Below are 111384 nucleotides of genomic sequence, written 5' to 3'. Positions count from 1 at the left end.
CCGTGCCTCTACCCGGATCGCGGCGGCCGGGCCGATCTCGTCGTCTGCAACCCGCCGTGGCTGCCCGGGCGGCCGACCGCGGAGATCGAACTGGGGGTCTACGACGAGGACGGCAGGATGCTGCGAGGGTTCCTGGGAGGTCTCGTGGAGCGCCTGAGGCCGGGCGGCGAGGGCTGGCTGGTGCTGTCCGACCTGGCCGAGCACCTCGGTCTGCGGACCCGTGACGAGCTGCTCGGACTCGTCGAAACCGCAGGTCTGCGGGTTGCGGACCGGATCGATGTACGACGCAGGCACATGCGTTCGAAAGACGCCTCCGACCCGTTGTTCGCAGCCCGTGCCGCGGAAACCGTCTCCCTCTGGCGCCTGAGCCCCGCCCCATAGGTCGAACGACAGGCCCCTCATGGGCCAGAATGAGCCCGTGCCTTCCCTGTTGCTGATCGAGGACGACGACGCCATCCGTACGGCCCTGGAGCTCTCACTGACGCGCCAGGGGCACCGGGTGGCGACCGCTGCGAGCGGTGAGGACGGTCTGAAGCTGCTGCGCGAGCAGCGGCCGGATCTGATCGTGCTGGACGTCATGCTGCCCGGCATCGACGGTTTCGAGGTGTGCCGGCGCATCCGGCGCACCGACCAGCTGCCGATCATTCTCCTCACCGCCCGCAGCGACGACATCGACGTGGTGGTCGGGCTGGAGTCCGGCGCCGACGACTACGTCGTCAAACCCGTGCAGGGGCGGGTGCTGGACGCCCGTATCCGGGCCGTGCTGCGGCGTGGGGAGCGCGAGTCGAACGACTCGGCGAGCTTCGGCAGCCTCGTCATCGACCGTGCCGCGATGACGGTGACGAAGAACGGCGAGGACCTCCAGCTCACCCCGACCGAGCTGCGGCTGCTGCTCGAACTGAGCCGACGGCCGGGGCAGGCGCTGTCCCGTCAGCAGTTGCTGCGGCTGGTGTGGGAGCACGACTACCTGGGCGACTCACGGCTGGTGGACGCGTGTGTCCAGCGGCTGCGGGCCAAGGTGGAGGACGTTCCGTCGTCCCCGGTCCTGATCCGTACCGTGCGTGGTGTGGGCTACCGCCTGGACGCCCCTCAGTGACAGAGGCTCGAGGGGGGCTCCGCGGCTGGTCCGCGGTGCGCAAGGGAAGACTGTCGAGACTGCGGCTCACCAGCCTGCGACTGCGGCTCGTGGTCGTGTTCGGGGCGGTGGCGCTGACGGCCGCGGTGTCCGCGTCCGGCATCGCGTACTGGCTCAACCGCGAGGCCGTGCTCACCCGTACCCAGGGCGCGGTGCTGCGGGACTTCGAGCAGGAGATGCAGAACCGGGCGGGTTCGCTGCCCGAGCATCCCTCGCAGGACGAGCTCCAGCACACCGCCGGGCAGATGGCCAACAGCAGCCAGCGCTTCAGTGTGCTGCTGGTGGGCTCGGACTCGACCGGCAAGACCGTGTACGGCAACTCGGGCGGGCTGAACGGTTTCTCGCTGGACGACGTGCCCAAGTCGCTGCGGACGGCCGTCAACAAGGAGCAGGACGTCACCGGCGGCAACAAGTCGCCGTACCACCTGTACTGGCAGCGGGTCGTCGACCACGGGACGCCGTATCTGGTGGCCGGGACGAAGGTGATCGGGGGCGGGCCGACCGGGTACATGCGCAAGTCGCTGGAGCCGGAGGCCAAGGACCTCAACTCGCTGGCCTGGTCGCTGGGGATCGCCACCGCCCTCGCGCTGATCGGCGCCGCGCTGCTCGCGCAGGCCGCCGCCACGACCGTCCTGAAGCCGGTGCACCGGCTGGGCGTCGCGGCGCGGCGGCTCGGCGAGGGGAAGCTCGACACCCGGCTGCGGGTCTCCGGCACGGACGAACTCGCCGATCTGGCACGGACGTTCAACGGGACGGCCGAGGCGCTGGAGAAGCGGGTCGACGACATGGCCGCCCGCGAGAGCGCCTCGCGCCGGTTCGTCGCCGACATGTCGCACGAGCTGCGCACCCCGCTCACCGCCATCACCACCGTCGCGGAGGTGCTGGAGGAGGAGCTGGACGCCGAGTCGGGCAGCATAGACCCGATGATCGAGCCCGCGGTACGGCTCGTGGTGAGCGAGACGCGTCGGCTCAACGACCTCGTCGAGAACCTGATGGAGGTCACCCGCTTCGACGCGGGCACCGCACGGCTGGTCCTGGACGACGTCGACGTCGCCGACCAGATCACCCACTGCATGGACGCGCGCGCATGGCTGGACTCGGTCGACCTGGACGCCGCCCGCGGCATCCACGCCCTGCTCGACCCGCGTCGGCTGGACGTCATCCTCGCCAACCTGATCGGCAACGCGCTCAAGCACGGCGGGTCGCCGGTGCGGGTGTCGGTGTCCGAGGCGGACGACTCGGTCGTCATCTCCGTGCGGGACCACGGGCCCGGCATCCCCGAGGAGGTGCTGCCGCACGTCTTCGACCGGTTCTACAAGGCGAGCGCCTCCCGGCCGCGTTCCGAGGGCAGCGGGCTGGGCCTGTCCATCGCCCTGGAGAACGCCCACATCCACGGCGGCGAGATCACCGCCGCCAACGACCCGGAAGGCGGCGCGGTGTTCACCCTGCGGCTGCCCCGGGACGCCTCCGAGCTGGCGGAACAGAGCGGCGAACAGGGCAGGACGGCCGTGCCGGACAAGGGGGACGCATCGTGACCATGGGCCGTGCAGCGCTGCGACGGCTGCTCGCCGTGCCCGTGCTGGCCGGGCTGGCCGGTCTGCTCGGCGGCTGCGGCATCCGGGCCACCGAGGTGCCGACCGACTTCGGGCCGGCGCCGTCCCGGGTGCGGTGCTCGCTCCCCGAGCCGGACATCACCTCGCAGGCCGCCCGCGCGGGCGTGCCGGTGCAGGTGTTCCTGCTGTGCGGTTCGTCGCTGGTGGCCGTGGACCGGTCCGTGCGGGTGCCGGACGGCGCGGCGGACTCCGAGCGGCGGGTGGTGGTGGCGCAGGGCCTGCTCGACCAGCTCGCCGAGTCGCCGTCGGCGGCCGAGAAGGAGGCCGGGTACACGACGGACGTGCGCGGCGGGATGTCGGTGAGCGGGCCGCGCCCGCGGGACCCGGACGACGCGCTGCGGCTGAGCACCTCGCCCGGGGACCTGACCTCGTTCGCCCTGGCCCAGGTCGTCTGCACGTTCTCCGACTCGGCGGCGGCCGAGGGCGACGGCTCGGTGGTGCTGGGCGGCCCCGGCTCCGATCCGCTGCGCCGCTACGCGTGCACCGACGAGGTCCGCTCCCGCCCCGGCAGCACGGAGCCCCCGTCGTCGGCGATCACGGACGGCGGCTGAGCCGCTCCGCCGCAACGTCGTGTGGCGGACGCCTCATGGCGTGCCGGGCGCGGGTCGTCGTCGCAGGTCACCGTCTGCCGAGGGACAGCGGCGGGCGGGCCGGACCGGGAACGCCCGCCGGTCCGGGGCGGTGAGCCGGAACCGATCGTGCCGGGGGGCGCGTCTTGGGGGGCGTGCAGCGTCAAGGCTCCATCGGCGGCAGCGCCGCGATCCGTATCCGCGCGACCGGGATTCTCCTCCTGGCCGCCCACCTCGTGTTCGTCGCCTGGGTCACGCTGCGCCCGCTGAACGTTCCCTGGGTGATGCCCGCCAACCTGCACCCGTTCGACGGGATCCGGGCCGATCTGCGGCTGGGCTGGCCCGAGGCGGCCCGGCGGATCGGTGCGGGCCTCGGGCTGCTCGCCCCGCTGGGCGTCCTGCTGCCGCTGGTGCACGGCCGGCTCCGGGTCTCGCCGCTCGCCTCCCTGATCCGTACCGTCACGGCGGGCGCGCTGCTGTCGCTGGGCATCGAGCTGCTGCAGACCGGGGTGCCCGGTCAGGTCGTGGACGTCGACTCGATGCTGCTGAACACCGTGGGGGTGGCCCTCGCGCACGTCGCGGTGGTGCCGGCGCTGCGCGCGCGGCTGCGCCGCAGGGACGAGCGCCGGGCGCCTGCCGCGGTCCGTCAGGAGGAGGCGGCTCAGGGTCGGACCCCGAGGATTCCCAGGGTCGGCATCGCACCATAGAGCGACGCTTCGTCCCCTTCGTCTCCGTAGTGTTGAAGACAGCTGGAGGACGGCCGCAGGGGCCGCCTCCGACCTGACGCTCACGAAGGAGCCGCAGATGTCCAGCCTCGCCCGCCCCACCAACGGCCGCATGATCGGCGGAGTGTGCGCCGCGCTGGCCCGGCGCTTCGGTACCTCCGCGACCACGATGCGCGTGATCTTCCTGCTCTCGTGTCTGCTGCCCGGCCCGCAGTTCCTGCTCTACATAGCGCTGTGGGTGCTGCTCCCCTCGGAGGACAAGGCGGCCCGCACGGCCTGGTGACCCAAGGCCGTACACAACGCCGTTGGGGCGCACCCGGTGTCTTCGGGTGCGCCCCAACGGCGTGGCGCGTGGTGCGTGACGCGCCGCTCAGCCCAGCGGGATGCCGTTGATCGGCAGGCCGTGCGTGGGCAGGCCCTGCAGCGGCAGACCGCCGAGCAGCCCGGCGACGGGCGCGGTCGGGCTCCCGGTGAGCAGCTTCTCGGCGACCGGCTGGGCGGCGGCCAGGCCCGCGCCGAGCGCCGGCTGGGCCTGCGTCAGGGCCTGACCGGCGGCGCCGGGCAGCACCTGGGCCACCGTCTCCGCGGGCAGCGTCTTGGTGATGCCGTCCAGGGCCTGCGTGGCGTCCGGAACGGCGGGGGCGGCGTTCGCGGCGCCCGCGCCGACGGCGGCGAAGGCGGCACCGAGAGCGGCGACACCGAGGGTCTTGGCAGCAGACTGCTTCATGATGAATGCGTCCTCGAATGGGATACGGGGAACAGAGCGGTGCTCGACCGTAAACACGAGGAGGGGCCGACGGCAAACATCGAAATGCGGACGGTTGGTGAACACCCGCCCGCATTCCGTACCCTACCGAGCTCGGCCGTCAGTCCTCCGAGGTCACAGAACTGCTGGTGGAGGCGGTCTGCTGGAACAGCCATTCGGACTTCAGCTCGGCATATCCGGGCTTGATCACGTCATTGATCATGGCCAGTCGTTCATCGAAAGGAATGAATGCTGACTTCATAGCATTGACCGAGAACCACTGCAGATCGTCGAGCGTGTAACCGAATGCGTCGACAAGGTGCTCGAATTCCCGGCTCATGCCGGTGCCGGACATCAGCCGGTTGTCGGTGTTGACGGTGGCCCGGAAGTGGAGTCGGCGCAGCAGCCCGATGGGGTGCTCGGCGTAGGAGGCGGCCGCTCCGGTCTGGAGGTTGGAGGACGGGCACAGCTCCAGCGGGATGCGCTTGTCGCGGACGTAGGAGGCGAGCCGGCCGAGTGTGACGCTGCCGTCGGCGGCGACCTCGATGTCGTCGATGATGCGCACGCCGTGTCCGAGCCGGTCGGCACCGCACCACTGGAGGGCCTGCCAGATGGACGGCAGCCCGAAGGCCTCGCCCGCGTGGATCGTGAAGTGGTTGTTCTCGCGCTTCAGGTACTCGAAGGCGTCGAGGTGCCGGGTGGGCGGGAAGCCGGCCTCCGCGCCCGCGATGTCGAAGCCGGCGACGCCCAGATCCCGGTAGCGGTTGGCGAGTTCGGCGATCTCCAGCGAGCGGGCCGCGTGCCGCATCGCGGTGAGCAGGGCGCCGACGCGGATGCGGTGGCCGTTCTCGCGCGCCGTCCGCTCGCCGTCCCGGAAGCCCTCGTTGACGGCCTCGACGACCTCTTCGAGGGTCAGCCCGCCTTCCAGATGCTGCTCGGGCGCGTAGCGCACCTCGGCGTAGACGACGCCGTCCTCGGCGAGGTCCTCGGCGCACTCGCGGGCGACCCGGACGAGCGCCTCGCGGGTCTGCATGACACCGACGGTGTGCGAGAACGTCTCCAAGTACCGTTCCAGGGAACCGGAGTCGGCGGCCTCCCGGAACCAGACGCCGAGCTTGTCGGGGTCGGCTTCGGGGAGTTGGGCGTACCCGGTCTCCCGGGCGAGGTCGACGATCGTGCCGGGGCGCAGCCCGCCGTCGAGATGGTCGTGCAGCAGAACCTTGGGCGCCCGCCGGATCTGGTCCGAACTCGGGATGATGCCCGCCTGGATGCTCTGGCTCGTCATTTCCGCACTCTAACTCCTACGCGCGTAGACGGCGCGTTGTACAACTCCGCCGATACGTAACGGTGACCGCGCGGACGGGTGGCGTACACCGGTGCTTCTGACACTGTTCTGTCATGGCACAGGAAGTGACGCCGGTTCGAACGGCCCGGCTGGGAAGGGCGCTCGGCCCGGAGCCGACGGCGGTGAGCGGGGTGGTGCTGCTGCTCCCGGGCGGCGAGGAGACCTCCGGTCGCAGACCGTCCCCCCTCTGGGCGGCCGCCTCCGTCCGGGGCCTGGGGCGCAAGCTCGCGCGGGCCGGACACGAGGAGGGCCTGGCCGTGCACGCCGTGCACTACCGCTACCGCGGCTGGAACGGCAGCGAGGCACAGCTCGCCACCGACGCGGCCTGGGCGGCCGACGAGGTCGTACGGCGGTACGGGGACGTTCCGGTGTGTCTGGCCGGCGTCGACATGGGCGCGCGGGCCGCGCTGCACTCGGGCGGCCACGAGGCCGTCAACTCCGTGCTGGCGATCGCTCCCTGGCTGCCGGAGGAGGACATGGCGGCCCCACCCGAACCGGTGAAGCAGTTGGCGGGACGGCGGGTGCTGATCGTGCACGGCACGAACGACGAGCGGTGCGATCCCGAACTGTCGTTCCGGCTCGCGGCACGCGCGAAGAAGGCGAACCGGGAGGTGTGCCGGTTCGAGGTGCACACGGACGGGCACGGTTTACACCAGTACCGGGCGGAAGTGCTCGCGCTGGCCGAGGACTTCGTGATGGGTGTGCTGTTCGGGCGGGCGTTCGCCCGCCCGCTCGAGGACGCGTTGGCGGCTCCGCCGCCGTTGGGGTTGCGGATGCCGCTGGCGGTGGGGTTCGGTCGGTCGTTGCGACGGTGACGTAGAGGGTGGTTTGGGACCTGAGGGGGGGGCTGCCCCTAGGTCGGCAGCAGGTTGCCCCTTCTCGACAGCAGGAACTTCTTGAAGGCCGCCACCGGGGGTGTGTCCGGGTGGCCGTCCAGCCAGGCCACTCCGATCTCCCGGGCCGCCCTCGGGGAGGTGACCGTCAGTTCCACCACCCCGGGGCGGGCCACGGCGGGCGGGGGCAGCAACGCGACCCCCAGGCCCGCCGCCACGAGCCCGCGCAGCGTTTCCGCCTCCTCGCCCTCGAAGGCGACCTTCGGGCGGAAACCGGCCTCCTTGCAGAGGTCGTCGGTGATGCGGCGCAGGCCGTAGCCGGGTTCCAGGGTCACGAAGGTCTCGTCGGCGGCCTCGGCCAGGCGGACCCGTCTGCGGGCGGCGAGACGGTGGTCGGCCGGGACGACCAGGCGGAGTTTCTGCTCGTCGAGGCGGCGGGCGACCAGGTCGGGGGCGTCCGGGACGGGGGAGGTCAGGCAGAGGTCCAGTTCCCCGGCGCGGAGGCGTTCGATCATCGCCTCGCCGTAGTTCTGGACGAGGCTGAAGCGGACGCGCGGATGGTCGGCGCGGAAGGCGTGGATCAGGCCGGGGACGGTCTCGGCGCCCATGGTGTGCAGGAAGCCGAACGCGACCTTGCCGGTGGCCGCGTCGGCGTCCGCGCGGACCGCGTCGGCGGCCTTCTCGATCTCCGCGAGGGCGCGATCGACCGAGGTGAGGAAGGTACGGCCGGCGGGGGTCAACGAGACCGTGCGGCCTCTGCGGGCGAACAGGTCGACGCCCAGGTCCTGTTCGAGGCGGACCATCGCCCGGGAGAGCGTCGACTGCGGGACCTGCATCTCCTGCGCCGCCCGCGTGACGTGCTCGGTGCGGGCCACTCCGGCGAAGTAGGCGAGCCGGGGCGCCAGCTTCATCACCATGTCTTCTGTGTCACTGGACGGTGACAGACGGGCCTCTGACCTCTGTTGATGCACCATGGGAACGATTATGCCGAGTCCATGCATTGGACGGATGAACCGGAGCGTACGTAGTTTCGAGGCATGTCTCCCGCCAGTACCGGGGCGTCCACGATCGTGGGCGCCGTCCCGTCCCTCCCCTCCGTCCCCGCCTCCTCCGCCCCCGCCTCCGACTCGCGTATGACTCCGGGTGGCCCCGGCTACCGTCGGATGAGTTTCGCGCTCTTCCTGGCCGGTGTGGCGACCTTCGCCCTGCTGTACTCCACGCAGGCGCTGCTGCCGCTGATCTCCGGCGACTTCGGGGTGGCGGCGAGCCAGGCGAGCTGGACGGTGGCGGCGGCGACCGGCGGACTGGCGCTGTTCGTCCTGCCGATGAGCGCCCTGTCGGAGCGCTACGGCCGTCGTACGGTGATGACGGCGTCGCTGGGCGTCGCGGTGGGCGTGGGCCTGCTGGTTCCCTTCGCGCCGTCGCTGGGCGCGCTGGTCGTGCTGCGGGCGGTGCAGGGCGCGGCGCTGGCCGGGCTGCCGGCCTCGGCGACCGCGTATCTCGCGGAGGAGGTCCGGCCCAAGGCGCTGGTCACGGCGATCGGTCTGTTCGTGGCGGGCAACAGCGTCGGCGGGATGAGCGGCCGGGTCATCACCGGCTGGGTCGCGCAGGAGTGGGGCTGGCGGGTCGCGGTGGGCGCGATCGGCGTGCTGGCGGTGGCCTGCGCGATCGCCTTCCGGCTGCTGCTGCCCGCGCCGCGGCACTTCAAGGCGGGTTCGCTCGCACCCCGGGTGCTGGTCGGTACGGTCCGCGCTCACCTCGCCGACCCGCTGCTGTGCCGGCTGTACGCGATCGGCGCGCTGTTCATGACCGTCTTCGGCGGCGTGTACACGGTCATCGGCTACCGGCTGACGGAGGCCCCGTTCTCCCTCCCGCAGGGCATCGTCGGTTCGATCTTCCTGGTGTACCTGGTGGGCACGGTGTCGGCGTCGACGGCGGGCCGGCTGGTCGGACGGCTCGGCCGGCGCGGGGCGCTGTATCTGGCGGGCGGTACGACCGCCGCGGGCCTGCTGGTGTCGCTGGCGGACTCGCTGGTGCCGGTGCTGCTGGGCCTGGTGCTCATCACCGCGGGCTTCTTCGCGGGCCACGCGGTGGCGTCCTCGGCGGTCAGCAGGACGGCGACGACCGGTCGCGCCCAGGCCTCCGCGCTCTACCAGTCCGCGTACTACATCGGCGCCAGCGCCGGTTCCACGGTCGGGGCGATCGCCTTCCACGCGGGCGGCTGGGCCGGCACGGTCGGCGTGGGCGTCCTGGCGGTGCTCGGCGTCGTGACGATCACGGTGTTCGGGACCCGGGCGGCCCGTCGCCAGACCCTGGTCGCCGCTCACTGAGTTGTCCGGGTTCCCCCTGCTCAGGGCCGGTTGTCAGTGGTCGCGGATAGCCTCCGCGACCACAACTGGTTCTGGCAGGGGGCTCGTCCATGGAATTCCGGATCGATCGCGGTGACCTCGTCGAGGCGGTGGCCTGGGCGGCCCGCGCGCTGCCCGCCCGTACGCCGGTGCCCGTCCTGGGCGGGCTGCTGCTGGACGCGGCGGCGGGGCGGCTGAGCGTGTCGGGGTTCGACTTCGAGACGGCGGCGCGGATCGAGACGGACGCCGAGACGGCCGTCGAGGGCCGGGTGCTCGTCCTCGGGCGGCGGCTGCTCGACATCTGCAAGGTGCTGCCGGACGGGCCGGTGAGCTGCCGCCTGGACGGGACGCGGTTCACGGTCGAGGCGGGCGGCGCCGGCTTCGGCCTGTCGACCCTCCCGCGCGAGGAGTACCCGACCCCGCCCGCGCCGCCCGAGCCGTACGGCACCGTGGACGCGGCCGCGTTCGCGACCGCCGTCGCCCAGGTCGCGGTGGCGGCGGGCCGGGACGACACCCTCCCGGTGCTGACCGGCGTCCAACTGCGCCTGGACGGCGACGAGATGACGTTGTCGGCGTCGGACCGGTACCGGTATGCGGTACGGCGACTGGGGTGGAAGGCGGAGGCGGAGGCGGCTGCCGGGGGTGTGGTGGAGGCGCTCGTGCCGGCCCGGCGGCTGCTGGACGTGGCCCGGTCGCTGGCGAGGTGCGGGGTGGTGCGGGTCGGGCTCGACGGGGCCTCGGGGAGCGGTCCGATCGGGTTCGAGGGCGGGCGGATGCGGTCGGTCGTGCGGCCGCTGGACGGGCGGCTGCCGGCCTACGGGAAGCTGTTCGACATGGCGGGGGCGGCGGTCGCCGAGGTGGAGTGCGGGGCGCTGACGGAGGCCGTGCGCCGGGTCGCGGTGGTGGCGGAGGCGAACAGTCCGGTACGGCTGGACTTCTCGGCGGAGTCGGTCCTGCTGCGCGCCGGGTACGGCGACGACGTGGCCGCGCAGCGGCTGCCCGCCGTGCTGACCGGGGCCGAGGAGGTGACCGTGGCGTTCAACCCGGCGTATCTGCTCGACGCGCTGGCCTCCTTCGAGACGTCGACGCTGCGGGTGGAGCTGCTGGGGACGGGGCAGCGGGCGCTGCTGGGCGCGGCGGACGCGCCGGAGGCCTGTCGGCATCTGCTGATGTCCGTCAAGCAGTTGGTGTGAGAGCCGCTTTGACCTGCGCTTTCGTCGGCTCGGCGGGCCATTGTCAGTGGCCTGCGGTAGCTTCCGAAGTGCTGGGCGCAAAGGCGCGTGACAGAACGGCCACAGGGGTGGGTGGACGATGAGCGACACCACGGCGACGACGGAGATCGACGTCGCACTGGAGAAGCACCGGACCGAGCTGACCGGCTACTGCTACCGGATGCTCGGCTCGTCCTTCGAGGCGGAGGACGCGGTGCAGGACACCCTGGTGCGGGCCTGGCGGAGCTACGACAAGTTCGAGGGCCGTTCCAGCCTGCGCTCGTGGCTGTACCGGATCGCGACGAACGTGTGTCTGGACATGCTGACGGCCGGCAACAAGCGGGCCAGACCGATGGACCTGTCCGAGGCCACCCCGCTCGGCCAGGCGGCGCTCTCCCCCCGTCCCGACAACACCTGGCTGGAACCGATGCCCGACGCCCGTGTGCTGCCGACGGTGGAGGATCCGGCCGAGGCGGCGATCGCCAAGGAGTCGGTGCGGCTGGCGTTCATGGCCGCGCTGCAGCAGCTCCCGCCGAAGCAGCGGGCGGTGCTGATCCTGCGGGAGGTGCTGGCCTGGAGGGCGAGCGAGGTCGCCGAACTGCTCGACACCTCGGTCGCCTCGGTCAACAGCGCGCTTCAGCGGGCCCGGGCGACGCTCGCCGAGCGGGAGGCCTCCGGCGCGGACGCGGCGGTGTCGGACCCGCTGGACGAAGAGCAGCAGAAGCTCCTCGAACGCTATGTGGCGGCCTTCGAGGGCTACGACATGACGGCGCTGACGGCCCTCCTGCACGAGGACGCCATCATGACGATGCCGCCGTTCGACCTGTGGCTGACCGGGCACGACGACATCACGGGCTTCATGACCACGATCGGCTCGGCCTGTGAGGGGTCGCGGCTGCTGCCGGTCCAGGTCAACGGGCTGCCGGGCTTCGCGCAGTACAAGCCGGACCCGGAGAAGGGCGGGTTCAGCCCGTGGGCGATCCAGGTCCTGGAGATCTCAGACGGCCGCCTCACCGGGTTCCACTTCTATCTGGACACCCAGCGCTGGTTCCCCCTCTTCGGTCTCCCCCTCCACCTCGAAGCGGAGGCCGACGAGGTCGAGCAGGGCGCGTAGGGCGGGTTCGGGGGCCCGCAGCCGGATGCGTCCCCCGGCCCGTCGGGCGGCGAGCTGGAGGCGGGCCAGCAGTTCGACGGCGGCGAGCCCCGGCGGCCCGATCCCGGCCACGTCGCAGACGACGACCGCGGCACCTGGGCCGGTGCCGGTGTCCGCCAGCAGCGCCCGTACGTCGTCGGCGAGCCCTGTCACCCGGGTGCGGGTGACGGGGGCGGTCAGGGTGAGCACGGGCGGTGTCTTGGGGTCCACGTGCGGTAGACCCCGGGGCGGGGCTCAACTCATCGGCCGTGTCGCTAACCGGCCGGGAACTCGCTGGTGTCCAGTTTCAGCCGGAACGGCTCGGGCAGCTCGATCGCGTCGCCGAACTTGCAGGCTCGCAGCACGCGGTAGACGTCCCGCTGCGGCTCTCCATACAGCGTGATGGTGGGGCCACCCGGGGCCCAGCCGTCGATCAGGAGGTAGAGCGGAGCCCCGGATTGGGCATAGCCGGCGGCCTTCTTGATCCGGTCATTGACCGCGTTGGACTTCGAGGTGATCTCAACGATCAGTTCGGCCGCAGATGCCGGAATGCAGTTGTCTTTCCCCGTTCGCAGGACCTCTTTCGGTGCGACCGCGATGTCGGGGATGTAAAGGCCGTCGCGTGACGGGACTGCGGTCCCCAGCGTCTGGTAAATGCCCCACTGGCGCGGGATCACCTGATACAGCTCTCGCGTCACCTGGTCTGCGATGTCGTTGTGGGCGTTGGAAGGCGGTGGTGCCACGGTGACGATCCCCTCGATGATCTCCACCTTGCAGCCCTCGGGCGCGTCCGTCTCCTGCCAGATCCGGACGAGGCCGTCCCACTCGTGGCCGTCGGCCGTCGAGTGGTCGACGGTGAGTGCGCTCATGGCGGTCTCCAATCAGTGCGTCACCGATCCCAGCATGCCGAACGGGACCGGCGGAGGTCCACCGATCCCGTTCACCCGAACGAGAGATCCCCTGTTCAGGCGATACGTTCCAGCACCACCGGCGAGGCCGTGAAGGCGGTTCCCGGCGCGTCGATGTCGTAGGAGCCCGCCACCGCCTGGAGCGCGTAGTCGAAGCGCTCCGGGGTGTCGGTGTGCAGGGTCAGCAGGGGCTGGCCCTCGCGCACGGTGTCGCCGGGCTTGGCGTGGAGCTCGACGCCCGCGCCCGCCTGCACCGGGTCCTCCTTGCGGGCGCGGCCCGCGCCGAGGCGCCAGGCGGCGATGCCGATGTCGTAGGCGTCGAGGCGGGTGAGGACGCCGGTGGAGGGCGCCGTCACGACGTGCTGTTCCCTCGCCGTGGGCAGCTGGGCGTCCGGGTCGCCGCCCTGGGCCGCGATCATGCGGCGCCAGACGTCCATCGCCGAGCCGTCGGCCAGGGCCTTCGCCGGGTCGGTGTGCGTCACGCCGGCCGCGTCGAGCATCTCGCGGGCGAGCGCGATCGTCAGTTCCACGACGTCCGCCGGGCCGCCGCCGGCCAGTACCTCGACCGACTCGCGGACCTCCAGGGCGTTGCCCGCCGTGAGACCGAGGGGGGTGGACATGTCGGTGAGCAGGGCGACGGTCTTCACGCCGTGGTCGGTGCCGAGGCCGACCATCGTGGAGGCGAGTTCGCGGGCGTCCTCGATGGTCTTCATGAAGGCGCCGGTGCCGACCTTCACGTCCAGGACCAGGGAGCCGGTGCCCTCCGCGATCTTCTTCGACATGATGGAGGAGGCGATCAGCGGGATGGCCTCGACCGTGCCGGTCACGTCCCGCAGGGCGTACAGCTTCTTGTCGGCGGGGGCCAGGCCGTCGCCGGCCGCGCAGATCACCGCGCCGGTGCCGTCCAGCACGGACAGCATCTCCTCGTTGGAGAGCAGGGCGCGCCAGCCGGGGATCGACTCCAGCTTGTCCAGGGTGCCGCCGGTGTGACCGAGGCCGCGGCCCGAGAGCTGGGGCACGGCCGCGCCGCAGGCCGCCACGAGGGGGGCCAGCGGGAGCGTGATCTTGTCGCCGACGCCGCCCGTGGAGTGCTTGTCGGCGGTCGGGCGGGACAGGGCCGAGAAGTCCATGCGCTCGCCGGAGGCGATCATCGCGGCCGTCCAGCGGGCGATCTCTCGGCGGTTCATGCCGTTGAGCAGGACGGCCATGTTCAGGGCGGCCATCTGGTAGTCGGCGACCTCGCCGCGGGTGTACGCGTCGATGACCCAGTCGATCTGCTCGTCGCTGAGCTCACCGCGGTCCCGCTTGGTGCGGATGACGGAGACGGCGTCCATGGCCATGGCTTTCCTTCCGGTGGTGCAGAAAGACGTTTCAGAAACCGCGCGGCCCCTCTGCGCCAGTCAGAGGGGCCGCGCGGGAGTTACTTGAGGTGGTCCGGGCCGAAGGCCTGCGGGAGCATCTCGGCGAGGGGCAGGACCCCCGCCGGCGTCTCCAGCAGCAGCTCCGCGCCGCCGAACTCGTACAGCAGCTGACGGCAGCGGCCGCACGGGACGAGGATCTCGCCGCGGCCGTCCACGCAGGTGAAGTGGGTGAGCCGGCCGCCGCCGGTGTTCTGCAGCTCCGAGACCAGCCCGCACTCGGCGCACAGGCCGAGCCCGTAGGAGGCGTTCTCGACGTTGCAGCCCGACACGATCCGGCCGTCGTCGACCAGGCCCGCCACGCCGACCGGGTAGCCGGAGTAGGGGGCGTACGCCCGGGACATGGCGTCCCGGGCCACGGTGCGCAGCTTCTCCCAGTCGACCGTGGCGTCCGCGGCGGCGGGCGGGGTCACTTGCCCTGTCCCTTCCGATAGGGCATGCCGTCCGCCTTGGGCATGCGCAGGGACTGGGCGGAGAGCGACAGCACCAGCAGGGTGACGACGTACGGGGCGGCCGTCACGACCTGGCGCGGGACCTCGTCCGTGCCGACGTACCAGATGAACATCAGGGCCGAGACGGCCGCGGTGATCACGGCGGGGACGTACTTCTTCTGCCACGCCAGGTAGGCCGCGCCGAACACCAGCAGGATCGCGAGCAGCAGGATCAGCGCGTGGACGTTGGTGGTGCCGCCGCGCAGGTTGAGGCTGTCGGTGTAGCCGAACAGGCCCGCGCCGAGGGCGAGGCCGCCCGGCATCCAGTTGCCGAAGATCATCGCCGCGAGGCCGATGTAGCCGCGGCCCGCGGTCTGGCCGTCGAGGTAGACGTTGGAGGCCACGATGGACAGGAACGCGCCGCCGAGGCCGGCGAAGCCGCCGCTGATGATCACGGCGATGTACTTGTACTTGTAGACGTTGACGCCGAGGGACTCGGCGGCGATCGGGTTCTCGCCGCAGGAGCGCAGACGCAGACCGAAGGCGGTGCGCCACAGCACCCACCAGGTGGCCGGGACGAGGGCGACGGCGACGACGGTGAGCGGCGACAGGTCGGTGATCAGACCGCCGACCAGGCCGGCGATGTCGGAGATCAGGAACCAGTGCTTCTCGTTGAGCGTGTCCAGCCAACCGGACAGCCCTGGGATGTCGAAGGTGCCCAGCGATTCGATCGGCGGGGACTGCTTGGCGGAGCCGCCGTCGGCGTTCTCGAAGGTGAACTTCGACAGATAGCGGGTGGTGCCCAGGGCCAGGATGTTGATGGCCACACCGGAGACGATGTGGTTCACGTTGAAGGTGACGGTCGCGATGGCGTGCAGGACGGCGCCGAGCGCGCCGCCGATGATCCCGAAGACGATGCCCGTCCACGGGCCCCACTGGTAGCCGGCCCAGGCGCCGAACCAGGTGCCCAGGATCATCATGCCCTCGAGGCCGATGTTGACGACGCCCGCGCGCTCGGCCCACAGACCGCCGAGGCCGGCGAGGCCGATCGGGACGGCGAGGCGCAGCGCGGTGGACATCTGCCCGGTGGAGGTGATGCCGTCCGCGCCGGTGATGAGGCGGACGATCGAGGTCAGCACCAGGACGCCCGCGATGATCAGCAGGAGGACCGGGAGCGAGAAACGGCGGCCGCCCTTGCCGGGCTGCTTCGCCTGCGGCTTGGCCGTGGTCGTGGTGCTCATCAGACCGCCACCTCCTTCTTCGTGTTCTGGGCGGCGGCCGCGAGCTCGGCGCCGACGCGCTTCTGCTGGCGGCGCAGACCCCACTGGCGTACGGCCTCGTACGAGATGACGACCGCGAAGACGATCAGGCCCTGCATGATCGTGGCGATCTCCTTCTCGTACGCCACCGGGGTCGCGTAGTCGAGGGCGGGAGAGGCCTTGTCGAGGAAGGCGATCAGCAGCGCGGCGAAGGCGATGCCGACCGGGTTGTTGCGGCCGAGCAGCGCGATGGTGATGCCGGTGAAGCCGAGACCCGTCGGGAAGCTCAGGCTGTAGGTGTGCGCGTCGCCGAGCAGCAGGGGCAGGCCGGAGAGGCCCGCGATGCCGCCGGAGATCAGCATGGCGGTGAGGACCATCTTCTTGGCGTCGACGCCGGAGGCCGCGGCGGCCGTCTCGGACTCGCCGGTGGCGCGCAGGTCGAAGCCGAAGCGGGTGCGGTTGAGGACCACCCAGTAGACGATGCCGAGGGCGATGGCGAGGAAGACCAGGCCGTAGATCTCGCCGACGTCGGCGCCCAGGTCGATGCCGGGGACCCAGCCCGAGTCCTTCATGATGCCGGTGGTGTTGTTGTTGCCGACCTGCACGCCCCAGATGTTGTCGAGGGTGAGGTAGCCGATGACGCTGGTGGCGATCGCGTTCAGCATGATCGTCGCGACGACCTCGCTGACGCCCCGGGTGACCTTCAGGATGCCCGCGATGCCGGCCCAGAAGGCGCCGGTGAGGACGCCGACCAGGAGCAGCAGCGGGACCTGGAGGAAGCCCGGCAGGGCGATGTTCGCGCCGACGACGGCGGTCATCATGGCGGCGAGGCGGTACTGGCCGTCGACGCCGATGTTGAACAGGTTCATACGGAAGCCGATGGCGACCGCGAGGGCGGCGATGTAGTACATCGAGGCCTGGTTGACGATCAGGACCTGGACGTCGGAGTAGCCGGCCTGCTCCAGCATGAGCGTGTACGGCTCGATCGGGCTCTTGCCCGAGGCGAGCAGCACGACCGAGGTCAGCAGGATCGCCGCGACGAGCGCGATGACCGGGCCGGCCACCGCCAGGAGCACGCGCTCCCTGTCGAACTTCTTCATCGGGCCTCGTCCTCCGGACCGGCAGCTTCCTCGGTGGTCTCCGCGGCGGTTTCCGCGTCGTCCGCGTGTTCCAGGTGACCGGACGCGGCGCCGGTCATGGCGGAGCCGAGCTCCTCCGGGGTGACGGCGGCCGGGTCGGCGTCCGCGACCAGCCTGCCGTTGTAGATCACGCGCAGGGTGTCCGACAGGCCGATGAGCTCGTCCAGGTCGGCGGAGATCAGCAGCACGGCCAGGCCCTCGCGGCGCGCCTCGCGGATGCGGTCCCAGATCTGGGCCTGTGCGCCGACGTCCACTCCGCGGGTGGGGTGGGCGGCGATCAGGAACTTCGGGTTGTGGCTCATCTCGCGGCCGACGATCAGCTTCTGCTGGTTGCCGCCGGAGAGGGAGGCGGCGGTCACGTCGATGCCGGGGGTGCGGACGTCGAACTCCTCGACGATCCGGCGGGTGTCGGCCTGGGCGCCCTTGATGTTCAGCCAGAAGCCCTTGGCGTTGGGCGCCTCGGTGACATGGCCGAGGATCCGGTTCTCCCAGAGGGGCGCCTCCAGGAGCAGGCCCTGGCGGTGGCGGTCCTCGGGGATGTAGCCGACGCCGGACTCGCGCCGCTTGCGGGTGCTCCAGGGGGTGATGTCCTCGCCGAGGAAGGCGATGGTGCCCGAGTCGGCGTTCTTGGTGCCGATCAGCGCGTCGATCAGCTCGGTCTGGCCGTTGCCCTCGACGCCGGCGATGCCCATGACCTCGCCGGCGTGGATGGTGAAGCTGACGTCGTCGAGGGCCTTCTTGACCTCGCCGCCGAGAGCGACCTCGGGCGAGATCATGCCGCTGACCCCGCCGGCCGTGGGCTCGGCCTCGACGCCCAGGGAGGCGCCGCCGCTCGCGTAGACGGTGAGGTTCGCGACCTGGATGACGGGCTTGTCGGTGACCGTGGACTCGGCGGTCTCCGGGGTGGGCAGCTCGCTGCCGACCATCATCTCGGCGAGCTGACGCGGGGTGGTCTCGGAGGGGACGGCGGTGCCGACGGTCGTGCCGCGCCGGATGACGCTGATCTCGTCTGCGACGGACAGCACCTCGCCCAGCTTGTGGGAGATGAAGATGACGGACAGGCCCTCGGACTTCAGCTCGCGCAGGTTGTCGAAGAGCGCGTCGACCTCCTGCGGGACGAGCACGGCGGTCGGCTCGTCGAGGATGAGGGTCCTGGCGCCGCGGAAGAGGACCTTGAGGATCTCGATGCGCTGGCGCTCGGCGACGCCGAGGTCCTCGACCAGGGCGTCCGGGCGGACGTTCAGGCCGTAGCGGTCGGAGATCTCCCTGATCTTCTTACGGGCGTTGCCGCCGATGCCGTACAGCTTCTCGCTGCCCAGCACCACGTTCTCCAGCACGGTCAGGTTGTCGGCCAGCATGAAGTGCTGGTGGACCATGCCGATGCCGCGCGCGATGGCGTCGGCGGGGCTGGAGAAGCTCACCTGGTCGCCGTCGATCGCGATGGTGCCCTCGTCCGGCTTCTGCATGCCGTAGAGGATCTTCATCAGCGTCGACTTGCCGGCGCCGTTCTCGCCGACGAGGGCGTGCACCGTGCCTTTTCGGACAACGAGGTGGATGTCGTGGTTGGCGACGACACCGGGGAAGCGCTTGGTGATCCCCGCCAGCTCTACCGCGATCGTCGACTGTGCGGTGAGCGGAGGGCTGCTGGACGCGTCGATGGCGCACTCTCCTTGGGAAAGGGGCCGCTCTACGCGCGTAGCGCCCCTGCTTTAAATAGTGCCCGGACCTGATCGAACTTGAATGATCTTGATAGCCGCCGTGGAGGCATCCTGATCAAGTCACGATCCGTTCCGAGCATTCTGCCGCGCGAACGGGGCGCGGGGAGGACATCCTTCCCGCGCCCGGTTCCGTGGCCGTAACGCTGCCATTACAGCGCTTCTTCAGCCAAGGCCTGTGACAGCCTTCGACCGAGGAGTCAGGAGGTCTTCACCGTGATGGTGCCGTCCTTGATGCCCGTTTCGGCCTTCTTGATCGCGGCCTGGATGTCGGCGTTGCCCGCGAAGGTCGGGTTGGAGTTCGACACGCTCACGCCGCCGTTCTCGAGGGAGCCGCGGATGACGCCGGTCTCCGGCTTGCCGTCGTTGACGGACTTGGCCAGCGTGTAGACCGCGCCCTCGACGTTCTTCATGGCCGAGGTCAGGATCGAGTCCTTGTAGGCCTTCAGAGCGTCCTGCTTGTACTGGTCGGAGTCGACGCCGATCGCCCACACCTTGTTGGCGTTGGCGGCCTTGATGACGCCCTGGCCGGACAGACCGGCGGCGGCGTAGACGACGTCCGCACCGGCGTCGATCTGGCCCTCGGCGGCGCTCTCGCCCTTGTCGGGGCTGGAGAAGCCACCCTCGGCGGCGGTCTCGGTCAGGTACTGCGACTTGACCGTGACGCCCTTCTTGGTGTCCTCGACGCCCTGCTTGAAGCCGGCCTCGAACTTGTGGATCAGCGGAACGTCCACGCCGCCGACGAAGCCGACGGTGTTGGTCTTGGTGGCCTTGGCGGCGGCGACGCCGGCCAGGTAGGAGGCCTGCTCCTCGTGGAAGACGAGGTCGGCCACGTTGTCGGCCTTGATCTGCTCGTCGTCGACGATGCCGAAGGTGGTCTTCGGGTACTTGGCCGCGACCTCCTTGACGGCCGGCGCGTAGGCGAAGCCGACGCCGATCACCGGGTTGTAGCCCTGCTTGGCGAGGCTCTCCAGGCGCTGCACCTTGTCGGCGTCCGACTCGCCGTCCTGCGGCTCGACGGCGGTGGACTTGTAGCCGAACTCCTTGTCGGCCTTGTCCAGGCCGGCCGTCGCGGCGTCGTTGAAGGACTGGTCGCCCTTGCCGCCGACGTCGTACGCGAGCGCGAGGCCCAGGTTCTTGTCGCTGCTGTCAGAGGAAGAGGACGACGTGGACGAGCTTCCACAAGCGGAAACGGTCACGGCGAGGGCTGCGGTGGCAACACCCGCAACCGCGATTCGGGACACCCGGCGCATGGAACGAGACTCCTTTGTGCAAGCGCCCAAACCAGGCGCTGGTTCCGCCGCAGCGTAACGCGCGTAGACCAGACGGAAAAACCCTTCTGTCCGGTCCGTTACCGAGCTGTGGCCACAGATGGAGCCCAGGTTACGGACAGCCGAACGCCCCTTGCGGTAGGCAAGGGGCGCATGGGCTGCGAGGACGCCCGTAAGGGCGTAGCAAGTGGCGGTGGGGCCGGTGCTCCGGTCGTTACTTGGTGTTGACCGTGACCGTGCCGTCGATGATGGCCTTCTTGGCCTTGTCGACGGCCGCGACGACGTCCGTCATCGCCGTGTACTTCGGGTTGGTGTCGGCGAAGCCGACGCCGTCGTTGGAGAGGCTGCCGCGGACCACGCCGGACAGCGGCTTGCCGTCGACGACGGACTTGACGAGGTCGTAGACCGCGCCGCCGACGTTCTTCAGCGCCGAGCCGAGGACGTAGTCCTTGTACGCCGCCAGCGCGCTCTGGCTGTACTGGTCGGAGTCGACGCCGATGGCCCACACCTTCTTGGCCGCGGCCTCGGTGATGACGCCCTGACCGGACAGGCCGGCCGCGTGGTAGATGACGTCGGCGCCCGCCTCGATCTGGCCGCTCGCCGCGTCCTTGCCCTTGTCGGGGCTGGAGAAGCCGCCCTCCTGGGCCGTCTCCGTCAGGTACTGCGACTCGATCTTGATGTTCGGGTTGATCGACTTGGCGCCCTGGATGTAACCGGCCTCGAACTTGTGGATCAGCGGGATGTCCACGCCGCCGATGAAGCCGATGTGCGCCTTCTTGGAGACCTTGGCGGCGGCGACGCCGGCCAGGTAGGAGGCCTGCTCCTCGTGGAAGACCATGTCGGCGACGTTCTTGGCCTGGATCTGCTCGTCGTCGATGATCCCGAAGGTGATGTTCGGGAACTTGGCGGCGGCCTCCTTGACGGCCGGCGCGTAGGCGAAGCCGACGCCGATCACCGGGTTGTAGCCGGACTGGGCGAGCTGGCTCAGCCGCTGCACCTTGTCCGCGTCGGACTCGCCGTCCTGCGGCTCGACGTCCTGGCCGCCGATCTTGAATTCCTTCTGGGCCTTCTCGAAACCGGCGTAGGCGGCGTCGTTGAAGGACTGGTCGCCCTTGCCGCCGATGTCGTACGCCAGACCGATGCCCTTGCCCGAGTACTTACCGGACTCGGTGGCCTCGGCCTGGGCGTCGGACTTGGACTTGCCGCAGCCGGCGGCGGCGAGAGCGACGACCGCGACGGTCACCGCAGCCCGGGTGAATCTCGTCCTCCGAGATATCAGACGCATAGCAAGCACCCCTTCATCCCCACGGCGCCGATACCGGCCCGCATTCCCCTTGGTTGCGCCGTTCCGGGAGGGCTCCCCAACAAGCCGTTCCAGGTGGGCGATTCGGCGCACAGTAACGCGCGTAGAAGGCGAGGGGAACGGGGTTTCTCGCGGCCGTTATCGATTCGTGCCGCCCCCGGGTTACAAGCGCGTCCTCGGCGTTACGGGTGGGTGACACAGGGGGGCGAAGAGTTACCTTTCGGACACCCTTCGCCCCCCCCTGTGGCGCTTCCGTCCCTCTCAGCTCACACGGGTCCTCGCGTCGAGCAGCGCGGCGGCCGTGAAGAGCTCCACGCCGACGGTGATCGCCGACTCGTCCGCGTCGAAGTCGCCCTGGTGCAGATCGCGCACGGTGCGCTCGCCGGGCGGGCGGACGCCGAGGCGGGCCATCGCGCCGGGCACCCGCTCCAGGTACCAGGAGAAGTCCTCGCCGCCCAGGCTCTGCTCGGTGGACTCCACGCCCGCCTCGCCGCGCCGGACGACCATCGCGTCCCGCAGCAGCGCGGCGACGTCGGCGTCGTTGACGACCGGGGGGACGCCCCGCACGTAGTTGATCTCGGACTTGGCGCGGTGCAGGTTGGCGACCTCGTCGATCGCGGCGACGACGATGTCCGGGGCCTGCCGCCACGCCTCGATGTCCAGGCAGCGGACGGTCCCGGAGAGCTCGGCGTGCTGCGGGATCACGTTGGGCGCGTGCCCGCTCTCGATGCGGCCCCAGGTGACGGCGAGCCCGGCGCGGGTGTCGACGCGCCGCCCGACCAGCGCGGGCACGTCGGTGACGACCCGGGCGACCGCCGTGACGAGGTCGGTGGTCAGGTGCGGGCGGGCGGTGTGGCCGCCGGGGCCGTCCAGGGAGATCTCCAGCCGGTCGCAGGCGGAGGTGATGGCGCCCTCGCGCAGACCGATCAGCCCGGCGTCCACGCGCGGGTCGCAGTGCACGGCGATGATCCGGCCGACGCCGTCCAGCGCGCCGCACTCGATGGCGTCGGCGGCGCCGCCGGGCAGCACCTCCTCGGCGGGCTGGAAGATCAGCCGCACCGGGCGCGGCAGCCGGCCCTGCCGGTGCAGTTCCGCGAGGACGAGCCCGGCGCCGAGGACGACGGTGGTGTGCACGTCGTGGCCGCAGGCGTGGGCGCGGTCGGGGACGGTGGACCGGTAGGCGCACTCGGTCTTCGTGTCCGGGATGGGCAGCGCGTCGATGTCGGCGCGCATGGCGAGGACGGGAACACCGTCCGCCCCCGCGTCCACGGTCCCGATGTCACAGATGAGGCCGGTGCCGATGCCGAGCACGCGTGGCTGGAGCCCCGCCTTCTCGAGGCGGGCCTTGATCGCGGCCGTCGTACGGAACTCCTGGTTGCCGAGCTCGGGGTGCATGTGCAGGTCGCGGCGGAAGGCCACGAGTTCTGCGCGCAGCGCCTCCGGCAAGGTGCCTGGGAGCACACCGGGGAGCGTGTCTTCCCCGGAAGGATCGGCCTCGGACTCTCGGGACATCAGTTGCTTCACCCTCTGAAGGGTAGGACGCCGGGACGGTCGACCGACCTACGATCAACAAAAGTTCAACCCGTCAGGGGAAGAAAAGTCGGTCGCGCGGCGCATGGCTGCTGTGGGCGGTGGGTAAACTCGACCGGCTTTCCGGCAGCCGCCCACACTTCTTCCTTCCTTTCACGGATACCACGGACCACTCCTGGCACGCCGTGCCTGTCCACGTACCGGGACCGTGACCGGGGCCCGATCCCGGAATCATCACCCGCACACGGCCGTGCCGCCACACAGCGCGACCGGTCGAGGGTCCCGGCGCCCCCGTCACATCGCGCTGACGGTCGTCAGTCTGTGGACGTCTCGCGCCGTTCCCGTCACGCCGGAGAGGAAGCCCTGGGCTCTCGGGGAGGCGTGCTCGGTGAGCCAGGCGGGGTCGATGTCGCAGACCGTGACGCGGACGTCGGTTCCGGAGAGGGCCAGGGGCAGGGTGTGCACGACCGTGGAGGGGAAGCTGAGGACCGTCCGCCCTATGGGGCCTCGGCGGGCGATCAGTTCCAGGGGGAGGTCCGGGCGGACGACCTCGAGGCCGGTCTCGACCGCCAGTCGGTGGAGTTTGTCCGTGCTCTCGCGGCGGTGGGCGAAGTAGCGGGTGACGCCGTGCGTCCGGGCCAGCGTGCGGACCGCCGCCAGGTAGTGGTCGGCGTCCACCACGCCCGTCTCCACCAGCGAGGTGCCCACCATGTCGGCGGCCTTCGTCACGCGCGGCGGGCCGAAACGGTCCCGGGTCCAGGCGAAGGAGTTGACCGTGAGGGCGACGCCGGCGGGGGCCTCCGGTACGGGCATGGAGGAGAAGACCTCGACGCTGCGGGCCGCGGTCGGGGTGAGGCGGCGGCGGGCCGAGGCGGAGACCGGGGCGAAGAGCACGTCACGCGGGCCGGAGCGGCCGCCCTTGCGGTGCCAGCGCACGAGGCGTTCGCCGCGGGCCAGTTGGCCGACGAACTCCATCGTGGCCGTGCCGTCGTCCACCACGACCAGCTCGCGCGCCCGGGTGATCGTCAGCAGCAGTTGGACGTAACGGGAGAACGGGTCGCCCAGCACCATCCGTTCCGCGCGCAGCAGCAGCCGGGTGAGGCCGCCGATCGTGCGGAAGGGGGCGGTCGCGCCGCCGCGGGCCTCCTCCCAGCGGACGGTGTGTCCTTCCTGGCGGGCCAGTTCGGCCATGCGGCGCAGCTGGCCGCGGGTCATCGGGTCGGTCGGGGACAGGACGACGAGGGTGAACCCCGCGCCGGGCTCCGCCTGCTCGTGGAGTTTCTGGGCGTGCGCCCACTCCAGGACGTTCAGGAGCTGCACCGGGCTCTCGACGAAGGCGAGGGTGTGGGGGGTGCCGGTACTCCCGGCGCGGGGGATCATCGACGTACGACCGTCCGTCCGTAAGGCACTCGTAGCGATACTCGGAGAGAGACTCAGACCGTGACCGGCTCGCCCGCGGCCGCGGCGATCTCGGCCTCGGCGACGACGCCGGAGACGCGGCGCAGCTTCTTCATGGGGCCCAGCTCGGAGTCGTAGACCTGCTTCACACCGTCGCCGAGGGACGCCTCGATGGTGCGGATGTCGCGGACGAGGCGGGTCAGGCCGCCCGGCTCCACGGACGCCGCCTGGTCGGAGCCCCACATGGCGCGGTCGAGGGTGATGTGACGCTCGACGAAGGAGGCGCCGAGGGCGACCGCGGCGAGCGTGGTCTGCAGGCCCGTCTCATGGCCGGAGTAGCCGATCGGGACGTTGGGGAACTCCTTCTCCAGCGTGTTGATCACGCGGAGGTTGAGCTCCTCGGCCTTCGCCGGGTAGGTCGAGGTGGCGTGGCACATGAGGATGTTGTCCGAGCCGAGGACCTCGACCGCGTGGCGGATCTGCTTCGGGGTGGACATGCCCGTGGAGAGGATGACCGAGCGGCCGGTGCCGCGCAGCGCGCGCAGCAGCTCGTCGTCGGTGAGGGAGGCGGAGGCGACCTTGTGCGCCGGGACGTCGAACTTCTCCAGGAAGGCGACCGCCTCGGTGTCCCACGGGGACGCGAACCAGGCGATGCCCTTCTCCTTGCAGTACTCGTCGATCTTGCGGTACTCGTCCTCGCCGAACTCCACGCGGTGGCGGTAGTCGATGTACGTCATCCGGCCCCAGGGCGTGTCGCGCTCGATGTCCCACTGGTCGCGGGGGGTGCAGATCTCCGGGGTGCGCTTCTGGAACTTCACGGCGTCGCAGCCGGCCTCGGCGGCCGCGTCGATGAGCTTGAAGGCGTTCTCCAGCTCGCCGTTGTGGTTGATGCCGATCTCGCCGCAGATGTAGACGGGGCGGCCGGGGCCGACCTCGCGCGAACCGAACGTACGCAGACGGGAGTTGGTACTCATTGCGGGGTTTTCCTTACTTGGTGAGGGAATCGAGAGAGGGTCCGAGGATCCAGCCGGCGATCTCCCGGATCGCGCCGTCGCCACCGGGGAGGGTGGTGACCGCGCGTGCGGCGCCGCGCACGACGTCATGGGCGCTCGCGACCGCCACGGGCCAGCCGACGAGGGCGAAGCACGGGAGGTCGTTGACGTCGTTGCCGACGTAGAGCACGCGCTCCGGCGCGATGCCCTGCTCCTCGCACCACTGCTTCAGCGCGAGGTCCTTGCGGTCGATGCCGTGCAGGACCGGGAGCTTGAGCTTCCGGGCCCGGGCGGCCACGACCGGGTTCTGTTCCGTGGAGAGGATCAGCATCTTCAGCCCGCTCCTGCGCAGGGCGGCGATGCCGAGTCCGTCGCCGCGGTGCACGGAGACGAACTCCTTTCCGTCGGAGTCGATCAGCACCCGGTCGTCGGTCTGGGTGCCGTCGAAATCGAGTACGACCGCGTCGATGTCGTCCGCGGTCGGGAGGACGCCGGGCAGGTCCGCGTCGAAGATCTGGGCCAGCGCCCGCGCCCGCGCGAGGTCGTGCGGGTCGTCGATCTCCAGCACGCGCGCGGGGTCGGTGCGGACCAGCTCGGTGCGGCCGAAGAAGCGGTGGCCGTGCTCGCGGAAGCCCTTGGTCCGCATGGCGTAGGCGGCGCCGGTCTCCAGGTAGTCCTGGGGGCGGTCCTGGCGGCGGGGGCGGTAGGACTTGTCGTGGTTGACGCCCGCGCCGCCCTCGGACTGCTGATCGGCGTCGCGCCACACGAAGCCGTGGAACGGCGCGACCGTCACCGCCGTGTCGGCGCCGTTCTCGACGACCGCCGCCGCGACCCCGTCGACGTCCTCGCGGACGAGGAACGGGCTGGTGCACTGCACGAGCAGGACGACGTCCACCGAGGCGCCGTGCAGGGCCTCGTGGACGTCGAGCGCGTGCGCGACGGCGGCCTCGGAGGTGGCGGTGTCCCCGGCGATGGCGGCCGGACGCAGCACGACCTCGGCGCCGGCCTGACGGGCGGCGACCGCGATGGCCTGGTCGTCGGTGGAGACGACGACGTCCGTCACCAGCCGGGCGGCCAGGCACTCGCGGATCGCGCGCGCCACCAGCGGGATGCCGCCGACGGAGGCGAGGTTCTTCGCGGGGACGCCCTTGGAGCCGCCGCGCGCGGGGATCACGGCGAGCACCCGGCGTGCCCCGGCCGCTGTGTCGAACATGGGCTGAACTCCTTGAGTCGGGTCGCTCACAGCTCCCCCATCCGCCGGATCACCGGGGCCACGCGCTGCACGCCGTGCCGGTAGGCGCCGCGGGCGGCCCGGCGCACGATCTGGCGTACGGGGCCCGGCTCCTTGTCGGCGGCGGGGGCGCCGGGCAGCGGGGTGCCGTCGGGGCCGAGGTGGTGGCGGGCGAGGATGCCGGGCAGATAGCCGGAGGCGGTCGCGAGGGTGTAGTAGGGGGCGAGCGGGGCCGGACCGGCGGGCCGGTCCAGCAGCTTGGCGATGCGTTCGCGGGCCGCGTCGAAGGCGCGGTCGTACGTGCCTGTCCCGGCGGGGCCGCCCCCGGCCGCGACGCCCTGCCGGGCCACCCACTCCTCGTCCGGGACGGGGCGGTGGCCGGCGTCGAGCCGGTCCCAGGAGGAGAGGCAGCCGGAGCCGACGAAGTGGTGGTTGCCGAGCGCCTCGCGCACCCCGAGGTCGGTGAGGACCACGGTGGGGATACGGCGGTGCAGGGACTCCAGGGCGGCCGTGGAGCTGACCGTGACCATGAGGTCGGTGCGGTCGAGGACCTCGCCCATGTTCCCGTACACCAGACGGAAGTTGGCCGGCGCGTCGAGCTTCTGCGCCAGCTTCTGGTAGGGCAGCTCCTCGATGTGCGTGGTGTGCTCGCCGGGCCGGGAGCGGAGCTTCAGCAGCACCTCGCGCTCGGGGTGCAGCCGCGCGTGCCGCACCAGCCGTTCGAGGAGGTACGTGCGGTCCCTGCGGTTCTCCGGCACGGAGGGCTGGGCGGCGAAGACGACCGTGTAGGGGTCGTGCTCACCCGTGTACGGCGCGCCGCCCAGGAACGGCAGGGCCACCTCGGTCACCGCCGAGGCGTCGGCGCCCACCCCTTCGAACACGGTGCGGAAACGCTCCGCGTCCTGGCGGGAGTTGGCGAGCACGAGGTCCGCGCCGTGCCGCAGCAGCAGTCCGTCGGCGAGCTTCTCGTAGACGACGCCGACGTATCCGGTGACGACCACGGGCCGCCGCTCGCGGTCCTCCCACACCCGTCTGAGGCCGTGCAGCATCGCCTGGACGCCGCCGCCGACGAGCGCGAGGACCAGGACGTCGTACGGCTCCGCTCCCTCCTCGCCCATGGCGCGCAGGAACTCGACCGCCGTCACCTCGCGCAGTGAGTCGGCGCGCACACCCACCTCGGTGAGCTGCCGGGCGGTGGGCGTGGCCCGGCCGCGCAGCAGGAAGCCGTCGAGGACGGGACCGGCCTGCGCGCGGTCCGGCGCGATCCGGCCGGCGGTGAGGGCGCCCCATTTCCAGCGGGTGTCGGAGTCCGCGAGGACCGCGATCCGGAGGGGCTTCGCATTGCTTGCTGGCACGGTCACGACCGTAGAAAGGGAAATCCAGCCGTGTGCCAACCACAAGTCAACAATGAGTTAACAACACGTCACCGAATACCGAACCGCCTGGCCATTGGCCAGGAATTAGATGTGATGCACCGTTCCGACACACCGAGTTCATATCCCATACCCCCGGCGGAAATATTTGCCGCCGGGCTGCGCCCTAGGGTTTCACTGTGCCAAAGCTCTCCGTCATCGTGCCGTTCTACAACGTGCAGCAATACGCGTCGGACACTCTCGTGAGCCTGCGTGCGAACACCCATGCGGACTTCGAGTTCATTCTGGTCGACGACTGCTCGACCGACGCGACGCCCGCTCTCCTCGAACGCGCGGAGCGCGAACTGCCGGGCGCGGTGTACGTCAGACATGACAAGAACGGGGGGCTGGCGACCGCGAGGAACACCGGGATCGACCACGCGCGCGGCGAGTACCTGACGTTCCTCGACGGAGACGACTGGCTCGCTCCGGGCTATTTTCCGCGACTCCTGGCCTCCATCGAGGAGCTGGGCTGCGATTTCGTCCGCACCGACCATGTGCAGTGCACCGGACGGGCCCGGGCCGTCCACCGCGTCCCGCAGGGCCGGCGCGGGACGGTGCTGAGCCCGCGCTCCGCGATCCTGCCCGCCAACCGGTCGACGTCGGTCGACTACGCCTACGCGTGGGCGGGTGTATACCATCGCCGGCTCGTCGACCGCGGACTGCTGCACTTCACCGACGGACTGCGGACGGCCGAGGACCGGCCGTGGATCTGGAAGCTCCACCGGGAGGCCGAATCCTTCGCCGTGGTAGGGCTGTTGGGCGTCTATTACCGACGTGGCGTGACCTCGTCGCTCACCCAGATCGGAGATGTCCGACAACTGGATTTCGTGCGTGCATTCGATCAGGTCATCGAGGAAACATCACGTGACCCCGAGGCGGATAAGTTGTTGCCCAAAGCAGTGCGCACGTATTGCGCGGTCATGACGCATCATCTCGGCACGATCGAGAGGTTCGAACCCGCCGTGGCCCGCAAACTGCGTTCCCTGTGCGCCGCCGCCCTGAAGAGAATGCCGCAGGACGTGCTCGCGGAGGTCATGGACTCGATGGACGTACAACGGGCAGGCGTACTGCGGCGCGTGCGGCGCAGGCCGTCGACGGCACGGGCGGTGGCCGTCTGATGGCTCGCACCACCCGGATCTTCTGCGTCTCGACCCTGTACGGCGCCGCGACCCTGGCCGCCGCTCTCGACGCCGGGCTCTTCGAGCCGACCGACCGCCGGCTGCTGCTGGTCGCCGACAACGCGGCCAACCCCGAGATCACCCCGTCCGTCGACGCGATGCCGGGCTTCGCCCGGATCCGTGAGCGCTTCGACGAGGTGCTGTCCTGGAACGAGACCATCGCCCCGTTCCACCCCGGCGGCTGGTCGCCGCGCGGCGACGACATCCCGCTGTGGGAGCGGCACATACGGCTGCTGTGGGACCTCGGCGAGGACGACGTCCGGCTGGCCGTGGAGTCCGTTCACCTCAACCCGGCGCTGGCGCTCTGCCAGTTGTTCACCGGCGCTCCCGTCGACGTCTACGCCGACGGCCCTGAGAGCTACGGCCCCACGCGCGACAAGATCGACCCACTGGTCGGCACCCGTGTCGACCGGCTGCTGCACCTCGATCTCGTCCCGGGCCTCACCCCGCTGCTGCTCACCGAGTTCGGGGTGCCGCCGGTGCCGGTGCCGTCCGAGGCCTTCCTGAAGGTGCTGGCCGAACTGGCCGACGGGGACGAGGAGTCGCCCGCCCCGGCGGCGCACGGGGAGCAGGCGCAAGGGGAGCAGGCGCAAGGGGAGCGGGTGCGGCCGGCGCTGCTGCTCGGGCAGCGCCTCGCGGAGCTCGGCATCGTCGGCGAGGCCCAGGAGGAGGACCTGTACCTGGGCATGGTGCGCGGGGCGGTGGCGCTCGGGCATCGCACGCTCGTCTTCAAGCCGCACCCCACGGCGCCTGTCCGCTGGTCCCGGCGGCTGGAGGACGAGGCGCGGAGACTGGGCGCCGAACTCACCCTCCTCGACGGGCCGGTCCTCGCGGAGGTGGCCTACCAGCGGCTACGGCCCGCGCTCGTCGTCGGCTGCTTCTCCACCGCGCTGCTCACCGCCGCCGGTCTGTACGGCCTGCCGGTCGCCCGGGCCGGCACCGACACCGTGCTGGCCAGGCTCGCGCCCTACCAGAACAGCGACCGGGTGCCGCTCACGCTCATCGACGCGGCTCTGCCGGACCTGGCGGACGGGTCGGCGGTGGAGAGCTGGAGCATGCCGTCGGCGGAGCGGCTCGCGGAACTGGCGCTGCTTCTGAAGGCGGTCGGCTTCGCGATGCAGCCCAAGATCCACCCGGGGCTGCGGGGCGAGGCGGAGCGCTACCTCTCCACCCGTCTGAACCCGCACACCTGGCGCTACTTCAAGCGACGACGCCTGGCGGCCCTGGCCCTGCCCGGCGCGGTACCGGCCCAGCTCGCCTTCATCCCGCGCAACGCGGCCGTACGCCGGCTCGCACGCCGGGCGCGGGCCCTGAAGCGGGTGACCGGCAAACGGTAGGGGCGGGGCGCCGGGCGGCTCGGGGGTTCATCGGATCGAAACCTCCGCGCCGCCCCCGGGTCAGCCGCTCCACATCCGTCACTCGCGGGAAGTCCATAGCGTCCGAACACATTTCCAGATCGGCTCCCATGGCTACAACGGAAGGTCCTCAGGATGAGCGCGGCTGACCAGGCCACGACACCGGTACCAGCACCGGCACCGGAACCGGCACCCCGGCTGAAACTCTCCCTGCCCGACCGGACCGAGGTCCGGCCCCGGGCGGAGAACCGGCTGCGCGCCCTGGACGGTCTGCGTCTGCTGGCGGCCCTGATGGTCTGCTTCTACCACTACGCCGGCAAGAACGGCGAGGTCGCGTCCTCCTGGCACCAGTCCCCCGCCGACAAGTTCCCCACGCTGTCCCAGATGGCCACCTACGGCAGCCTGGGCGTGCAGTTCTTCTTCCTGATCAGCGGCTTCGTGATCTGTATGAGCAGCTGGGGCAAGAGCATGGGCGACTTCTTCCGCTCCCGGGTCTCCCGCCTCTACCCGGCGTACTGGGCTGCGATAGTCCTGGTCACCGCCGCCTGCTTCGTCGCGCCGGCGGTCTCCGCGCCGCTCCGCTCGGACGAGGTGCTGGTCAACTTCACCATGCTGCAGCAGCCGATGGGCGTGCCCCGGGTGCTGGGCGTCGACTGGACGCTCTGGGTGGAGGTGCGCTTCTACGCCCTGTTCGCGCTGTTCGTGGTCTGGAAGGGCGTCACCTACCGCCGAGTGGTGATGTTCTGCATCCTGTGGACGCTGGCCGGTGTCTTCGCCCGGGTCGCCGACCACCCGCTGACCGACCAGCTGGTGATGCGCGACCACGCGCCGTACTTCATCGGCGGCCTCGCCCTCTACCTGATCCACCGCTTCGGCAGCGACCTGCTGCTGTGGGGCATCGTGGTGTTCAGCTTCCTGCTGGGCCAGCGCTACTCGGTCACGGCCCTGTGGCACCCCGGTCCGCAGGGCGCCTTCCACCGCAACCCGCACGTCATCGAGCTGATCGTCCTCGTCGCCTTCGTCGCCGTCGCCGCGGTGGCCCTGGGCTGGACGAGCAAGGCGAACTGGCGCTGGCTGACGGTGGCCGGGGCGCTGACGTACCCCTTCTATCTGATCCACGAGCACCTGGGCTGGTTCTTCATCCGAGTGCTGTACCGCGAGTTCGGTCTGAGCCCGTATCTGACGATCGCCACGACGATCCTGTCCATGCTGGGGATCGCCTGGCTGCTGCACAAGTTCGTGGAGAAGCCGTTCGGGCCCCGGCTGAGGAAGGCGCTGGCCGCGCAGTCCGTGCGGCGCGCCTGAGCGGCCCCACCAGGCACGACGGAGCCCCGCGCCCCTTTCCTCGGGACGCGGGGCTCCGTGGCGTCAGCCCTGGCGCGCCGCCGCCGTGGACCGGATCCTGCGCACCGCCCGCCGCACCGCCGGATGCCGGCGCAGCGCCTCCGCCCGGATCGGGGCTCCACCGGGGAGCCGCAGGCTGGTCAGGCGGCGGCGCTTGAAGTAGCGCTGGTACTCGGCCAGATGCTCGGTGAGCCAGGCCGCCGTCTCCTCGCGCAGGGCGTGCTGCTTACGGGACTGCATGCAATACCCCACCGCCCGCACCAGAGGCGTCAACTCCGCTGCCGCTCCCGCGAGTTCGAGCGGGGCGCCGAGCTCCGCGCGCTCCGCGTCGGGCAACGCCGCGTCGATGACGGTGAGCGGGACGCGGTTGCTGTTCTCGTAGGGCGTGATGCGGTCCAGGAGCAGCTCCGTGCCGACGCGGGCGACCGGAATGCCGTAGAAGGCGGCGGCGGTCATCAGGGCCGTGGAGAAGCAGCCGATGACGAGCTTCGGCTTCAGGAACGCGAAGACCGTCTCGGCGAGGACCGGTTCGTTGAGCACCGTGAGCCGTACGCCGAGTTCCTTCGCGACCGCCTCCAGCGCGTCGTTGAAGACGGCGGGGGCGCTCGGGTGCGGCTTGAACAGCACATCCTCGTGGCCCGCACGGGCGGCGGCCCGCAGCATGCGGATGTGCAGCTGCTCCTCCTCGTCCTGGGTGATCAGGTCGATGGCAGAGAGGTACTGGCCGAGGAGGACGGCGGTGGGCGGGTGGTCGGCGGGGAGGCGCTCGGCGAGGATGCCCGCGCCCGACTCGCCGATCTGCGCGAGGACGTCCACGACGGCCTCGCCCGGCACGGCCTCGGGCTCGACGCCGTACTCGGTCAGCAGCATGGGCTTGAGGCCCGGCACCAGGTCGAGGTGGAGGACGCGCTTGATGCGGCTGCTCATGCCGTGCGGGATGCGGTTGCGGGTGGGGCCGTAGCTCATCAGGCCGTCCGCGTACACATGGATGGGGCTGTCCGCGAAGATGTCGGCGACCGCGCGGGAGGGGTTGGCCTGGATGGACTCGCAGGCGATCTCGACGGGTTCGTCGCCCAGGTCCCAGGCCAGCCGGACGGCCTTCTCCCACAGCTGGGCGTCCTGGGCGCGCGGGGACCAGCCGACCGGGTGGTGCGGGGAGATGAACTCGTTCCAGGAGTGCACCTCGTCGAACTCGGGGCGCAGCTTCTCGAAGCCGGCCATCCGGTCCAGCGGGGTGCCGACCTCGGGGACCGAGGCGGTGTTGCTGACGACGAGGAGGCGGCGGACGCCCTCGCGCGGGCCGAACTGGCCGGCGCGGATCGCGGCGGTGACGGTCGCGGCCGCGTACTGGGTGGCCGAGAAGAAGATCTGGATCATGCCGCCACTCCCTTGAGACCGCCCCGGACCCGGCGCAGCATGTCGACGCGTTCCTCGCCCATCCCCACCACGGCCTCGCTCAGTTCGGCCTCGCTCATCGCGCCGAGCGCGTCGGCGGCCATCCGCTTCAGCTTCGCGGCCACACTGCGCTCGAACCGGTGCCGGTCGAGGAGTTGGTGGGCGATGACGACGCAGTAGTTGCGCAGGGCCTTCGTGCGCAGCCCGGCCGCCTCGGGGTCGTCGGCGAGTTCGGCGAGGACGAGGTCGAAGGAGCGGAAGAAGTCCAGCTGGCGCACATCGCCGATCTGGGTGAGCGAACTGGCGATCCCCCGGCGGTAGAAGACCCCGTGCAGGCTGGCGGCGACGTAGGACTCGGCCCTGCGGTGCAGGTCCCAGATCCACGGGCGGTCCTCGGCGGTGCGCAGCCCGTCGTGGAAGCGGAGCATGCCCCGATCGAGGAGACGGCGGTGGTAGACGCCGGCCCAGGCGTACGGGTAGTCGACCATCGTGGTGTCGTCGACGGGGAGGATCGAGGTGCGCGGGTCGAGCGGGGTGTGGCGGCGGCCCTCGGGCGCCCGGTGGACGGCCCGCTCGACACCGGTGACCTGTACGTGGTCGACGCGGACGAAGTCGACGTCGAACCGCTCGATGACGTCGACCAGTCGGGCCAGATAGCCCGGCGCGAGCCAGTCGTCGCCGTCGAGGAAGGTGAGGTAGCGGCCTTCCGCGGCGTCGATGCCGGTGTTGCGCGCGGTCGCCAGTCCGCCGTTGTGCTCGTGCCGGATCACCCGGCTGTTCCCGAGCCGCTCCGTGAGGGCGAGGAGTGCCTCGTAGGTCTTGTCCTTGGTTGACCTGTCCTCGACGAAGATGAACTCGAAGTCGTCCCGTGCGTTGTTGACCAGGCTGGTCACGGTTTCGGCAATGTACGACTCGATGTTGTAGCAGGGGACGACGACGGACAGGGTCGGTGTGTTGGCCACGTGTGCGCACCTGGATTCTCTGCGGAAAGTCAAGAGATCTTAAGAAATCGGGATCTGCATTCGTGTGTCCCGTCATCGACATTCACGTGAATTCGGTGTGACAAGCCCTCCGCCTCTTTGGGCACCACAGTATTCTCTCAAAGCACAATGCTAGGTTCGCGCACGTGACCGAAATATCCACCTCGACTCCACCGGCCGCACAACGCGGTGGGAGTCCGCACAGACCGGCTTCCCGCCGTCTGCGCCTCACCTCTTCCGCGGGGTGGACGACCGCCCTCACCGCCGCCGGGCTGTTGATCTACACGACGCTCACCGCCGGTGTCTTTCTCGACCTCCGTTATGTGCTCGCCGCCCTGCGCACCACGGGAAAAAGCGGCCTGTCCCCCTCCGAGATCTTCGCCCACCGGCCTTTCTTCTACCGCTGGCTGCTGGCCGCTCTGGACTCCGCCACCGGCGGATCGAACGCGGTGCGCGAAGCCACCCTGCGGCTCTTCGGCCTCGCCCTGTGCGCGGCCGCCGGTCTGCTGCTGCACCGGGCCCTGCGCCGCCGGATGCCCGAGCGGGACGCGCTGCTCGTCGCGGGGACCACCGCCCTGGCGCTGGCCTTCGCGCCCGTCATCGACTACATGCAGCCGGAGTGGTTCGCGATCGTCTTCGCGCTGCTCGCCGTCGCCGCCGCGCTCGGTCTCGACAACCGCGCGCAGGCCGCGGCGCTCGCCGCGCTGCCGCTCGGTCTCGCCGTCCTGATGAAGTACTCCACCGCGGGCACCGCCGCGATGGCGCTCGTCGTCGTCTTCGCAGTGGACCGTATACGTGGCCTGTTGCTCGCCGCCGCGAGCGCCGTCGCCACCGGCCTGCTGTTCGCGGTCAGCGCCTGGTCGGGCTCGCGCGAGCTGCAGTGGCTGCGCGACATGCCGCACATCAACGCGCACGCCTGGGGCAAGGATCCGCTCGTCGTCTCCGACCTGCTGCAGCGGACCGTCTCCTACGTGGGCGACCGGATCGCGCTCACGCCGGTCCTCGCGCTGCTGCCCGGGGCGCTGCTGCTGTTCGCCGCGACTCTCGCCTCGCGCCGGCAGCGGGTCGAGGCCGTGGTCACGACCCTGCTGGTGTGCGGCATCGGCCTGGCCGTCGTGGTCTACCAGGGCAACTGGTTCGCGTACCACGGCGAGAGCCTGGTGGCGGTGGCCGCGGCCCTGACCGGTCTCGCGATCGGCCGCTGGTACGGACGCCACGGCAGGCCCCCGCTGTGTCTGACCGTGCTCGCCCTGCTGTACGGGGTCGGGACCCCGCTGCTCGCCCAGGTCCGCGCGGACGTCGACGTGGACGTGATCGCCTGGCTCGCCTCGGCCGCGGCCCTGCTCGCCGGTGCGGTGGACCTGTGGTGGGTGCGGGCGCCGCGTCCGCGGGCCGCGCGCCTGCCGGTGGCGCTGCCCGTCCTCGCGCTCGTGGTGTGCCTGGCGGCGACCGTGTGGCCCACGTCCGGGGTCCGGGTGATCCTCGGACGCATCGTCACGACCAACGCCGAGCTCAAGGTGCAGGCGCGGTCGGCGGAGAGTGCCGCCGAGCAGGTGAAGGCCGAACTCCCGGCCGGGGCACCGGTCCTGTACCTGACCTTCGGCCAGCAGGCGTACTACATCGACCACCCGACCGCCTGCCGGTACCCCTTCCCCACCTTCTTCAACGTGCCCAAGCAGCTCACCGACGTCCCCTCGCTGACGTCGACCCGGGAGAACGTGCGCTGCATCACGCAGGACCACCCGGCCGAGTACGCCGTGTACCAGCCCAGTTGGCTGTCGCTGGGGATCATCGATCCGCGGATCGCGGCCGACATCCGTCGTACGTACGACTGCCCCAAGCCCGAGGGACGGCAGCTCGTGGTGTGCAGGCTGCGCTGACGCGGGTGCGTGCGTGCGGCTCATGCGAAGGCCCCGGCGGTGAACTCACCGCCGGGGCCGACTCGTCTCGGCGTCGGTCGGACCTGGCCGTTCGGACCGGGTCCGTCAGACCGCGCCCGCGATCCGGGCCGCCTTGTGGCCCAGCTCGACCGAATAGCTCTGCCCCCGGTCCTGCGGGTAGATCTGCGACATGGTCGCGAGCGTCACCCGGCTGAGTTGGGTGCCGTGGCCGGGGATCAGCGCCTTGTACTCGGGCGTGACCACGGGCTGAGCGAAGGGCGCCCGGGAGAAGTGCCAGTCCTGGATCCAGGAGCGGTCGAACTGCGGGTTCAGCCGCTGGAGATACGGCAGGTACCGGTCCAGCAGCTCGGCCGGGTCGGTGGTGAAGCGCCAGTCGTCGCGCTCGACGTAGTTGCCCACGTAGAGGATGTGCCGGCCGCCGTACTGGGCGCGGTCGATCATCTGCGTGTGCTCGACGACCGCGAGGAACGGGAAGTCGGGCTCGTTGATGTTGAGCCAGTAGTACGGGATGGCGCTGCGGTCCAGCTCCAGGACGAAGCAGGTCGCGCCCAGGTACTGGTTGCGCCAGACGGCGTCGTCGGCCGGTACGTCGGCGGCCTTGGCGAAGGCGGGCTGCGGGGTGGTGACGATCAGCTGGTCGAAGGTGTACGAGGCGCCGTCGGCGGTGCGCACGGTGACCGGCCCGTCCTCGCCGTCCTGCCGGATCGTCTCCATCCGCTTGCCGAACTCGACCTTGCCGCCGCGCTCGGCGATCCGGTCGCGCAGCGTCGCGTACACGCGCTCGAACCCGCCGTCCAGATAGCCCAGCTCGAAGGTGCGGCAGTGCACCCGCGCCCACAGCCAGGCCATGGACACCTGGTCGGCGCGGTCGCCGAACTTGCCCCGCAGCAGCGGCTCCCAGACGGCCTCGGTGGCGCGCCGCCCGGCCCACTTGCGCACCCAGCTCAGGGCGGTGCGGTCGTTGAACTTCTCGCCGTCGCGGACCACCTTCAGCCACGCCGACGACAGCCCGAAGCGGATGCCGGCGGGCAGGCCGTACAGCGGGGAGGTCAGCATCTCCAGCGGGGTGCTGAAGGGGTGCATCCGGCCGCCCCGGTACACACCGGTGGTGGTCTTGTGGAAGCGCAGGTCGCCGCCGAGGCCCAGTTCCTCGATGAGCTCGATCATCTGGCGGTCGCTGCGGAAGATGTGGTGGTAGTAGCGCTCCAGCGGCACTCCCCCGACGGGGATCGACGCGGCGAGCCCGCCCAGTTCGTCGGCGGCCTCCAGGACGGTGACCGCGTGGCCCTGCTTGACCGCGTCGTACGCGGCGGTGAGGCCGGTCGCGCCCGCGCCGATGACGCCGAGATTCATGCGAAACTCCACTTTCTGTTGAGCACGAACTGGAGGGCCAGCACCAATGGCAGCGAGCCGGCCTTCACCAGGTTCGGGTCGATGCCGAGCCCGCGGGAGAACACCGCGAACAGCACGAACGTCAGGGTGATGCCGGTCAGGCCGACGGCGTAGAAGCGCAGGTAGCGCATCAGCAGCCGGTCCCGCTTGTCGAAGGTGAACAGGGCGTTCAGGACGAAGTTGTTGGTGATGCCGAGGCTGGTGGAGAGCACGTTGGCCACCTGCTCGTGCATCCCGGCCACGTTGTAGAGCAGCAGGAACGCGCCCATGTCGAGGAGGACTCCGCTGCCGCCGACCAGCGCGTAGGTGATCAGCTGGCGGAGGTCACGGGTGCGGGTCCGGGTGCCCTCCAGGGCGTCAGTCGCCATGGCCGACGCCGTCGGCGCGGTCGCCCTCGGCACGGTCGCCGGCGGCTTCCGTCTCGTACGCGATGACCTGCCGCACGGTGTACAGGGGCCGACCCTGCACCTCGTTGTAGGTGCGCCCGATGTAGCTGCCCAGCACGCCGAGCGACAGCATCTGCACACCGCCGAGGAACAGGACGGTCACCATCAGCATCGTCCAGCCGGAGACCGTGATCTCCGGCCGCAGCACCTTCATGGCGAGCGCGTAGACGATGCCGATCAGCGAGAACGCCAGCACGGCGAAGCCCAGCTTGGTGATCATCCGCAGAGGCGCGGTGGAGAAGCCGGTCAGCCCGTCGATGGCGAGGCGCGCCATCTTCTTCAGCGGGTACTTGGTCTCGCCCGCGAACCGCTCGTCGCGGTCGAAGTGCACCTCGCTCTGCCGGAAGCCGATCGAGGCGACCATGCCGCGCACGAACCGGCTGCGCTCGCGGAAGCGCCGCAGCTCGTCGGCTGCGCGCCGGTCCATGAGCCGGAAGTCGCCGGTGTCCACCGGGATGTCCACCTCGGTGGAGGAGCGCAGCAGACGGTAGAAGGCGTGCGCGGTGGTCTTCTTGAAGAACGAGTCCTGCCGGCTGCGCCTACGGGCGTGCACGATCTCCGCGCCCTCCCGCCAGGCGTCGACCAGCTCGAGGCTGACCTTCGGCGGATCCTGGAGGTCGGTGTCCATGACGATCACGGCATCGCCGCGCGCCACGTCGATACCGGCCGTGATGGCCATCTGGTGCCCGAAGTTGCGCGCGAAGTCGACGATCCGGACGCGCGGGTCGTTCTTCGCGATGTCTTCCAGGATGGGCAGCGTGCCATCGGCGGAGCCGTCGTTGACGTACACCAACTCATAGGTGAACTCTGTGCGTTCACCAAGTGCCGCCACGAGTTCCTCGTGGAAGTGACGGATCCCGTCCTGCTCGTTGAAGACGGGCAATACATATGAGACGAGTGCGGCGCCGCCACGCTGGCGGGGCACGTGCGCCCCCTGCACCCGGCTGTCTATGTCTGGCATTCGGCGAACGTAGGGGCACGATATGAACCCGCTGTAAACGCGTAATTAGCATTGGGATGCGATGAGTCGACATATGCCGCTCGCCTGCCCGAATGGCCGCCAAGTCGACCTATGCCCGCGCGTACCGCACCTCAATCCCGGTGATCACCAACTCCAGCCCTTCCGTGAAATGCAGGTCGTAGTCGGCGAAGATCTCCGCGCCCGCCTTCGCCGCCAAGGGGAATTCACTCATCAGCCGGGCCCGCTCCTCGACGTCGTATCCCTCGCGCCGCTCGTCGGGCAGCGGCTGGACGCCCTGCTCCTCGGTGACGAAGCCGATCGTGTACAGGTACGTCGTCGAGGTCGCGCGGACGGCGTCGGCGAGGGCGAAGCCGGCCGCCGTGAAGAGCCGCAGGCTGTCCTCCATCTGCTCGGCGTGCTCGATGCCGGTGAAGCGTGAGCCGCTGAAGACCTTCGCGCCGTCGCGGTAGCCGCGCAGCGCCTCGCGCAGCCCGTGATTGGACTTGCGCAGCCGGTCCTGCCAGGTGTCGGCGGGGTCGAGGGCCGCGCCGGCGACCATCCGCCGGTACATCTCCGTGGCCATCTCGTCCAGCAGCGCCTGTTTGTCCTTGAAGTGCCAGTACAGGGCGGGCGCTTTCACGTCCAGCTCCTTGGCGATGGCCCGCAGGGTCAGCCCGTCGAGGCCCACCTCGTTCAGGAGCCTGAGTGCGGTGTCCGCGACCCGCGCGCGGTCGAGGGGGGCTCGTCGTCCGGTGCTCACACTTGACAGTTTAACGCCGTTAAGGCCACGCTGACGGGGAACGGTACTTAACGGCGTTAAGGAGAGACTGGTCATGACGGCACAGACGCGGACCGACGTACTGATCGTGGGCGCGGGCCCCACCGGCCTGACCCTCGGCATCGACCTGGCCCGGCGCGGGGTGGACGCGGTGGTGGTGGAGCGGGGCGACGCGCTCGCCCGGGGCTCGCGAGGCAAGGGTCTGCAGCCGCGCACGATGGAGGTCTACGACGACCTCGGCGTCCTCGACGAGATCCTCGCCGCCGGGGGCCCGTACCCGGTGGGCATGCTCTGGACGGACGGCAGGCGGACCGGCGAGTTCCCGATGTTCGACCCGGCGGAGGACGGCGAGGAGGACTCCCGGTTCACCGGCCCCTGGATGGTCCCGCAGTGGCGCAACCAGGAGATCCTGCGGGCCCGCCTGGAGCAGCTCGGCGGGTCGGTGGCCTTCGGCCGCGAGCCGGCGCGGATCGAGCAGGACGAGACGGGCGTGACGGCGTACTTCGCCTCGGGCGAGCCGGTGCGCGCCCGGTACGCCGTCGCCGCCGACGGGGGACGCTCGGCGGTGCGGCGGGCGCTGGGCATCAAGATGACGGGAGAGCTGCTCGACCCGAACCCGACACTGGTGGCGGACGTCCGGATCGCGGGCCTGGAGCGGACGTTCTGGCACATCTTCCCGCCGAGCGGGGAGGGCTCGGAGTTCCTGGCCCTGTGCCCGCTGGCCGGGACGGAGGACTTCCAGCTGGTGGCCCGCTTCCCGGCCGGGACGGACCCGGATCTCTCCCCCGAGGGCATCCGCGAGCTGGTCGCCGACCGCACCCACCTCGCCGCCGAGGACGTCACGGAGGTCGGCTGGGCGTCCGACTTCCGCCCGCGCGCCGCTCTGGCCGACCGCTTCCGCGAGGGCCGGATCTTCCTGGCCGGGGACGCGGCGCACGTCCACTCCCCCGCCGGCGGCCAGGGCCTGAACACCAGCGTCCAGGACGCCTACAACCTGGGCTGGAAACTGAGCGCGGTACTGAGCGGACGGGCTCCGGAGGCGTTGCTGGACACGTACGAGGAGGAACGGCGTCCCATCGCCGCGGCCATGCTGGGCCTGTCGACGGCCATCCACCGGGGCGAGGCCCGCCGGGGCGCGAAGACCCGCCAACTGGGCCTGAACTACCGGGACTCGTCACTGTCCGAGGAAACAAGGCCGTCAGCGGGTGCGCTGCGCGCCGGCGACCGTGTCCCTGACCTGACGGTGGACGGCGTACGACTCCACGACAGGCTCAGGGGCCCGGACTGGACACGACTGGAGCTGGCCGAGGGGATCTTCCTGGTCCGCCCGGACGGCTACGTGGGCTGGGCGGGCGAGACGGAAGAGGGGATGGAGAAGTACCGGGTACGCATCGGCCTTTAAGGGGCGCGGGGCTGTATCGACATGCGGCTCCGCCGCGTGGGCGCAACCAGCCACAACGCACCCGCAGCCGGCGTCTACGCGCTCGCCAGCGACAGCTTCACCGCGAACCCGAGGAACAACGCCCCCGCAGCCGAGGTGACGCCCGCCGACAACCGCCGACGCCGCCGGAAGGCACCCGCCAGCTTCGTCCCACCGAATATCAGCGCGGTGAGATACAGGAAGCTCGCGACCTGCGCGAACGCGCCCAGCACCACGAACGACAGCGCCGGATACGCGTACCCCGGATCGACGAACTGCACGAAGAAGGCGACGAAGAACAGAATCGCCTTGGGATTGAAAAGGCTGATGACCAGCGCACGGCGGTAGGGCCGCTCACCGGCGACGACAGGATCCCCGGCCTCGGCGACCAGCTCCCGGCGAGACCGCCACATCCCCCACGCGGCCCGCAGCATCCCGATCGCGAGCCAGGTCAGATACCCGGCCCCCGCGTACTTCACGATCCCGAACAGCACGGCGTTGGCCTGCAGCAGGGAGGCGACGCCTGCGGCCGACAGGGTCATCAGCACGGTGTCCCCGCACCACACCCCGGCCGCGGCGGTGTACCCCGCCCGGACGCCCCGCCGGGCGGCGACGGAGAGGACGTACAACGAATTGGGCCCGGGCAGCAGGACGATCAGGACGAGTCCTGCCAGATAGGTGGGAAGGTCGATGACACCGAACATGGAAAAGAGTCTCGCACGGGGGTATGACACCCCCTAGAACGCGTCCGCGGGAACGTACGTCCCCCACACCTCGCGCAGCGCGTCGCACACCTCTCCGACCGTCGCCCGGGCCTTCAGCGCGTCCTTCATCGGGTACAGGACGTTGGACTCCCCCTGCGCCGCCGTCGTCAGGGCGGCCAGGGCAGCGTCCACCGCCCGCCGGTCGCGCTCCGCGCGCAGTCCCGACAGTCGCTCCGCCTGTCGGGCCTCGATGGCCGGGTCGACGCGGAGGGGCTCGTACGGGTCCTCGGCGTCCAGCCGGAAGCGGTTGACGCCGACCACGACCCGGTCGCCGGAGTCGGTCTCCTGGGCGATGCGGTACGCGCTCTGCTCGATCTCGTTCTTCTGGAAGCCGTGCTCGATGGCGGACACCGCGCCGCCGAGGTCCTCCACCTTCCGCATGAGCTCGAGGGCCGCGCCCTCGACGTCGTCGGTCATCCTCTCCACGGCGTACGACCCGGCGAAGGGGTCGACCGTCGCCGTCACGTCGGTCTCGTAGGCCAGCACCTGCTGGGTGCGCAGGGCCAGACGGGCGCTCTTGTCCGTCGGGAGCGCGATCGCCTCGTCGAAGGAGTTGGTGTGCAGCGACTGCGTGCCGCCCAGCACCGCCGCCAGGCCCTGGACCGCCACCCGGACCAGGTTCACCTCCGGCTGCTGGGCCGTCAGCTGGACGCCCGCCGTCTGTGTGTGGAAGCGCAGCATCAGGGACTTCGGGTTCCGTGCGCCGAACTCGTCCCGCATGACCCGCGCCCAGATCCTGCGCGCCGCGCGGAACTTGGCGACCTCCTCCAGGAGCGTCGTGCGGGCCACGAAGAAGAAGGACAGCCGGGGTGCGAAGTCGTCGACGTCCATGCCGGCCGCGACGGCGGTGCGGACGTACTCGATGCCGTCGGCCAGCGTGAAGGCGATCTCCTGCGCCGGGGACGCGCCCGCCTCCGCCATGTGGTAGCCGGAGATGGAGATCGTGTTCCACCTCGGGATCTCGGCCCGGCAGTACTTGAAGATGTCCGCGATCAGACGGAGGGAGGGCTGGGGAGGGAAGATGTACGTCCCGCGCGCGATGTACTCCTTCAGGACGTCGTTCTGGATCGTGCCCGTGAGCCGGTCGGCCGGGACGCCCTGCTCCTCGCCGACCAGCTGGTACATCAGCAGCAGCAGCGCCGCCGGGGCGTTGATCGTCATCGACGTCGACACCTTGTCGAGCGGGATCCCGTCGAACAGCACCCGCATGTCCTCGACCGAGTCGACGGCGACCCCGACCTTGCCGACCTCGCCGTGCGCGATCGGGGCGTCGGAGTCGTGGCCCATCTGGGTGGGCAGGTCGAAGGCGACCGACAGGCCCGTCGTGCCGTGGGCGATCAGCTGCCGGTAGCGGGCGTTGGACTCCACCGCCGTGCCGAAGCCCGCGTACTGACGCATGGTCCAGGGGCGGCCGGTGTACATCGACGGGTAGACGCCCCGGGTGAAGGGATACCCGCCCGGCTCGCCCAGCTTCTCGGCCGGGTCCCAGCCCGCCAGGTCCTGCGGCCCGTAGACGGGCTCGATGGGCAGTCCGGACTCCGACTCACGCGCCATGGGTGCGATGCCTCCCGACGAGCGACTGCTCCGACGATTGGACGATTCGATCAGGGGACGATCGGATCATTAGGACGATTACGCTGAGCCCCTGTCATAACAATGCCGCCCCGTTCGCGAAGCGTCATCCGGGGGGAACATCTCTGGCATGCGGATGCGGAGATCGATCACCGTCCTGGCCGGCACGGCGGCCCTCGTGACGGTGTGCGGCTGTAGCGTGCAGGCCCCCGGGGCGGACGGAAAGGCGCGCCCGCCCCTTCTGGGCGACGCCGACCCGACAGCCTCGGCCGGCGCCCCGGTCACCGACGGCCGACCGAGCGGCCCGGGCAAAGCCACCACCGGTGCCACCACCGGTGCCACCCCCAGTGCCCCGCCTCCCGCGGTCCTGTGGTCCCGCGGCGACTCCGGGCGCGCCGTGCGCGAGCTCCAGGCCCGGCTGCGGCAGGTCGCCTGGCTCTACACCGGACCCACGGGGACGTACGACGACACCACCGTGCGGGCGGTGCAGGGCTTCCAGGGCAAGCGCGGGCTGCCGAAGACCGGGAAGACGGACACCGTCACCTGGCAGCGGCTGCTGCGGATGACCCACGAACCGGGGAAGTGGGAGCTGTATCTGATGGGCGGTCAGCCGGCCGCCGCGCCCGATCCCCGGTGCCTGACCGGGCGGGTGCTGTGCATCGACAAGACGACCCGGACCCTGCGCTGGATGATCGACGGCCGGACCGTCTCGACGGTGTCGGTCCGCTTCGGCTCGCAGTACACGCCCACCCGGGAGGGTGTGTTCCACGTCTACTGGAAGTCCCGCGACCATGTGTCCACGCTCTACGACTCGCCGATGCCGTACGCGATGTTCTTCAGCGGCGGCCAGGCGGTGCACTACTCGTCCGACTTCGCGGCCCGCGGTTACGCCGGTGCCTCGCACGGCTGTGTCAACGTCCGGGACGAGGCGGCGATCGCGGATCTCTTCGCGCAGGTGAGGAACGGCGACAAGGTCGTCGTGTCCTGGTAGGCGCTGCTGCCGGAGGGGGAGTTTGTGGCGCGAGCGGGACCGGGGGAACGTGTCCCGCCCGCGCCGAGCGCACGAGCCGAAGGTACGGGGGGAACCCCGGCTCGGTGCAAGGGCCGATGACCAGTCGGCTCACTTGTTACTGCGCCCCGGCCGCCGAAAACGTCACACCCACCGAGAAAAAACTTCAACGATCTACGAAGTCGCAGTTCAGAGGCGTCTAGTGATGGCCGTGGCCGCCGTGGCCGCCGCCGTTTCGTCCCTGGTGGCCGCCACCGTCCCGACCGTTGCCGCCGTGGCCGCCGTGGCCGCCATTGCGGCCGTCGTGACCGCCGTCGTCTTCCTCGTCGTCGTCGCCACCGCTGCCGGCGCCGGACTTGTCGCCCAGGTTGCTCCCGGGGGTCAGTCCGTTCTGACCGCCGGAAGACGTCTGGCCCTTTCCGGTGTCCCGGCCGGTGGTGCCGTTGCCGGTGCGGGCGTCGCCGCGGGCGTTCCCCGCGGGGGAGTTGCCGAGGACGCCCGCGCAGTACGCCGACACGCGCTTCGCGCCGCCGGCCAGGTTCTCCAGGCTCTTGCGGCGGTCGGCGGCCAGGGACTTGCCGGCGTTCAGGTCACGGCAGGACGAGGCCGCCTCGGACGGCCGGCTGCCGCCCGTGTCCGGGGCGGCCACGGCGTCGTCGTCGCCCGCGCTGCTGTCGCCGCCTGCGGTGCTGCCGTCCGAGTCGCCTGCCTCGCCGGTCTCGCCTGTTTCACCGCCGTCCGGTGTCGCGGAGTGCTCCGCGCCGCCCGAGACCTCCGGGGCGGGTGGGACGAGCGGGCGGTCGGGGACCACGGGGGCCGAGACGGAGGCCGCGGGGCGACCCGGTTCGTCGTCGTCGAACGGGATCGGAAGTAAGCCGGACCCGGCCACGACCGCGACCCCGCCGGCCATCCCGACGGCCAACGACGCGGCCAACCCCAACCGCGCGGGCCGACTCCACCGAGAACGGCGCCCCGCCGCCCGAACCCGACCGCCGATCCGGACCAGCCCGGCGTCGACCGAGTCCGCACCGACAGAGTCCGCACCGACCGAACCGGGACCCGGACCGGCCGTGCCGGAGAGGCCGGTGGGGGCGGTGGGAGCGGTGTGGACGGCGAGGTCGGTGCGGTCTGCCTGGGCCTTGCGGAAGGCCGCCAACGCGGCGGCCTCGCCCGGGAGTTCCTCGTCGGCGGGCAGCGGCTCGGCTGCCAGCGCGGACAGGGCGGACAGCGTCCGCGCGAGCCGTTCGGCCTCTTCGCCGGCCGCGGACCCGCCGGCCACAGCATCGTCCGGTGATTCACCGCGCAGCAGACGCTCCGCCGTCTCGCGGTCGAGCCATCTGTCCTGCTTGTCGGCCATCACATGTCCTTCTGCGTCCGGGGACGCGCATGCGTCACACCCGCGGACGTCACCGCGCGCGAGCGCGATCCTCGCTGAGGCGGCAGTGCGTCGAGCGCCCCGGCCGTCTCCGGATCCTCGCCGAGCAGTTCGGCGAGCTTCTTCAGACCGCGGTGTGCGGCCGTGCGTACGGCGCCGGGCCGTTTGCCGAGCGTCTCGGCGGCCGTCTTTGCGTCCAGTCCCATCACCACCCGCAGGACGACGGCCTCGGCCTGGTCCTGCGGCAGCCGGGCTATGAGGCCGAGGGTGCGGCCGGTGGCCAGCGCCTCGATGGCCTCGCCCGCGGTGTCGGACTCGGCGGCCCGGCCGGTCAGCTCCGTCTCATCGGCGACTGTAGCGGGCCGCCGCCCGCGCATGCGTATGTGGTCCAGGGCTCGGTTGCGGGCGATCCGGGCCGCCCAGCCCCGGAAGCGGTCCGCGTCCCCGGTGAACCGCTCCAGGTCACGGGCTATCTGCAGCCAGGACTCGGAGGTCACGTCCTCGGCGTCGAGGTCGCCGACGAGCGTCCGCACGTACCCGAGCAGCCGCGGGTGCACCGTGCGGTACACAGTCCGGAACCCGGTCTCGTCCCCGTTCTGTGCCGCGAGCACCGCGGCTGTCAGCTCCGCGTCGTCCCCCACGTCGTGGTTCCTCGGTCGATGGATCGCGGTTTCTGGACCGCAGGTCGTTGCGGTGGTCTGCCGCTTGGCCGTCCGGCGCGAAAGGCACGTTACGACCTGAAACCGCCGCACGTCCATGTCCGTAGAACATGCAACTGACTCGTGACTCAGTGAGGTGTGACAGAAAACGCACTCATGGCGCTGTAGGGAATACGGGCCGCCGCGCGGCCCGTGCCGCGCGACGGCCGGGGCCTCTCCTGTGGGGGGTGGCGGCCTCGGCCGTTGCCTTGGCGTAAGGGCTTACTTGCTCGTCGCCTTGTCGGTGGCCCCGTTCGCGGCCTTGTCGGTGGCCTCGGACTTCTGGGGCTTCGCGGACTTCTCGGGCTTCTCGGGCTTCTCCGCGTTCGGCGTCTTCTCGGCCTTCGGCCCGCCCTGCGCCGCGCAGTACGCGGGGACGTTCTTCTCGCCGCCCGCCGCCGTCACCAGCCGCTGCCAGGCCGTCGAGTCCAGCGCCTTGCCCGTCCCCCGCACGTTCTCGTAGGCCCGGCAGTGGGCCTCGGTGTCCTTGGCGTTCGCGGGGCGCTCGCGGCCGACGGGGGCGTCCGGAGCGCCGGAGGGGGCGGCGGACCGGGCCTCGGACGCCGTCGCCGTCGCCGTCGCTTCGGGGCGACCGGCGTCGCCGTCGCCGTCCGTGGCGGAACCGATCGCGGCGTACGCGGCGCCGCCCAGTGCGAGGCCGGCGACCGCCACGGAGAGCGTGGTCCGCAGCGAGCGGGCGGTGTGCCGCCGGGCCGCCTGCGGCCGCCAGTCGTCCCGGCGCCGGGTGCGGGCGGCCTGGAGCGCGCCCGCGTCCCGGGCCGTCCGGAACGCGGCGACGGCCCGAAGCTCGCCGGCGTCCCGTACGGCGTCCGGGTCGTCGGTCTCGCGCAGGGCCGCCGCGAGCAGCGCCTCCACTCCACCGTGCGGTCCGGATCCGGCGCCGCCAGGGTGCGCACGCCGACGGCCGCGGGCTGCGCCGCCGCTCATCCGTTCACCCATGTCCGCGTCCGCCTCTGTCCGGTTCGTTCTCTGTTCGGTTCGTTCGCGTGATTGCCCGTGAAAACGTTCGTGGGAACTTCGTGGGAACTTTCGTCGGAACGTTCGCCGTCCCTGATCGATACGGGCCGTGGCCGCCGCTGTTCACCTTGACTCCCCCAGCGTCCGGGGGCCGTCATCCGTCACACCTTCGCCCGCGCCCTCGCCCGCGCCCTCGACGCCGAGTTGGCGGGCGAGCCGTTTCAGACCCCGGTGCGCGGCCGTGCGGACGGCGCCGGGGCGCTTGCCGAGGACGCGGGCGGCGGCGGGGCCGTCCAGCCCGACCACGACCCGCAGCAGCACGGCCTCGGCCTGGTCGCGCGGCAGCCCGCGGACCAGGTCCAGGGCACGCTCGGTGGACAGGGACTCCAGCGCCTGGTCGTGGGTGCTGTGCGGCCCGGGCAGGTCGAGGACGGCGTCCTGCTCCAGCACCGCCGAGCGCGGCCGCACCCGCAGCCGCCGCAGGTGGTCGAGGGCCCGGTGCCGGGCGATGGTCGCCGTCCAGCCGCGGAACCCGGCGCCGTCGCCCTTGAACCGGCCGAGGTCCCGGGCGATCTCCAGCCAGGCGTCGGAGGCCACGTCCTCGGCGTCGTCGCCGACGATGCCGCGCACATAGCCGAGCAGTCCGGGCTGCACGATCCGGTACGCGACGGCGAACGCCGCCTCGTCGCCGCCTTGTGCCCGTGCCACCGCCGCGCCCAGTTCCCCGTCGTACGGCTGTGCGCGCCGGGGTTCCCCTCCCTGGCCCAAGACTGTCCTCGTTCGTACGGAGTTCGTTGCGGGCGCGCGACTCCCCCGCCGGACGCCGGGTCCTGACGCGGCCGCGCTCCCACGGTCATCAGCGCCGGGCCACACAGAAGTGTCACAGCGGCCGCAGCGCAGGACGCCCCCGCCACCCCCCTCGTCTCATCTCATCGCGTCCCGGCACAGCAGCCGTAGCGAGCCATGGCCGCCGAAGCAGCGGCGGGCCTCGTCGAGGGGTTCCCACAGGCGGCCGTCGGGGGTGCGGACCCAGTGGTCGCCGCCCGCGGCCCACCACTCGGCGCCGGTCTGCCGGACGATCACCTCGCCGGCGTAGGCGCCGAGCCCGCGCAGGGTGTCCGCCACGGCGGAGTACGGCGCGGCCGCGCGCCGCAGGTCCTCGATCAGGCGGTCGACGCGCCACAGGCTCTGCGCGGAGTGGTCGAGGTGTCGCCGCGTGCCGTCGGGCGCGGCGGCCACCGCCTCCGCGGCCCACCGCACGGGTCTCGTCGCGGCGGAGGGTCGGGGCGGCGGCTGTCCGGTCTGCTCGGTCGTCGTACGCGTCACACTCGGAAGAGCGAGGTCAGGCCGTGTTTTGTCACTCGCTTCCGGGCCCTCCCCGAGACCGGCGCAGAACCGGCCCGGCTCCACCGCACGACGAGCACAGAAGTGATACTTCCGCGCTCCCGTGCGCTCCTTGAGTGATGAGCGCGTACCTCCAGCTCCGCGCCGTACCGCCTGTGGCACTGCGCAACAGCGCGACCTGGCTGCGGAAGCTGTTCGACGACGACCAGGACATCGTGCGGGACCGGATGAACCGGCACCGCGCGCGGACCCTCGACGGCCGCTACGGCGACCACCAGTTGCTCTACCCCGACGCCCCGGTCGTGCTCGGCGGGGAGCGCGTGCACCGGGCCGGTTCGAAGGAGCCGCCGTGCGTGCTGCTGACGGTGGCCCAGACGATCCGGGTCGCCGGCTTCCTCGCGGACAGCGACTTCGACGACCTGTGGCTTCCGGCCCGTGCCGAGCTACTGCCTCGCTACGGCGGCGCGGCCGAGGAGACCCGCACCCGGGCCGCCTTCGCCTCGGCGCACCGGGAGCTGACGGCGTTCTACACCGCGACCGCCCGGCACCGGGACGCCGTCGTCAAGCGGCTGATGCCCGTGCCGTGAGCGGCCCCGGCCCCGCTCACTTACGTCCCCTGGCCCGCCGGGACACCACCGCGCGCAGCACCCGGCGGCCCTCGGTGGACACCTCCAGGGCCCGGCGCAGTCCGCCCGCGCCGTGGTCGGCGAGCACTTCCAGGACGGTGATCTGGCGGCGCAGCTCGGCGGCGACCAGGGGCGACATGCCCTCCGTGCGGCCTTCCCGGCGCGAGTCGACCGGGGAGGCGTCCAAGGGCCGGTCGAGGAGGCGGTGGACCTGCAGCGAGGCGACGGAGCAGGCGTCGGCCCACATCCGTACGTCGGCGTCGGAGCGGTCGTCCGGGGCGGCGGCCAGCATCCGGCGGACGAGCAGCGCGGCCTCGTCGCCGTCCTCGTCGCCGTCCTCCTGCGGGGACTCCAGCCTGCCGCGCGCCTGCTCCAGCAGCTTGCCCCAGTCGCCGGCGTCCGAGGACTCCGTGAGGTTCCCCCACAGGGGTCGCAGGATCTCGTCGTCGCCGCCGAGCAGCGGCACGCACCGATCCAAACAAGCCAGCCCGCTGGCAGCCAGTCCGCGTTCGTCGGCCTGAGCGATCAGTTCCACCAGGCTCATCCACGCCTCCCTCGCCAGGGCGCCGACCTTAACGGAGCCCACACTTCCCCTTACTGCGTGCGACGGGCCGGGAGTGTCACAGGAGAGGTTTCGGCCAACCAGGGCTTCAGGTCGGGCGGCAACCCGGGCTTCGGTGCGGGCTTGCGTGCGGGCTTGCGTCGGGCTTCAGCCCAGCCGTCCCGCCAGCGCCTTGAACTGGGTCCAGGTCAGGTCCGGCGTCCCCGCGTCCCACAGCTTCTGCGAGGTCGCCCGCAGCGGCATCCGGATGCCCGCGGCGACCTGCGCCTGCGTCTGGGAGTTCGCGAGGTCGCACCAGACCGCGAGGGAGCCGCCGAGTATCTGGGCGTCGTACTTCGCGGCGACCGGTGTCGTGCCGCGCAGCACCCGCGGGGTCCACTGCTCGTAGATGCGCTGCCCGGTCGGGTAGACGAAGGTCTGCGGCTCGCCGAGGACGTAGTACAGGTACTCGTCGTTGTAGTTGAGCACCTTGCGCCCCGCGCTCAGGTACTCCACCGGCTGCCGCGCGCCGATCTCCTTGCCGGTCCAGTACGCGACCACGAGGTCGGAGGCCGGCTTCACCGACGTACCGCGGAAGAAGCCGTCGTTCCACACCCGCATGGCCCGGTCGTGGGCGCGGACGGTGTCGGCGCGGTCGTTGAGCCAGCCGGTGGCGAGGTCGGCGACGCCCGCGCCGGAGCCGTACCGGGCCGTCGCGGCGGCGGCGAGCTGGGGGTAGGAGGCGGCGGGGCTGGACACGGTGAGGGCCTGGTACTCGTCGCCGCCGAGGTGCCAGTAGGCGCCGGGGAACAGGGGGGCGTATTCGTTCAGCAGGTCGTCGAGGAGGCTCGCGGAGGCGTCCTTGGAGATGTCGATCGCCCCGCGGGTCGCCACGCCGTTCACGTTGCGCAGCTGCAGCTCGGGGTGGGCGGCGAGGACGGCGCCCAGGTGACCGGGCGAGTCGATCTCGGGCACGACGGTGATGTGCCGCTGGGCCGCCAGCGCGACGATGCTCTTGACCTGCGCCTTGGTCAGGTGCTCCTTGGCGACGATCTCCGGGTGGGTGTCGGACTCGATCCGGAAGGCCTGGTCGTCGGAGAAGTGCAGGCCGAGCTGGTTGAACTTCAGGTCGCCGAGTTCGCGCACCCGGTCCTCGATCCAGGCGGCGCTGAAGTTCTTGCGGGCGATGTCCAGCATGAACCCGCGCTGCGGCTTGGCCGGCTGGTCGCGGACCACGCCCTCCGGCGCCGTACCGCCGCCGTGCACCTCCTGCTTGAGGGTGCGGGTGCCGTAGAACACGCCGGCGTCGGAGGGCCCGCTGATGGTGACCCGCCCGCCCCGCACGGTCATGGTGTACGACTCCGGGTTCGCGCCCTTGCCGTCGTTGAGCGCCAGCCGCAGGTCCCCGGCGCGCACGTCGTCCTTCTCGCCGGCGTACGTCAGTCCCAGTTCGCCGGCGACCAGTCGGCCCTCGTCGGCGAGCCGGGAGTCGCTCACCACGACGCGTTTCGCGGTCGCCGGACGCCAGCCGGGGCCGCGCGCCGGGGTGTGGGTGCGGACGGCGGGGATGGTGCGGGGGGTGGTGGACAGGGCGTAGGAGCGGCTGGGCGTCGGGCTCGCGGTCGTGGTGGCGGCCGAGGTCCCCGCGGAGGTCCCGGCGGCGGCCTGCTGGGAGGCGGCCGACCCGGCCGGCGTCCCGTCACCGCCCCCGGAGCCGGACGAGGCCCACAGCCCCGTCCCCACGCCGAGCGCTGCGACCAGCCCGCCCGCCAGCAGCGCCGGTGCGACGACCTTCCGCTGCGGCTTCTTCGGGGCTTTGCGATGCCTGTGCCTGCTCACTCCGCCAACCGTACGACGCTCATCCGGCGGAAGCGCGCCGAAGACCGCGCGATGGAGTCCACGACACGTTCTGAAACTCTCTCGTTCGGGTGAAATTCAGGCATCGGTCAGACACGTAGTGACCGCTCTCGGTAACGTGACGACACATCTTTCACTGCATCCCCTGCCACATCACTCGTGACGCGAGGATCCACGCTGCCTGCGCACCGCCTTTCCCATCTCTCCGGCCGCCTCGCCATACCGGCGCAGACCCGGACCTCACCCGCACCTCTGCTGGACGGCTTCAACTCCGCCTCCGCCGACGCGGCGCACCACACCCTCCTCGCCTGCCTCCGTAGCCTCCGCTGGGCCCGCCGCGTGGCCGACCACCGCCCCTACCCGACGCTGGAAGCCCTCCTGGCCGCCTCCGACGAGGCCGCGTACGACCTGGCCCCGGCCGATCTGGCGGAGGCGCTGGCGGCAGAGGCCCTGCCGACCCTGCCGGAGGACACCTACGGGGCGGCCCACATGGCGCTGGGCGCGGCTCACGCGGCCTACGAGGCGAAATTCGGACATGTGTTCGTCATCTGCCTGGACGGCGTCCCGCAGGACGAGTCCCTGGACCACGTCCTCGAAGCCATCCGGTCACGATTGACAAACGATCCGGAGGACGAGCGGGTGGGAGCGGCAGAAGAACTCCGCCGCCTCGCAAAGCAACGCCTGACCGACCACCTGAGGGGCGCGGGGCTGTGACATCAGCGGCTCCGCCGCGGATCGCGACCCGCCACGTTCAAGCCACGCCCGGCAGACAAACCGCACCCCCCGACCCAGATGCCGCAAACCTCACCCATACGCGTGCCAGTTTGATCACACCGGTACTCCCGGCGTAAGCCCAGCGGCAGCGCGTCGCTACGATGCTGGGGGCCGGTGGACCGTACCCGGCCGGGCCCGTCCGACACCGAAGCCGGCAGGCCCCAATCCCCGCTCCCGGAGGGTTCTTCCGTGCCGGCTGGAACGCTGTACCGCGGCCGGGAAGGAATGTGGTCCTGGGTGGCTCATCGAGTCACCGGCGTCCTCATCTTCTTCTTCCTGTTCGTACACGTGCTGGACACCGCTCTCGTGCGTGTCTCCCCCGAGGACTACGACAAGGTCGTAGCCACGTACAAGACCCCGATCGTCGCCGTGCTCGAGTACGGCCTCGTCGCCGCCATCCTCTTCCACGCGCTCAACGGTCTGCGGGTCATCGCCGTCGACTTCTGGTCGAAGGGCCCGCGCTACCAGAAGCAGATGCTCTGGAGCGTCGTGGGCCTGTGGCTCGTGCTGATGCTCGGGGCGATCTACCCCGTTCTCGGGCACGCCGCTCGTGAACTGTTCGGGAGCTGACACCGATGGCCACCACTGAAACCACCGCAGCCGGCATCGGCCCCGTCGAGGGCGGTTCCGTCTACAGCGTGGACAACCCGGCGCCCGTCATCGAGGCTCCGCGCAAGCGCACCAAGAAGACCCCGAAGTCCACCCGGGGCAACTTCGAGATGGCCGCCTGGCTGTTCATGCGTCTGTCCGGCGTCGTGCTGGTCGTCCTGGTCCTGGGCCACCTGCTGATCCAGCTCGTGCTGGACGGCGGCGTCTCCAAGATCGGCTTCGCCTTCGTGGCCGGCCGCTGGGCGAGCCCCTTCTGGCAGGTCTGGGACCTGGCGATGCTGTGGCTCGCGATGCTGCACGGGGCCAACGGCCTGCGCACGGTCATCAACGACTACGCGGAGCGCGCGAACACCCGGCTGTGGCTGAAGGGCCTGCTCTACACCGCCACGGTGTTCACCATCCTGCTGGGCACGCTGGTGATCTTCACCTTCGACCCGAACATCCGCTAGGCACGGGGTTGCGAGAATCATGAAGATCCACAAGTACGACACCGTCATCGTCGGCGCGGGCGGCGCCGGTATGCGCGCCGCGATCGAGTCGACGAAGCGCAGCCGCACCGCCGTGCTGACCAAGCTCTACCCCACCCGGTCCCACACGGGTGCCGCGCAGGGCGGCATGGCCGCCGCGCTGGCCAACGTGGAGGAGGACAACTGGGAGTGGCACACCTTCGACACGATCAAGGGCGGTGACTACCTGGTCGACCAGGACGCCGCCGAGATCCTGGCGAAGGAGGCCATCGACTCCGTCCTCGACCTGGAGAAGATGGGCCTGCCGTTCAACCGGACGCCCGACGGCACGATCGACCAGCGCCGGTTCGGCGGTCACAGCCGCAACCACGGCGAGGCCCCGGTCCGCCGGTCCTGCTACGCGGCCGACCGCACCGGCCACATGATCCTGCAGACGCTCTACCAGAACTGCGTCAAGCACGGCGTGGAGTTCTTCAACGAGTTCTACGTCCTCGACCAGCTGATCACCGAGGAAGACGGCGTCAAGAAGTCGTCGGGCGTCGTCGCGTACGAGCTCGCGACCGGCGAGATCCACGTCTTCCAGGCGAAGGCCGTGATCTACGCGTCCGGCGGCACCGGCAAGTTCTTCAAGGTGACGTCGAACGCGCACACGCTGACCGGGGACGGCCAGGCCGCCGTGTACCGCCGTGGGCTGCCGCTGGAGGACATGGAGTTCTTCCAGTTCCACCCGACCGGCATCTGGCGCATGGGCATCCTGCTGACGGAGGGCGCCCGCGGTGAGGGCGGCATCCTGCGCAACAAGGACGGCGAGCGCTTCATGGAGAAGTACGCGCCGGTCATGAAGGACCTCGCGTCCCGTGACGTCGTGTCCCGCTCCATCTACACGGAGATCCGCGAGGGCCGCGGCTGCGGTCCCGAGGGCGACCATGTCTACCTGGACCTGACGCACCTCCCGCCGGAGCAGCTGGACGCCAAGCTCCCGGACATCACCGAGTTCGCGCGCACCTACCTCGGCATCGAGCCGTACACGGACCCGATCCCGATCCAGCCCACCGCGCACTACGCGATGGGCGGCATCCCGACGAACGTCCAGGGTGAGGTCCTCAGCGACAACACCACGGTCGTCCCGGGTCTGTACGCGGCCGGCGAGGTCGCGTGCGTGTCGGTGCACGGCGCGAACCGGCTGGGCACCAACTCGCTGCTGGACATCAACGTGTTCGGCAAGCGGGCGGGCATCGCGGCGGCGGAGTACAGCCAGCAGGCCGACTACGTCGAGCTGCCGGAGAACCCCGCCCAGCAGGTGATCGACCAGGTCGAGCACCTGCGCGCCTCCACGGGCACCGAGCGGGTGGCGGTCCTGCGCCGCGAGCTGCAGGAGACCATGGACGCGAACGTCATGGTGTTCCGCACCGAGCAGACGATCAAGACGGCCGTCGAGAAGATCGCCGAGCTGCGCGAGCGCTACCGGAACGTGTCGATCCAGGACAAGGGCCGGCGGTTCAACACGGACCTGCTGGAGGCCATCGAGCTGGGCAACCTGCTCGACCTGGCCGAGGTCATGGCGGTGTCGGCGCTGGCCCGCAAGGAGTCCCGCGGCGGTCACTACCGCGAGGACTACCCGAACCGCGACGACGTCAACTTCATGCGCCACACCATGGCGTACCGCGAGGTCGGCGACGACGGCAGCGAGACCGTCCGTCTCGACTACAAGCCGGTCGTGCAGACCCGCTACCAGCCGATGGAGCGTAAGTACTGATGGCAACCCCTGTTCTGGACAAGGCGGACGCGGCCGGCCAGCCCGAGCCCGGCTTCGCCGACTCTCCCTACATCACGGTCACCCTGCGCGTCCGCCGCTTCAACTCCGAGGTCTCTGCGGAGGCCACCTGGGAAGACTTCCAGCTGGAGATCGACCCCAAGGAGCGGGTCCTCGACGCCCTCCACAAGATCAAGTGGGACCTGGACGGCACGCTGACCTTCCGCCGTTCCTGCGCGCACGGCATCTGCGGCTCGGACGCGATGCGGATCAACGGCAAGAACCGCCTGGCGTGCAAGACGCTGATCAAGGACATCAACCCCGAGAAGCCGATCACGGTCGAGCCCATCAAGGGCCTGACGGTCCTCAAGGACCTGGTCGTCGACATGGAGCCGTTCTTCCAGGCGTACCGCGACGTGATGCCCTTCCTCATCACGAAGGACACCAACGAGCCGACCCGGGAACGCTTCCAGACGGCCGAGGACCGCGAGCGCTTCGACGACACGACGAAGTGCATCCTCTGCGCGGCCTGCACGTCGTCCTGCCCGGTGTTCTGGAACGACGGCCAGTACTTCGGCCCGGCGGCCATCGTGAACGCCCACCGCTTCATCTTCGACTCGCGTGACGAGGCGGGCGAGCAGCGCCTGGAGATCCTGAACGACAAGGACGGCGTCTGGCGCTGCCGCACGACGTTCAACTGCACGGACGCCTGCCCGCGCGGCATCGAGGTCACCAAGGCGATCGCAGAGGTCAAGAAGGCCCTGATCACCCGGCGCTTCTGATCTTCTGTCGTTCGTCAGCGGGTGAGGGCCCCGCTCCCCTGGTGGGAGCGGGGCCCTCCTGCGCTACAGCTGGCTGAGGATCGTGGGGTCGGTGATCCTCAGGTCGTTCGCCAGCATCATCGCCTTGCTCAGGATCACCGCCAGGCCCCGGTCGCCCTCGAAGGGCAGGTAACCGGTCCCCGGCGCCGCGGAGTCGGCGCCCGGGACGATGCAGAGGTACTGGTCGTTGGGGGTGCGCAGGATGTTGGTCGAGCCCAGGTGGATCCGGTAGGTGTGGCGGTCGCCCTTCACCTGGAGGAAGCGGCCCTCCAGGGTGCAGCGGTCGGCTATCGCCAGGCGGGGGATCAGGCGTTGCAGGAGGGTGCGGCGGGTTTCCGCGGTGGCGTTGAGCTCGCCGAAGCTGTAGCCCGTCCAGTACTCGCGGAAGCGGCCGCCGGGGCCGCCGTCCTGCCAGGTGGGGTCGTTGCCGACGCTGGCCACGCCGACGAACAGGTCGACGTCGCGGAGGACTTCGGTCAGGACCAGGGGTGGGATGTCCGACAGGGGCAGCGGTTCGACCGGGGCCTCGCCGTCGTGGAGCCACATGCCGTACTCGCCGCCGGCGCAGTGCGCCCGGTTCTGCGGGGCGTCGATCGGGTAGAAGCGGACCTGGTCGGTGCGCAGCCGCAGGAAGCTGCCGGAGTCGGTGACGTCCTGGTCGTTCTCGCCGCCGTCGCCCTCGATCCAGTACTCGGCCCGCAGGCCCCAGCGCGGGAGGTCGCGGGTGGCGGGCGGGGCCGTGTCGTCGACGGCGAGGCGGAGCCTGTTGGTCCAGCCGCGGGCGGCCGCCAGGGAGTGGAACTGGTGCTGGCGCAGGATGTGGGCGGCGAAGCGGTTGGAGTAGGTCCCCGTCGTTCGTTCGGCGTCCGTCAGCGGGTACACCTCTCGGTGGGCCTGTTTGAACGGCTGCGTGATCTCGTGGCGTTCCAGCCAGTCGCGCCAGGCGACGATCTCGGCCGGGGGGTGCTCCACCGGGTGCCAGAGGCGGACTTCCGCGCCGGCCGTGACCGGCTCGTCCGTCAGGGTGCGCAGGGCTCCGTCGGCATGGCCGACCGTCGTGCCGTCCACCGTCCACAGCAGTCGGCGGGCCAGGGCGCCGACCAGGGGGTGGTCGAGGTAGCGCTCGCGCCAGGTGTCGTAGGACCAGGTGCGGTCGGCCAGGAACTGGCGGTCCAGTCGCTCGCTCTGTGCCGAGAGCATCTTGTCGACGTCCTTGACGGCCGCCTTGAGGTCCTTCAGTTCCTCGGCGTGGTCGCGCTTCACCGCGGCGGGCACGCTCTTCACCGCCTTGCCGGCCGGGTTGCGCCAGCTCAGCACCGCCTTGGTTCCCTGGACTTCGACCACGGCGGTGATCTCGCCCAGGCGCTGCTCGGTGCGGCCCACCTCCGTCAGGCCGTAGGCGGGGACGGCCAGTTCCTCGATCTCGTCGCGGCCCAGGCCCAGCGCCCGCGCGTGGGCGTCCAGGGCCGCGTCGAGGAGCTTGAGGGTGCCCTTGAAGGTGACGCGGGCGGCGAGGCGGGCGAGTTCGGCGAGGGCCGCTGCGCCGTCGGTGCGGGCGAGGGCGTTGACCGCGGCGTTGGCGACCTTCGGGTTGCGGGGGCCGAGGCCCGCGACCTTCCTGAGCGAGGTCTCGACGAGGGCGCCGAGGGCGCGGGCGGTGTCCGGGTGGGCCGGGAGGAGGGAGACGAGCCAGGTCAGGCCGCGCAGGGCGTTCGCGTTGCAGGGGTCGTAGGCGCCGTTGACGTCCGGCTCGTACTGTCCGCGGTCCAGCTCGAAGGTGCGTGGGCGGCCGGCTAGGGCGAACCAGCGGATCGCCGCCTCGCGGACGCGCTCGGGGCCGACCGCTTCGGTCAGGGCGGCGGCCCGCTCGTCCCACTTGGCGGAGGGCTTCGCGGCGGTGGCGGTCGCCGCGTGCGCGAGCAGTTCCTGCCAGGCGGGGCCGACGGCGGGGTCGGCGGCGGCGTCCCGCAGGGCCTGTTCCGCCCATTCCTCGCCGACGTTGAGGGCGGGCTCGGTGAGCTTCTTCGCCGTCTCGGTCAGGTCGCGGTTGTCGTACGCCTGGAGGGCGGAGCGGCGGAAGACGGCGACGACGGCGGGGGCGACCGGGCGGCCCGCGGCCAGCTCGGCCTCGACCAGGGCCTCGTAGCGGGCGCCGTACCAGAAGGAGTGCTGCCGGGAGATCTCGTCGAGCAGGGCTGTCCGCTCCGCGGCCAGGCGGTTGTGGGGCGGCAGGTCGCGGGAGACGATCCCCAGCAGGATCAGGGCGTTGTTCCGGGCGGTCGGGCCCGACCGGTCCGCGTGGTACTGCGTCACGAGGCCGTCGGCGAGGCGCGACCGCGCCTGCGGCGGGAGTTCGCACAGCCGGTTCAGCACGCCCTCCCACAGGCCGGTCCAGCCGCCGTTGTTGATGTGCGCGGCCTTGAGCAGGTCGGCGGCCAGCGCCTCGAAGTCGCCGTCGGCGGAGCGCTGCCGGATCAGGTCCTTGTATCGCTGGACGTGGCCCATCGTCATCCCCCGACCAGCGGCACGAGCTTCAGGAACGTGACCTCGGCGCCGAGCGGCAGGTCGATCTCCTCGTCGAGCTCGGTGACCTGACGGTCGCCGACCAGCACCAGGAAGCCGTTGCCCGCGAAGGCCCTGAGGGCGAGGGCGGTCTGCGCCTCGGGGTCTATCCGGCGTGGGGTGCGCAGCGCGTAGCCGGCCGGCACCCGCTCCGTGCCCTCCGGCTGCACCAGGCCCTGGAAGACCTCCGGCCGGCGCGCGTTGAACTCGGCGACCTCCTGGAACACCCGGCGCCGGATCAACTCGCGCACGGCGAGCCGCTCCTCGGCGATCTCCAGCCCCCAGCCGGCGCCGCGGCTCCCGCTTGTCGTCTCGTCGACGAACGTCACGATTCCCATGCCGACGACGGTACGGGCCGGCACTGACAACGGCCCGGGAGCGGCTGTCCGACGCCCGTACGGACGCCGCGTCGAGGAAGCCCGTTGCGCCGCCCCCGCCTTAATCTGACGTCATGTCAGATGACTGGTCGTACGACCTGCTCGGGTTCGACAACGTCCTGCTTCCCGTCGGCGACCTCGGCGAGGCCGTCGGCTTCTACGAGCGGGCCGGGTTCGCGGTGGCGTTCCGGCTCGACGAGGCCGGGATCGTGTTGCTGAAGGTCGGGGGCGAGACGCCGGGGATTCTGCTGCGGCAGGAGGAGGGGCTCGGGCATCGGCCGCCGGCGTGGCCGTCCACGCGCGTGTGGATGGAGGTGCCGGACGCCCGGGCGGCGGCCCGGCGGCTGGCCGGCGCCGGGATCGCCGCGCTCGATCCGCCGTTCTCCGTGGCCACCGGGTGGACCGTCGAGATCGCGGATCCCTGGGGGAACGTCCTCGGGTTCACGGACTACTCCAAGCGGCCCGAGCTCGGACGCCGACCGGGTTGAGCATGCTCGGTTGAACGTGTTCAAAAACAGGTCTACAGTTTCCCTGTCAGCGTTTTGAACGTGTTCAAGAGCGCATTCGGATACGCGTTCGCGTGCAAGCGTTCGCGAAAGGGTGGGGAACATGGACCGCACGGTCATCGCCTACGTCATCTACCTCGTCGTCAGCATCGGACTGACCGTCTGGGTGGCCAGGACCCTCAGTCGCAACGGGCGGATCTTCCTCGCCGACGTGCTGCAGGGGAACGAGAAGCTCGCCGACGCCGTCAACCACCTCCTGGTGGTCGGCTTCTACCTGGTCAACCTCGGCTTCGTCGCGCTCTACCTGAGCGGCGACGACACCATCGAGGACACCCGCGGCATCTTCGAGGCCCTGTCGACCAAGGTGGGCGTGGTGCTGCTGGTGCTCGGCGCGATGCACCTGGGCAACGTGTACGTGCTCAACCGGATCCGGCGGCGCGGGATCATGGAGCGGGAGCAGCTCCCGCCGGTCGCCCCGCAGGGCTGGGTCACCCCGTCGGCGCCCACGGCCGGGGCGTGACGACCATGGCCGCCGAACAGGCCGCCGCCGCGGACCGGGACGCCCTCCGCGTCCCGGTCCGCGGGCTCACCGTCCTCTACGACCCCGACTGCTCCCTGTGCGCGTTCCTGCGCGACTGGCTGGGCCGGCAGCCGCAGCTGGTGCCGCTGGAGTTCCTCCCGGCGGCCTCCGCCGAGGCCTGCGCCCGCTTCCCCGGGCTCGACCACCGCGCCACCCTCGACGAGATCACCGTCGTCGGCGACTCCGGGCAGGTCTACACGGGCGCCGCCGCCTGGATCGTCACCCTGTGGGCGCTGCGCGAGCACCGCCCGATGTCCCACCGGCTGAGCACGCCCGCCGGGGCGAAGGTCGCGCGGGCCGTCGTGCTGGCCGCGGCCAAGTGGCGCGACGGGCAGGGCGCGGGCTGGGGCGGGGGCGTGTACCGCCGTGGCGACGGATGGTCGTACGACCCGTACCAGGGCTGGGCCTACAACCCGCCCACCTGTGCCGACGGCTCCTGCTCCACTCGTTAGGCTCCCTTCCGTGCCTGCGAACATCGAGAACCCCGGCGAGAACCCCGGCGAGAACGCCGACCGTGGCGACGCCGACCCCGGCGACATCGGCCACGACGACGCCGCCGCGCCCGTCAGCAAGTCCGAGCAGACCCGCGCCCTGATCCTGGAGACGGCGATGCGGCTCTTCCAGGAACGCGGCTACGACAAGACGACGATGCGGGCCATCGCCAAGGAGGCCGGGGTCTCGGTCGGCAACGCGTACTACTACTTCGCCGGCAAGGAGCACCTGATCCAGGGCTTCTACGACCGGCTCGCCGCCGAGCACCGGGCGGCCGTCCGGGACGTCCTGGCGCGCGAGACGAGCCTGGAGGCCCGGCTGGCGGGGGTGCTGCGGGTCTGGCTGGACGTGGCGACGCCGTACCACGAGTTCGCGGTCCAGTTCTTCAAGAACGCGGCCGACCCGGACAGCCCGCTGAGCCCGTTCTCCGCCGAGTCGGAGCACGCGCGCGTGGAGGCCATCGCCGTCCACAAGGAGGTGCTCGCGGGGTCGAAGGCGAAGGTGCCGGAGGAACTGCGGGAGGTGCTGCCGGAGTTGATGTGGCTCTCGCAGATGGGCCTCGTCATGTACTGGATCTACGACCGCACCGAAGGGCGCGAGCGCAGCTACCGGCTGGCCGGGCGCGGCGCGCGGCTCACCGCGCGGGGTGTGGCGCTGGCCCGGTTCCGGGTGCTGCGGCCGCTCGTCCTGGAGGTGCACGACCTGTTCACGGACTTCCTGCCCGGCATGACGAACGCCCTGCCGGATCCGGCAGGGCGCTCGGGCAAGGTCGGTTGACCGCGGGGTCAGTTGACCTCCGACATCTCCGTCAGCTCCACGTCGTACACCAGCGGTTCTCCGGCGACCGTCACCTGGCGGGCCCTGGAGTCGTAGGTCTCGGCCGTCGCCGCCAGCAGATACGTCCCCGGGGCCGGGACCGAGACGATGTAGGAGCCGTCGGCCAGGGACGTGACGCGGTCCAGCTCCCGGCCGCCCATGGACCGGAGCGTGACCGCCGCGCCCTCGACCGGGTCGCCGGCCGTGTCCCGTACGAAGCCGTGGACGACGGAGGACGGGCCCTCGCCCGCCGCGGCCGATGCCGCGGCCTCCTCCTTCGGCTCCACCGCCAGATGCGGCAGCCGCTTCTCCAGCCAGCCCGGCAGCCACCAGTTGGAGTCGCCGAGCAGATGCATCGCGGCCGGGACCAGGGCCGTGCGCAGGATGAACGCGTCCAGGGCGACCGCCGCCGCGAGGCCGACGCCCGCCATGGCCGCGCCCGCGTCGCCGCTGAGCACGAACGCGAGGAACACACAGACCATGATCAGGGCCGCCGAGTTGATGACCCGGCCGGTCTCCGCGAGGCCGACGCGGACCGCGCGGGCGTTGTCGCGCGTGTGCACCCACTCCTCGTGCATCCGGCTGACCAGGAAGACCTGGTAGTCCATCGACAGGCCGAAGAGCAGCGACAGCATGATGACCGGCAGGAAGGCGTTGATCGGGCCCTCCTTGCCGAGGCCGAGCAGTTCCAGGCCCCAGCCCCACTGGAAGATCGCGACCAGGACGCCGAAGGAGGCCGCCGCCGCGATCAGGTTCATCACGGCCGCCGTCAGCGGCACCACCAGGGAGCGGAAGGCGACCAGGAGGAGCAGGAAGCCCAGGCCGATGATGGTGGCGACGAACAGCGGGAGCCGGTCGCCGGTGACCGTGGCGAAGTCCTTCGAGACGGCCGTCACCCCGCCCACATGGGCCTCGGCCCCCGCCTTGGCGACGACGTCGTCGCGCAGCCGGTCGATGAGCGTGTCCGTCTCCTCGGACTGCGGGGAGGTCGTGGGCACCACCTGGATGACGGTGACGCCCTGCGCGGGCGGCAGCGCGGCTGCCTGGGCCACGCCGGGCGTGTCCTCGATGCTCTTGACCAGCGCGGTGGTGTCACCGCCTTGCACGACCACCTGGAGCGGGCCGTTGAAGCCCGGCCCGAAGCCCTCCGCGAGCAGGTCGTAGGCCTTGCGGGTGGTCGTCGCGGCGTCGTCGTTGCCCTGGTCGGTGGCGCCGAGGCGGAGCGACAGCACGGGCAGGGCGAGGACGGCCATGACGACGAACGCGAGCGCGGCGATCGTCCGGGGCCGGCGCTGCACGCCCGCCGACCAGCGGGCCGCGGGTCCGCTCGCCTTCTCCGGCTCGGGTCCGGTCGCCTCGAGCCGGCGCCGCTGCTTACGGCTCAGCACACGCCCGCCCAGGAAGCCGAGCAGCGCGGGCAGCAGGGTGGTGGCGGCGAGGACGCTCAGCACCACGGTCAGGGAGGTGCCGATGACGACGCCGTCCAGGAAGCGCAGGTTCGTGACCAGCATCCCGGCGAGCGCGATGCACACCGTGCCGCCCGCGAACAGCACCGCCCGGCCCGAGGTGTTGAGGGCGGTGACCGCCGACTCCTCGGGGTCCAGGCCGCGCAGGACGCCCTTGCGGTGCCGGGTGACGATGAACAGGGCGTAGTCGATGCCGACGCCGAGGCCGATCAGCGAGGAGAGCAGCGGGGCCAGGTCGGGGATGTCGGTGACATGGCTCAGCAGCTGGGTCCCGAAGAGGCCCATGCCGACGCCGAAGATCGCGATGGCGAGCGGCAGCAGCATCGCGAAGAGCGAGCCGAAGGCGAGGAACAGGACCACGGCCGCCGCCCCGAGGCCGACCATCTCCGCGAGGCCGGTGGGCGGTTCCTGCACCCGCATGATGGCCTGGCCGCCCAACTCGACCTCCAGGCCGTCGCGTTCGGCGCCCTGTGCGGTGTCGACGACGTCCTGGACGAGTTCCTTGGGCACGGCGTTCGCCTGCTCGGTGAAGGTGATCTGGGCGTAGGCGATCCGCCCGTCACCGCTGATCTGCGTCGCGCCCCCGTCCCCCGAGTACGGGCCGGCGACCTGGCCGACGCCCTTCATCTTCGCTATCTCGTCGAGCGCCGGCTGGATCCGGGACCGCACGTCCTGGTCGCGGACCGAACCCTCGTCGACCTTCCACACGACGGTGTCGGTGTCGCCCGCGCGCGCGGGGAACGCCTTCTCCATCAGGTCGTACGCCTTCTTGGAGTCCGTGTCGGGGAGGGAGAAGACGTTCGCGTAGTCCGTGCCCGCCGTCGAGGCCGAGAACCCCAGGCCGAACAGCGCCCCCACCCACACCAACAGGACCACCAGCCGATGCCGGTAACACCAGCGCGCCAATGCCGCCACGATCGAGCTCCTCACTCACAGTCGGATCGTCCCCCCAGGTCCTGGCAACAGGATCGGCAGCGGCACACGCGTGTGGACACGGCACGCCCATGACTCTCAAGGAACTCCAAAGACCGTTCCGGCCCGGCGGTCGGCGGCCCGCCCGATACTGGGGGCATGACGACGGCCCAAGGCACCGTGCTGGTCGTGGAGGACGAACCGAGCATCGCGGACGTCCTCGCCATCGCCCTGCGCTACCACCGCTTCGAGGTCATGATCGCGGGCACCGTCCGCGAGGCCCTCGCGCTCGCCGGCCGCACCCGGCCCGACGTGGCGCTGCTGGACGTGATGCTGCCGGACGGCGACGGCCGGGCGCTGGGGCGTGAACTGCGCTCCCGCAGGCCGGACCTGGCGCTCGTCTTCCTCACCGCGCGGGACGCGCCGGCCGAGATCGTCGGCGCCCTCGGCTTCGGCGACGACTACATCACCAAGCCGTTCGACATCGACGTGGTCGTCGCGAGGATCACGGCGGTCCTGCGCCGGACCCGGCCGGCCGACGTCCTCCCGCAGCGGCCGCCGCTGCGGTACGGCGATCTGGAGCTGGACGACACGACGTACAGCGTGCACCGCGCGGGCCGCTCGGTCGAGCTCACGCCCACCGAGTACGCGCTGCTGCGGTTCCTGGTGCGCAACGGGGGCCGGATCGTGCCCAAGGAGCAGCTCCTGCGCCATGTCTGGCAGTACGAGCACACCCCGCCGGAGTCGACGGTCGTCGAGACCTACATCAGCTATCTGCGGCGCAAGCTGGACGGCCTGGGAGCGCCGGTGATCACCACGCGGCGGGGCGTGGGATACGGGCTGGCATGAGGCGGGCGCACCGGCACGGCGTCCACTCCCTGCGGATCAAGCTGACCGCGGCGAACGTCTTCCTGCTCGCGCTCGGCATCGTCGTGGCCACCGCCGTCAGCCTCATGGGGATGCGGCACTATCTGCTCGGCCAGGTGGACGCCCAGCTGACCAAGATGCGTGATTCGCTGGGCAGTTCGCAGCTGACCATGCGGGAGATCGACTCGCTGAGCGTGCTGAGCGTCATCAGCGACCGCTACTCGCTCCGGGCGACGGACGCCCGACCGGCCCCGGACTCGATCTTCGCCGCCGTCGACGGCGAGGGCACGGTCCTCACCCTCTTCGGCATCAGGCCCACCGAGGCCCAGCACGGCCTGGCGGACGCCGTGCGCGATCCGCGCGCCCTCGCCGTCGACAGGGGCCCGCACGACGTCAGCGTGCACGGCGCCGCCTACCGGGCGACCGCGACCCGGCTCCCCGACGGCACGTACATCCTGCTGGCCACCTCCACCGAGGGCCTCCACAAGGGCATAGCGAAGGCTCTGAAGCTCGACGTCGCCGTCGGCACGCTGCTGCTCGCCCTGCTCGCCTGTCTGACCCTGTTCAGCGTGCGGCGGCGGATGCGGCCGCTGGAGGACATGGTGGAGACGTCGTCGGCGATCGCCGAGGGCGACCTGACCCGGCGCGTGCCCTCCAGCCACCACCCCACGCAGGAGGTCGAGCAGCTGCGGCTCGCCCTGAACTCCATGCTCCACCAGGTGGAGACGGCGTACCGCACGCGCGAGCGCAGCGCGGCCCAGCTGCGCCGCTTCGTCGCGGACGCCTCGCACGAACTGCGCACCCCGCTCTCCGCGATCCGCGGCTATCTCCAGCTGTTGGAGCAGGGGATGCTGGTCGAGCCCGGGGAGCGCAGACGGGCCTGGGACCGGATGAACGGCGAGGTGGACCGCATGGGCCGGCTCGTCGACGAGCTGCTCACCCTGGCCCGCCTCGACCAGCGGCCCGAGCTGCGGCTGCGCAACGTCGACGTGAGCCGGCTGGTGCGGGACGCGGCACAGGACCTGCGGGCCCAGCAGCCCGGACGGCCGGTCACGGTGGAGGCCGACGGCGCCGTCCTGGTGTGGGCCGACGAGTCGGGGCTGCGGCAGGTGCTGGGCAACCTGGTGGCCAACGTCCGCACGCACACGGCGGCCGATGTGCCGGTGCGGCTCGCGTTGGAGCGCGCGGACGGGGTCGTACGGCTGTCGGTCGAGGACAAGGGGCCGGGGCTGGGCGCGGAGGACGCGGCGCGTGTCTTCGACCGCTTCTTCCGGGCCGGCGGCGGCGCGGGCAGCGGGCTGGGCCTGGCGATCGTGCAGGGGGCGGTCCGGGCGCACGGCGGCGAGGTGAGCGTGCGGACGGCGCCGGGCGAGGGCCTGGAGGTGGCGGTGACGCTGCCGGCGCGGCCGAAGGGGTGCGAGTAAGCGCTCCGCTGGGAAGCGCCGCGATGTGCCGTCGTTCCGGTGCGGCGCCATCGTGGCTGGTCGCGCAGTTCCCCGCGCCCCTTCGGGGCGCTGCCGGACCGCAGCCGACTTCGCCCGACCCGCTTAGAGCAGGCCCTGGGGCGCTGCGGGTTCGACGACCAGGGCCCAGACCGTCTTGCCGTGCCGGCCTCTGCTCCAGACGCCCCACGCGGCGGCGATGTGCTCCACCAGGTGCAGGCCGCGGCCGTGTTCCTCCCACTCCCCGACCGGCCGCAGCCGGGGTTCGACCCGGCCCTCGTCGGAGACCTCTATCAGGCAGGAGCCGTCGCCCAGGGCGGTGACGGCCACCTCGAACTCCCGTTCCCGCAGCGGACCGTGGCGTACGACGTTGGTGGCCAGCTCGGACACGACGAGGACGGCGTCGACCAGCGCCGGGTCCTCGGGGCCGTGCCCCCAGTCGGCGAGATGGTCGCGCACCCGGCGCCGGGCGAGACCGACGGACGCCGGGTGCCGGGGCAGCCGGAAGGACTTGCGTCTCAGCACGTCTGCTCCTCACCTCCCGCACACCTCCGTCACATGGTGCCGCGTCGGGTGCCTGCCCGGTGCGGTGGGTGCGCATGCCCGCTGACGGGATCAAGCCCGCGGGCGGGGGCGATTCGGCTCAGATCCAGTCGAGCTTCCACAGCCGGAACACGCCGTTGCCGTCGGCCAGATACTGGCCGCCGCCGACGTCCGAGCTGGTGACGACGTACTCCTTGCGCTGCCACAGCGGGATGACCGGCACGTCCTCGGCGACGACCTGCTGGAGGTCGCGGAAGTCGCTGTCGACCCGGCTGCGGTCGGCGAACTGCTGGCTGTCGGCGATGTAGCCGTCGACCTTCTTGTTGCTGTAGCCGGTGTTCATGGTGGAGTCGGTGCCGACGAGCGGGGCCGCGAAGGTGTCCGGGTCGGGGTAGTCGGCGACCCAGCCGACGGCGTACGCGTCGAGTTTGCCGGTGGCCCACCGCTTCTGGAAGTCGGTCCACTCGTAACCCTTGACGTTCACCTTGAACAGGCCGGTCGCCTCCAGCTGCCGCTTGAGCTCGGTGGCCTCGGCCGCCGCGGAGCCGCTGCCCAGGCCGTAGCCGTAGGTGAAGGTCACCGGGAGGCTGACGCCGGCCTCCTCCAGGAGCTTGCGCGCCTTCTTGGCGTCCGGGTCCGGGTAGCTGTCGAAGAAGGAGGTGGTGTGGCCGGTGATACCGGTCGGGATGAGCGAGTACAGCGGCTCGACGGTCCCGTCGTATACGGTCGACGCGAGCCGCGCGCGGTCGATCAGCCAGGCCAGTGCCTTGCGGACGTCCGTCTCGTGCAGCGGCGAGCCGGAGCGGGTGTTGAAGTACAGGTTGCGGGTCTCGGAGCTGTCGGCCTCGGTGACGCGCATGTCGGGGTCGCTGGCGTTGAGAGCGGCGAGGACCTTGGGCGGCAGCTGCCGGGTGGCGGCCTGGACCTCCTTGGCCTGCCACGCCTTGTCCAGGGCCTCGGGGTCGGCGTAGTAGCGCACCTCGATCGGCGCACCGGTGTCCACCGCGCCCTTGTAGCCCGAGTTGGGCGACAGGTCGACCTTCTTGCCCTTCGAGTACCCCGTCAGCCGGTACGGGCCGCTGCCGTCGACATCGTTGCCGGTGCGCAGGGCGTCCGCCGGATAGCGGGTGCGGTCGACGATCGAGCCGGCTCCGGTGGCCACCTTGAACGGGAAGGTGGCGTCCGGCGACGACAGATGGAAGGTGACGGTCATGCCCGTGGCGTCCACCGACTTCAGGGTGGAGAACAGCGACGCGGGACCGACGTCCGAGTTGATCTTCTTGACCCGGTCGAAGGAGAACTTCACGTCCTCGGCCGTGACCTTGCCGCCGCCGGTGAAGGTGAGGTCGTCGCGCAGCTCGCACGAGTACGTGGTCAGGCTGCCCTTCGCGAAGGAACAGCTCTTGGCCGCGTCCGGCACGGGCGAGACGCCGCCGGGTTCGTACGTCAGCAGCGACTGGAAGACGTTGCTGAACAGCGCCCAGGAGCCGGCGTCGTAGGCGCCGGCCGGGTCGAGCGAGGTGACGGTGTCCGTGGTGCCGACCGTGATGGTCTCGTCGCTCTTGTCCTGCGACGGCAGCAACTGCCAGCCGCCCACCGCGACGACCGCGAGAACCAGCAGCGTCACGAGTATCCGCATGCGAGCCGATCGCATGGTGGTGCCCTGCCTCCCGGCCCGAGAGACCGGGCCCAGTCCACAAAAAACTGCCACTCCCCATGGCGGCGGGCTCACCTAACCACAGGGGTTTCACGTGACGGAAGGGGATTCTGACGACATGAGAAAACCCTTACCCACGCACTGTTTCAGCCGAGTTTCACAGCTTCTCCACAGGTTCCCCGGCGCCCTCGGCCACGCCCCGGCCGGCCGTCAGGTCCGCGTCGACGCCAGCTGGATCACGGTGATGTCGGACGGGGCGCCCACGCGCGTGGGCGGGCCCCAGGCGCCCGCGCCCCGGGACACGTACAGCTGCGTGTCGCCGTAGCGCTCCAGGCCCGCCACGGTCGGGTTCGCGGCGGCGGCGATCAGGTTGCCGGGCCACAGCTGGCCGCCGTGCGTGTGACCGGAGAGCTGGAGGTCGACGCCGTGGCTCACGGCGTCGTGGATCTGCACGGGCTGGTGGGCGAGGAGCACGCACGCGCGCGTGGTGTCACGGTCGCCGAGCGCCCTGGTGAAGTCGGGGCCCTGGCCGTCGCTCTCGCCCGCGATGTCGTTGACGCCGGCCACGTCGAACCAGGGCAGCTCGGTGCGGGCGTTCTCCAGCGGGTTCAGGCCGAGCCGGCGCACCTCCTCGACCCACTGCTCGGCGCCGGAGAAGTACTCGTGGTTGCCGGTGACGAAGAAGCTGCCGTGCCGCGCCTTCAGCTGTGCGAGCGGGGCGGCCGCCGGGCCCAGGTCCTTGACGCTGCCGTCGACCAGGTCGCCGACGACCGCGATCAGGTCGGGCTGCGTCGAGTTGATCGTGTCGACGACCCGCCTCGCGAAACCCCGGCCCAGGACGGGGCTCAGGTGGATGTCGCTGACGACCGCGATCCGGTAGCCGTGGGCGGCGCGCGGCAGCTTGGCCAGCGGCACGGTCACCCGCTTGACGCGGGGGCCGCGCAGGACGCCGTAGGTGCCGTAACCGACCGTCCCGACGGCGGCCGCGGCGGCCGCGCCGCCCACGACCCGAGAGACGAACAGCCGCCGCGAGGGCCCGCCGACGGCCCCTTCGGACGCCTTGTCGGCCCCTGGCCCGACAGGCACGGTCTCGCCGGACCCCGGCCGGTCGGACCTCGGCCCGGCAGCCCCCGGCCCGGCAGGCACGGTCTCGCCGGACCCGGACCGGTCGGACCCGGACGCGTCGGACCCGGACGGGTCGGGCGCGGGCTCGCCGGACGTCGGCCGGTCGGACGTCGGCCGGTCCGGCGTCGGGGCGTCGGGCTCGGGGCCGCCGGCCCCCGGACGGTCGGACGGCGGCTGCCGGTGCTCCGGTGCGCCCACCGGGAGCGGCTTCTGGCCCGGTTGCGGCTGCGGCTGCGGCTGGGACCGGGGTTGCGGCGCGGGCGTCTCGGCGGTCGCCGCGCGCCTCCGGAGGAAGCGGCGCAGCAGTGGGCGTACGGCCTCGCCGACGATCACGGCCAGCAGCAGGTAGATCGACAGGGCCAGCCACAGGAAGCCGGGCCAGGCCAGGACGCGTTGGAGCCAGAACGGCGCGCCCGTGCGTTCGGCGACCAGGGCGCCGATCGCCAGCACCCAGCCGCCCGCGATCAGCGCCGCGCCCCCGCGGCGCGCCCACCCGGGCCCGCGGGTCGTGTCGTGGAACAGACGGCGCCACAGGTACCAGTTGGCTGCGACGATCACGGTCAGCGCGAGCAGCGCGAAGACGATCACCATGGCTAGGACGTCCGTCCGGGCCTTCCGAGTGCGCGCAGACCACGCAACCCGATTCCCCCGACGACCGTCCCCAATACGAAGGAAACGACGGCGAGCGTCAGGTGCACCCAGAAGTACGCCGTGGGGTCGCCGTCGTCGAACGCGAGCCCGCTGCTGTCCTTGACCAGGTTTTTGACGAAAGTGACCCAGATGACCCAGCTCCACACCCCGAAGGCGAGCAGGAACCAGGAGACGGGGCGGCTGAGCTTCATGCGTTCAGTATCACCGGAGGGTGTCCGGTTCCGTGACCGGGGTGGGGAGGGCGGTGGGACTTCCCGTCGTGTGCCAGGTACTTTCTCCGACGTGCCCGCACCCATGAAGCAGACCGTCAGGCGCTCCCTGCTGGTCACCTCCGCGACCCTCGCGTCCTTCGCGCTCACCGCGCCCGTCTCGCTCGCGGCGCCGAGTCCGTCGCCGACGCCGTCGCCGACGACCAGTGCCTCCCCTTCGAGTACCGCGAAGCCCTCGGCGAGTCCGTCGGTGACTCCCCCGGCGAACATGTCGACCGTGGGCGGGACGCGGCTCGGTCGGGCCGGGACGCAGGTGGCGATCGCCGGGAGCGCGCCGGTGCTGCCGAAGGACATCAGCGCGCGGTCGTGGATCGTCGCCGACGCCGAGTCGGGGGACGTGCTGGCCTCGCACAACGCGCACTGGCGGCTGCCCCCGGCGAGCACGCTGAAGATGCTCTTCGCGGACACCGTGCTGCCGCGGTTCCCCAGGACCACCGCGCACAAGGTCGTGCCGGCGGACCTGGCCGGCATGGGGTCCGGCTCGAGCCTGGTCGGCATAAAGGAGGGCGAGACGTATACGGTCCACGACCTGTGGCTCGGCGTCTTCCTGCGGTCGGGCAACGACGCCGTGCACGTGCTGTCGGCGATGAACGGCGGCGTCCGCGCCACGGTGAAGGAGATGAACGAGCATGCCGAGGAGCTCCAGGCCCTCGACACGAACGTCGTCTCCCCCGACGGGTACGACGCCCCCGGCCAGGTGTCCTCGGCGTACGACCTGACGCTGTTCGCCCGCTCGGGTCTGCAGAAGAAGGACTTCCGGGAGTACTGCTCGACCGTCTCGGCCAAGTTCCCGGGCGCGACGACGAAGAACAAGAAGGGCAAGACGACCCGCGGGACCTTCGAGATCCAGAACACCAACCGGCTGCTCAGCGGCGACTACGACATGACCCAGTACCCGGGCATCGCAGGCGTCAAGAACGGCAACACCACCAATGCGGGCGCCACCTTCACCGGGGTCGCCGAGCGCAACGGCCGGGTGCTGCTCGTCACGGTCATGAACCCGTCGAAGACGGACCACAACGAGGTCTACAAGGAGTCCGCGGCCCTGCTCGACTGGGGCTTCCAGGCGGCCGGCAAGGTGACGCCGGTGGGTGAGCTGGTCGCGCCGCAGGGCACGACGCAGGCCAGCGCCCAGCCCGGCGCGAACGCCTCCCCCGAGGCGGCCGGGGAGGCCGGCGGCGCGGGGAACGTGTCGGGGAAGCCGGTGGCGGGCGCGGTGGCGGAGAGCGGCTCCGGGGGCATGTGGATCGCGCTGGCGATCACCGGCGGCCTGCTGGTGCTGCTGGCGGGCGGCGCGTTCCTGGTCAACCGCCGCTGGCCGCTGCCGGACCTGGTACGACGTCGTCGCTGACGTCGATGTCCTGGGGGTCGTCGGGTGCGCTGCCGGTCGCCGTCCAGGCCGCGCAGTACAGGACCAGCTTCGAGGTGAAGTTGATCCACAGCAGCAGGGCGATGGGCACGCCGAACGCGCCGTACATGCTCTTCGCGGCCACGCCCTGCATATAGCCGCTGAGCAGCAGCTTCAGCAGCTCGAAGCCGACGGCGCCGATGAGCGCGGCGACGACCAGCCGGCGGCGGGTCGGTTCGACGCCCGGCAGCAGCGTCAGGACGTACAGCAGGAGCAGGAAGTCGGCGAGCACGGCGACGGAGAACGCGGCGACGCGCAGCAGCAGGCTGCCCCAACCCGCCTTGTCGATGCCGAGTTGGTCGGTGATCCAGCCGACCAGGGCCGAGGCGACGGTGGAGATGGCGATGGTGAGCAGGACCGCGCCGCCCAGCCCGACGAGGACGCCCGCGTCCTTGGCCTTGCGCAGGACCGGGTTCTCGTCGCTGTCGGGCAGCTCCCACACCGCGCGCAGACAGTCCCGCATCTGGCCGACCCAGCCGATGCCGGTGAGCAGCAGCACCGCGCCGGCGATGAGGCCGATGGCGCCGGCGTTCTGGACGAGGCTGTTGATGTCCAGCTGGTCGGAGATGCCGGGCACCTGATCGGCGATCTTGTCCTGGAGTTCCTGCTGCTGGGACGTGCTCAGCGTGGCGGCGGCGATGGCGGCGGCGACGGTCAGCAGCGGGAAGAGCGCGATGAAGCTGATGAACGTCATCGCGGCGGCGAGCCGCGTCCACTTCACCCGGTCCAGGCGCTCGTACGACCGCCACGCGTGCGTGGCGGTGAGCCGCGTGACCAACGGCCCGATTCCGGGAAGCTTTTTCAGCCAGTCCATGATCCGACTCTGCCCTTCTCGGGGACGCCCGATGTCCCGGTACCCCCATTTCGGGGAGCGACCTGGCAGCGCGGGACGTTTAAGAACTGATCGCCCGCATATGGGCGATACGTTCGGTTCATGTCTGACGCTTTCGGCCTCCCCCAGTCCCTGCTCGTCCTCGGCGGCACGTCAGAGATCGCGCTGGCCACCGTGCGCCGACTGATCGCCCGCCGCGCCCGCACGGTGTGGCTGGCGGGGCGCCCGTCGGCCGCCCTGGAGAAGGCGGCCGCGGAGCTGCGCGTGCTGGGGGCGGACGTGCACACCGTGCCCTTCGACGCGCTGGACACCGCGTCCCACGAGGCGGTCCTGGGCAAGGTCTTCGCCGAGGGCGACGTCGATTCCGTGCTGCTCGCCTTCGGCGTCCGCGGCGACCAGGCGAGCGACGAGCGCGATCCGGCGGCCGCGGTGCGCGTCGCGCAGACCAACTACACGGGCGCGGTGTCGGCGGGGCTGATCTGCGGGCGGGCCCTGCAGGCCCAGGGGCACGGCTCGCTGGTCGTCCTGTCCTCCGTCGCCGGCGAGCGGGCCCGCCGCTCGGACTTCATCTACGGCTCCAGCAAGGCCGGCCTCGACGCCTTCGCCCAGGGCCTGGGCGACGCGCTGCACGGCACGGGCGTCCATGTCATGGTCGTACGCCCCGGGTTCGTCCGGACGACGACGACCGCCGGGCGGGCCGAGGAGCCGCTGAGCACGACCCCCGCGGCGGTCGCCACGGCCGTCGAACTGGGGCTGCGGCGCCGCTCGGAGACGGTGTGGGTGCCGGGGATCCTACGCATGGTGACGGCGATGCTGCGACACACACCACGGGCGATGTTCCGACGACTACCCCTCTAGGGCGGCGCCCTGAAGGGGCGCGGGGCCGCATCGACTTGCGGCTCCGCCGCGGGGCGCGACCAGCCACGACGGCGCCGCAGCGAAGCGCTCAGCGCGTAGGGACGGAACCACGGTCGGCGTGAGCCGGCTGCGGTTCGGCAGCGCCCTGAAGGGGCGCGGGGCCGCATCGACTTGCGGCTCCGCCGCGGGGCGCGACCGGCCACGACGGCGCCGCAGCGAAACGACGGCACATCGCGGCACTCCCAGCGAAGCGCTCCGCGGAGCGTTCAGCGCGTGGGGAGGGAGCCGCGGTCGGCGTGGGCCGGCTGCGGGGGGACGACCGCGCTGCCGAAGGCGTACTCGCGGAGTTTGCGCCAGACGCCGTCGGGGCCCTGCTCGGCGAGGGCGAAGCCCGTGCAGGACCATTCGGCCTCGTAGTGGGCGAGCTCCTCGAAGGCGCGGTCCATCGCCGCCTCGTCGATGCCGTGCGCGACGGTGACGTGCGGGTGGTAGGGGAACTGGAGCTCACGGGTGAGCGGCCCGGACGCGTCCCGCACCAGCTGCTGGAGCCAGGCGCAGGTCTCGGCGCCCTCGACGACCTTCAGATAGACCACCGGCGACAGGGGCCGGAAGGTACCTGTGCCGGACAGCCGCATCGGGAAGGGGCGGCCGGCCGCGGCGACCTCGCTCAGGTGCGCCTCGACGGCCGTGAGCCCGCCCGCCTCGACCTCGGTCGGCGGCAGCAGCGTGACGTGGGTGGGGATGCCGTGAGCCGCGGCGTCGCCGAAGCCCGCGCGCCGCTCCTGGAGCAGGCTGCCGTGAGGCTCCGGGACCGCGATCGACACGCCGATCGTTACGGTCCCCACGTCTTCTCCTGTCGTCATGTCGTCATGGCGGGGTGTGGCGCCAGGCTGTCGTGCCGGGTTCGTACTCAGTCGTACGGCTATCGACTGTACGGCCACGGCTGTGCTCTGGGCAGGCGCAGGGGAAGTGATGTGCAGCGCTCTGCCCAGAGGAACGTGTGTGCGGTGCGCCCCGGATGCTTCCGAGCGCCGCTCAGTGCTTCGCGGGTCAGTGCTTAGCGGGCAGGAAGCCCACCCGCTGGTACGCCTGGGACAGCGTCTCGGCGGCGACGGCACGGGCCTTCTCCGCGCCCTTGGCGAGGATCGAGTCCAGCGTCTCCGGGTCGTCCAGGTACTGCTGGGTGCGGTCCCGGAACGGCGTCACGAAGTCGACGACGACCTCGGCGAGGTCCGTCTTGAGCGCGCCGTAGAGCTTGCCCTCGTACTCCTGCTCCAGCTCCGGGATGCTCTTGCCGGTCAGCGTGGAGTAGATCGTGAGCAGGTTGCTCACTCCGGGCTTGTTCTCGGCGTCGAAGCGGACGACCGTGTCGGTGTCCGTGACCGCGCTCTTGACCTTCTTCGCGGTGACCTTCGGCTCGTCGAGCAGGTTGACGAGGCCCTTCGGCGTGGACGCCGACTTGCTCATCTTGATCGACGGGTCCTGAAGGTCGTAGATCTTCGCCGTCTCCTTGAGGATGTACGGCTTCGGGATCGTGAACGTCGCGCCGAAGCGGCCGTTGAAGCGCTCCGCGAGGTCGCGGGTCAGCTCGATGTGCTGGCGCTGGTCCTCGCCGACCGGGACCTCGTGGGCCTGGTAGAGCAGGATGTCCGCGACCTGGAGGATCGGGTACGTGAACAGGCCGACGCTCGCGCTCTCGGAGCCCTGCCTGGCGGACTTGTCCTTGAACTGGGTCATCCGGCCGGCCTCGCCGAAACCGGTGAGGCAGTTCATGACCCACGCGAGCTGCGCGTGCTCGGGGACATGGCTCTGGACGAACAGCGTGCAGCGCTCGGGGTCGAGACCGGCGGCGAGGAGCTGGGCGGCGGCCAGGCGGGTGTTGGCCGTGAGCTCCTTCGGGTCCTGCGGGACCGTGATCGCGTGCAGGTCGACGACCATGTAGAACGCGTCGTGGGTCTCCTGCAGGGCTACCCACTGGCGGACGGCGCCGAGGTAGTTGCCGAGGTGGAACGAGCCTGCGGTGGGCTGGATTCCGGAGAGCACGCGGGGACGGTCAGAGGCCATGTTTTTCATTGTCTCAGAGGTGTGGGGTGGTTTCGGTACGCGGGGAGCTGCGGCCCGGTGGGGGCTTGTCGCGCAGTTCCCCGCGCCCCTACGGACTTCTCAGCCCAGGTCGATCTCGGGATACAGGGGGAAGCCCGCCACCAGGTCTGTCGCCCTCTGGGAGATCTCCTCCGAGACCTTCTCGTCCAGGACGTGGGAGGCCTTGCTCGGTGCGCCCGACTTCGTCGTGCCCGGCTCGGCGGCCGTGAGGACGCGGTCGATCAGGCCCGCGACCTCGTCCATCTCCGCCGTGCCCAGGCCTCGCGTGGTGAGCGCGGGGGTGCCGATGCGGATGCCGGAGGTGTACCAGGCGCCGTTCGGGTCGGCGGGGATGGCGTTGCGGTTGGTGACGATGCCCGAGTCGAGCAGCGCGGCCTCGGCCTGGCGGCCGGTGAGGCCGTAGGCGGAGGCGACGTCGATCAGGTTCAGGTGGTTGTCGGTGCCGCCGGTGACCAGGGTCGCGCCGCGCCGCATCAGACCCTCGGCCAGGGCGCGCGAGTTGTCGACGATGCGCTGGGCGTAGTCCTGGAAGGAGGGCTGACGGGCCTCGGCGAGGGCGACGGCCTTGGCGGCCATGACGTGCGGGAGCGGGCCGCCGAGCACCATCGGGCAGCCGCGGTCGACCTGGTCCTTGAGGGAGTCGTCGCACAGGACCATGCCGCCGCGCGGGCCGCGCAGCGACTTGTGGGTGGTGGTCGTCACGATCTGGGCGTGCGGGACCGGGTCGAAGTCGCCGGTCAGGACCTTGCCCGCGACCAGGCCCGCGAAGTGGGCCATGTCGACCATGAGGGTCGCGCCGACCTCGTCGGCGATCTCCCGCATGATCCGGAAGTTCACCAGACGGGGGTACGCCGAGTAGCCCGCGACGAGGATCAGCGGCTTGAAGTCACGGGCCGACGTCCGCAGCGCCTCGTAGTCGATGAGGCCGGTGGCGGGGTCGGTGCCGTACGACCGCTGGTCGAACATCTTTCCGGAGATGTTCGGGCGGAAGCCGTGGGTGAGGTGGCCGCCGGCGTCCAGGGACATGCCGAGCATGCGCTGGTTGCCGAAGGCCTGGCGCAGCTCGGCCCAGTCGGCCTCGGAGAGGTCGTTGACCTGGCGGGCGCCGGTCTTCGCCAGGAACGGGGCCTCGACCCGGTCCGCGAGGACGGCCCAGAAGGCGACCAGGTTGGCGTCGATGCCGGAGTGCGGCTGGACGTAGGCGTGGCGGGCGCCGAACAGCTCGCGGGCGTGCTCGGCGGCGAGGGACTCCACGGTGTCGACGTTGCGACAGCCGGCGTAGAAGCGGCGGCCGACCGTGCCCTCGGCGTACTTGTCGCTGAACCAGTTGCCCATCGCGAGGAGGGTGGCCGGGGAGGCGTAGTTCTCGGAGGCGATCAGCTTGAGCATCTCGCGCTGGTCGTGGACCTCCTGGCCGATGGCGTCGGCCACACGCGGCTCGACGGCGCGGATCACGTCGAGGGCGGCGCGGAAGGCGGTGGACTCGGTGGAGAGGGGCTGCTGCTCGGACATTCGTCGGCCTCCGGGTGGCGTGGGTGCTGGACAGCGGTCACGGGTTCACGGCTCGGCCCAGGCGCACGGCACTTTGTCACTCTCAGGCCGCTCCCCGATGGTCCGTCCCATCCCAGCGCGCCAGTCACGGCCCGCTCGCCAGCCTACCGGCCACACGCGCGCGGGACCGTGCGACGTCCACCATGCGAGCGACCTGCGCAGATCCGGCTAGAGGATCACGTGGGGCAGGAAGCGGGCGTACTCGTCCGTGATCAGGCCGGAGGACTCCCGGATGCCGAGGCCCGCCGACTCGTCCTGCACCACCCAGGCGCCGAGGACGACGTGGTTGCCGTCGAAGGCGGGCAGCGGCGCCAACTGCTGGTAGCAGCAGGGTTCGTCGGTGCGCAGGACGGGCTCGGCGCCGGGTTCGTGGATCGTGACGCCGGCGCCTTCGCGGCCGAGCAGGGGTTTGGCGACGTAGCCGGTGGTGGTCGCCAGTTCGCGGGGGCCGTCCAGGTATGCGGGCAGGAGGTTGGGGTGGCCGGGGTACAGCTCCCACAGGACGGCCAGCAGCGCCTTGTTGCTGAGCAGCATCTTCCAGGCCGGTTCTATCCACAGGGTCGCGCCGGTGCCGCCGCCGTTGTCGAGGGTGTCCAGGACATGGCCGGCGAAGCGGTCGGTGGTCAGCCACTCCCAGGGGTAGAGCTTGAAGCAGCTGCGGATGAAGCGGAGTTGGCGGTCGACGAAGCGGCCGGACAGCGGGTCCCAGCCGATCTCCTCCATGGAGATCCAGTCGGTGTCCAGGCCGGCCTGCTCGGCGGTCTCCTTGAGGTAGGCGACCGTCATGAGGTCCTCGCCGAGTTCGTCGGCGGAGGAGTGCGCGAAGTAGAGGGGGTTACCGGGCGGGAGGAGACCGGCCTGGTCCTTCCAGGCGGCGACCAGGCGTTCATGGAGGGAGTTCCACTGGTCGGCGCCGGGGAAACGGTCCTCCATCCAGAACCACTGGGGTGAGGCCGCCTCCACGAGGGAGGTGGGGGTGTCGGCGTTGTACTCCAGGAGCTTCGCCGGCCCGGCACCGTCGTAGTGGAGGTCGAAACGGCCGTAGACGGAGGGGAGTTCGGCGCGCCGACGCCAGGCCTCGGCGACCGCCGCCGCGACGCGCGGGTCGGTGATGCCGAGGTCGGCGAGCCGGTCCGACTCGACGAGGTGGGCGGCCGCCGTCAGACACATGGCGTGCAGTTCCTCGACGGTCTCCTCCAGCGCCTCGACCTCGTCGAGGGTGAAGACGTAGTAGGCGCTCTCGTCCCAGTAGGGGCGCAGTCCGCCGTCGGGGTGGCGGGTGAGGGGATAGACGAGCCCCTGCTCCTCGACGGTCTGCTGCCAGCCGGGGCGGGGCTCGATGGTGTGGCGTCGCACGGTGCGGTCCTCGTCGGTCCTCGATCGGTCCTCGGCCGCTCAGCCGCCGGAGCTGCCCTTGTGGCTGCCGCTGTCGCTGTCGCTGCCGAGGCCGCCGCGGTCCACGCCGCTGCCGCCGCTGCTGCTGCCCCCGCTGCTGCTGGTCGAACTGCTCGACCCCTTGCCGGGCTTGGTGAAGGAGCCGCCGTCGGCCCAGGAGCCCTTCTTCTTGCCGCCGTAGTACCAGGCGGCGTTCGTGGAGACCTTGGTGGACTTGCAGTTCTTGTCGGCGACGACCTTGTAGCCCTTGGCGGCGTTGTAGCTGTCGCGGTCGACGCAGCGCTTGTCGGGGTCGGAGGAGCAGGCGGTGAGCGCCGCCGCGAGTATCCCCATGCCGCCGAGCACGACCGTGCCCGAGCGAAGTCGCCTGCGTGGTGCCGTCGTGTCCGCCATGTCCCCGTCTCCCCGTTGTCTCTTCTTGCCGCGTCGCCTGTGTCGCCTGTGGCGCCGCTACGGCGATTTCCGGCCGTCAGCCTAGACATGGGCATGAGAAGACTCGTAGGCGGCCCGCCCATGGTCCGTCCACGAGCCGCTCCCCTACAGTCCTTTCGTGCTCTTTGGAATGATGTGCGCCCTCGGCGCGGCGGTCTGCTTCGGCACGGCGACGGTTCTGCAGGCGATGGCGGCGCGGGCGGTCGCCGTCGACGAGGGCTCGAGCGGCGGGGAGGCGGCGCTGCTGCTGCGGGCGGTGCGGCAGTGGCGGTATCTGGCGGGGCTCGGGCTGGACGGCCTCGGCTTCCTGTTCCAGATCGCCGCGCTGCGGTCGCTGCCGATCTACGCGGTGGGCGCGGCCCTCGCGTCGAGCCTGGCGGTGACGGCGGTGGTCGCGGCGCGGCTGCTGCGGGTGCGGCTGAGTCGCACCGAGTGGCTGGCGGTGGGGGTGGTGTGCGCGGGGCTGGCGATGCTGGGGCTGGCCTCGGGCACGGAGGGTGAGGAGAGCGGGCCGGAGGCGTTGCCGTGGGTGATGCTCGGCACGGCGGGCGCGGTGCTGCTGCTGGGCCTGGCCGGTGGGCGGCTCGCCGGGCGGGGGCGGGCGCTGGTGCTGGGGCTGGGCGCCGGGTTCGGGTTCGGGGTGGTGGAGGTCGCGGTGCGATTGATCGACTCCCTCGCTCCCTCGGACCTCCTGACCAACCCGGCGACCTACGCCCTGCTCCTGGGTGGCGGAGCCGCTTTCCTGCTCCTGACCTCGGCTCTGCAACGGGGCTCGGTGACGACGGCCACGGCGGGGATAGTGATCGGCGAGACGATCGGCCCGGCCCTGGTGGGTGTGATCTGGCTGGGCGACCGAACCCGCGAGGGCCTCGCCTGGCTGGCGGTCCTCGGCTTCGCCGTCGCAGTGGCAGGAGCACTGGCACTGGCCCGCTTCGGCGAGGCCCCGGCCCCGACGCCTGCACAGTCCCCGGAGACACCCGTCGGACCATGACCACACGCCAGGCCATGACCGCCCGCCGGACCATGACCACACGCCAGGCCATGACCACACGCCGGACCATGACCACACGCCGGACCATGACCACACGTCGGGCCGTGACCGCCCGCCGGGCCGTGACCACACGTCGGGCCGTGGCACCGCGTAGGGCCGTGGGCCCGCGGCAGGCGATCGCCGCCGTGTCGCTGCCCCACGGGCGGGTCACAGGGCTCGCTCGGCCGACCCCGCCGGGGCGCCGCAACCGCGACAGGGCCACCGGCGCCGGCCCGCATCGGCGAGGCCCCGGAACCGGTGCCGGAACCGGTGCTGACGCCGACGCCGAGCGCGCAGGTCGGGGCTTCGGGGCGGCTCAGCCCATCGCCTCGGTGATGCCGTCCCACAGGCGGGTCCTCGCTTCCAGGGCGAGGGTGGCCGTCTCGACGGCCTCGCGCCAGCGGGTCTCGTCCTCGCCGCAGAGGTCGGCGACCATCTGCATGGCCATGGGGGTGTGCTCCTCGCCGTCGACCTCGATATGGCGGGCGAGGTAGTCGCAGAAGAGCGGGAAGCGGTCGGTGCCCTCCTTCTTGATGACCTGGTCGAACATGTCCGGGATGAGGTCCTCGCGGGAGAAGGCGAAGGCGGCGGCCCGGGCGTGCAGGGGGCGGTCGGCGATGATCCCGAAGGTCGTGCGGACGAACTCGGCCGCGGCCGCGGGCACCTGGGCGACCCGTAGCGCCGACGGCAGATCGTGGCCCTCGCCGATCAGCGCGAGGAAGGTGTCGATCCGGGTGGTGTCGGCGCCCGCCTCGTCCATGCCGGCGCGGTACAGCTCGAAGTGGCTGGTGAAGCCGCCGCCCAGTGCGTCGCTCTCCTCGACCAGCACGATGTCGTTGATGAGCCGTCGGCTCACGGCCGAGCCGCGCGGCACCCAGGGGACGTCGACGCAGGTGAGGTCCCGCTGCAGCGACTTGAGCAGGGACATGAAGTCCCAGACCGCGAACACGTGGTGCGTCAGGAAGACCGCCATGTCCTCGCGGCCTTCGATGCGCTGGTAGATCGGGTGGGCGGTCACTTCTTTCCGGGCGGATTCGATCTCGGAACGGGCCCGGTCGATTCCGTCGTGGGTCATATTCCAGTCGTACCTGGACATGAAAATCTCTCCTTCGCTCTCCCCGTCCCCGTCCTCGGGAGGCCGATCGTGCTCGTTCCTCGACTTTGCTTGCAAGCGCTTCCCCGAATTACTCGAAAGTTGTCATTCGTATCACTCGACAGAAGACGGCAACCCCGCCGAAAAAGCATCAAAGAGTCACGTTCCGGACAGTTGTAGAAGTTTGAAGAACCTGTGAACGCGGACCGCCCGCTTTCCGTACTCGATGGCGTGACCAGTAATCCCGTCACCGTCACCGCTGCTTATCGCGTGGTGCCGGGCCGCGAGGCCGACTTTCACTCCTGGGGGTGGGCCATGCTGGGCGCGAGCGCGCAGCAGCCCGGTTTCCTCGGGGGTGGCGTACTTGCCGATGGAGAGGCGGATTGGCATGTCGTCTATCGCTTCGCCAGCGAAGGAACGGCCCGGGCCTGGGAGGACTCGTCCGCCCGGCAGCAGTGGGACGCCCGGACGCACGGCTTCGCCCAGCAGACGGACCGCAGGAGCGTGCGGGGCTCCAAGACGTGGTTCGACTCACAGACCGCCATGCCGAAGGCACCGGCCCCGCCGTCGAAATGGAAGTTATGGTTCGTGAATATGAGCGCCGTTTTTCCACCGGTGCTCCTGTTCAACATTATCGTGCTTCCTTATCTCGGCGGGCTCAATCCGTTCATTCGCACACTGCTGCTCTGTCTGTGCGTGACGGCACTTGTCACCTGGATTCTCATGCCCCGCCTTCAGCGTTTCTTCAAGAAATGGCTGTATCCACCGCTCCAGGCGCTCCGCGGACGGCATAAACGACGGACCGCGTAGACCAGAGAACGACCCTAGGGAGGTGGGCGGGTGAAGACCCTGCTCATCGACAATTACGACTCGTACACGTACAACCTGTTCCAGCTGATCGCCGAGGTCAACGGCGAGGAACCGGTGGTGATCGTCAATGACGCTCCCGCAGGCGCCATTCCCGATCTTGCGGGTTTCGACAACGTGGTGGTGTCGCCGGGCCCCGGGCACCCGGCGAAGGCACGTGACTTCGGCATCAGCGCCAGGGTGCTCGCCGAGTCCCCGATACCGGTGCTCGGCGTCTGCCTCGGCCACCAGGGCATCGCGCACGGGGAGGGCGCCCGCGTGGAGTCCGCCCCGGAGCCCCGGCACGGGCACCTGTCGGCCGTCCGGCACGACGGACGGGACCTGTTCCAGGGGCTGCCGCAGAACTTCACCGCCGTCCGCTACCACTCGCTGGCCGTGAGCGAACCGCTGCCCGCCACCCTGGAGGCCACGGCCTGGGCCGAGGACGGCGTCCTGATGGGGCTGCGGCACCGCGAACGGCCGCTGTGGGGCGTGCAGTTCCACCCGGAGTCGGTGCTCACCGAGTACGGCCACCGGATGCTGGTGAACTTCCGGAACCTGACCGCCGAGCGGGCCCGCAAGCCGCGGACGAAGAACACCGCGGTCACCCCGGCGGCGGCCGCGATGCCGATGCCTGCGGTGACCGTCCCCCGCCCGCGCCGCGGTGACGGTCCCGCGTACCGGCTGCACACCCGCCGTATCGCCGAGGCGATCGACGCGGAGGCCGCCTTCACCCGGCTGTACGCCGGCTCGCCGCGGGCGTTCTGGCTGGACAGCTCGCGGGTCGAGGAGGGGCTGAGCCGGTTCTCGTTCTTCGGTGACGACAGCGGGCCGCTCGCCGAGTTCGTCCGGTACGACGTCGAGGCCGGGCGCTGCGAGATCGAGCGGGCCGGCCGGCCGACGCGCAAGGTCCGGGCGAGCGTCTTCGACTATCTCAAGCGGCAGTTGGCGAACCGTCAGGTGGACGCCGCCGGACTGCCCTTCGACTTCACCGGCGGCTATGTCGGCTACTTCGGCTACGAGACGAAGGCCGACTGCGGCTCGCCGAACCGGCACCGCGCCGCCACCCCGGACGCCGCCTGGCTGTTCGCCGACCGGCTGATCGCGGTGGACCACCAGGAGGGCTTCACCTACGCGGTCTGCCTGGCCGAGGACACCGCACAGGCCGCCCGGGAGGCCGCCGACTGGCTCGAGAGCACGCTGGCCGGGCTCACCTCGCTGCCCGCGGAGAGCGACCTGGCGCTGCCGCCGCTGCCGGCGCCGGGCGCGGCGGACCTCGGCGCCGTCGAGCCGTGGCTGGTGCGGGACCGGGCCGCCTACCTCGCGGACATCGCGGCCAGTCAGCGGGAGCTGGCGGCGGGCACCAGCTACGAGATCTGTCTGACCAACGCCGCGCGGTTACCCGCTCCGGACGACGCGTACGACTTCTACCGGGTGCTGCGCCGCGTCAACCCGGCCCCGTACTCCGCGTTCCTGAGATTCGGCGACCTGGACGTGGCCGGCTCCTCGCCGGAGCGGTTCCTGCGGATCACCCGGGACGGCGTCGCCGAGGCCAAGCCGATCAAGGGCACCGCGCCGCGCGGGGCGGATCCGCTGGAGGACGACCGGCTGCGGGACTCGCTGGCGGCGGACGCCAAGACCCGCGCCGAGAACCTGATGATCGTCGACCTGCTCCGCAACGACCTGGGCCGGGTCAGCCGCACCGGGACGGTACGGGTCACCCGGCTGATGGCCGCCGAGACGTACGCCACCGTCCACCAGCTCGTCTCGACGGTCGAGGGACGGCTGCGCGAGGGCACGGACGCGGTGGACTGTGTGCGGGCCTGCTTCCCCGGCGGGTCGATGACCGGGGCGCCGAAGCTGCGCACGATGGAGATCATCGACGAGTTGGAGACCGAGGCGCGCGGCGTGTACTCGGGGGCCCTCGGCTACCTGGGCTGCAGCGGCGGCGCGGACCTCAACATCGTCATCCGCACGGCCGTCATGGCCGACGGCCTGATGCAGCTGGGCGCCGGCGGCGCGATCGTCCTGGACTCCGACCCGGTCGCCGAGTACGACGAGATGCTGCTGAAGACGGCCGCCCAGATGCGCGCCCTGCGGGAGCACACCGCGGCGCTGCCGCCGGCGCACGAGGAGACGGCCCGGGTGGGCGCCGGCCGGCCGCGCGGCGGACCGAGCGGCACGAGCGCGGGCGGCGAACTCGCCGACGAGGCACGGTCCGTGGGCCGCGGGACCCGGCCGGACGCCCCCGAGCCGACGCCGACCGGCCGTCGCACTCCCACCCCGGCCACCCCGAAGAAGGCCCCCCGATGACGACCCCCCAGCCCACGACGACCGCGCCTCGGCCCCGCACCGGCTCCGACACCGACACGCCCGGCAACCTCGCCGCGTATCTCGCCGACCTCGTCGAGCGTCGTGGTTGGGCCGGTCGGGCCGCGTTTCATCAGGGGCATCAGTTCTGGACGCACGGTGAGGTGCACGAGCTGGGGGCGCGGGCGGCCGGGGTGCTCGCGGCGCACGGGGTGCGGGCCGGGGACCGGGTGCTGCTCGCGCTGCCCGACGGGATGGCGTGGGTCGCGGCCTTCCTCGGCGTCGCCCGGCTCGGGGCGGTGGCCGTGCTGGTCAATCCCGAACTGCCCGCGGCCGAGCACGCGTTCATGGCCGAGGACACCGAGGCCGTGCTGTGCGTCACCGGGCCGGGGCTGGAGGACCGTTTCGCCGACCGGGCGCGGCTCGGCGCCGACCAGTTCCTCGCGCTCGCCCCCGCCGCCGAGCCCGCCGCCGCGCATCCGGTCGACGCGCACACGCCCCTGTACGTGCAGTACACCTCCGGAACCACGGGGCGCCCCAAGGGGGTCGTGCACACGCACGGCGACCCGAAGGCGTACCACGACCTGATCGGCCGGCGGCTGCTCGGGATCACCGAGGAGGACGTCACCCTGTCGGTGTCGAAGCTGTACTTCGCCTACGGCTTCGGCAACGCGTTCGTCTTCCCGCTCTTCTCCGGCTCCAGCGCCGTCCTGGTGGACCGGCGTCCGAACCCCGCCGCCGTGGACGAGCTCGTCGCCCGGCACCGGGTGACCCTGCTCTACTCCGTGCCGTCGGCGTACGCGGCGCTGGTCGCCGACCGGGGCAGCGGACACGCGGCCTGCTTCGCCTCGGTGCGCGTCGCGGTGTCGGCCGGCGAGGGCCTGCCGGACGGCCTCGGCGGGCAGGTCGCCGACCTGCTCGGCGCGCCCGTGCTGGAGCAGATCGGCTCCACCGAGGCCGGTCACGCCTTCTGCGCCAACAGCCTGGACCACAACCACGACGGCACCGTCGGACGGCCCGTGCCCGGCTTCGAGGTGGAGCTGCGCGACCGCGCCGGACGGCCCGTGCCCGACGGCGCCGAGGGCGAGCTGTGGGTGCGCGGGCCGACGGTGACGCCCGGCTATCTGAACCGGCCCGAGGAGACGGAGCGCACCCTGGTCGGCGGCTGGCTGGCCACCCACGACCGGGCGCGCCGCGAGCCGGACGGCGCCTTCCGGCATCTGGGCCGCACCGACGACATGGAGATGGTCGGCGGGATCACCGTCTCCCCGCTGGAGGTGGAGGCCGTGCTGCGCACCCATCCGGCGGTGCGGGAGGTCGCGGTCGCGGCCGTCACGGACGGACGCGGCTTCAGCCGGCTGCGCGCCTTCGTCGTCCCCGTCGGCCAGGCCGGCCCGGACGGCCGGTTCAGCGCGGACGGCCGGTTCAGCGCGGACGGCCTCGAAGTGGATCTCGTCGCCCTGGCGCGCGAGCGCCTCGCCGCCTTCAAAGTGCCCAGAAGCGTCAGCTTCGTGACCTCCCTGCCCCGCACCGCCACCGGAAAGCTCCGCCGCCACCTCGTCCGCCAGGGCGCGTGGTGACCGTGTCTGAGAGGAACAGCCACATGTCGCAGCAACCCCTGCTCGCCGACCGCGGGTTCTACCTGGGCCCGCTGTTCCGGCGGGCGGCCGAGCGCCACGGCGCCGTCTTCGTCACCCTGGACCGGCCGCTGGACACCCACCCCCACCTCGGGGTCGACCTCGACTACTCGACTCTCGCCGAGGTGGTCGAGGACCTGTCGGGGCGACTGTGGGCGGCCGGGGTGCGGCCCTCGGAGCAGGTGGTCGTCCACAAGACGGACAACGTCGACATCGTGCTGCTGACCTGCGCACTCTCCCGGATCGGCGCGGTTCCCGTGCTCCTCTCCCCCGGCCTCGCGGGCCCGGTCGTCGGGCAGCTGCTCGAACGGCTGCGGCAGCCCTGGCTGATCACCGACCGGGCCAAGCTGGCGGGCCCGCTCGCCGGGGTCGAGATGTCCGTGCGCCAGACGCTCTCCGTCGACGACGCGCCCGGGGCCGAGCCCCTGGAGAAGTACGCCGGCGCCGAACCGGCCGCGCCCGTACGGCTGCATCCGCGCGACCCCGCTCTGATCACCCACAGCTCGGGCACCACCGGCCTGCCCAAGCTGGCCGTGCACTGCCCCAACACCATGTGGAACCGGCTCGTGCCGCAGAAGGCGATGGGCTGGCCCACCCGCGGTGAGACGGCCGCGCTGCACATGTCGTTCGTGCACTCGCGCTTCTACCATCTGCTCGGCGTCCTGCTGCACTTCGGCAGCCCGCTCGTGCTGATCACCGACCCGGAGCCGGCGGCCGTCGGCCCGCTGCTGGTCCGCCACCGCCCCGGCATCGTCGAGACGCACCCCAACACCTTCGTCCTGTGGGAGGAGTTGGCGGACGCGCCCGGCGCTCCGCTGTCCCGGGTGAAGTCGTACGGCTCCACGTTCGACGCGATCCACCCGCGGACCGTGCGACGGCTGCTGGGCGCGTCGAAGCGCCGGGCGCCCTGGCTCGTCCAGCTGTACGGGCAGAGCGAGACGGGTCCGGTCGCGTTCCAGTGGTTCACCCGGCGCAGCGCCGAGCGGGCGGACGGGCGACGGGTCGGGATCGGCATCCCGGGCTTCACCCGGGTGCGGATCGCCGATCCGGAAGGCAGGCCGGTCGCGCCCGGCACGCCCGGGCGGATCGAGGCCCGCACCCGGGGCCGCATCCTCACCTACCTCGGCGCGCAGGCGCAGTACGACCGTCAACTCGACGGCGGATGGTGGCAGATGGGCGACATGGGGTACATGAGCCGCCTCGGCTCACTGCATCTCATCGACCGTGAGATCGACCAGATCGACACCGTGCACAGCAATCTGGAGGTCGAGGACGCGCTGATGGAGCGTCTGGAGGAGCTCCGCGAGGTCGTCATCGTGCCCGGCGTCGACCGCGAGCCGGTGCCGGTGGTGTGCGTGCGGGGCGAGCAGCCGCTCGATCCGGAGCGCTGGCGGGAGGCCACGGCCGATCTGCCCGCGATGGCCGAGCCCCGGCAGTGGCGGTTCGAGGAGCTGCCGATGACGGCGACCTGGAAGGTGAAGCGGGTGGAGATCACCCGCATGCTGACCGGGGCGTCGGAGAGCGTGCGCGTGTGAACCCGGTCGTCGTGGTGGGCGCGGGCCCCGTCGGTCTGTCGGCGGCGCTCGCGCTGCGCGGGCACGGGCTGGACGTCACGCTCCTGGAGGCGGACCCCAAGGGCCGCGAACGGCCGGGCAGCCGCGCCCTGTTCGTGCACCGCGAGACCCTCGGCCTGCTCGACGGGATGTGTCCGGGGCTGGCCGCCGAGATCACGTCGTACGGGCGGACCTGGCACACCCGGCGGACCCTGTACCGGGGCCGCGAGGTGTACTCCCGCACCTTCCCGCCTCCGACCGGCGCCCCGCCCTTCACCAGTCTGCGGCAGGTGGACACCGAGCGGTTCCTGCGCGCCGCCTGCGAGCGGACCGGGGTCGCGTTCGAGTGGGACGCGCGCGTCGCGGGCGTCCGGGCCGCCGTGGACGGGGTGACGCTGTCCTGCGAGGACGGGCGGGAGTGGCGGGCCGGGCATGTCGTCGCGGCCGACGGCGCCCGCTCGGCCGTCCGCCGCGAGCTGGGCATCGCCATGGAGGGCGTGCACGGCGAGGGCTTCCACGTCGTCGTGGACGTGGCCGACGTCCCGGGCGCCGAACTGCCGCTGGAGCGGGTCTTCCACTACGAGCATCCGGGGGTCGGCGGGCGCAGTGTGATGCGCGTGCCGTTCACCGGGGGCTTCCAGGTCGACCTGCAGTGCCACGACGACGACACCCGGGAGGCGTACGGCACCGAGGAGGCCGTACGGCGCTGGCTCCCCGCGGTCGTCGGCGACGGGTACGCGGACCGGATCCTGTGGGTGTCGACGTACCGCTTCCTGCGCAAGGTCGCCGCCTCGTTCACCGATCCGCACCGGCGGGTGCTCCTCGTGGGCGAGGCCGCGCACCTCTTCCCGCCGTTCGGGGCGCGCGGCATGAACAGCGGGATCGCCGACGCGGCAGCGGCGGCGGAGGCGATCGCGGCCGGGACCTACCAGGCGGTCGAGGGGTTCGCCGAAGTGCGGCGTGCGGCGGGGCTGTACAACAGCGCCGCCGCGGGGATCGCGCTGGAGCATCTGCGGCCGCAGCGGCGCAGCGTACGGCTCAGGCAGCGGGCGGCGGCGGCCCTCGCGCCGGTGCTGCCCTCGTGCGGGTCGTGGCTGGAGCACGCGCCGTACGGGCCCCGGGGCGGGGCTCCGGCGGTGGCGGGCCGCAAGTACTGAAGAGGTACGACAAGGAACGGAACTCTCACATGGCACAACCGGCTGTCTTGGAAGGCTTGTTGCGGTGGACGCCGGCCGGCGGGCTGACCCCCGGCGCCGACACCGAGGTGGGTGGGCGGTTGCTGGTCGCGGACTCGTGGCTGGTGCGCGGCGGCCGGGTGCGCGGCCTCGAACGGCACCGGGAACGGTTCCTGCGGGCCTGCGCCGAGTGCGACGGGCCGCCGCTGCGCCGACTCCTGGAGTTCTGGCAGGACACGGCGGCCGCGCTGCCCCGTACGGGCGAGTGGTTCCCCCGCGTGGAACTCACCGCTGACAGCCGTGAGTTGAGGCTCCTGCTCCGGCGCTCCCCACCGCTGCAACCGGACATCCGGGTCTGGGCCGTGGGCCGGCCGGATCCGCGGACCGAGCCGCGCCGCAAGGGGCCCGACCTGGACGCGCTGGCCGCGGTGCGCCGCCGGGCGTCGGAGGAGGGCGCGACGGAGGCGGTGCTGACCACGCCCTCCGGTGCGGTGCTGGAGTCGGCCACCGCCAGCATCCTGTGGTGGGAGGACGACACCCTGTGCCTGCCCTCGCCCCGGCTGCCGGTCCTCGCCGGGGTCACGGCCGGGCTGATCCAGGAACGCGCCCGTCGCCTCGGCATCCGGGTCACCCACCCCGAGCGCACCCTGGCCGAGCTGGACGGCCGCGAGGTCTGGCTGGTGAACGCGCTGCACGGAATCCGCCCCGTGCGGGAGTGGACGGGCCACCCGATGAGCGCGGGCGCGGCGGTGCACGCCGCGGAATGGCGAAGCTGGCTGGACGGAATCTCGGAACCGCTACCGAAGGAATAGGGAGAACAAGGAGAACAGGGAGAGGTTCAGGGCAAGCCAAAGCGCCGGGTCGAAGGGAATTCGCCCCGGCGCAATAAAACGTGCCCGAAAATCTCGAACAACTCGAAACTGATCGCCCGAATCGCCTGAACTAATTCGCCTTCGGCGCGGGCTGATAAGCACCCGGCACCATGCGCGTGGCGATCGCGATCCGGTTGTACGCGTTGATGACCGTGGCCGCCCAGATCAGCGCCGCCACCTGCGCCTCGTCGAAGACCTCCGCGGCCTCGGCGTACACCGCGTCCGGGACCTGCCCGTCGTGCACCAGGGTCACCGACTCCGTCAACGCCAGTGCGGCGCGCTCCCGTTCGGTGAAGAAGGGGGTCTCCCGCCAGGCGTTCAGCGCGTAGATGCGCTGCTCGGTCTCGCCCTGGGCGCGGGCGTCCTTCGTGTGCATGTCGAGGCAGAACGCGCAGCCGTTGAGCTGCGAGGCACGGATCCTGATCAGCTCCAGCAGTTCCGGCTCGACCTTGGCGTCCTGCGCCGCGGAAACGGCGGCGCCGTGCAGGGAGCCCATCGCGGCGGAGACATCGGGGGTTATCTTCTTGAGGGCCACACGGGACACCGAATTGTTGTTGGTCATGGGACGACTCTATCTTGTGATCCGGCGATCCCGTGACGTCATCCGGGAAAAGGAATTCCGGTGCCGTTCGCACCGAAAGGCAATGCGGCGCACAGTGCGTCCAGCGCGCCGGACCATGCGTGGTCGGGCGGGGTCCCGTATCCCACGACCAGCGCGTCGAGGGGCTCGGCGACCGCGTCGGGGTGACGGTAGCGGGGCACGAGCCCGTCGACCGCCAGGCCCTGATAGACGGCCGCCCGGACCACCGCCCCCTCCGTGCCGGGCGGGAGTCGCAGAACGGCGTGCAGGCCCGCGGCGATGCCGGTGACGCGGATCGCCGGGGCGCGGGCGGCCAGGGCGGCGACCAGCGCGTCCCGTCGCCTGCGGTAGCGCGTGCGCGCCGCCCGGACATGGCGGTCGTACGCGCCCGACACGATGAACTCGGCCAGCGTCAGCTGGTCCAGGACCCCGGAGGTGTCCACCCCGCCCTTGGCCTTGACCACGTCCTCCACCACGTCCGGCGGCAGCACCATCCAGCCCAGGCGCAGCCCGGGCGCCAGTGACTTGCTCGCCGTGCCGAGGTGGACCACATGGTCGGGGTCCAGTCCCTGGAGCGCGCCGACGGGCTGGCGGTCGTAACGGAACTCGCCGTCGTAGTCGTCCTCCAGGACCAGTCCGCCGGTGCGCCGGGCCCAGTCCACGACGGCCGCCCGACGGTCGTGGTGCAGGGGCACGCCCATCGGGAACTGGTGGGCGGGGGTGAGCAGGACGGCACCGGGACCGGTCAACTCCCCCGGGTCCGTGCCGAGTTCGTCGAACGGCAGCGGCACCGTCGTCAGACCGGTCGAGGCCAGCAGCCGCCAGTGCTCGTCCAGGCCGTACGACTCGACGGCGATCGTGCGCACCCCGCGCGCCCGCAGGACGGTGGCGAGCAGCCGCAGGCCGTGCGCGAACCCGGCGCACACGACGATGCGTTCGGGGTCGGCGCGCACCCCGCGGGCCCGGGAGAGGTAGCCGGCCAGGGCGGTGCGCAGCTCGACGCGGCCGCGGGGATCGCCGTAGCCGAGGGCGTCGGACGGGGCGGCGGTGAGCGCGCGGCGGGCCGCCCTGAGCCACTCGGCGCGCGGGAAGGAGGCGAGGTCGGGACTGCCGGGGCGCAGGTCGTAGAGGGGCCGGTGGCGTTCGGGGGGTCGGGCCGCCGCGCCGGTCGGCGGGACGACCGTCCGGCCCGCCACCCTGGTGCCCGAGCCCTGGCGGGCGGTGAGCCAGCCCTCGGCGACGAGGTCGGCGTAGGCGTCGGCGACCGTGTTGCGGGCGATGCCCAGATCGGCGGCGAGGGAGCGGGAGGAGGGCAGGCGGGTGCCGGGGGCCAGTCGGCCGCCGCGAACCGCGTCGCGCAGGGCGTCGGTCAGGCCCCGGCGCAGATGCGGTCCGGTCGGCTCCAGATGCAGGTCGACGCCCAAAGTGGCCCAGGATCTCGCCATGGAAATGGACCATACCTCTGGGCTGCCTCGCTCCTAGGGTCGAGGACATGACCACACAGGAAGACACCGTCACGACGACGACCGTCACGACAACGGACGGGTACGCGCCCGAGCACACCCCCCGGCTCAACTGGTCCGAGCACGCCCCCGAGGTGCTGAAGGCGATGCTCCGGCTCGACGCCGCCGCCCGTAAGGGCCTGGACCCGAAACTGCTGGAGCTGGTGAAGGTCCGCGCCTCGCAGATCAACCGCTGCGCGCTCTGCGTCGACATGCACAGCAAGGACGCGCTGGCGGCGGGCGAGAGCGTCGAGCGGATCGTCCAGCTCAGCGCGTGGGAGGAGTCGGAGCACTTCTACACGCACAAGGAGCTCGCGGCGCTGGCGCTGACGGAGGCGGTGACCGTGCTCACCGACGGTTTCGTGCCCGACGCGGTGTACGAGCGGGCGGCGAAGCACTTCGAGGAGCCCGAGCTGGCGCAGCTGATCGCCGCGATCACGGTGATCAACGCGTGGAACCGGTTCGGCGTGACCTGCCGGCTGGTGCCGGGGCACTACCGTCCGGGTCAGCACGCATGAGCCGGACGAACCTGCTCGACCGCGAGGTCGCCGCGGCCATGTCCGCGCTCAGCGCCGCCGCGAAGCGGGGCGTCGGCGATCCCGCGCTCGCCGAACTGGTCGTGATCCGCGCCTCGCAGCTCAACCACTGCGCGTTCTGCGTGGACATGCATCTCACGATCGCCCGTGAGCACGGTGTGCGCGAGAGGCAGCTCGATCTGCTGAGCGCGTGGGAGGAGGCGGGGGACGTCTACGACGAGCGCGAGCGGGCCGCGCTCGCGCTCACGGAGGCGGTGACCGTGTTGACGGACGGCTTCGTGCCGGACGAGGTTTATGCCGCCGCTGCCCGGCACTTCCCGGACGCCCGGCTCGCCCACCTGATCGCCCTGATCACCGCCATCAACAGCTGGAACCGGGTGATGGTCGCCCGCCGTATCCCGCCGGGCGGCTACTCGTAGAAGTCCACCCGCATCACCGCCCGCCGCAAGGTCGGCCTGCTCACCTCCCTGAACCCCGCCTCGGCGAAGACCTGACGGGCGCCGACGTGGAGTTCGCCCCAGGTGATCTCGACGCCGGGCACGGTGAGCATCGGGTACGCCTCCAGGGCGCGGGCGCCGTGGTCGCGGGCGTAGGGGACGGTGGCGCGGGCCAGGCCGTAGGTGATGCCCCGGCCGCGGAAGCCGCGGCGGGTGAGGAGACAGGTCACCGCCCAGACGCCGGCGTCGGCCCGGTCCTCCGTGCGGCCCGTCCACGGCACGCGGGTGCGCAGCAGACGGAGGAAGTCGGTCCGGGGCGCCACCGCGGCCCAGCCGACGGGCTCGCCGTCGAGGTAGGCGACGAGTCCGGCGGTGGATCGGGCGCCGGGGTCGTCGCAGCCGGTCTGCTCGCGGAGGCGGGCGGCGCGCTCCTCGGGGGTGGCGGCGCGCCAGTCGTGGTCGAGGACCCGGTAGCGCTGGCACTGGCAGCGGCCGGGGTAGTCGGTGGTGCCGAAGACGGCCCGGATGTCGTCCCAGGAGGCCTCGTCGGCGGGGACGACTTCGAGCTCGTCGGGCCGGACGGCGTCGCTCATCGCGGCGGGTCCTCCCCCACGCGGCCGTCGACGGACTCCCGGATGAGGTCGGCGTGGCCGACGTGGCGGGAGTACTCCTCGATCAGGTCGACCAGCATGCGCCGCAGACTGGGCGCCCGTCCGTCGGGCCACTCGCGGCGGGCCGGAGTGTCGAGGCCGCCCTCGGCGAGGTCCCGGCGGACATGGGCCCGGGAGCGGGCGACGGCGGACTCCCAGAGCGCGAAGAGCTCCTCGGGCGTGTCGGAGGCGGCGGAGCGCCACTCCCAGTCGGGCTCGGCGTCCCAGTCGACGCTGTCCCAGGGCGCGCCGAGCGGCTTTCCCAGCAACCGCCCGGTGAGGTACTCGTCCTCGACGAGGGCCAGGTGCTTGAGCAGACCGCCCAGGGTCATCGTCGAGGGGGCGAGCCGGGTGTTCATACCGGCCGCGTCCAGCCCCTCGCACTTCCAGGCCAGGGTCCTGCGCTGGCGTTCCAGGGAGCCGATCAGCGTGTCGGCCTCGCTGCCGGCGACGGGCGGTTCCAGGAGCGGCGCCGGTTCGGTGTTCTCATGCACGGGGCTGGGACTCATGGCAGCAGGCTAGATTCCGTTCCGGACGATCCGCTGCCGGAATACGAGGATCCCGGATGAAGGCCGACGAGAGCCCCACCGCCCGTGCCCTCCTGGCGCTGGAGCTGCTCCAGAACAGCCCCGGCAGCACGGCCGCGCGACTCGCGGAGCGGCTGGGCGTCTCGGAGCGGGCGGCCCGCCGCTATGTCGGCATCCTGCGCGAGGCCGGCATCCCGGTGGAGTCGACGCGCGGCCCCTACGGCGGCTACCGCGTCGGCCGCGGGGTGCGGCTGCCGCCGCTGATGTTCACGGCGACCGAGGCCCTCGGGCTGGTCATGGCCGTACTGGACGGCCATCACGACGCGGCCGACCCGACGGGACCGGTGGGCAGCGCGCTGGGCAAGATCGTGCGCGTGCTGCCCGAGCCGGTAGCGCATCCGGCCGAGGCGGTCCGCAGGGTCAGCACCCGGGGCCCGGACGCCGCCGGTCCCGACCCCGGCACCACGGTGGCCCTCGTCCAGGCGGGCGCGGACCGGCGCCGGGTGCGGATCGGGTACGACCTGGGCCCCAAGGGCGTACGGGACATGGACGTCGACCCGTGGGCCGTCGTCGTTCACCACGCCCGCTGGTACCTGCTGTGCTGGTCGCACGGGCCGGACGCCCGGCGGGTGCTGCGGGTGGACCGGGTCACCTCCGTGGCCGTGCTGCCGGAGGGCTTCGAGCCGCCGGAGGGCCTCGACCCGGTGGAGACCCTGGAGGCGCACTTCGCGGAGGGCTGGACGTACGAGGTGGAGGTCGTGGTCGAGGCGCCCGTGGAGCATGTGGCCCGTGTCCTCCCGCGCAGTCTGGGCCGCCCCGAGCCACTGGACGCGCACACCACGCGGCTGCTCGCGACGACCGACGAACCCGACTGGTACGTACGCCGACTCACCGCGCTGGACGTGCCGTTCAGGATCGTGCGGCCGGAGGAACTCCGGGAGGCGGCGCGGGAGCTGGGCCGCCGCCTGCTGGCAGCGGCTGACGCCGACGGTGGACGACCCGAAAACCTTTGACTAAAGTCAAAGGTTATGGAGCCAGTGTCGACGGAGGACGTGGCGGCCTTCCGCCGTTTCAACCGCTACTTCACGCGCCGGATCGGCGCTCTCGACGACCACTACCTCGGGCAGAACCGTCCGCTGGGCGAGGCCCGGCTGCTGTTCGAGATCGGTGCCGGGGTGTCCCTGCGCGCGCTGCGCGCCCGGCTCGGCCTGGACGCCGGGTATCTGAGCCGGATGGCGAAGGCCCTGGAGGCGCAGGGCGTGGTCCGGATCAGCGTGCATCCCGAGGACAACCGGCTGCGCATGATCGAGCTGACCCCGGCGGGACGCGTCGAGGTCGAGGAGCAGAACCGCCGGGCCGACGCGCTCGCGACGGACCTCCTCGCCGCGCTCACCGGCGAGCAGCGCGCCGAACTGACGGACGCGATGGCCGCCGCCCGGCGTCTGCTGCGGCTGGCGGGCATCACCGTCGAGCCGGTCGACGGCCACGCGCCGGACGCCCGCGCCTGCCTCGACGCCTACGCCGCCGACCTGGACGTCCGCTTCCCCGAGGGCTTCGACAAGTCCGACCTGGTCGGCCCGGACGAGGTCTCCGGGGAGGCGGGCGCGTTCTTCGTGGCGTACGAGGAGGGGCGCGCCGTGGGCTGCGGGGCGCTGCGCCGGCTGGAGCCGGGGGTCGGCGAGATCAAGCATGTTTGACATCCTCCCCCTCTTAAAAGAGGGGGATTCCAACCCAGGTGGGTTGAGGTTCACGGGCGCTCGAACGGCCGGTGGCCGCTGTCACCCCTCCGGCACCGGCTGAGCGCCGGGGGCGGGGGATCCCGCCCTGTCCTGCCGCGACGTTGGCTGCTGCGTTGGTATCCGCGTTACAGGTGAAGCCGCAGAAGGAACAGACGAACTCGGCTTGGCTCTTGCGCGAGTTCATGTCGATCCAACCGCAGGCACTGCACCGCAGAGACGTGTACGGGGCGGTCACGTCCTCGACCCGGCCCGGTGCTTTGTGTCCGGTGCGCTGCCGGAGCAGGCCCCAGCCCTGGGCGAGGATGGCCCGGTTCAGCCCCGCCTTCTGCCGGACGCCCAGGCCGGGCTGCTCCACAGTGCCCTTCGCGGAGCGGGTCATGTTCCTGATGTTCAGCTTCTCGAACCGGATCAGGTCGGACGTGCGGGCGAGCAGGGTGCTGGTCTTCTCGCACCAGTCCTTGCGGCGGTTCGCCTCCCGCGCCTTGAGCTTCGCGGCCTTCGCGTACTCGGCGGTCTTGCGCTCACTGCCCTTGGGGGCGCGGGCGGCGCGCCGCTGGTGCTTGCGGATCTGGGCGCGTTCCCTGGCGGTGAGCTGCGGGCAGTTCAGTTTCTGCCCGTCGGAGAGAGCCGCGGTAATGGTGACGCCGCGGTCGATGCCGATGACCTCCCCGGTGCCGGGCGCGGGCACCGGCTCCGGGACGACGGCGAACGCGGCATGCCACTGCCCGTTGCGGAAGGTGACCCGGAACGTCTTCGCGCCAGGCAGCTTTGCTCCCTTGCCACTGGTGCTGAGGCGGACACGGACCCAGCCGCAGCCGGGCACCTTGACCTGAGCCCAACGGCGGTTGAGCTTCCGCACCACGACGGACCGGCCCATGACCTGCCGGCCGGTCCTCGCGCTCAGCTTCACCGAGCCGTCTGCGTCGTACTCGGGGACACGGCCGGTGCCGATGACACGGAAACCCTCGTGCCGGTACCTCCTGCGCCAGGTCGGCTCACCGAACCCGGACATGAAACGTGCCTGCTTGGCCGTGGCGAAGTCCTTGAGCGCCTGCTGCTGCACGTCCGCGTTCCCCGCCGCCAGCCACTCGTTCTCCCGCCGGGCCTCAGTGAGCTGACGACACTGCTCGGCAAACCCGGGCGCGGACTTCCGGCCGCGCTTCCAGTGCGCGTGCTGCTCGACGGCGAGGTTCCACACGTACCGAGCGTGCGCGCAGTGCAGCAGCATCTGCCGCTCCTGCTCGCCCGTCGGGTACATCCGAAACCGTGCCATGCCGTGAACCTAGACCAGACATTCCCCAACCGCGCACACCATCGATCACCATCACCCGTGCGAGTGACCGCACCCCAGCCGTCCACCGGCTCCAGGACCCTCGACTTCCGTCACACCAACCGCCCGTGGCCACCCCCGGCATCCAGGTGGGTGCACCGGGACGCCCGTCGGCTCGGCCTCGCGCGTCGGCTCCTCGAACGCCTGGAGGACGCTGCGGCGCGGCGCGGTCTGGACGTCGTCCGGCTGGACACGCACTCCACGCTCACCGAGGCGCAGGCGATGTACCGGGCGTCCGGCTACCGCGAGATCCCGGCGTACGTCGACCATGTGTACGCCTCCCACTGGTTCGAGAAGCGGCTGTCGACCTGCCAGGTGCACGCGGGTCCCTGAAACGGCCCGGGGTCTGGTCCGCGTTCGTCACGTCGATCACAATGGGCCAGTGGAGTCAGTCGAGTTGGACGACGGAACGCCCGTCAGATTCGTCCTCAGCCCCATGCCGGGCGGCGGCTACGGCGACGGCGACGATCTGCCCGGGAGCATGGGCACGGTCGTCCCCGTGGCCAGCGGTGGGGCCGCCGTGGCCAGTTTCGCGGCGGGGGCGCTGCGGCAGGCGCTCAAGCCGCTCGGACCGCTGCTTCAGGAGGTGCACGACTCCGTGCGGGCCGTGCCGGATCCGCCCGCGGAGCTCAGCGTCACCTTCGGGGTGCAGGTCGGGCAGGATCTGAAGCTGGGGATCGTGGGCGGGAGCGGGCAGGCGCATCTGACCGTGACCGCCTCCTGGAATCCGGTGAATCAGGTGCATCAGGCGAATCCGGGGCATCAGGCGAATCCGACGCCCGGCGCGGAGTGACGCGTGGGCTGGTTCAAGGCGGCCGGGTCGGCCGACGGGGGCGGGGCGAGGCCTGTCATCGCGTCCGTGTGCGGGGCTCTCGACGGCAGAACGGCGGGCGCGGGCCTGATCCTCGGCTCCGACACCGTGCTGACCTGCGCCCATGTCGTCAATGACGCGCTGGGCAGGCGGCCCTTCGAGCAGCAGGCGCCGAGGCCCGAACGCAGCCTGATGTTCGTCACGTTGGACGGTCCGCGCAAGGGGTACCCCGCGCACCTCGTGCACTGGATCGCACCCCGCACGCAGGACGGCGGCGTCGTGCGGGACGGCGCCCGCGGATGGCTCGGCGATCTCGCCGTGCTGCGGCTGAACTCGCCGCCCGGCGAACTGCCCGCCCCCGAGCCCCGTACGGACATGGCCCCCGGCCAGAAGGTGCGGGCCTGGCACAGCAGCGGGAGCCGCTCGACCTTCGCCGATCTGACCGTCGCCGCGCTGGAGGGCCCCATCGGCTACCTCGACGGCAAGAGCACCGGGATGGCCGTGGGGCCCGGCTACAGCGGCGGCCCGCTGTGGTGCGAGGAGGACGGGGCCGTCGTGGGTCTGGTCGCCGCGCACTTCATGCCGTCGGCCGGGCACGGCTCACAGGGCGTGGTCCGGCGCAGTTGGGGCATCCCCTGGCAGCGCGTCGAGGCCGAACTCCGGTCCCTGGACGCCCTCGACGACGACCGCGGCTCCCACGACGCCGACGACCGCGGGGCCGCCGAGGCCGTCGCGGCGGACGAACCGGCCCACGGCATGCTGGTGGCGGTGATCGCGAACGCGCTGCCGTCGGCGTACACGCTCGGCGACACCGCGCGGCAGATCGCCCACGCGTGCGGTGTGGGGACCGGGAGCCCCGTGACGCCGCCCACCGTCGAGGAGTTCGCCGCCTTCCTGCTCACCCACCCGCGCGCACTGGCCGCCCTCGCCGAGATCCTGCGGCCCCGGGACCCCCGGGCGGCCGACCGGGCGCTGGTCGCCGGGCGGCTCTCGGACACCCCGCGGCTGCTCTCGCCGCGCGAGCACCACAGGCTGCACCAGCTGCTGCCCACGATCGGGCAGCCGGTGCTCGCCCGGTTCCCCGAAGCGGTCCGCGAGGCCACGAAACGGGTCGCGGTGCCCTCCGACGGCGCGACCCTGGACGCCGTCCTCGACCGCCTGGAGACCCTGCCCGGGGACGGCCACTCCGACGACGGCGGGCCGCGCGTCCCGGCGCTGCTGCGGGTCGTCGAGTACATCGCCGCGCTGTGCCCGCCGCACCGGCAGGCGGAGCTGCGCATCTGGTCGGACCGGGTGGCCGCGCGGCTCGGCATTCCGTCGGCGGCGCTGCGCGAGCGGCGCTCCGACGCCCAGGAGTGGTCCCGCGCCGTGCGCGGCGGGAACCGGCGGGTGCGGGTGCTGGCCCGGGTGACACGGGCCGAGCGGGGCCGTCACCGGCTGCGCGTGTGGTGCGACGAGGGCACCGGGCCACGGCAGGTGTCGACCGACAGCTCGGCCAGCTACTCGGGGTCGGAGGCGGCACGCGAGCTGCTGCGCGTCCTGGAGTCCCTCGCGCCCTCGGCGACCGACGGCGGGCGGCCGCTCGTGGAGGTCCTGGTGGACCGTGCCGATCTCAACCTCCCGGTGGACGAGTGGGCGGCCCAGGCGCCGGGCGAGCTGGTGCCCGGAGTGCTCGGGGTGGAGTTCCCGCTGGTGGTGCACTGTCCGGAACTCCTGCACAGGCACGAGCGTTTTCTCCCCGACTGGCGTGAGCGGTGGCGGCAACTCGACTCCGGGGAGACGTTGGTCGTGTCGGACCCCGCCCAGGATCCGCACCAGATCTACTACGAGCTGATGGGCAGGCTCGACACCGTCCGCGTCTCGGTCGACGTGCCGGCGGGGCCACGCGACGCCATCGTCGAGATCTGCCTCGCCGTGGGCATACCGGTGGTGATGTGGGACCGCGGGCGGGACACCGCCTCGCACGTCACCGAGCACATGGCGCAGGTCGCCACCCGTGAACTTCCCGACGGAGTCCGCGTCTACCGGGCCAAGGCCAAGGGGAAGACCGCTCCGCAGTACCCCGGCCGCCCGGTCCTCGCCTGGGCGGACGCCGACCGCACGGTGCCCCGGCTGCACCTGACCGAACCCCAGGAGAGCCCATGACCTCCGCCTCCGAGGCCGACTGGCGCCTCTTCCGCGGCGACGGCGTCCCGCGGGCCGTCGACCTGCCCTCCGCCCCGCCGTGGCGTCGCTTCAGCCCCACGCCGGCCGTCCGGCCCGAACTGCCCTATCTGATCGAGCGCGAGCACGCCGACGTCGTCAACGCGGCCCTGCATCTGCGCCGACCGCTGCTGGTGACCGGCCCGGCCGGCACCGGCAAGTCGTCGCTCGCCCGGGCCGTCGCGCACGAACTGCGCCTGGGCGAGCTGCTGCGCTGGTCCATCAACAGCCGCTCCGCCGTCCGCGAGGCGCTGTACCAGTACGACGCGATCGGGCGGCTGCGGGAGACCACGCTCAGCCGCGACCGGGGCGAACGCGAACCGTCCATCGGCACGTTCATCCGGCTCGGCCCGCTCGGCACCGCGCTGGTCCCGGCCGCCACCCCCCGCGCCCTGCTCGTCGACGAGATGGACAAGGGGGACGTCGATCTGCCCAACGACCTGCTCACCGTCTTCGAGGAGGGCTACTTCGACATCCCCGAACTGACCCGGCTCCCGGAGGACATGGCGCATGTCGAGGTGCAGACCGCCGACCACCGCGGCACGGTGACGGTGCGTCAGGGGCGTGTCCAGTGCGCCGAGTTCCCGGTCGTGGTCATCACCAGCAACGGCGAACGCGACTTCCCGCCCGCCTTCCTGCGCCGCTGCGTCCGCCTGGACCTGCCGGTGCCCGACGAGGCGCGGCTGCGGGCCATCGTCACCGCCCACCTCGGCGAGGAGGCGCTGCGCGACGCCGACGATCTGATCGACGCGTTCCTGCGCCGACGCGCCCCCGGTGAACTCGCCACCGACCAGCTCCTCAACGCCGTCTTCCTGCGCACCGGCGGCGTCGACCTCGACGCGGAAGGCCTCCTGGACGCCGTGCTGCACCAGCTCACCGGGGCGCTGTGACGCCATGAGCAGCGGGACGGGGGCGGGGGCGCCGGGGTCGTCGGGCGCGGGACCGGGCGGCGGGGAGCGGCTCGCGGAGGCGCTGCGGGTCCTGCGGGCCTGCGGGCGGGAACTGGACGCCGACCAGGTCCTCGACGTGCTGTGGCTCGCCCGGCGGGTGCCCGTCGGAGCGGACGCGCCGCTGCGCCGGCTGGCGCCCACCGAGCCCCCGGCGGCCGTGGAACCCCCGGTCGTCGAGCCGGACCGGCCCGCCCCCGCCCGGCCCGCCCCGGAGCCCGACGACCCCGACCTGCCCGACCTCACCCCCACGGCCTCCCTGTACGGGTCGGCCCGCCAGACCCCGGCTTCCATACCCGACATCCGGCTGCCGCACCGCCCCGATCCGGGACGGGCGATGCCCGTGCGGGTCCCCGAGGACAAGGCCCTGACCGGGGAGCTCGAACTGGGCCGCGCCCTGCGACCGTTGCGCCGTCGGCGCGCCAGCCCGCACCGGCTGGAGATCGACGAGGAGCGCACGGCCGCCGAACTCGCCGAGACCCGGCTGCCGGACGTGGTGCAGCGCCCCGTGCAGGAGCGCTGGCTGCATCTCGTGCTGCTGGTCGACGACGGTCTGTCGATGCTGCTGTGGCATCGCCTCGGCGCCGAACTGCGCACCCTCCTCGAACGGTTGGGCGCCTTCGCCAGTAGCCGGGTCATGGGCCTCGACGCCCGCTCCGCCCACGAACCCCGGCTGCACGCCCGCCCGTTCCGGCACGACAGCACCCCCGTGCCGCTCAGCGCGGTCAACGACCCCTCGGGACAGACTCTCGTGCTCGTCGTCACCGACGGCATGGGCGCCTCCTGGCGCAGCGGCGCGCTGCACCGGCTGCTGACCCGGTGGGCCTCCCGCGGACCGACCGCGGTGCTCCACACCCTGCCGCCCGACCTGTGGGAGGGGTCCGGCATCCACGCCGAGCGCTGGCAGGCCTCGACGCGGCGGATCGGCGGCGCCAACACCTCCTGGGAGATCACCGACCCGGTGCTGCCGGCCGACCTCGCCGTCTTCGACGGCGTGCCGGTGCCGGTCCTGGAGCCGACGGCCGCCTCCCTGCGCAAGTGGGCCCATCTCCTCGCCTCGCCCGGCGCCACGGTGTCCCTGCCCCTGCTGGCCCGGCCGGCCCGCTACGGCACTCCGGCCCCGGGCCCCGGCCGCGGCGACGCCCAGCACTTCCGGGACGCGGCGACCCCGGAGGCCTACCGCCTCGCCGCCCATCTGGCGGCCGTGTCGCCGCTCACCGTGCCGGTCATGCGGCTCGTCCAGACGGCCGTGCCCTGGCAGGCGCGGACCTCCCATCTCGCCGAGGTGTTCCTCGGCGGCCTGATGCGGCCGCACCCCGCGCCGGTGGCGGGCCCGCTGCCCGCGAAACACCTGGTGTTCGACTTCACCGACGCGTCCCGGCTGATCCTCCTCGACGCCGTCCCCCAGGCCGAACTGCTGCGCACCAGCCGCAGCATCGGCCGGCATCTGGAGCAACTCGCCGGCCGCTCCCCCGACTTCCCGGCCTGGCTCGCCCACCCGGACGGCCCGGCCCACCTCCCCGGCGCCCACCGCCCGTTCACCAGCGTCGAACGGCGACTGCTCACCCGCTTCGGCGTGTCCTTCGAACGCGAGGCGCAGGGTCTCGGCACGGAAACCGACTTCGGCGACGGCGCCCAGGACGGCTGGGGACCGCTCACCCCCGACGATCCCCGCCGCCTCGGCCCGTACCGGCTGCTGAGCCGCCGCCGGCTGCGGCGGACGGTCGAGTACGACGGCCTCGACGAGCACGGCGCCCAGGCCCTGGTGCGGACCCCGCGCCCCGACCTCCCGGCCGGCGAGGAGCCCCTCGCCGAGGCGGAGGCGCTGCGCCGGCTGGGCGGCCAGTACGGCCCCGCGCTGCTCGCCGCCGGGGTCCGGGACGACCCGCCGTGGCTGGCGGTGGTCCCCTTCAGCGGCAGCGGCGCGTCCGACCCGCCACGGCTGGCGGAGATCTTCAACGCGGCCCACACGGAGAGCCGCGCCCCCTTCGACAAGATCACCGCGCTGGTCGTGGGCTGGCACCTCGCGAGCGCCCTGGCCCTGTGCCATCTGCACGGGATCGTGCCCGCGGACCTCAACGCCGAGAACGTCCTGGTGCTGCGCCGCTCGGTGGTTCTCGCCGACCTGTCCGACTGCTCGGTGGACGGCCGGTACGCGGGCGCCGGGCCGCCGCCCACCCCCGAGGACAACGTGCGCGCGCTGGGCGAACTGCTCCAGCTCGCCAGCAGCAAGGCGGGCCGGGAGCTGCCGGGCAGCCCGGAGGGCATGCACCTGTGGCAGGGCGACACCTGGCGGCAACTGCGCAACCGCGTCCTGCGCTGCCTCGACCCGGACCCGGCCCGGCGGCCCACCGCGGGCGAGGTCGCCGACGTCCTGGCCCGGTACATCGCCCAGTCCCGGGTCTCGCGCACCGTCCCGCCGGCGTCCACGGTCAACGCGCTGCCCACGGAGCGCGTCCCGCTCGCCCTGCCGCCGTCCGCGGCCGCGCCCGGCGCCGGCGAGCCGACCCTGCGCGTGCCCCGCTTCGGAACCGCCCGCCGCGAGGCCGAGGCTCGGCTGACCCGGCTGCGGACACCGCTGCGGCACGGCCGGCGGCTCACGGTGGTCGGCGCCTACCACTACAGCGGGCGGGCCACGACGACGATGGTGCTGGGCTCCCTGCTCGCCGCCGTCCGGGGCGAGCCCGTCCTCGCCGTCGACGGCGCGCCCCACGAAGGCGCCCTGGACCGCTTCCTCACGGCCCGCAACCCCGCCACCGTGCGCGACCTCGCGGGCCTGCCCGCCGACCCGTCGTACGACGAGGTCCGCGCGCTCACCACCCGGCTGCCGTCCGGCCTGGAAGTGGCCGCGCACCCGCCCGGCCACGCCAACCCGAACCTTGTGCACGCCCAGGCCTACGAGCACGTACTGGCCCGGACCGAGCCCTACTACTCGTTCGTCCTCACCGACTGGGCCCCGCAGCGGCTCGACGAATCGGCCGACTCCGTCCTGGACCTCACCGACCGGCTGATCCTGTGCTGCGGCACCGCCGACTGGTTCCTCACCGCGGCCCGGCAGGTGCTGGAGCGGCTGCGCGCCGCCCGCCGCTGGCAACTGGCCGCCGAGGCGGTCGTCGTCGTCACCGAGGTCGACGGGCCGTCCGCCCGGCGGGTGCCGGCGGCCCTGGCCAGCCGCGTCGGCGTCAGCGTGAACCAGGTGGTCGCGGTCCCCTTCGACCGGGCGCTGAGCTCGCCGCGTTTCCAGGACCTGAGCCGGTTGCGGTCGTCGACGGTGAGCATGTTCCTGGACCTGGCGGACCGGGTCGCCGGACCGCGGACGCAGTGATCCCCGGGCAGCCGCGCCGCCCGGGGATCACCTGGTCACTGCTCGATGACCACGGCTCAGATGAGGCCGAGCGCGCGGACCGCCTCGCGCTCCTCCGCCAGCTCGGCGACGGAGGCGTCGATACGGGCGCGGGAGAACTCGTTGACGTCCAGGCCCTGGACGATCTCGTACCGGCCGTCCTTGGCGGTGACCGGGAAGGAGGAGATCAGACCCTCCGGGACGCCGTAGGAGCCGTCCGACGGGATGCCCATGGAGGCCCAGTCGCCGTCCGCGGTGCCGTTGACCCACGTGTGGACGTGGTCGATGGCCGCGTTGGCGGCGGAGGCGGCGGAGGACGCGCCACGCGCCTCGATGATGGCCGCGCCGCGCTTGGCGACGGTCGGGATGAACTCCTCGGCCAGCCACTTCTCGTCGTTCACGACCTCGGCGGCGTTCTTGCCGGCGATCGTCGCGTGGAAGATGTCCGGGTACTGCGTCGCGGAGTGGTTGCCCCAGATGGTGAGGCGCTTGATGTCGGCGACCGTCGAGCCCGTCTTCTTCGCGAGCTGGGTCAGCGCGCGGTTGTGGTCGAGGCGGGTCATCGCGGTGAAGCGCTCGGCCGGTACGTCCGGCGCGGCGGCCTGGGCGATCAGCGCGTTGGTGTTGGCCGGGTTGCCGACGACGAGGACCTTGATGTCGTCCGCGGCGTGGTCGTTGATGGCCTTGCCCTGCGGCTTGAAGATGCCGCCGTTGGCCTCCAGGAGGTCACCGCGCTCCATGCCCTTGGTGCGCGGGCGGGCGCCGACGAGGAGGGCGACGTTGGCGCCGTCGAAGGCGACGTTCGGGTCGTCGCTGATGTCGATGCCCTGGAGCAGCGGGAACGCGCAGTCGTCGAGCTCCATGGCGGTGCCCTCGGCGGCCTTGAGCGCCGGGGTGATCTCCAGCAGGCGCAGCTTGACCGGCACGTCCGCGCCGAGCAGCTGGCCGGAGGCGATGCGGAAGAGCAGGGCGTAACCGATCTGGCCGGCCGCGCCGGTGACGGTGACGTTCACGGGAGTGCGGGTCATGGCGTTCTCCGTATGACAGCTGTCGGTGGGGCGTCCCTGCCCCGGGTGGGACGTACAAATGATCGATCTCTTGGTATCAAGAGATCCATCCAGCGGTCAGGCTATCGCGCATCCGGGATCCCGGATGCGCGGGGTTGTGTGGCCCGGCCCACAGACCGACGGCGCACACGGCGACACGGACCGGCGGCCGCCGGTCCGGGAGAGGAATGACCGACGGCCGCCGTGGTGGGGGCACCGGGTCGTGACCGGACTCCCGTGGGGGTACGGTTCGCGTTCCCGGAGCGGAGGGAGGTATTCCTACGGCCGCCGGTTTTTTCGGCGAGTCACCCCGTGCACCCCTGCTGCCCCGACGCCAGCACCGCGCACGCCCTCGCCTCCGCCGCGTCCTTCACCGCCACCATCGGGGTGTACGCGATCGTGTCGCCGGCCACGGTGATGCTCCCGGTCTCGCGGACCGAGCCGACGGTCACCCCGACCGAGTCCCCCTGCGCGGCCTGCGTGATCCTGCCCCAGGCCGCCCCGCAGGTCCTGCTGTAGCGGACCTCGACCAGGGTCGTCCCGACCGTCGCGGTCTTCGCCGTCGCCACGAGGTCGCCGCTGCACCCCATCTCCTCCGCGTCCCGGCCCGTGCAGTCCGCGCCGGTGCACAGCACCCCGGAGGGCAGCACGGGGGACGAACTGGCGGACGGCGACGGCGACTTGGTGGTGCCCACCGCCTGCTTCGGGTCCCCGCCCCCGGTCAGGAGGAACGCGCCCACGACGACGATCACGACGCCCACGACCCCGATGAGGAACAGCCCGGCGCGGGAACCGGCGGCAGCGGCGGGCCCGCCCTCCGAGGAGGACGGCGAGGACGGCATCGTCGGGGACACGCCCGCCGGACCGGCGACGCCCGGGGTCACCGCGGCGCGCCCCGCGGAGCCTTCCCGCGCCTCGGACGCCTCGGACGTCTCCTGCGACTCCCGCGTCTCGGGCGGCGGTGGTCCGAACTCCCCCAGCGCGGCGCGCGCCTGGGCGATCCGGACGGCCTCCATGGTCCGGTCGTGCCGCAGCTCCGAGCGGCTCCAGGCCCGTTCGGCCAGCTCCCACATGGTGGTCAGATGGATGGGCGGCGTGCCGGTGACCTCCGCCAGCGCGACGATCGCCCCCTTCGGCGCGAGCAGCCGGCCGCTGAGATACCGCTCCCAGGACGACTTGCCGTAGCCCGTACGGTCGGCCACCGCCGCGACGCTCAGTCCCGTGCGGTCCACGACTCTGCGCAACTGCTCGACGAACTCCCGCACCTGCGGGTCGAGTTCGTCCGGCAGGGCCCTCCAGCGAGGCATCGAACCCCCTCCCTCCGCCAAGTCCGCCATTGTCCAGGTTAGACCCGATGTGCGGGTCAGCCGAAGGCGAGCGCTCCGCCGACGGCCGTGAGCAGCAGGGCGAGCAGGAGCAGGACCGCGTAGAGGAGGAGGCGTCCGGCCGGCCGGGGCGTCGGCTGCGGCGCGGGTTCCTCCAGCCGGTCCCACCACGGGACCGTCGGATCGTCCTCGTACGCGTCGGCCGGACTCGCCGCCGCCGGTCGCGGCCAGGCCTCGACCGCCAGCTCCCAGCGCACGACGTGCCGTTCGGCCTCCGCACCGGCCAGCCCCGCGACCCTGCACAGCGCGACGACGGCCTGCCGGGGCGGCGGCTGGACGCCGTTGAGGTACCGCTGCCAGGAGGACTTGCTGTACGCGGTGCGCGCGCCGAGCGCGGCGAGGCTCAGTCCCGTACCGTCCTTGAGCTGCCGCAACTGTTCCACGAAGTGCCGTACCTCCGACGGCAGCCCGTCCGGCAGCGGCTGCCAGGCGCCCATCCCGCCCACCTCCCCTTCGATCCGTTGGGGGGACGACGCCGGGCGGCCGGACGGTTCCCGCGACGCGGACGGCTGTGGCGGGGCGCGCACACCGTAGCGGAACGGTCACTTCCGTGCCACAGCGTCCGGACAGCTGTTGAACAGGGCGTTCACCATGGAGGAGCGTGGAGCGCGTCGGCGGCCCGTCCTTCTCGGGGGATGGGGACGGGCCGCCGCACGCCTGCGTTCAGCGCTGCATCCGGTTCCGCGGTCAGCTGCTCACGGTGAAGTGCAGGGTGTCCTTCAGGAACGGGATCTGCAGCCACGGGTCGGGCTGTGCCATCAGCGCCAGCAGGACGATCGCCGTGCCGAGCACACCGTAGGTCGCGATGTCGGTGAAGCGGGAGCGCACGGCGAGCATGCCGACGCCGGGCAGCAGCCAGCGCAGCACCGCGCCGAGCAGCAGCCCCACGCCGATCAGGATGGTGCCGATCCGGAACACGTCGAGCGCGGTCACCAGCAGACCGACCGCGACGATGCCCAGGACGGCGATGATCGGCCACTGCCGGGCGGCCAGCGCGTCACCGGGCGCGGCCCGGCCGGCGCCCTCGGGGCGCGCGGTGTCCCGGGTGAACTTCGGGAAGCGCCGGGTGCGGCGCGGCACGCCGTCGGCGTCCTGCGCCTCGTGGCCGTCGCCCGCTGCGGGGGTGTTCTCAGGCGACACTGCGCTCCGCCGCCTCGACCACGTTGACGAGCAGTTGGGCACGGGTCATCGGGCCGACGCCGCCGGGGTTCGGGGAGATCCAGCCGGCCACCTCGCGGACGTCCGGGTGGACGTCGCCCACGATCTTGCCCTCCGCGCCCCGCGAGACGCCGACGTCGAGGACGGCCGCGCCCGGCTTGACGTCCTCGGCCCGGACCAGGTGGGCGGAGCCTGCGGCGGCGACGATGACGTCCGCCCGCTTCAGGTGCGCCGAGAGGTCCCGGGTGCCGGTGTGGCACTGGGTCACGGTGGCGTTCTCGCTGCGCCGGGTCAGCAGCAACGGCATCGGACGGCCGATGGTGACCCCGCGGCCGACGACGACGACCTCCGCGCCCTTGATCTCGACGCCGTACCGGCGCAGCAGCGTGAGCACGCCGTTGGGGGTGCAGGGCAGCGGCGCGGGCTCGTTGAGCACCAGTCGGCCGAGGTTCATCGGGTGCAGGCCGTCGGCGTCCTTGGCCGGGTCCATGAGCTCCAGGATCCGGTTCTCGTCGATGCCCTTGGGCAGCGGGAGCTGGACGATGTAGCCGGTGCAGGCGGGGTCGTCGTTCAGCTCCCGGACGACCGCCTCGATCTCCTCCTGGGTGGCTGTGCCGGGCAGCTCGCGCTGGATGGACGCGATGCCGACCTCGGCGCAGTCACGGTGCTTGCCGGCGACGTACTTCTGGCTGCCGGGGTCGGTGCCGACGAGGATCGTGCCGAGTCCGGGCGTCACGCCCTTCGTCTTCAGCACCGCCACGCGGGCGGCCAGCTCGGACTTGATCTCGGCTGCGGTTGCCTTGCCATCGAGAATCTGGGCGGTCATGCGCCCATCCTCCCGGATGACGGCCCCCGGGTTCCAATCCGGGTGACCCCGCACGACCTGTCCAGGTGACGCGGGCGCCCAGGCTGACGTGTGCGGATGTGATCGGCGATGTGATCAATGATGTTGCACTTGCACAACACATGGGGATTGCCGCGGAATGCGGCTGGACAACAAACCGGCCATTGCAGAACGATTGACGCCACAGTGCCGCGGGCAGTACCGGGGGGACGAACCGCATCTGTAGAACTTTCCTCCGAGCCAGACCGCGCGTCCCCGCACTCGAGTGCACACGGAGGAAGGACCGCCATGAGTTTCGGCGACCCGAACAACCCCTACGGCCCGCCGCAGGGCCAGCCGCCGGGTTACCCGCCGCAGGCTCCGCCGCCCCAGCAGCCCGGCTACGGCTACCCCACCGCTCCCCAGGGGCAGCCCGGCTACGGCTATCCGCAGGCCCCGCCGGTCCCCCAGGGGTACGGCTACGGCGTCCCCCAGGAGATGCCCGGCCTGGTCAAGACCGCCCGGGTGCTGCTGTTCATCATCGCCGGCTTCCAGTTCCTGGCCGGCGTGATCATCGGTATCGCGGCCGGCGCCCTGCAGGACACGTCCAACGCGTTCGGCTCCGGCGACGAGAGCAGCACGGCGACGGGCGTCATCATCGCGATCGCGCTGCTGATGCTGGGGCTGGGCAGCCTGTCGATCTTCCTGGGCGTGAAGTTCAAGACGGGTCGCAGCGGCATCCGGATCACCACGCTCGTGTACTCCTCCCTGATGATCCTGGGCAGCCTGGCCAACATCGTGCAGGGCGGGGGCGGTTCGGCCACCTTCGGCGGTGTCATCTCCCTCGCCATCGGCAGCATCATCCTCTCCGCGATGATCAGCGGCGGAGCCTGGTTCAGCCGTCCGCGGTACTGACCGCGCGCACTGCCGCAGCCAGGGCCTGATGCGTCTCCACGGAGCCGAGCCGGTCGGGATCGGTCGGAAAAGATCAAGGGAAAGAGCAAGGAAAGATCACCGGAGTGGCGTCTTCTCGCCATTCCCCACCAGGGCCGTGTCACGTCGTGACACGGCCCTGTCCCGTCGCCCACCCTGATGCCGTAGAAGCAGGTGGGGACGGGGTGACACACCGTGTACAGCATCATCGTCGTGCCTCCGGGAGCGCACGAGCCCGGGCGGCTTCGGCTCGCCCCCGGTGAGCGGCTGGCCTTCGGACGGTCGGCGCACGACTGCGACCACGTCTCCGTCTCCCCCTCCCTGATCGCCGCGATGCTGAAGGTGGAGAGCGACTTCGACCCGGGCCTCGCCGACCCCGCCAAGAACGAGTACGGGATCGGCCGCCGGCCCCCGAGCGTGCTGCTCTGGTGGATGAACGCCGACGGCACCCCCGGGGAGGACGTCCCCTCGCCGCCCTTCCCGCCGGCCGAGTCCATCCCGGCCATGGGCCGCTACCTGTGCTGGATCGCCCCGCGTCTGAGGGGCGACCGGCGCGTCCTGGTCGCGGCCGCTTACCGCACCTCGTGGGACGTCGTGAACAAGGCGGACGGCGTCCCCCCGGAGCAGCGCGCCTACGCGGACCAGGTCGCCCACTACCTCAAGGAGTACACGCCCCGGGCCGGAAGTGACCGTTCCTAGGGACTGAGCGGAAGTGAGTCCTGTTGCCAGGTCTCATGCTCGGCCGAACGCCCCGGACGGTGTTGGGCGTTCTGGTTGCCCGCGTTCGCTCCGCGTCCGGGCGGCACGGATCGTGTCCGTGGTCCGGGGATACGGGGGCGGGTTCCCTCACGCCCGGGGAGACCTGGTCCGGCCTGGACGGTCCGATGCCCCACCGCATCACTCCGGTGTGGTGGGGGCGGTGCCGTCCGTCGCCGGATCGGGTCTCCCTGGGCGCGCCTTCCGATCGCCACAGCGGCAGCATCATGGCGAGTGGTCTCACGAGTCGTTGTGTTGAGGGGTTTCTGCCAGTGCCGGGCACCCCACCGGCTGGTGTAGGCCGGGTCGACGGCGACGACCGCGATACCGGTCTGGTCGGCCATCGAGGCGAGCCGGGCGCGGAGCTTGGCGGTGGGCATGCCGGAGATCAGCCGGCGGAAGCGTTTCCTGCGACCGTGCCTGACCGACAACGCGTTCACCAACGGCGTCGACGTGAACGACGCGATCACCTCGCACCAGTGGGTCGTCGCCAGTGCCTGCGGAGCCTTCCCGACGTGATCCCTGTGCAACGAGGGGGGCGGCCCGGCGCTGTGCCGGACCGCCCCCCTCGCCGTGTGCGGCTCAGTGGAAGAAGTGCCGCGTCCCCGTGAAGTACATCGTCACGCCCGCCTTCTTCGCGGCCTCGACGACCAGTTCGTCACGGACCGAGCCGCCGGGCTGCACCACGGCCTTGACGCCCGCTTCGAGCAGGACCTCCAGCCCGTCCGGGAACGGGAAGAACGCGTCGGACGCGGCGTACGAACCGCGTGCCCGCTCCTCGCCCGCCCGCTCGACGGCCAGCTTCGCCGAGTCGACCCGGTTGACCTGCCCCATGCCGACGCCGACCGAGGCACCGCCCTTGGCGAGCAGGATGGCGTTGGACTTCACGGCCCGGCACGCCTTCCAGGCGAAGGACAGCTCGCTCAGCTCCTCGGGGCTCAGCGCCTCGCCGGCCGCGAGGGTCCAGTGGGCCGCGTCGTCGCCGTCGGCCTGCAGCCGGTCGGTGACCTGGAGCAGCGCGCCGCCGCCGACGGGCTTGAGCTCGACCGGGCCGGACGGGCCCTGCGGCGCCTTCAGCACCCGGATGTTCTTCTTCTTGGCGAGGGCCTCCAGGGCCCCCTCCTCGTAGTCGGGCGCGACGATGACCTCGGTGAAGATCTCGGCGACCTGCTCCGCCATCTCCTTGCTGACCGGCCGGTTGACGGCGATGACGCCGCCGAACGCCGACAGCGGGTCACACGCGTGTGCCTTGCGATGCGCCTCGGCGACATCCGCGCCGACGGCGATCCCGCACGGGTTGGCGTGCTTGATGATC

At 71.7% G+C, this 111384-nt stretch carries 103 protein-coding genes, 5 pseudogenes and 1 riboswitch (2 of these 109 only partly in view); of the genes and pseudogenes, 50 read left to right on the top strand and 58 right to left on the bottom strand.

Going from position 1 to position 111384, the window contains the following annotated elements; genetic code table 11:
• From ABZ725_RS02410 to ABZ725_RS02385, 6 genes are all read left to right on the top strand, one after another.
• Window positions 1-381: the 3' end of a methyltransferase gene (locus ABZ725_RS02410; RefSeq protein ID WP_358801360.1), read on the top strand. 651 nt of this gene lie to the left of the window's left edge; 381 of the gene's 1032 nt are visible here — the last part of the coding sequence; its start codon lies beyond the left edge, outside the window; it ends in the stop codon at window positions 379-381.
• A 37-nt stretch (window positions 382-418) separates the two neighbouring features.
• Window positions 419-1096, top strand: coding sequence for a two-component system response regulator AfsQ1 (afsQ1, locus tag ABZ725_RS02405; RefSeq protein ID WP_351908791.1), 678 nt, complete (start codon window positions 419-421; stop codon window positions 1094-1096).
• Entirely contained in the window at window positions 1093-2670 is a 1578-nt protein-coding gene (locus ABZ725_RS02400) for a HAMP domain-containing sensor histidine kinase (protein ID WP_358800937.1), read from the top strand. Before afsQ1 ends, ABZ725_RS02400 begins: the two co-directional genes overlap by 4 nt.
• Window positions 2671-2672: 2 nt before the next feature.
• Window positions 2673-3299 (top strand): hypothetical protein, encoded by a 627-nt coding sequence (locus ABZ725_RS02395; protein WP_358801359.1) that lies wholly within the window; start codon window positions 2673-2675, stop codon window positions 3297-3299.
• A 173-nt stretch (window positions 3300-3472) separates the two neighbouring features.
• Window positions 3473-4024, top strand: a complete 552-nt coding sequence (locus ABZ725_RS02390; protein WP_351908787.1) for a VanZ family protein — start codon at window positions 3473-3475, stop codon at window positions 4022-4024.
• A 97-nt stretch (window positions 4025-4121) separates the two neighbouring features.
• Window positions 4122-4325, top strand: a complete 204-nt coding sequence (locus ABZ725_RS02385) for a PspC domain-containing protein (protein WP_190150823.1) — start codon at window positions 4122-4124, stop codon at window positions 4323-4325.
• Between the two features lie 87 nt (window positions 4326-4412).
• On the opposite strand, the gene ABZ725_RS02380 is transcribed toward ABZ725_RS02385, so the two are convergent.
• Both ABZ725_RS02380 and ABZ725_RS02375 read right to left on the bottom strand, forming a co-directional pair.
• Window positions 4413-4769, bottom strand: a complete 357-nt coding sequence (locus ABZ725_RS02380; RefSeq protein ID WP_358800936.1) for an ATP-binding protein — start codon at window positions 4767-4769, stop codon at window positions 4413-4415.
• A gap of 139 nt (window positions 4770-4908) precedes the next feature.
• Window positions 4909-6072 (bottom strand): adenosine deaminase, encoded by a 1164-nt coding sequence (locus ABZ725_RS02375; RefSeq protein WP_358800935.1) that lies wholly within the window; start codon window positions 6070-6072, stop codon window positions 4909-4911.
• 113 nt (window positions 6073-6185) lie between these two features.
• Between ABZ725_RS02375 and ABZ725_RS02370 the strand changes: the two genes are divergently transcribed.
• Entirely contained in the window at window positions 6186-6947 is a 762-nt protein-coding gene (locus tag ABZ725_RS02370; protein WP_358800934.1) for a prolyl oligopeptidase family serine peptidase, read from the top strand.
• Between the two features lie 38 nt (window positions 6948-6985).
• Here the strand turns inward: ABZ725_RS02370 and ABZ725_RS02365 are convergent, their stop codons facing one another.
• Complete coding sequence (locus ABZ725_RS02365) at window positions 6986-7939, bottom strand: LysR family transcriptional regulator (RefSeq protein ID WP_358800933.1); 954 nt, start codon at window positions 7937-7939, stop codon at window positions 6986-6988.
• A gap of 63 nt (window positions 7940-8002) precedes the next feature.
• Between ABZ725_RS02365 and ABZ725_RS02360 the strand changes: the two genes are divergently transcribed.
• From ABZ725_RS02360 to ABZ725_RS02350, 3 genes are all read left to right on the top strand, one after another.
• The gene (locus tag ABZ725_RS02360) at window positions 8003-9295 is read left to right on the top strand and encodes an MFS transporter (RefSeq protein WP_358800932.1); all 1293 of its coding nucleotides are present in this window, start codon (window positions 8003-8005) and stop codon (window positions 9293-9295) included.
• Between the two features lie 89 nt (window positions 9296-9384).
• On the top strand, window positions 9385-10506 hold the full coding sequence (gene dnaN, locus ABZ725_RS02355) for a DNA polymerase III subunit beta (protein WP_358800931.1): 1122 nt from the start codon (window positions 9385-9387) through the stop codon (window positions 10504-10506).
• Between the two features lie 118 nt (window positions 10507-10624).
• Window positions 10625-11638: a sigma-70 family RNA polymerase sigma factor gene (locus ABZ725_RS02350; RefSeq protein WP_358800930.1), complete on the top strand. Its 1014-nt coding sequence runs from the start codon at window positions 10625-10627 to the stop codon at window positions 11636-11638.
• On the opposite strand, the gene ABZ725_RS02345 is transcribed toward ABZ725_RS02350, so the two are convergent.
• The 14 genes from ABZ725_RS02345 to ABZ725_RS02280 form a co-directional block, all read right to left on the bottom strand.
• Entirely contained in the window at window positions 11522-11887 is a 366-nt protein-coding gene (locus tag ABZ725_RS02345) for an STAS domain-containing protein (protein WP_358800929.1), read from the bottom strand. The genes ABZ725_RS02350 and ABZ725_RS02345 overlap by 117 nt on opposite strands.
• Before the next feature lie 44 nt (window positions 11888-11931).
• On the bottom strand, window positions 11932-12525 hold the full coding sequence (locus ABZ725_RS02340) for a Uma2 family endonuclease (RefSeq protein WP_358800928.1): 594 nt from the start codon (window positions 12523-12525) through the stop codon (window positions 11932-11934).
• Between the two features lie 95 nt (window positions 12526-12620).
• Window positions 12621-13904, bottom strand: a complete 1284-nt coding sequence (locus ABZ725_RS02335) for a thymidine phosphorylase (RefSeq protein WP_358800927.1) — start codon at window positions 13902-13904, stop codon at window positions 12621-12623.
• 80 nt (window positions 13905-13984) lie between these two features.
• Window positions 13985-14395: a cytidine deaminase gene (locus ABZ725_RS02330; protein ID WP_358800926.1), complete on the bottom strand. Its 411-nt coding sequence runs from the start codon at window positions 14393-14395 to the stop codon at window positions 13985-13987.
• Window positions 14392-15654, bottom strand: a complete 1263-nt coding sequence (locus ABZ725_RS02325) for an ABC transporter permease (RefSeq protein WP_358800925.1) — start codon at window positions 15652-15654, stop codon at window positions 14392-14394. The genes ABZ725_RS02330 and ABZ725_RS02325 overlap by 4 nt, the downstream gene beginning before the upstream one ends.
• Entirely contained in the window at window positions 15654-16772 is a 1119-nt protein-coding gene (locus tag ABZ725_RS02320) for an ABC transporter permease (RefSeq protein WP_358800924.1), read from the bottom strand. Before ABZ725_RS02320 ends, ABZ725_RS02325 begins: the two co-directional genes overlap by 1 nt.
• On the bottom strand, window positions 16769-18427 hold the full coding sequence (locus ABZ725_RS02315; RefSeq protein ID WP_358801358.1) for an ABC transporter ATP-binding protein: 1659 nt from the start codon (window positions 18425-18427) through the stop codon (window positions 16769-16771). The genes ABZ725_RS02320 and ABZ725_RS02315 overlap by 4 nt, the downstream gene beginning before the upstream one ends.
• A 299-nt stretch (window positions 18428-18726) precedes the next feature.
• Window positions 18727-19779, bottom strand: a complete 1053-nt coding sequence (locus ABZ725_RS02310) for a BMP family ABC transporter substrate-binding protein (protein ID WP_358800923.1) — start codon at window positions 19777-19779, stop codon at window positions 18727-18729.
• 232 nt (window positions 19780-20011) lie between these two features.
• Window positions 20012-21082, bottom strand: coding sequence for a BMP family ABC transporter substrate-binding protein (locus ABZ725_RS02305; RefSeq protein WP_358800922.1), 1071 nt, complete (start codon window positions 21080-21082; stop codon window positions 20012-20014).
• Window positions 21083-21361: 279 nt separating this feature from the next.
• Entirely contained in the window at window positions 21362-22612 is a 1251-nt protein-coding gene (locus tag ABZ725_RS02300; RefSeq protein WP_358801357.1) for an amidohydrolase, read from the bottom strand.
• 312 nt (window positions 22613-22924) lie between these two features.
• Window positions 22925-24010 (bottom strand): hypothetical protein, encoded by a 1086-nt coding sequence (locus tag ABZ725_RS02295; protein ID WP_351908755.1) that lies wholly within the window; start codon window positions 24008-24010, stop codon window positions 22925-22927.
• Between the two features lie 53 nt (window positions 24011-24063).
• The gene (locus tag ABZ725_RS02290; RefSeq protein ID WP_351908753.1) at window positions 24064-25002 is read right to left on the bottom strand and encodes an N-acetylneuraminate synthase family protein; all 939 of its coding nucleotides are present in this window, start codon (window positions 25000-25002) and stop codon (window positions 24064-24066) included.
• A gap of 13 nt (window positions 25003-25015) precedes the next feature.
• The gene (locus ABZ725_RS02285) at window positions 25016-26233 is read right to left on the bottom strand and encodes an N-acylneuraminate cytidylyltransferase (RefSeq protein WP_358800921.1); all 1218 of its coding nucleotides are present in this window, start codon (window positions 26231-26233) and stop codon (window positions 25016-25018) included.
• Window positions 26234-26259: 26 nt separating this feature from the next.
• A complete protein-coding gene (locus ABZ725_RS02280; protein ID WP_358800920.1) occupies window positions 26260-27606 on the bottom strand; it encodes a DUF6716 putative glycosyltransferase in 1347 nt (448 codons plus the stop codon).
• Between the two features lie 197 nt (window positions 27607-27803).
• On the opposite strand from ABZ725_RS02280, the gene ABZ725_RS02275 reads away from it, so the two are divergent.
• From ABZ725_RS02275 to ABZ725_RS02265, 3 genes are all read left to right on the top strand, one after another.
• On the top strand, window positions 27804-28784 hold the full coding sequence (locus tag ABZ725_RS02275; RefSeq protein ID WP_351908747.1) for a glycosyltransferase family 2 protein: 981 nt from the start codon (window positions 27804-27806) through the stop codon (window positions 28782-28784).
• A complete protein-coding gene (locus ABZ725_RS02270) occupies window positions 28784-30181 on the top strand; it encodes a polysialyltransferase family glycosyltransferase (RefSeq protein WP_358800919.1) in 1398 nt (465 codons plus the stop codon). Before ABZ725_RS02275 ends, ABZ725_RS02270 begins: the two co-directional genes overlap by 1 nt.
• A 153-nt stretch (window positions 30182-30334) precedes the next feature.
• Window positions 30335-31504, top strand: a complete 1170-nt coding sequence (locus ABZ725_RS02265) for an acyltransferase (RefSeq protein ID WP_358800918.1) — start codon at window positions 30335-30337, stop codon at window positions 31502-31504.
• Between the two features lie 63 nt (window positions 31505-31567).
• Here the strand turns inward: ABZ725_RS02265 and ABZ725_RS02260 are convergent, their stop codons facing one another.
• Window positions 31568-32920 (bottom strand): alpha-2,8-polysialyltransferase family protein, encoded by a 1353-nt coding sequence (locus tag ABZ725_RS02260; RefSeq protein ID WP_358800917.1) that lies wholly within the window; start codon window positions 32918-32920, stop codon window positions 31568-31570.
• The gene (locus tag ABZ725_RS02255; RefSeq protein WP_358800916.1) at window positions 32917-33900 is read right to left on the bottom strand and encodes a glycosyltransferase family 2 protein; all 984 of its coding nucleotides are present in this window, start codon (window positions 33898-33900) and stop codon (window positions 32917-32919) included. Before ABZ725_RS02255 ends, ABZ725_RS02260 begins: the two co-directional genes overlap by 4 nt.
• 164 nt (window positions 33901-34064) lie before the next feature.
• Here ABZ725_RS02255 and ABZ725_RS02250 point away from each other — a divergent pair, with 164 nt between their 5' ends.
• Window positions 34065-35798 (top strand): hypothetical protein, encoded by a 1734-nt coding sequence (locus tag ABZ725_RS02250; RefSeq protein WP_358800915.1) that lies wholly within the window; start codon window positions 34065-34067, stop codon window positions 35796-35798.
• Window positions 35799-35903: 105 nt separating this feature from the next.
• Here ABZ725_RS02250 and ABZ725_RS02245 read toward each other — a convergent pair whose 3' ends face one another.
• The 4 genes from ABZ725_RS02245 to ABZ725_RS02230 all read right to left on the bottom strand — a co-directional run bounded on the left by ABZ725_RS02245 (window position 35904) and on the right by ABZ725_RS02230 (window position 39378).
• Window positions 35904-37172 carry an NAD(P)/FAD-dependent oxidoreductase gene (locus ABZ725_RS02245; RefSeq protein ID WP_358800914.1) on the bottom strand — a complete coding sequence of 423 codons (1269 nt, stop codon included), beginning with the start codon at window positions 37170-37172 and terminating at the stop codon, window positions 35904-35906.
• Window positions 37169-37579 carry a GtrA family protein gene (locus ABZ725_RS02240; RefSeq protein WP_358800913.1) on the bottom strand — a complete coding sequence of 137 codons (411 nt, stop codon included), beginning with the start codon at window positions 37577-37579 and terminating at the stop codon, window positions 37169-37171. The genes ABZ725_RS02245 and ABZ725_RS02240 overlap by 4 nt, the downstream gene beginning before the upstream one ends.
• Window positions 37569-38618: a glycosyltransferase family 2 protein gene (locus ABZ725_RS02235; RefSeq protein ID WP_351908731.1), complete on the bottom strand. Its 1050-nt coding sequence runs from the start codon at window positions 38616-38618 to the stop codon at window positions 37569-37571. Before ABZ725_RS02235 ends, ABZ725_RS02240 begins: the two co-directional genes overlap by 11 nt.
• Before the next feature lie 109 nt (window positions 38619-38727).
• Window positions 38728-39378, bottom strand: coding sequence for a TetR/AcrR family transcriptional regulator C-terminal domain-containing protein (locus ABZ725_RS02230; RefSeq protein WP_351908729.1), 651 nt, complete (start codon window positions 39376-39378; stop codon window positions 38728-38730).
• A 73-nt stretch (window positions 39379-39451) separates the two neighbouring features.
• Between ABZ725_RS02230 and ABZ725_RS02225 the strand changes: the two genes are divergently transcribed.
• Window positions 39452-40798, top strand: coding sequence for an FAD-dependent monooxygenase (locus ABZ725_RS02225; protein ID WP_358800912.1), 1347 nt, complete (start codon window positions 39452-39454; stop codon window positions 40796-40798).
• Between the two features lie 74 nt (window positions 40799-40872).
• Here ABZ725_RS02225 and leuE read toward each other — a convergent pair whose 3' ends face one another.
• Both leuE and ABZ725_RS02215 read right to left on the bottom strand, forming a co-directional pair.
• On the bottom strand, window positions 40873-41520 hold the full coding sequence (leuE, locus tag ABZ725_RS02220; protein ID WP_358800911.1) for a leucine efflux protein LeuE: 648 nt from the start codon (window positions 41518-41520) through the stop codon (window positions 40873-40875).
• 33 nt (window positions 41521-41553) lie between these two features.
• Window positions 41554-43134, bottom strand: a complete 1581-nt coding sequence (locus ABZ725_RS02215; RefSeq protein ID WP_358800910.1) for a methylmalonyl-CoA mutase family protein — start codon at window positions 43132-43134, stop codon at window positions 41554-41556.
• 154 nt (window positions 43135-43288) lie between these two features.
• Between ABZ725_RS02215 and ABZ725_RS02210 the strand changes: the two genes are divergently transcribed.
• A complete protein-coding gene (locus tag ABZ725_RS02210) occupies window positions 43289-44143 on the top strand; it encodes a L,D-transpeptidase family protein (protein ID WP_358801356.1) in 855 nt (284 codons plus the stop codon).
• 217 nt (window positions 44144-44360) lie between these two features.
• Here ABZ725_RS02210 and ABZ725_RS02205 read toward each other — a convergent pair whose 3' ends face one another.
• The 5 genes from ABZ725_RS02205 to ABZ725_RS02185 all read right to left on the bottom strand — a co-directional run bounded on the left by ABZ725_RS02205 (window position 44361) and on the right by ABZ725_RS02185 (window position 48538).
• Window positions 44361-45518, bottom strand: coding sequence for a hypothetical protein (locus tag ABZ725_RS02205; RefSeq protein WP_358800909.1), 1158 nt, complete (start codon window positions 45516-45518; stop codon window positions 44361-44363).
• Complete coding sequence (locus ABZ725_RS02200) at window positions 45518-46177, bottom strand: RNA polymerase sigma factor (protein WP_358800908.1); 660 nt, start codon at window positions 46175-46177, stop codon at window positions 45518-45520. Before ABZ725_RS02200 ends, ABZ725_RS02205 begins: the two co-directional genes overlap by 1 nt.
• A gap of 279 nt (window positions 46178-46456) precedes the next feature.
• Window positions 46457-47182, bottom strand: coding sequence for a hypothetical protein (locus ABZ725_RS02195; protein ID WP_358800907.1), 726 nt, complete (start codon window positions 47180-47182; stop codon window positions 46457-46459).
• Between the two features lie 153 nt (window positions 47183-47335).
• Window positions 47336-47980 (bottom strand): RNA polymerase sigma factor, encoded by a 645-nt coding sequence (locus ABZ725_RS02190; protein ID WP_358800906.1) that lies wholly within the window; start codon window positions 47978-47980, stop codon window positions 47336-47338.
• A 156-nt stretch (window positions 47981-48136) separates the two neighbouring features.
• On the bottom strand, window positions 48137-48538 hold the full coding sequence (locus ABZ725_RS02185; protein ID WP_358800905.1) for a hypothetical protein: 402 nt from the start codon (window positions 48536-48538) through the stop codon (window positions 48137-48139).
• A gap of 137 nt (window positions 48539-48675) precedes the next feature.
• On the opposite strand from ABZ725_RS02185, the gene ABZ725_RS02180 reads away from it, so the two are divergent.
• Entirely contained in the window at window positions 48676-49143 is a 468-nt protein-coding gene (locus ABZ725_RS02180; protein ID WP_358800904.1) for a DUF1877 domain-containing protein, read from the top strand.
• A 16-nt stretch (window positions 49144-49159) separates the two neighbouring features.
• On the opposite strand, the gene ABZ725_RS02175 is transcribed toward ABZ725_RS02180, so the two are convergent.
• Both ABZ725_RS02175 and ABZ725_RS02170 read right to left on the bottom strand, forming a co-directional pair.
• Window positions 49160-49726 carry a hypothetical protein gene (locus ABZ725_RS02175; RefSeq protein WP_358800903.1) on the bottom strand — a complete coding sequence of 189 codons (567 nt, stop codon included), beginning with the start codon at window positions 49724-49726 and terminating at the stop codon, window positions 49160-49162.
• 165 nt (window positions 49727-49891) lie between these two features.
• A complete protein-coding gene (locus ABZ725_RS02170; protein ID WP_358800902.1) occupies window positions 49892-51562 on the bottom strand; it encodes a glycoside hydrolase family 20 protein in 1671 nt (556 codons plus the stop codon).
• A gap of 177 nt (window positions 51563-51739) precedes the next feature.
• Between ABZ725_RS02170 and ABZ725_RS02165 the strand changes: the two genes are divergently transcribed.
• From ABZ725_RS02165 to ABZ725_RS02145, 5 genes are all read left to right on the top strand, one after another.
• A complete protein-coding gene (locus ABZ725_RS02165) occupies window positions 51740-52294 on the top strand; it encodes a 2-oxo-4-hydroxy-4-carboxy-5-ureidoimidazoline decarboxylase (RefSeq protein WP_358800901.1) in 555 nt (184 codons plus the stop codon).
• Window positions 52295-52543: 249 nt separating this feature from the next.
• Window positions 52544-52924: a succinate dehydrogenase, cytochrome b556 subunit gene (gene sdhC / locus ABZ725_RS02160; protein ID WP_351908706.1), complete on the top strand. Its 381-nt coding sequence runs from the start codon at window positions 52544-52546 to the stop codon at window positions 52922-52924.
• A gap of 5 nt (window positions 52925-52929) precedes the next feature.
• Entirely contained in the window at window positions 52930-53412 is a 483-nt protein-coding gene (locus tag ABZ725_RS02155) for a succinate dehydrogenase hydrophobic membrane anchor subunit (RefSeq protein WP_351908704.1), read from the top strand.
• A gap of 19 nt (window positions 53413-53431) precedes the next feature.
• Complete coding sequence (sdhA, locus tag ABZ725_RS02150; RefSeq protein ID WP_358800900.1) at window positions 53432-55186, top strand: succinate dehydrogenase flavoprotein subunit; 1755 nt, start codon at window positions 53432-53434, stop codon at window positions 55184-55186.
• Window positions 55186-55965, top strand: a complete 780-nt coding sequence (locus ABZ725_RS02145) for a succinate dehydrogenase iron-sulfur subunit (protein ID WP_351908700.1) — start codon at window positions 55186-55188, stop codon at window positions 55963-55965. The genes sdhA and ABZ725_RS02145 overlap by 1 nt, the downstream gene beginning before the upstream one ends.
• Window positions 55966-56028: 63 nt before the next feature.
• On the opposite strand, the gene ABZ725_RS02140 is transcribed toward ABZ725_RS02145, so the two are convergent.
• Together ABZ725_RS02140 and ABZ725_RS02135 are read right to left on the bottom strand one after the other, a co-directional pair.
• Window positions 56029-58515, bottom strand: coding sequence for a DUF4132 domain-containing protein (locus ABZ725_RS02140; protein WP_358800899.1), 2487 nt, complete (start codon window positions 58513-58515; stop codon window positions 56029-56031).
• Window positions 58512-58904: a hypothetical protein gene (locus ABZ725_RS02135; protein WP_358800898.1), complete on the bottom strand. Its 393-nt coding sequence runs from the start codon at window positions 58902-58904 to the stop codon at window positions 58512-58514. Before ABZ725_RS02135 ends, ABZ725_RS02140 begins: the two co-directional genes overlap by 4 nt.
• 113 nt (window positions 58905-59017) lie before the next feature.
• On the opposite strand from ABZ725_RS02135, the gene ABZ725_RS02130 reads away from it, so the two are divergent.
• The 4 genes from ABZ725_RS02130 (at window position 59018) to ABZ725_RS02115 (ending at window position 61298) form a co-directional block, all read left to right on the top strand.
• Entirely contained in the window at window positions 59018-59431 is a 414-nt protein-coding gene (locus tag ABZ725_RS02130) for a VOC family protein (RefSeq protein ID WP_358800897.1), read from the top strand.
• 121 nt (window positions 59432-59552) lie between these two features.
• On the top strand, window positions 59553-59969 hold the full coding sequence (locus tag ABZ725_RS02125; RefSeq protein WP_358800896.1) for a hypothetical protein: 417 nt from the start codon (window positions 59553-59555) through the stop codon (window positions 59967-59969).
• Between the two features lie 5 nt (window positions 59970-59974).
• Entirely contained in the window at window positions 59975-60481 is a 507-nt protein-coding gene (locus tag ABZ725_RS02120; protein WP_358801355.1) for a DCC1-like thiol-disulfide oxidoreductase family protein, read from the top strand.
• Window positions 60482-60566: 85 nt separating this feature from the next.
• Window positions 60567-61298 carry a TetR family transcriptional regulator gene (locus tag ABZ725_RS02115; RefSeq protein ID WP_358801354.1) on the top strand — a complete coding sequence of 244 codons (732 nt, stop codon included), beginning with the start codon at window positions 60567-60569 and terminating at the stop codon, window positions 61296-61298.
• 8 nt (window positions 61299-61306) lie between these two features.
• On the opposite strand, the gene ABZ725_RS02110 is transcribed toward ABZ725_RS02115, so the two are convergent.
• Complete coding sequence (locus tag ABZ725_RS02110; RefSeq protein WP_358801353.1) at window positions 61307-63709, bottom strand: MMPL family transporter; 2403 nt, start codon at window positions 63707-63709, stop codon at window positions 61307-61309.
• A gap of 165 nt (window positions 63710-63874) precedes the next feature.
• Here ABZ725_RS02110 and ABZ725_RS02105 point away from each other — a divergent pair, with 165 nt between their 5' ends.
• Together ABZ725_RS02105 and ABZ725_RS02100 are read left to right on the top strand one after the other, a co-directional pair.
• Window positions 63875-64564, top strand: coding sequence for a response regulator transcription factor (locus ABZ725_RS02105; RefSeq protein WP_351908689.1), 690 nt, complete (start codon window positions 63875-63877; stop codon window positions 64562-64564).
• Window positions 64561-66006, top strand: coding sequence for a HAMP domain-containing sensor histidine kinase (locus tag ABZ725_RS02100; RefSeq protein ID WP_358800895.1), 1446 nt, complete (start codon window positions 64561-64563; stop codon window positions 66004-66006). The genes ABZ725_RS02105 and ABZ725_RS02100 overlap by 4 nt, the downstream gene beginning before the upstream one ends.
• A gap of 123 nt (window positions 66007-66129) precedes the next feature.
• On the opposite strand, the gene ABZ725_RS02095 is transcribed toward ABZ725_RS02100, so the two are convergent.
• From ABZ725_RS02095 to ABZ725_RS02080, 4 genes are all read right to left on the bottom strand, one after another.
• Complete coding sequence (locus tag ABZ725_RS02095; RefSeq protein ID WP_358800894.1) at window positions 66130-66549, bottom strand: ATP-binding protein; 420 nt, start codon at window positions 66547-66549, stop codon at window positions 66130-66132.
• Between the two features lie 118 nt (window positions 66550-66667).
• Window positions 66668-68206, bottom strand: a complete 1539-nt coding sequence (locus ABZ725_RS02090; protein ID WP_358800893.1) for an ABC transporter substrate-binding protein — start codon at window positions 68204-68206, stop codon at window positions 66668-66670.
• 228 nt (window positions 68207-68434) lie between these two features.
• A complete protein-coding gene (locus ABZ725_RS02085) occupies window positions 68435-69940 on the bottom strand; it encodes a metallophosphoesterase (RefSeq protein WP_358800892.1) in 1506 nt (501 codons plus the stop codon).
• A gap of 2 nt (window positions 69941-69942) precedes the next feature.
• Window positions 69943-70191 (bottom strand): SCO4848 family membrane protein, encoded by a 249-nt coding sequence (locus ABZ725_RS02080; protein WP_351908678.1) that lies wholly within the window; start codon window positions 70189-70191, stop codon window positions 69943-69945.
• Between the two features lie 91 nt (window positions 70192-70282).
• On the opposite strand from ABZ725_RS02080, the gene ABZ725_RS02075 reads away from it, so the two are divergent.
• Window positions 70283-71620 carry a D-alanyl-D-alanine carboxypeptidase gene (locus tag ABZ725_RS02075; protein ID WP_358800891.1) on the top strand — a complete coding sequence of 446 codons (1338 nt, stop codon included), beginning with the start codon at window positions 70283-70285 and terminating at the stop codon, window positions 71618-71620.
• Here the strand turns inward: ABZ725_RS02075 and ABZ725_RS02070 are convergent.
• Entirely contained in the window at window positions 71574-72491 is a 918-nt protein-coding gene (locus tag ABZ725_RS02070; RefSeq protein WP_358800890.1) for a YihY/virulence factor BrkB family protein, read from the bottom strand. The two genes, ABZ725_RS02075 and ABZ725_RS02070, sit on opposite strands and share 47 nt — an antisense overlap.
• Before the next feature lie 120 nt (window positions 72492-72611).
• On the opposite strand from ABZ725_RS02070, the gene ABZ725_RS02065 reads away from it, so the two are divergent.
• Entirely contained in the window at window positions 72612-73367 is a 756-nt protein-coding gene (locus ABZ725_RS02065) for a decaprenylphospho-beta-D-erythro-pentofuranosid-2-ulose 2-reductase (protein ID WP_358800889.1), read from the top strand.
• 266 nt (window positions 73368-73633) lie between these two features.
• On the opposite strand, the gene ABZ725_RS02060 is transcribed toward ABZ725_RS02065, so the two are convergent.
• From ABZ725_RS02060 to ABZ725_RS02040, 5 genes are all read right to left on the bottom strand, one after another.
• The gene (locus tag ABZ725_RS02060; protein WP_351908670.1) at window positions 73634-74212 is read right to left on the bottom strand and encodes a 2'-5' RNA ligase family protein; all 579 of its coding nucleotides are present in this window, start codon (window positions 74210-74212) and stop codon (window positions 73634-73636) included.
• A 205-nt stretch (window positions 74213-74417) separates the two neighbouring features.
• Window positions 74418-75431 (bottom strand): tryptophan--tRNA ligase, encoded by a 1014-nt coding sequence (gene trpS / locus ABZ725_RS02055; protein ID WP_358800888.1) that lies wholly within the window; start codon window positions 75429-75431, stop codon window positions 74418-74420.
• 99 nt (window positions 75432-75530) lie between these two features.
• Window positions 75531-76982, bottom strand: a complete 1452-nt coding sequence (locus ABZ725_RS02050; protein ID WP_358800887.1) for a glycine hydroxymethyltransferase — start codon at window positions 76980-76982, stop codon at window positions 75531-75533.
• A 48-nt stretch (window positions 76983-77030) separates the two neighbouring features.
• Window positions 77031-77120, bottom strand: a riboswitch (ZMP/ZTP riboswitch).
• A gap of 69 nt (window positions 77121-77189) precedes the next feature.
• On the bottom strand, window positions 77190-78377 hold the full coding sequence (locus ABZ725_RS02045) for a glutathionylspermidine synthase family protein (RefSeq protein WP_358800886.1): 1188 nt from the start codon (window positions 78375-78377) through the stop codon (window positions 77190-77192).
• Between the two features lie 39 nt (window positions 78378-78416).
• Entirely contained in the window at window positions 78417-78809 is a 393-nt protein-coding gene (locus tag ABZ725_RS02040) for a hypothetical protein (RefSeq protein WP_358800885.1), read from the bottom strand.
• A gap of 169 nt (window positions 78810-78978) precedes the next feature.
• On the opposite strand from ABZ725_RS02040, the gene ABZ725_RS02035 reads away from it, so the two are divergent.
• On the top strand, window positions 78979-79839 hold the full coding sequence (locus ABZ725_RS02035) for a hypothetical protein (protein ID WP_358801352.1): 861 nt from the start codon (window positions 78979-78981) through the stop codon (window positions 79837-79839).
• A 355-nt stretch (window positions 79840-80194) separates the two neighbouring features.
• Here ABZ725_RS02035 and ABZ725_RS02030 read toward each other — a convergent pair whose 3' ends face one another.
• On the bottom strand, window positions 80195-80974 hold the full coding sequence (locus tag ABZ725_RS02030) for a DUF3050 domain-containing protein (RefSeq protein WP_358800884.1): 780 nt from the start codon (window positions 80972-80974) through the stop codon (window positions 80195-80197).
• A 192-nt stretch (window positions 80975-81166) separates the two neighbouring features.
• Between ABZ725_RS02030 and ABZ725_RS02025 the strand changes: the two genes are divergently transcribed.
• From ABZ725_RS02025 to ABZ725_RS02000, 6 genes are read left to right on the top strand one after another with little or no spacing between them, the layout of a single operon-like run.
• Window positions 81167-81781 (top strand): antibiotic biosynthesis monooxygenase, encoded by a 615-nt coding sequence (locus ABZ725_RS02025; RefSeq protein WP_351908658.1) that lies wholly within the window; start codon window positions 81167-81169, stop codon window positions 81779-81781.
• Between the two features lie 30 nt (window positions 81782-81811).
• Window positions 81812-84130 carry an aminodeoxychorismate synthase component I gene (gene pabB / locus ABZ725_RS02020; protein WP_358800883.1) on the top strand — a complete coding sequence of 773 codons (2319 nt, stop codon included), beginning with the start codon at window positions 81812-81814 and terminating at the stop codon, window positions 84128-84130.
• Entirely contained in the window at window positions 84127-85707 is a 1581-nt protein-coding gene (locus ABZ725_RS02015) for an AMP-binding protein (RefSeq protein WP_358800882.1), read from the top strand. Before pabB ends, ABZ725_RS02015 begins: the two co-directional genes overlap by 4 nt.
• Before the next feature lie 23 nt (window positions 85708-85730).
• Window positions 85731-87299: a class I adenylate-forming enzyme family protein gene (locus ABZ725_RS02010; RefSeq protein WP_358800881.1), complete on the top strand. Its 1569-nt coding sequence runs from the start codon at window positions 85731-85733 to the stop codon at window positions 87297-87299.
• Window positions 87296-88474 carry an FAD-dependent oxidoreductase gene (locus ABZ725_RS02005; RefSeq protein ID WP_358800880.1) on the top strand — a complete coding sequence of 393 codons (1179 nt, stop codon included), beginning with the start codon at window positions 87296-87298 and terminating at the stop codon, window positions 88472-88474. Before ABZ725_RS02010 ends, ABZ725_RS02005 begins: the two co-directional genes overlap by 4 nt.
• Before the next feature lie 29 nt (window positions 88475-88503).
• A complete protein-coding gene (locus ABZ725_RS02000) occupies window positions 88504-89304 on the top strand; it encodes an aminotransferase class IV (RefSeq protein WP_358800879.1) in 801 nt (266 codons plus the stop codon).
• Window positions 89305-89434: 130 nt separating this feature from the next.
• Here ABZ725_RS02000 and ABZ725_RS01995 read toward each other — a convergent pair whose 3' ends face one another.
• Both ABZ725_RS01995 and ABZ725_RS01990 read right to left on the bottom strand, forming a co-directional pair.
• Window positions 89435-89926: a carboxymuconolactone decarboxylase family protein gene (locus ABZ725_RS01995; protein ID WP_351908646.1), complete on the bottom strand. Its 492-nt coding sequence runs from the start codon at window positions 89924-89926 to the stop codon at window positions 89435-89437.
• Between the two features lie 38 nt (window positions 89927-89964).
• Window positions 89965-91389 carry a PLP-dependent aminotransferase family protein gene (locus tag ABZ725_RS01990; RefSeq protein WP_358800878.1) on the bottom strand — a complete coding sequence of 475 codons (1425 nt, stop codon included), beginning with the start codon at window positions 91387-91389 and terminating at the stop codon, window positions 89965-89967.
• A 47-nt stretch (window positions 91390-91436) separates the two neighbouring features.
• Here ABZ725_RS01990 and ABZ725_RS01985 point away from each other — a divergent pair, with 47 nt between their 5' ends.
• The gene (locus ABZ725_RS01985; protein ID WP_358800877.1) at window positions 91437-91964 is read left to right on the top strand and encodes a carboxymuconolactone decarboxylase family protein; all 528 of its coding nucleotides are present in this window, start codon (window positions 91437-91439) and stop codon (window positions 91962-91964) included.
• Window positions 91961-92401: a carboxymuconolactone decarboxylase family protein gene (locus ABZ725_RS01980; RefSeq protein WP_358800876.1), complete on the top strand. Its 441-nt coding sequence runs from the start codon at window positions 91961-91963 to the stop codon at window positions 92399-92401. Before ABZ725_RS01985 ends, ABZ725_RS01980 begins: the two co-directional genes overlap by 4 nt.
• Here the strand turns inward: ABZ725_RS01980 and ABZ725_RS01975 are convergent.
• The gene (locus tag ABZ725_RS01975) at window positions 92392-93012 is read right to left on the bottom strand and encodes a GNAT family N-acetyltransferase (protein WP_358800875.1); all 621 of its coding nucleotides are present in this window, start codon (window positions 93010-93012) and stop codon (window positions 92392-92394) included. The two genes, ABZ725_RS01980 and ABZ725_RS01975, sit on opposite strands and share 10 nt — an antisense overlap.
• The gene (locus ABZ725_RS01970; protein ID WP_358800874.1) at window positions 93009-93578 is read right to left on the bottom strand and encodes a DinB family protein; all 570 of its coding nucleotides are present in this window, start codon (window positions 93576-93578) and stop codon (window positions 93009-93011) included. The genes ABZ725_RS01975 and ABZ725_RS01970 overlap by 4 nt, the downstream gene beginning before the upstream one ends.
• A 56-nt stretch (window positions 93579-93634) precedes the next feature.
• On the opposite strand from ABZ725_RS01970, the gene ABZ725_RS01965 reads away from it, so the two are divergent.
• Both ABZ725_RS01965 and ABZ725_RS01960 read left to right on the top strand, forming a co-directional pair.
• Window positions 93635-94609, top strand: a complete 975-nt coding sequence (locus tag ABZ725_RS01965; protein ID WP_358800873.1) for a WYL domain-containing protein — start codon at window positions 93635-93637, stop codon at window positions 94607-94609.
• A gap of 15 nt (window positions 94610-94624) precedes the next feature.
• Window positions 94625-95290 (top strand): annotated as a pseudogene (locus ABZ725_RS01960) (MarR family winged helix-turn-helix transcriptional regulator); the annotation flags it as partial.
• Between the two features lie 16 nt (window positions 95291-95306).
• On the opposite strand, the gene ABZ725_RS01955 reads toward ABZ725_RS01960, so the two are convergent.
• Window positions 95307-96608, bottom strand: coding sequence for a transposase (locus ABZ725_RS01955; RefSeq protein ID WP_358800872.1), 1302 nt, complete (start codon window positions 96606-96608; stop codon window positions 95307-95309).
• A gap of 147 nt (window positions 96609-96755) precedes the next feature.
• On the opposite strand from ABZ725_RS01955, the pseudogene ABZ725_RS01950 reads away from it, so the two are divergent.
• The 5 genes and pseudogenes from ABZ725_RS01950 to ABZ725_RS01930 all read left to right on the top strand — a co-directional run.
• Window positions 96756-96998, top strand: a pseudogene (locus ABZ725_RS01950) (GNAT family N-acetyltransferase); the annotation flags it as partial.
• Between the two features lie 103 nt (window positions 96999-97101).
• Window positions 97102-97458, top strand: a complete 357-nt coding sequence (locus tag ABZ725_RS01945; protein WP_358801351.1) for a CU044_2847 family protein — start codon at window positions 97102-97104, stop codon at window positions 97456-97458.
• Window positions 97459-97461: 3 nt separating this feature from the next.
• Window positions 97462-99621, top strand: a complete 2160-nt coding sequence (locus tag ABZ725_RS01940; RefSeq protein WP_358800871.1) for a trypsin-like peptidase domain-containing protein — start codon at window positions 97462-97464, stop codon at window positions 99619-99621.
• On the top strand, window positions 99618-100568 hold the full coding sequence (locus ABZ725_RS01935; RefSeq protein WP_358800870.1) for a MoxR family ATPase: 951 nt from the start codon (window positions 99618-99620) through the stop codon (window positions 100566-100568). Before ABZ725_RS01940 ends, ABZ725_RS01935 begins: the two co-directional genes overlap by 4 nt.
• A 4-nt stretch (window positions 100569-100572) precedes the next feature.
• Window positions 100573-103950, top strand: a complete 3378-nt coding sequence (locus ABZ725_RS01930) for an SAV_2336 N-terminal domain-related protein (RefSeq protein ID WP_358800869.1) — start codon at window positions 100573-100575, stop codon at window positions 103948-103950.
• 56 nt (window positions 103951-104006) lie between these two features.
• Here ABZ725_RS01930 and ABZ725_RS01925 read toward each other — a convergent pair whose 3' ends face one another.
• From ABZ725_RS01925 to ABZ725_RS01905, 5 genes are all read right to left on the bottom strand, one after another.
• Window positions 104007-104996, bottom strand: a complete 990-nt coding sequence (locus ABZ725_RS01925) for a malate dehydrogenase (protein WP_351908626.1) — start codon at window positions 104994-104996, stop codon at window positions 104007-104009.
• A 323-nt stretch (window positions 104997-105319) separates the two neighbouring features.
• Window positions 105320-106321 carry a DUF2690 domain-containing protein gene (locus ABZ725_RS01920; RefSeq protein WP_358800868.1) on the bottom strand — a complete coding sequence of 334 codons (1002 nt, stop codon included), beginning with the start codon at window positions 106319-106321 and terminating at the stop codon, window positions 105320-105322.
• Window positions 106322-106377: 56 nt separating this feature from the next.
• Entirely contained in the window at window positions 106378-106836 is a 459-nt protein-coding gene (locus ABZ725_RS01915) for a helix-turn-helix transcriptional regulator (RefSeq protein WP_358800867.1), read from the bottom strand.
• Window positions 106837-107086: 250 nt separating this feature from the next.
• Window positions 107087-107539, bottom strand: coding sequence for a DUF3017 domain-containing protein (locus ABZ725_RS01910; protein WP_358800866.1), 453 nt, complete (start codon window positions 107537-107539; stop codon window positions 107087-107089).
• The gene (locus ABZ725_RS01905) at window positions 107529-108383 is read right to left on the bottom strand and encodes a bifunctional methylenetetrahydrofolate dehydrogenase/methenyltetrahydrofolate cyclohydrolase (RefSeq protein ID WP_351908618.1); all 855 of its coding nucleotides are present in this window, start codon (window positions 108381-108383) and stop codon (window positions 107529-107531) included. Before ABZ725_RS01905 ends, ABZ725_RS01910 begins: the two co-directional genes overlap by 11 nt.
• Before the next feature lie 306 nt (window positions 108384-108689).
• On the opposite strand from ABZ725_RS01905, the gene ABZ725_RS01900 reads away from it, so the two are divergent.
• The 3 genes and pseudogenes from ABZ725_RS01900 to ABZ725_RS01890 all read left to right on the top strand — a co-directional run.
• Window positions 108690-109295, top strand: a complete 606-nt coding sequence (locus tag ABZ725_RS01900) for a hypothetical protein (protein WP_358800865.1) — start codon at window positions 108690-108692, stop codon at window positions 109293-109295.
• 213 nt (window positions 109296-109508) lie between these two features.
• Window positions 109509-109613, top strand: a pseudogene (locus tag ABZ725_RS01895) (FHA domain-containing protein); the annotation flags it as partial.
• A pseudogene (locus tag ABZ725_RS01890) lies at window positions 109596-110012 on the top strand (lytic transglycosylase domain-containing protein); the annotation flags it as partial. The pseudogenes ABZ725_RS01895 and ABZ725_RS01890, both read left to right, overlap by 18 nt.
• On the opposite strand, the pseudogene ABZ725_RS01885 reads toward ABZ725_RS01890, so the two are convergent.
• Window positions 110009-110488, bottom strand: a pseudogene (locus tag ABZ725_RS01885) (IS200/IS605 family accessory protein TnpB-related protein); the annotation flags it as partial. The pseudogenes ABZ725_RS01890 and ABZ725_RS01885 overlap by 4 nt on opposite strands.
• Between ABZ725_RS01885 and ABZ725_RS01880 the strand changes: the two are divergent.
• Window positions 110448-110588, top strand: a complete 141-nt coding sequence (locus ABZ725_RS01880) for a hypothetical protein (RefSeq protein ID WP_358801387.1) — start codon at window positions 110448-110450, stop codon at window positions 110586-110588. The pseudogene ABZ725_RS01885 and the gene ABZ725_RS01880 overlap by 41 nt on opposite strands.
• Window positions 110589-110651: 63 nt before the next feature.
• Here the strand turns inward: ABZ725_RS01880 and purH are convergent, their stop codons facing one another.
• Window positions 110652-111384, bottom strand: the 3' portion of a protein-coding gene (gene purH, locus ABZ725_RS01875) for a bifunctional phosphoribosylaminoimidazolecarboxamide formyltransferase/IMP cyclohydrolase (RefSeq protein ID WP_358800864.1). Its footprint extends 851 nt past the window's final position; 733 of the gene's 1584 nt are visible here — the last part of the coding sequence; its start codon lies beyond the right edge, outside the window; the stop codon is at window positions 110652-110654.

Origin of the sequence: Streptomyces sp. NPDC006872, from assembly GCF_040635845.1 — a bacterium.
GTDB lineage: Bacteria > Actinomycetota > Actinomycetes > Streptomycetales > Streptomycetaceae > Streptomyces.
This window is presented reverse-complemented; position numbering and strand designations above follow the sequence as displayed.

What these genes read in the sequence shown, in the direction of transcription:
- ABZ725_RS02395 (WP_358801359.1), top strand. Translation starts at nt 2,673, where the DNA reads ATGGGCCGTGCAGCGCTGCGACGGCTGCTCGCCGTGCCCGTGCTGGCC.
- ABZ725_RS02385 (WP_190150823.1), top strand. Translation starts at nt 4,122, where the DNA reads ATGTCCAGCCTCGCCCGCCCCACCAACGGCCGCATGATCGGCGGAGTG.
- ABZ725_RS02380 (WP_358800936.1), bottom strand. Translation starts at nt 4,769, where the DNA reads ATGAAGCAGTCTGCTGCCAAGACCCTCGGTGTCGCCGCTCTCGGTGCC.
- ABZ725_RS02375 (WP_358800935.1), bottom strand. Translation starts at nt 6,072, where the DNA reads ATGACGAGCCAGAGCATCCAGGCGGGCATCATCCCGAGTTCGGACCAG.
- ABZ725_RS02370 (WP_358800934.1), top strand. Translation starts at nt 6,186, where the DNA reads ATGGCACAGGAAGTGACGCCGGTTCGAACGGCCCGGCTGGGAAGGGCG.
- ABZ725_RS02365 (WP_358800933.1), bottom strand. Translation starts at nt 7,939, where the DNA reads ATGGTGCATCAACAGAGGTCAGAGGCCCGTCTGTCACCGTCCAGTGAC.
- ABZ725_RS02360 (WP_358800932.1), top strand. Translation starts at nt 8,003, where the DNA reads ATGTCTCCCGCCAGTACCGGGGCGTCCACGATCGTGGGCGCCGTCCCG.
- dnaN (WP_358800931.1), top strand. Translation starts at nt 9,385, where the DNA reads ATGGAATTCCGGATCGATCGCGGTGACCTCGTCGAGGCGGTGGCCTGG.
- ABZ725_RS02350 (WP_358800930.1), top strand. Translation starts at nt 10,625, where the DNA reads ATGAGCGACACCACGGCGACGACGGAGATCGACGTCGCACTGGAGAAG.
- ABZ725_RS02340 (WP_358800928.1), bottom strand. Translation starts at nt 12,525, where the DNA reads ATGAGCGCACTCACCGTCGACCACTCGACGGCCGACGGCCACGAGTGG.
- ABZ725_RS02335 (WP_358800927.1), bottom strand. Translation starts at nt 13,904, where the DNA reads ATGGCCATGGACGCCGTCTCCGTCATCCGCACCAAGCGGGACCGCGGT.
- ABZ725_RS02325 (WP_358800925.1), bottom strand. Translation starts at nt 15,654, where the DNA reads ATGAGCACCACGACCACGGCCAAGCCGCAGGCGAAGCAGCCCGGCAAG.
- ABZ725_RS02320 (WP_358800924.1), bottom strand. Translation starts at nt 16,772, where the DNA reads ATGAAGAAGTTCGACAGGGAGCGCGTGCTCCTGGCGGTGGCCGGCCCG.
- ABZ725_RS02310 (WP_358800923.1), bottom strand. Translation starts at nt 19,779, where the DNA reads ATGCGCCGGGTGTCCCGAATCGCGGTTGCGGGTGTTGCCACCGCAGCC.
- ABZ725_RS02305 (WP_358800922.1), bottom strand. Translation starts at nt 21,082, where the DNA reads ATGCGTCTGATATCTCGGAGGACGAGATTCACCCGGGCTGCGGTGACC.
- ABZ725_RS02300 (WP_358801357.1), bottom strand. Translation starts at nt 22,612, where the DNA reads ATGTCCCGAGAGTCCGAGGCCGATCCTTCCGGGGAAGACACGCTCCCC.
- ABZ725_RS02295 (WP_351908755.1), bottom strand. Translation starts at nt 24,010, where the DNA reads ATGATCCCCCGCGCCGGGAGTACCGGCACCCCCCACACCCTCGCCTTC.
- ABZ725_RS02290 (WP_351908753.1), bottom strand. Translation starts at nt 25,002, where the DNA reads ATGAGTACCAACTCCCGTCTGCGTACGTTCGGTTCGCGCGAGGTCGGC.
- ABZ725_RS02285 (WP_358800921.1), bottom strand. Translation starts at nt 26,233, where the DNA reads ATGTTCGACACAGCGGCCGGGGCACGCCGGGTGCTCGCCGTGATCCCC.
- ABZ725_RS02270 (WP_358800919.1), top strand. Translation starts at nt 28,784, where the DNA reads ATGGCTCGCACCACCCGGATCTTCTGCGTCTCGACCCTGTACGGCGCC.
- ABZ725_RS02265 (WP_358800918.1), top strand. Translation starts at nt 30,335, where the DNA reads ATGAGCGCGGCTGACCAGGCCACGACACCGGTACCAGCACCGGCACCG.
- ABZ725_RS02260 (WP_358800917.1), bottom strand. Translation starts at nt 32,920, where the DNA reads ATGATCCAGATCTTCTTCTCGGCCACCCAGTACGCGGCCGCGACCGTC.
- ABZ725_RS02245 (WP_358800914.1), bottom strand. Translation starts at nt 37,172, where the DNA reads ATGAATCTCGGCGTCATCGGCGCGGGCGCGACCGGCCTCACCGCCGCG.
- ABZ725_RS02240 (WP_358800913.1), bottom strand. Translation starts at nt 37,579, where the DNA reads ATGGCGACTGACGCCCTGGAGGGCACCCGGACCCGCACCCGTGACCTC.
- ABZ725_RS02235 (WP_351908731.1), bottom strand. Translation starts at nt 38,618, where the DNA reads ATGCCAGACATAGACAGCCGGGTGCAGGGGGCGCACGTGCCCCGCCAG.
- ABZ725_RS02225 (WP_358800912.1), top strand. Translation starts at nt 39,452, where the DNA reads ATGACGGCACAGACGCGGACCGACGTACTGATCGTGGGCGCGGGCCCC.
- leuE (WP_358800911.1), bottom strand. Translation starts at nt 41,520, where the DNA reads ATGTTCGGTGTCATCGACCTTCCCACCTATCTGGCAGGACTCGTCCTG.
- ABZ725_RS02215 (WP_358800910.1), bottom strand. Translation starts at nt 43,134, where the DNA reads ATGGCGCGTGAGTCGGAGTCCGGACTGCCCATCGAGCCCGTCTACGGG.
- ABZ725_RS02210 (WP_358801356.1), top strand. Translation starts at nt 43,289, where the DNA reads ATGCGGAGATCGATCACCGTCCTGGCCGGCACGGCGGCCCTCGTGACG.
- ABZ725_RS02205 (WP_358800909.1), bottom strand. Translation starts at nt 45,518, where the DNA reads ATGGCCGACAAGCAGGACAGATGGCTCGACCGCGAGACGGCGGAGCGT.
- ABZ725_RS02195 (WP_358800907.1), bottom strand. Translation starts at nt 47,182, where the DNA reads ATGAGCGGCGGCGCAGCCCGCGGCCGTCGGCGTGCGCACCCTGGCGGC.
- ABZ725_RS02180 (WP_358800904.1), top strand. Translation starts at nt 48,676, where the DNA reads ATGAGCGCGTACCTCCAGCTCCGCGCCGTACCGCCTGTGGCACTGCGC.
- ABZ725_RS02175 (WP_358800903.1), bottom strand. Translation starts at nt 49,726, where the DNA reads ATGAGCCTGGTGGAACTGATCGCTCAGGCCGACGAACGCGGACTGGCT.
- ABZ725_RS02155 (WP_351908704.1), top strand. Translation starts at nt 52,930, where the DNA reads ATGGCCACCACTGAAACCACCGCAGCCGGCATCGGCCCCGTCGAGGGC.
- sdhA (WP_358800900.1), top strand. Translation starts at nt 53,432, where the DNA reads ATGAAGATCCACAAGTACGACACCGTCATCGTCGGCGCGGGCGGCGCC.
- ABZ725_RS02145 (WP_351908700.1), top strand. Translation starts at nt 55,186, where the DNA reads ATGGCAACCCCTGTTCTGGACAAGGCGGACGCGGCCGGCCAGCCCGAG.
- ABZ725_RS02140 (WP_358800899.1), bottom strand. Translation starts at nt 58,515, where the DNA reads ATGACGATGGGCCACGTCCAGCGATACAAGGACCTGATCCGGCAGCGC.
- ABZ725_RS02135 (WP_358800898.1), bottom strand. Translation starts at nt 58,904, where the DNA reads ATGGGAATCGTGACGTTCGTCGACGAGACGACAAGCGGGAGCCGCGGC.
- ABZ725_RS02130 (WP_358800897.1), top strand. Translation starts at nt 59,018, where the DNA reads ATGTCAGATGACTGGTCGTACGACCTGCTCGGGTTCGACAACGTCCTG.
- ABZ725_RS02125 (WP_358800896.1), top strand. Translation starts at nt 59,553, where the DNA reads ATGGACCGCACGGTCATCGCCTACGTCATCTACCTCGTCGTCAGCATC.
- ABZ725_RS02120 (WP_358801355.1), top strand. Translation starts at nt 59,975, where the DNA reads ATGGCCGCCGAACAGGCCGCCGCCGCGGACCGGGACGCCCTCCGCGTC.
- ABZ725_RS02105 (WP_351908689.1), top strand. Translation starts at nt 63,875, where the DNA reads ATGACGACGGCCCAAGGCACCGTGCTGGTCGTGGAGGACGAACCGAGC.
- ABZ725_RS02100 (WP_358800895.1), top strand. Translation starts at nt 64,561, where the DNA reads ATGAGGCGGGCGCACCGGCACGGCGTCCACTCCCTGCGGATCAAGCTG.
- ABZ725_RS02090 (WP_358800893.1), bottom strand. Translation starts at nt 68,206, where the DNA reads ATGCGGATACTCGTGACGCTGCTGGTTCTCGCGGTCGTCGCGGTGGGC.
- ABZ725_RS02085 (WP_358800892.1), bottom strand. Translation starts at nt 69,940, where the DNA reads ATGGTGATCGTCTTCGCGCTGCTCGCGCTGACCGTGATCGTCGCAGCC.
- ABZ725_RS02080 (WP_351908678.1), bottom strand. Translation starts at nt 70,191, where the DNA reads ATGAAGCTCAGCCGCCCCGTCTCCTGGTTCCTGCTCGCCTTCGGGGTG.
- ABZ725_RS02070 (WP_358800890.1), bottom strand. Translation starts at nt 72,491, where the DNA reads ATGGACTGGCTGAAAAAGCTTCCCGGAATCGGGCCGTTGGTCACGCGG.
- ABZ725_RS02065 (WP_358800889.1), top strand. Translation starts at nt 72,612, where the DNA reads ATGTCTGACGCTTTCGGCCTCCCCCAGTCCCTGCTCGTCCTCGGCGGC.
- trpS (WP_358800888.1), bottom strand. Translation starts at nt 75,431, where the DNA reads ATGGCCTCTGACCGTCCCCGCGTGCTCTCCGGAATCCAGCCCACCGCA.
- ABZ725_RS02050 (WP_358800887.1), bottom strand. Translation starts at nt 76,982, where the DNA reads ATGTCCGAGCAGCAGCCCCTCTCCACCGAGTCCACCGCCTTCCGCGCC.
- ABZ725_RS02040 (WP_358800885.1), bottom strand. Translation starts at nt 78,809, where the DNA reads ATGGCGGACACGACGGCACCACGCAGGCGACTTCGCTCGGGCACGGTC.
- ABZ725_RS02035 (WP_358801352.1), top strand. Translation starts at nt 78,979, where the DNA reads ATGATGTGCGCCCTCGGCGCGGCGGTCTGCTTCGGCACGGCGACGGTT.
- ABZ725_RS02030 (WP_358800884.1), bottom strand. Translation starts at nt 80,974, where the DNA reads ATGTCCAGGTACGACTGGAATATGACCCACGACGGAATCGACCGGGCC.
- ABZ725_RS02015 (WP_358800882.1), top strand. Translation starts at nt 84,127, where the DNA reads ATGACGACCCCCCAGCCCACGACGACCGCGCCTCGGCCCCGCACCGGC.
- ABZ725_RS02010 (WP_358800881.1), top strand. Translation starts at nt 85,731, where the DNA reads ATGTCGCAGCAACCCCTGCTCGCCGACCGCGGGTTCTACCTGGGCCCG.
- ABZ725_RS02000 (WP_358800879.1), top strand. Translation starts at nt 88,504, where the DNA reads ATGGCACAACCGGCTGTCTTGGAAGGCTTGTTGCGGTGGACGCCGGCC.
- ABZ725_RS01995 (WP_351908646.1), bottom strand. Translation starts at nt 89,926, where the DNA reads ATGACCAACAACAATTCGGTGTCCCGTGTGGCCCTCAAGAAGATAACC.
- ABZ725_RS01990 (WP_358800878.1), bottom strand. Translation starts at nt 91,389, where the DNA reads ATGGCGAGATCCTGGGCCACTTTGGGCGTCGACCTGCATCTGGAGCCG.
- ABZ725_RS01985 (WP_358800877.1), top strand. Translation starts at nt 91,437, where the DNA reads ATGACCACACAGGAAGACACCGTCACGACGACGACCGTCACGACAACG.
- ABZ725_RS01980 (WP_358800876.1), top strand. Translation starts at nt 91,961, where the DNA reads ATGAGCCGGACGAACCTGCTCGACCGCGAGGTCGCCGCGGCCATGTCC.
- ABZ725_RS01975 (WP_358800875.1), bottom strand. Translation starts at nt 93,012, where the DNA reads ATGAGCGACGCCGTCCGGCCCGACGAGCTCGAAGTCGTCCCCGCCGAC.
- ABZ725_RS01970 (WP_358800874.1), bottom strand. Translation starts at nt 93,578, where the DNA reads ATGAGTCCCAGCCCCGTGCATGAGAACACCGAACCGGCGCCGCTCCTG.
- ABZ725_RS01965 (WP_358800873.1), top strand. Translation starts at nt 93,635, where the DNA reads ATGAAGGCCGACGAGAGCCCCACCGCCCGTGCCCTCCTGGCGCTGGAG.
- ABZ725_RS01955 (WP_358800872.1), bottom strand. Translation starts at nt 96,608, where the DNA reads ATGGCACGGTTTCGGATGTACCCGACGGGCGAGCAGGAGCGGCAGATG.
- ABZ725_RS01945 (WP_358801351.1), top strand. Translation starts at nt 97,102, where the DNA reads ATGCCGGGCGGCGGCTACGGCGACGGCGACGATCTGCCCGGGAGCATG.
- ABZ725_RS01935 (WP_358800870.1), top strand. Translation starts at nt 99,618, where the DNA reads ATGACCTCCGCCTCCGAGGCCGACTGGCGCCTCTTCCGCGGCGACGGC.
- ABZ725_RS01930 (WP_358800869.1), top strand. Translation starts at nt 100,573, where the DNA reads ATGAGCAGCGGGACGGGGGCGGGGGCGCCGGGGTCGTCGGGCGCGGGA.
- ABZ725_RS01925 (WP_351908626.1), bottom strand. Translation starts at nt 104,996, where the DNA reads ATGACCCGCACTCCCGTGAACGTCACCGTCACCGGCGCGGCCGGCCAG.
- ABZ725_RS01920 (WP_358800868.1), bottom strand. Translation starts at nt 106,321, where the DNA reads ATGCCTCGCTGGAGGGCCCTGCCGGACGAACTCGACCCGCAGGTGCGG.
- ABZ725_RS01915 (WP_358800867.1), bottom strand. Translation starts at nt 106,836, where the DNA reads ATGGGCGCCTGGCAGCCGCTGCCGGACGGGCTGCCGTCGGAGGTACGG.
- ABZ725_RS01905 (WP_351908618.1), bottom strand. Translation starts at nt 108,383, where the DNA reads ATGACCGCCCAGATTCTCGATGGCAAGGCAACCGCAGCCGAGATCAAG.
- ABZ725_RS01900 (WP_358800865.1), top strand. Translation starts at nt 108,690, where the DNA reads ATGAGTTTCGGCGACCCGAACAACCCCTACGGCCCGCCGCAGGGCCAG.
- ABZ725_RS01880 (WP_358801387.1), top strand. Translation starts at nt 110,448, where the DNA reads ATGCCGGAGATCAGCCGGCGGAAGCGTTTCCTGCGACCGTGCCTGACC.